This is a genomic window from Streptomyces sp. NPDC017979, from assembly GCF_044328175.1.
Classification (GTDB): Bacteria; Actinomycetota; Actinomycetes; order Streptomycetales; family Streptomycetaceae; genus Streptomyces.
The window spans coordinates 1,087,587-1,198,529 of record NZ_JBIRGU010000001.1; the positions used below are offsets into that span (position 1 = coordinate 1,087,587).

The window sequence follows — 110,943 nt, forward strand, 5'->3', positions numbered from 1 at the left end:
ATGACCTTCTGCGCGCTGCGGGCCAGCAGCTCCCGGTCGTGGGAGACGAAGAGCACGGTCTTGCGGGTCTCCGCGAGCCGCTCTTCGAGCCACCGCTTGCCCGGCACGTCGAGGTAGTTGTCCGGCTCGTCCAGCAACAGCACCTCGTCCGGGCCGCGCAGCAGCGCCTCCAGCGCCAGCCGCTTCTGCTCGCCGCCGCTGAGCGTCTTCAGGTCCCGGAACTGGGCCCGCTCGTACGGCACCCCCAGCGCGGCGACCGTGCACATGTCCCAGAGCGTCTCCGCCTCGTAGCCGCGCGCCTCCGCCCAGTCGCTGAGCGCCTGCGCGTACGCCATCTGCGCGGACTCGTCGTCCACCGTCATGATCCGGTGCTCGGCCGCGTCCACCGCGGCCGCGGCCTCCCGGATCCGCGGCGACGCCAGCGAGACCAGCAGGTCGCGCACCGTGCGGTCGTCCCGCACCGAACCGATGAACTGCCGCATCACGCCCAGCCCGCCACTGGCGGAGACCGAGCCGCCGTGCGGCTGCAACTCCCCGGAGAGCAGTCTCAGCAGCGTCGTCTTGCCCGCTCCGTTCGCACCGACCAGGGCGACCTTCGCGCCGTCGGCCACCCTGAACGAGGCGTCGCCGAGCAGCACCCGGCCGTCGGGTAGGTAGTACTCCAGGTGCGCTGCTTCGAGGTGTCCCATCGTTCGATGATGCGGGCCGGACCCCCGCATGCCCAACCGGTTTAGGATTCCGGGCATGAGCTTTGGTCAGGGGGGGCCTCAGTGGGGGTCCGGTGAGGGACAGAACCAGAACCCGTGGAACGGCCGCGATGCATACGGCCCGGGGCAGGGCGGGGACCCGTACGGGCGCCCCGGCGAGACCCCGTTCGGCGGCTCGTCGGACACCCCGGACTGGGCCGCGCTCGCGGACGCGTCCGCGGACCGCGCCCGCAAGAAGCGCCTGCTGATGATCGGCGGCGGCGGGCTCGCCACCGTCGCCGTCGCCGCGGTGGTGGCCACCGCGATCGTGCTGTCCAACGACGCCGACGACGCCGAGGGCTCCCACGCCACCGCCAGCGGCTCCCCCAGCGCCAGCGCCGCCCAGGACGCCCAACCCGGCCCGTCGTTCGCCTCCGTCGCCCCCGCGCCGCCGCCGAACCCCTCGGACTTCATCTCCGACGAGAAGAAGGACAAGGCGCCGCTGAACCTGGACACCTTCTTCCCCGGCACCACGATGACCATGGCCGACCGGAAGTACGCCAAGGGCGCCACCCACAGCACCGGCGCCTGCGCCTCCGCGGCCCAGGGCGCCCTCGCCGGCGCCCTCACCGCCAACGGCTGCGACCAGGTCTTCCGCGCCACGTACAGCAAGGACGGCGTCGCCGTCACCGTCGGCGTCGCCGTCTTCGGCACCCAGGCGGAGGCGCAGCGGGCCGCCGGGACCAAGCGGAACATCGCCCCGCTGGCGGGCGCCGGCGTCCCCTCCTTCTGCAAGGGCGGCCCGGTCTGCCTCTTCAGGTCCTCCTACGCCGGCCGGTACGCCTTCTACACCAGCACCGGCTTCACCAACGGCACGTCCGTCACCGAGAAGGACGCCAAGGTGTACCAAGCCGCCAAGGACATCACCGACCTGACGTTCCAGCAGGTCCGGGCCCGCGGCCAGGCCCAGGCGTCAGCCGCAGCAGCCACCGGCGGCTGAGCCGCCCGACACCGGCAACGACCGCTTGTTGCGGGCCTCCTTGCTGCGGGCGGCCAGCAACTCGTCGGCAGGGTAGCCGACTTCCTCCAGCGTCAACCCGTGCGGCCGTACGACGTGCACGGCGGAGTCCCGCACGCCGGCGGCCAGCACCTTCGCCGGCCACGTCGCCGGCCGGTGCCCGTCGCCGACGAAGAGCAGCGCGCCCACCAGCGAACGCACCATGTTGTGGCAGAAGGCGTCGGCCCGCACGGTCGCGGTGATCACCCCGGCCGCGTCCCGCTCCCACGACAACTGCTGGAGGGTGCGGATCGTCGTCGCGCCCTCGCGCTTCTTGCAGTACGCGGCGAAGTCGTGCTCGCCGACGAGCCCGCGCGACGCCTCGTTCATCGCGACCACGTCCAACGGCCAGTCGTGCCAGAGCACATGGCCGCGCAGCAGCGGGTCGACCCCGCCGGGATGGTCGCAGACCCGGTACGCGTACCGCCGCCAGATCGCCGAGAAGCGCGCGTCGAAACCGACCGGCGCCTCGGCGACCCGCCAGATCCGCACGTCCCGCGAGAGCCGCCCGGCGAGCCGCTTCAGCAGCTTCTCCCGGTGCTCGGCCCACACCTCGACGGGGAGGTCGACGTGGGCCACCTGACCGCGGGCGTGCACCCCGGCGTCCGTACGGCCGGCCACGGTCAGCTCGTACGTCACGGCCGAGCGGGTCACCGTGCGGAGGGCGTCCTCGATCTCGCCCTGCACGGTGCGCCGCCCGCCGGCCTGCTTCGCCCAGCCGGAGAACTCCCTGCCGTCGTACGACAGGTCCAGCCGCAGCCGGACGAACCCGGGCCCGATGCCCTCAGCACTCACCTGTAGATCCTCTTGTCACGGGAACGGGCCCGCTCCCCCGAGGGGGAACGGGCCCGTCCACCAGCCTTGCGACGCTGTCGGCGAACCGATCAGGCGTCCTTGGACTCCGCGGCCTCGGCAGCCGGCTTGGCGTCCTCGACCGGAGCCTCGGCGGCCTCGTCGGACTCCTTCTTCAGGGCGTCCTCCTTGACCGCGCGCACCGTCGCGGCCTCGGCCTCGGCGACGGTCGCCTTCTTGGCGATCTCGCCCTCGACGAGCTCGATCACGGCCATGCGCGCGTTGTCACCACGGCGGTTGCCGATCTTGGTGATCCGGGTGTAGCCACCCGGGCGCTCGGCGTACCGCGGGGCGATCTCGGTGAAGAGCGTGTGCACGATGCCCTTGTCCGTGATCGTCTGCAGGACGAGGCGACGGTTGTGGATGTCGCCCTTCTTCGCCTTGGTGATCAGCCGCTCGGCGACCGGACGCAGGCGGCGGGCCTTGGCCTCGGTCGTGGTGATGCGGCCGTGCTCGAACAGCGCCTTCGCGAGGTTCGCGAGGAGCAGCCGCTCGTGCGCTGCGCTGCCGCCCAGACGGGCGCCCTTGGCGGGCTTCGGCATGGTGTTTCTCCTTGTGTACTGCACCGGCCGTGTCAGGTACCGGTGTCAGGGCCCCGCAGGCGGCCGCCCACGGGCAATTCAGGGGTCGCGCCCCCGGAGGTGCTTTGGGGCGCTGGGGGTCCCCCCACGCCCTCAGGGCGTAGGTGGGGGTGCCCCCGTGCCCGCAGGGCACAGGGGGAGGAACTGCGCGATCAACCAGCCACGGTCCGCGGCCGGCCGCGAAGCTCAGGCCCCACGGCGATCAGCCGCACAGTCCCCGTCGCAGTCGCTTAGTACTGCTCGGTCTCGACGAAACCCGCATCCGCGTCGTCGTCCGCGCCGAAGGCGTCAGCCGCAGCGGTCGGGTCGAATCCGGGCGGGCTGTCCTTGAGCGCCAGGCCCATGCCGGCCAGCTTCGCCTTGACCTCGTCGATCGACTTCGCACCGAAGTTGCGGATGTCGAGCAGGTCCGCCTCGGAGCGGGCCACCAGCTCGCCCACCGAGTGGATGCCCTCGCGCTTGAGGCAGTTGTAGGAGCGGACCGTGAGCTCCAGCTCCTCGATCGGCAGGGCCAGGTCCGCGGCGAGCGCGGCGTCCGTCGGCGACGGGCCCATGTCGATGCCCTCGGCGTCGATGTTCAGCTCGCGGGCGAGACCGAACAGCTCGACCAGGGTCTTGCCGGCGGAGGCCATGGCGTCGCGCGGACGCATCGCCTGCTTGGTCTCGACGTCGACGATCAGCTTGTCGAAGTCGGTGCGCTGCTCGACTCGGGTGGCCTCGACCTTGTACGTGACCTTGAGCACCGGCGAGTAGATGGAGTCGACCGGAATGCGGCCGATCTCCTGGCCCACCTGCTTGTTCTGCACGGCGGAGACGTAGCCGCGACCGCGCTCGACGGTCAGCTCCATCTCCAGCTTGCCCTTGCCGTTCAGCGTGGCGAGGACGAGGTCGGGGTTGTGCACCTCGACACCGGCCGGGGGCGCGATGTCGGCGGCGGTGACCAGACCCGGGCCCTGCTTGCGCAGGTACATCACGACGGGCTCGTCGTGCTCGCTGGAGACGACGAGCTGCTTGATGTTCAGGATCAGGTCGGTGACGTCCTCCTTGACGCCGGGCACGGTGGTGAACTCGTGCAGGACGCCGTCGACGCGGATGGACGTGACCGCCGCACCCGGGATCGAGGAGAGGAGGGTGCGGCGCAGGGAGTTGCCGAGGGTGTAGCCGAAGCCCGGCTCCAGCGGCTCGATCACGAACCGGGAGCGGTACTCGTCGACGACCTCTTCGGTCAGCGAAGGACGCTGAGCGATCAGCATGCGGATCGTTCCTTCAGTCGGGGGCGCCCGCTATTTGACGCCCGACAGGTGTTGCACAAACAAAGGGTACGGGCGGTACGACCCGAATGAGCCGTACCGCCCGAACAAACGGCCAAGCAGCCGAGCCGTGCGTCAGACGCGGCGGCGCTTCGGCGGACGGCAGCCGTTGTGCGGCGTCGGGGTGACGTCCTGGATCGAGCCGACCTCCAGGCCGGTGGCCTGGAGCGAGCGGATCGCGGTCTCACGGCCGGAGCCGGGACCCTTGACGAAGACGTCGACCTTGCGCATGCCGTGCTCCTGCGCACGACGCGCGGCCGACTCCGCCGCCATCTGCGCGGCGAACGGCGTGGACTTCCGGGAGCCCTTGAAGCCGACGTGGCCGGCGGAGGCCCAGGAGATCACGTTGCCCGCGGGGTCCGTGATCGACACGATGGTGTTGTTGAACGTGCTCTTGATGTGCGCGTGGCCGTGAGCGACGTTCTTCTTTTCCTTGCGGCGCACCTTCTTGACAGCGCCCTGACGTCCCTTGGGGGGCATCTTTTAACTCCTACGGGAGGTGGTCGGTCCTACAGCGAAGACCGCGGATGAGCGTCCGCTGAGGACTACTTCTTGCCCGGCTTCTTCTTACCGGCGATGGCGCGACGCGGGCCCTTGCGGGTACGGGCGTTCGTGCTGGTGCGCTGACCGTGGACCGGCAGGCCACGACGGTGGCGCAGACCCTGGTAACAGCCGATCTCGACCTTGCGGCGGATGTCGGCCTGGATCTCGCGGCGGAGGTCACCCTCGGTGCGGAGGTTGGCGTCCACGTACTCGCGGATCTTGACCAGGTCCTCTTCGGACAGGTCACGAACGCGGGTGTCCGGGTTCACGCCGGTCGCGGAGAGGATCTCCTTCGACCGGGTGCGCCCGACACCGAAGACGTAGGTGAGTGCGATCTCCACGCGCTTTTCGCGCGGGATGTCGACACCGGAAACGCGTGCCATTCAATGGCTCCTGTGTGCTCGGGGGTCTTCCGCAGAACCGCTCCCGACCGCCGACCACCCTGCTGGGCAGTGGTACGTCCGGGTCCCCGGCCCCCGCCGGAGGTGTCGCCGGCCCCTACGGGCTGGGCGGGCTCTGCGTATGTACGAATGCGTTGCTTGCGTCGCGCGAAGTACTGCGAAGTACAGGTCGGCGTGCGTCAGCCCTGGCGCTGCTTGTGGCGCAGGTTGTCGCAGATGACCATGACCCGACCGTGACGGCGGATCACCTTGCACTTGTCGCAGATCTTCTTGACGCTCGGCTTGACCTTCATGGGATGTGAGGTTCTCCGGGTCAGTGCCACCGCCCTCCGCGAGAGGAGGACGGGACAAGATCTACTTGTAGCGGTAGACGATCCGGCCACGCGTCAGGTCGTAGGGAGAGAGCTCCACCACGACCCGGTCGTCCGGAAGGATTCGGATGTAGTGCATCCGCATCTTGCCGGAGATGTGCGCGAGGACCTTGTGACCGTTCTGAAGCTCCACCTTGAACATCGCGTTCGGGAGGGACTCGATCACGGTGCCCTCGATCTCGATGGCACCTTGCTTCTTGGCCACGCTTCGCCCTTCGAATCGGCTACCTTGATCGACTTCCGTGGCACCGCGGGCCGCCCGCGAGCGGGCAGACGGATACACGAGAGCCGACGCATCAGTCTACGTCAGGCCATCCGAAAAGACGAATCCAGCAAGCCTGCCCGTTCGGCATGATCCTTACGCCCCCGGTCCCCCGGGTGCGCACCAGTACGGGCTCAGACCGCCAGCGGGTCCGGCGCGGCCGTGATGCCCAGCTCCGCCAGCTTCGCCTTACCGCCGTCCGGCGCGGTGAGCACCAGCGGCCCCTCCTCGGTCAGCGCGACCGAGTGCTCCCAGTGCGAGGACCAGGTGCCGTCCGTGGTGATCACGGTCCACTCGTCCGCCAGCACCTCCGTCTTCGGAGTGCCGAGCGAGACCATCGGCTCGATCGCCAGGCAGAGGCCGGGCACCAGCCGCGGGCCCTTGCCGCGCTTGCGGGCGACGTAGTTCAGCAGGTGGGGCTCCATGTGCATCTCGGTGCCGATGCCGTGCCCGCCGTACTCCTCGATGATCCCGTACCGACCGCCGCCCGGCTTGGGCTGGCGGCGGATGTACGTCTCGATCGCCCGCGAGACGTCGACGAGCCGGTTGCCGGCCTTCATCGCGGCGATCCCGGCCCACATCGACTCCTCGGTCACCCGGGAGAGCTCGACCAGTTCCGGAGCGTGGCCGGAGCCGACGAAGGCGGTGAAGGCCGCGTCGCCGTGCCAGCCGTCGATGACGGCGCCCGCGTCGATCGAGATGACGTCGCCGTCCTTGAGGACGGTCTTGTCGTCCGGGATGCCGTGGACCACGACCTCGTTGGCCGAAGTGCAGATGGTGGCGGGGAAGCCGCCGTACCCGAGGAAGTTCGACTTGGCGCCGTGCTCGGCGAGCACCTTGCGGGCGACCTCGTCCAGGTCCTTCGTGGTGGCGCCGGGCACCGCGGCCTCCCGCGTCGCCGCGTGGATCGCGGCGACGACCAGCCCCGCCGCCCGCATCTTCGCGATCTGCTCCGGGGTCTTGAGCTGCACCATGCCCGAATCCTTGCCTTTCACCTTCAGTCACCCGTGCGACCGGTCACCCGAGTGACGCCGACGGCTCTTCTCTCGCTCAACAGTACGGCCGCGGCGTCCATCAGACACCGCGGCCGTATCGCGTACTGCGGGGCCAGCGGCCCCGGGCGGGGCTCGTCAGCCCTTCGCCTTGTCCTTGTCCAGCGCGTCCATCGCCCGCCGCGTCACCTCGGTGACGGGGCCGAGCGCCGAGATCGTCACCACGAGGCCCTGGCCCCGGTAGTAGTCGATGATCGGCTCGGTCTGGGTGTGGTAGACCTCCAGCCGCTTGCGGACGGTCGACTCGGAGTCGTCGTCGCGCTGGTACAGCTCGCCGCCGCAGACGTCGCAGACGCCCTCCTGCTTCGGCGGCTGGTACGCCACGTGGAAGACGTGGCTGGAGTCGTTGCGGCAGATGCGGCGACCCGCGATCCGCTTCACGACCTCGTCCTCGGGGACCTCCAGGTCCAGCACCGCGTCCAGGGTCATGCCCTCGGACTTCAGCATCGCGTCCAGCGCTTCGGCCTGGGAGACGTTGCGCGGGAAGCCGTCGAGGAGGAAGCCTCCGACGGCGTCCGGGCGCCCCATGCGCTCCTTCGCCATGCCGATGGTGACCTCGTCGGGGACCAGTTCACCGGCGTCCATGTAGGACTTGGCCTGACGGCCCAGGTCGGTGCCCTGGCTGATGTTGGCGCGGAAGAGGTCGCCCGTGGAGATGTGCGGGATCGACAGGTTCTCGGCAAGGTACGCAGCCTGCGTTCCCTTGCCGGCCCCGGGAGGTCCGACGAGGACGATTCGCATCAGCGGAGGAACCCTTCGTAATTGCGCTGCTGGAGCTGGCTCTCGATCTGCTTCACGGTCTCCAGACCCACACCCACGATGATGAGGATGCTCGTCCCGCCGAACGGGAAGTTCTGGTTAGCGCCTCCGAAGCCCACCAACGCCATCGTCGGGACGAGAGCAATCAGACCCAGGTACAGCGAGCCAGGCCAAGTGATCCTGTTGAGCACGTAGCTCAGGTACTCGGCGGTAGGTCGACCAGCCCGGATGCCCGGGATGAATCCACCATACTTCTTCATGTTGTCCGCGACTTCCTCGGGGTTGAACGAGATGGCCACGTAGAAGAAGGCGAAGAAAACGATCAGGAGGAAGTACGTGATGATGTAGTACGGGTGGTCGCCCTTGACCAGGTGTGCTTCGATCCAACGCTTCCAGCCGGACGAACCGCTGGAGAACTGCGCGATCAGCGCCGGGATGTAGAGCAGCGACGACGCGAAGATGACGGGGATCACACCCGCCTGGTTCACCTTCAGCGGGATGTACGTGGACGTGCCGCCGTACGAACGGCGTCCGATCATCCGCTTCGCGTACTGGACGGGGATCCTGCGCTGGGCCTGTTCGACGAAGACCACCAGCGCCACCATCACGAAGCCGATCAGGATGACGGTGCCGAACTCGATCCAACCCTTGGCGAGCGTGCCGCTCTCCTTGATGGCCCACAACTGGCCGGGGAAGGCCGAGGCGATCGCGATGAACATCAGGATCGACATGCCGTTGCCGATGCCGCGGTCGGTGATGAGCTCGCCCAGCCACATCGTGACGGCGGTGCCCGCGGTCATCGTGATGACCATGACCACGGTCGTGAAGATCGATTGGTCCGGCACGATCTGCGAACCGACCGAACAGCCCTGGAACAACATGCCGCTACGGGCCGTTGCCACCAGACCCGTGCCCTGGAGCACGGCCAGCGCGACCGTCAAGTAGCGGGTGTACTGGGTGATCTTCGCCGTACCGGACTGCCCCTCCTTCTTGAGGGCTTCCAGGCGCGGGATGACCACGGTCAGCAGCTGCAGAATGATGCTCGCCGTGATGTACGGCATGATGCCGAGCGCGAAGATGGTGATCTGCAGCAGTGCACCACCGCTGAGCACGTTCACCAGACCGAACAGACTGTTGTTGCTCTTGGACGCCTGGTCGACACAGATCTGGACGTTCTGGTAGTCGACGCCGGGGATCGGGATGTGCGAACCCAGGCGGAACAGAACGATGATGCCCAGCGTGAAGAGCAGCTTCTTGCGCAGGTCGGGCGTCTTGAACGCTCGGGCGAACGCGGTGAGCACGGTGCCTCCTGCGACCCCCGCGCTACTGCGTCAGAGGTGACGGTCTTGAGGATCGACGGATACTTATCAGCTAACTAACAGCAAAACGCCCGGTGAGGTTCCCGTCGGGAACCAAACCGTACGCAGTTCTCCACAGCAGTGGACGCCGTTACCTTACCGGCGACGGTGCCGCCCTAGGAACGACCAACCGGGGATGCCCCTTTTGGGAGGCATCCCCGGTCGTATCAGCCTGTGGCCACTGAGCCCGTCTCAGACGAGTTCGGTGACGGTACCGCCGGCAGCGGCGATCTTCTCCTTGGCGGAGCCGGAGACGGCGTCGACCGTCACCTGCAGCGCCACGGAGATCTCACCCTGGCCGAGGACCTTGACGAGCTGGTTCTTGCGAACCGCACCCTTCGCGACCAGATCGGCCACCGTGACCTCGCCACCCTCGGGGTACAGCGCGGCCAGCCGGTCCAGGTTCACGACCTGGTACTCGGTGCGGAACGGGTTCTTGAAGCCCTTGAGCTTCGGGAGGCGCATGTGGAGGGGCATCTGCCCGCCCTCGAAGCGCTCCGGAACCTGGTAGCGGGCCTTGGTGCCCTTGGTGCCACGACCGGCCGTCTTACCCTTCGACGCCTCACCACGACCGACACGGGTCTTGGCGGTCTTGGCGCCGGGGGCGGGACGGAGGTTGTGGACCCTCAGCGGGTTCTGCTCCGCCATGTCAGTCGACCTCCTCGACCGTCACGAGGTGGCGGACGGTGTGCACCATGCCGCGGAACTCGGGACGATCCTCCTTGACGACCACGTCGTTGAGCTTCTTCAGCCCGAGCGAACGCAGCGTGTCACGGTGGTTCTGCTTGCTGCCGATGTACGACTTCGTCTGCGTGATCTTGAGGCGGGCCATTACGCACCCGCTCCCGCACGCGCACGCAGCAGGGCCGCCGGGGCGACGTCCTCCAGCGGCAGACCGCGGCGGGCCGCGATCTCCTCCGGACGCTGAAGGCCCTTCAGGGCCTCAACGGTCGCGTGCACGATGTTGATCGCGTTGTCGGAGCCGAGCGACTTCGACAGGATGTCGTGGACGCCGGCGCACTCCAGAACGGCGCGCACCGGACCACCGGCGATAACACCCGTACCGGGGGAAGCCGGCTTGAGCAGGACGACGCCCGCAGCCTTCTCGCCCTGGATGGGGTGGGGGATGGTGCCCTGGATGCGGGGGACCTTGAAGAAGTGCTTCTTGGCCTCCTCAACACCCTTGGCGATGGCGGCCGGCACCTCCTTGGCCTTGCCGTAACCGACACCCACGGTGCCGTCACCGTCGCCCACCACGACCAGCGCGGTGAAGCTGAAGCGACGACCACCCTTCACAACCTTGGCGACGCGGTTGATCGCGACCACGCGCTCGACGTACGCGGTCTTCTCGGCGGCAGACGCGCCGCCGTCACGGCCCTTCCGGTCCCGCCGCTCGCCGCCACCGGCACCGCTTCCGCGGCGCTGGGGTCCAGCCATTGGAATTACCTCTCTCTGTTACGTCCGCTAGCTCCGGAACCGGGGCTCAGAACTTCAGCCCGGCCTCGCGGGCGGCGTCGGCCAGAGCGGCAATCCGCCCGGCGTACTGGTTGCCACCGCGGTCGAACACGACGGCCTCGACACCGGCCGCCTTGGCGCGCTCGGCGACCAGGGCGCCGACCTGCTGGGCCTGGGCGCTCTTGTCGCCCTCGCCACCGCGGATCGAGGTGTCCAGGGTCGACGCCGACGCGAGCGTGTGGCCCGCGATGTCGTCGATGACCTGCGCCACGATGTGGCGGTTGGAACGCGTCACGACCAGGCGCGGACGCTCCGGCGTACCGGAGATGCGCTTGCGGACGCGGATGTGGCGGCGCTTGATGGCGGCGCGCTTGTACGCGTCACCCTTGGCGATCTTCACACCGAATGCCATGGCTTACTTACCCGCCTTTCCGACCTTGCGGCGGATGACCTCGCCCGCGTACTTGACGCCCTTGGCCTTGTACGGGTCGGGCTTCCGCAGCTTGCGGATGTTCGCGGCGACCTCGCCGACCTTCTGCTTGTCGATGCCCTCGACCGAGAACTTGGTCGGCGACTCGACCTTGAAGGAGATCCCCTCGGGGGCCTCCACCAGGATCGAGTGGCTGTAGCCGAGCTGGAACTCCAGGTTGGAGCCCTTCGCGGCGACGCGGTAACCGACACCGCTGATTTCGAGCGCCTTCGTGTACCCCTTGGTCACACCGGTGATCATGTTCGCCACCAGCGTGCGGGACAGGCCGTGGAGGGCCTTGTTCTGACGCTCGTCGTTGGGACGGGAGACGTTCAGCACGCCGTCCTCGCCCTTCACGATGTCGATCGGCGCCGCGACGGTGTGGGTGAGGGAGCCCTTGGGGCCCTTCACCGAGACCGTACGACCCTCGATGGTGACGTCCACACCGGCGGGAACCTGGATGGGGAGCTTGCCGATACGCGACATTGCTATTCCTCCGTTCCCGTACTACCAGACGTAGGCGAGGACTTCCCCACCCACGCCCTTCTTCTGCGCCTGCTGGCCGGTCAGGAGGCCGTGGGACGTGGAGATGATCGCCACGCCGAGGCCACCGAGCACCTTGGGCAGGTTGGTGGACTTCGCGTAAACCCGGAGACCCGGCTTCGAGATCCGCTTGATGCCCGCGATGGAGCGCTCACGGTTCGGGCCGAACTTGAGCTCCAGGACGAGGTTCTTGCCGACCTCGGCGTCCTCGACCTTCCAGCCCGTGATGAAGCCCTCCTGCTGGAGGATCTCCGCGATGTGCGACTTGATCTTGCTGTGCGGCATCGTCACGGTGTCGTGGTACGCCGAGTTCGCGTTCCGCAGACGCGTCAGCATGTCTGCGATGGGATCAGTCATGGTCATGAATTGGCCTTCGGCCTCTCTCGCCGGGGTTTCCTGTATGCGCCATCCCTCTCCCCACACAGGGGCGGGACGGGTGCGGCGCGGGGACCTACGGCGTAGTAAGTCGTATCAGGCGGCGGGCGCCCAACCCTCCAAGCCTAAGCCATGGAGGGTGGGGCGACCGCCACCCCTCTGCTTACCGAGAGACTCCGGGGTTCCCTGAAGGAGGGAACTACCAGGAGCTCTTGGTCACGCCCGGCAGCTCGCCACGGTGAGCCATCTCACGAAGGCACACGCGGCAGAGGCCGAACTTGCGGTACACGGAGTGCGGACGGCCACAGCGCTGGCAGCGGGTGTACGCGCGCACACCGAACTTGGGCTTGCGGGCGGCCTTGGCAATGAGAGCCTTCTTCGCCATCTCGCTTACGCCTCCTTGAAGGGGAAGCCGAGGTGACGAAGGAGGGCGCGGCCCTCGTCGTCGTTGGTCGCCGTGGTCACCACGGTGATGTCCATACCCCGGACGCGGTCGATCTTGTCCTGGTCGATCTCGTGGAACATGACCTGCTCCGTGAGACCGAAGGTGTAGTTGCCACGGCCGTCGAACTGCTTCGGGGACAGACCGCGGAAGTCGCGGATGCGCGGCAGCGCGAGCGACAGGGTGCGGTCCAGGAACTCCCACATGCGGTCGCCACGGAGCGTGACGTGGGCACCGATCGGCTGACCCTCGCGCAGCTTGAACTGCGCGATGGACTTGCGGGCCTTGGTGACGGCCGGCTTCTGACCGGTGATCGTGGCGAGGTCCTTGATGGCGCCCTCGATCAACTTGGAGTCGCGGGCGGCGTCGCCCACACCCATGTTGACCACGATCTTGACGAGGCCCGGGACCTGCATGACGTTCTCGTACGAGAACTCCTCAAGCAGCTTGCCCTTGATCTCCTCGCGGTACTTCGCCTTGAGGCGCGGAGTGGTGGTGGTAGCCATCAGATGTCCTCACCCGTCCGCTTGGCAACGCGGATCTTGTTGCCCTCTTCGTCGAAGCGGTAACCGACGCGGGTCACGACCTTGTTGCCGTCCTTCTCCACGACGAGCTGAACGTTGCTCACGTGGACGGGGGCCTCGGTGGTCACGATCCCGCCGGCCTGCGAGGCGCGGCCGGGCTGGTTCGCCTTGGTGTGCTTCTTGACCCGGTTGACACCCTCGACCAGGACGCGGTCCTCGCGGGGGAAGGCCGCGATGACCTTGCCCTGCTTGCCCTTGTCCTTACCGGTGATGACCTGGACCAGGTCGCCCTTCTTGATCTTCATGCTTACAGCACCTCCGGCGCGAGCGAGATGATCTTCATGAACTTCTTCTCGCGCAGCTCACGGCCGACCGGGCCGAAGATACGGGTGCCGCGAGGGTCGCCGTCGTTCTTCAGAATGACGGCGGCGTTCTCGTCGAAGCGGATGTACGAGCCGTCCTGGCGGCGGCGCTCCTTGACGGTGCGAACGATGACCGCCTTGACGACGTCACCCTTCTTCACGTTGCCACCGGGGATCGCGTCCTTGACGGTGGCGACGATGACGTCACCGATGCCCGCGTAGCGGCGGCCCGAGCCACCGAGAACACGGATGCAAAGGATCTCCTTGGCACCAGTGTTGTCGGCGACGCGCAGCCGCGACTCCTGCTGGATCACGTCTTATCTCCTGTGTGTCTGCCGGTTCCCCGGGGGGCCGCTCGCAAGCGGCCCCCCGGAGCCTGGCGGAACTGACCCGAGGGTAGGTGCCCCTCGGGCGATTACTTGGCCTTCTCGAGGATCTCGACGACGCGCCAGTGCTTGGTCGACGACAGCTTCCGGGTCTCCATCAGGAGGACGCGGTCGCCGACGCCGGCAGCGTTCTGCTCGTCGTGGGCCTTGAGCTTGTTCGTACGGCGGATGACCTTGCCGTACAGAGCGTGCTTGACGCGGTCCTCGACGGCGACGACGACGGTCTTGTCCATCTTGTCGCTGACGACCAGGCCCTCGCGGGTCTTGCGCGCGTTGCGCTCGTTCTTCTGCTCAGTCACGTTGCTCTCGCTCATCAGGCGCTCTCCACCGTCTCGATGCCCAGCTCGCGCTCGCGCATCAGGGTGTAGATCCGCGCGATGTCCTTGCGGACGGCCTTGAGCCGGCCGTGGTTCTCAAGCTGACCGGTCGCCGCCTGGAAGCGGAGGTTGAACAGCTCTTCCTTGGCCTCGCGGAGCTTGTCAACAAGCTCCTCGCTGCCCAGCTCGCGCAGCTCGGACGCCTTGGTTCCGGCCGACATCACGCCTCACCTGCCTCGCGCCGAACGATGCGGCACTTCATCGGAAGCTTGTGAGCAGCGCGGGTGAGCGCCTCACGAGCAATCTTCTCGTTCGGGTAGGACAGCTCGAACATCACCCGACCGGGCTTGACGTTCGCGATCCACCACTCGGGGGAACCCTTACCGGAACCCATGCGGGTCTCGGCGGGCTTCTTGGTGAGCGGGCGGTCCGGGTAGATGTTGATCCAGACCTTGCCGCCACGCTTGATGTGGCGGGTCATCGCGATACGAGCCGCCTCGATCTGGCGGTTGGTCACGTAAGCCGGCGTGAGGGCCTGGATGCCGTACTCGCCGAACGCAACCGTCGTACCACCCTTGGACATACCGCTGCGCTTCGGGTGGTGCTGCTTGCGGTGCTTGACCCTACGGGGGATCAGCATGGCGGTCAGGCCTCCGTTCCGGTGCTCTCAGCAGCCGGAGCAGCGGCAGCGGCCTCGGCCTTGGGGGCCTCGGCACCTGCTCCACTGCCCTGGGTGGGCTGCTGCGGCTTACGACCGCGACCGCCACGCTCGCCACCGCGGCCACCACGGCCGGCCGGGCGGTCGGAACCACCACGGGCCGGGCGGTTGCCGGCGCGGGCAGCGGCGTTCTCGGCGCGGACCTCGGCGATGTTCTTGACGTCGCCCTTGTAGATCCAGACCTTCACGCCGATGCGGCCGAAGGTGGTCTTGGCCTCGAAGAAGCCGTACTCGACGTTCGCGCGGAGCGTGTGCAGCGGCACGCGGCCCTCGCGGTAGAACTCCGAGCGGGACATCTCGGCGCCGCCGAGGCGGCCACCGCACTGGATCTTGATGCCCTTGGCGCCGGCCTTCATCGCCGACTGCATGCTCTTGCGCATGGCACGGCGGAAGGAGACGCGGGAGGACAGCTGCTCGGCCACGGCCTGGGCCACCAGCTGAGCGTCCACCTCGGGGTTCTTGACCTCGAGGATGTTCAGCTGGACCTGCTTGCCGGTGAGCTTCTCGAGGTCGCCGCGGATGCGGTCGGCCTCGGCGCCACGACGGCCGATGACGATGCCCGGGCGGGCGGTGTGGATGTCCACCCGCACGCGGTCACGGGTGCGCTCGATCTCAACCTTCGAGATGCCGGCGCGCTCCATGCCGGACGTCATCATCCGACGGATGGCGACGTCTTCCTTGACGTAGTCCTTGTACAGCTTGTCGGCGTACCAGCGGGACTTGAAGTCCGTGGTGATGCCGAGCCGGAACCCATGCGGGTTAACCTTCTGGCCCATTACCGGGTTCCTTCCTTGCTGCTGACGACCACGGTGATGTGGCTGGTCCGCTTACGGATCCGGTAGGCGCGGCCCTGGGCGCGCGGCCGGAACCGCTTCAGGGTCGGGCCCTCATCCACGTACGCCTCGCTGATGACCAGCGTGGAGGCGTCGGTGTGGTCGTAGTTGTGCGCGGCGTTGGCGATGGCGCTGTCCAGCACCTTGCCGACCGGCACGCTCGCGGCCTGCGGGGCGAAACGCAGGACCGCCTGAGCCTCCGTGGCGTCCATGCCACGGATGAGGTCCACCACGCGGCGGGCCTTCATGGGCGTGACGCGGATGTACCGCGCCTGGGCCCTGGCTTCCATGGTTGTCCCTTCAGTGTCTGACACGTTCGTCATAGTCGTTCACACCCCGCGATTAGCGGCGCTTCGACTTCCGGTCGTCCTTGACGTGGCCGCGGAAGGTGCGAGTCGGCGAGAACTCGCCGAGCTTGTGGCCGACCATCGACTCGGTGACGAACACCGGGACGTGGATCTTGCCGTTGTGCACCGCGATCGTGTGGCCGAGCATGGCCGGGACGATCATCGAGCGACGGGACCAGGTCTTGATGACGTTCTTGGTGCCGGCTTCGTTCTGGACATCCACCTTCTTGATCAGGTGGTCGTCGACGAAGGGCCCCTTCTTGAGACTGCGCGGCATCTAAACCCGCTCCTAGCGCTTCTTGTTCGTCTTGCGGCGGCGGACGATGTACTTGTTGCTCGCCTTCTTGGGAGAACGAGTACGGCCCTCCTTCTGACCCCACGGGCTGACCGGGTGGCGACCACCGGAGGTCTTGCCCTCACCACCACCGTGCGGGTGGTCAACCGGGTTCATCGCGACACCGCGGACGGTCGGGCGAACGCCCTTCCACCGCTTACGGCCGGCCTTGCCCCAGTTGATGTTCGACTGCTCGGCGTTGCCGACCTCGCCGATGGTGGCGCGGCAGCGGACGTCGACCAGGCGGATCTCACCGGACGGCATGCGCAGGTGGGCCATGACGCCCTCCTTCGCCAGCAGCTGCACGGAGGCACCGGCGGAGCGGGCGAACTTCGCTCCGCCGCCGGGCCGCAGCTCGATGGCGTGGATGGTCGTACCGACCGGGATGTTGCGCAGCGCCAGGTTGTTGCCGGGCTTGATGTCGGCGCCGGGGCCGTTCTCGACCCGGTCGCCCTGGCTCAGGCCGCGGGGCGCGATGATGTAGCGCTTCTCGCCGTCCGCGTAGTGCAGGAGCGCGATGCGCGCGGTGCGGTTGGGGTCGTACTCGATGTGAGCGACCTTGGCCGGCACGCCGTCCTTGTCGTGACGACGGAAGTCGATCACGCGGTAGGCGCGCTTGTGGCCACCGCCCTGGTGACGGACGGTCACACGACCGGTGTTGTTACGGCCGCCCTTGCTGTGCAGGGGACGGACCAGCGACTTCTCCGGCGTGGACCGCGTGATCTCGACGAAGTCGGCGACGCTGGAGCCACGACGGCCCGGGGTCGTCGGCTTGTACTTGCGGATACCCATTGTCTCTCAGTCCTCGGAAGAATCCGGACTATCTAGACGCTCCGACCTCCGTCAGGAGGTCGGACCGCCGAAGATGTCGATGCGGTCGCCCTCAGCGAGGGTCACGATGGCGCGCTTGGTGTTGGCGCGCTTGCCGAAACCGGTGCGGGTGCGCTTGCGCTTGCCCTGGCGGTTGATCGTGTTGACCCCGGTGACCTTGACCGAGAAGACCGCCTCGACGGCCTGCCTGATCTGGGTCTTGTTGGCGCGCGGGTCGACGACGAACGTGTACTTGTTCTCGTCCAGCAGCGCGTAGCTCTTCTCGGAGACGACCGGCTTGACGAGGATGTCACGCGGGTCCGAGAAGGTCTTGCTGGTGACGACCGCCGTGGTGTTCTCGGACATCAGGCGTCGCTCCCTTCGGTCTCAACGGCCTTGTCGGGGCCAGACACGAAGGACTCGAAGGCGGCCTTGGTGAAGACCACGTCCTCGGAGCGGATCACGTCGTACGTGTTCAGCTGGCCCGGCTCCAGGATGTGCACCTGGGGCAGGTTGCGGGCGGACAGCCACGCGGCCTCGTCGGAGCGCTCGACGACCAGGAGCAGGTTCTTGCGCTCCGAGATCTTGCCGAACAGCGTCTTGGCGGCCTTGGTGGAGATGTCGCCCTCGACCACGCCGGTGACGACGTGGATGCGGGAGTTGCGGGCCCGGTCGGTGAGGGCGCCACGCAGGGCGGCGGCCTTCATCTTCTTGGGGGTCCGCTGCGAGTAGTCACGCGGCACGGGGCCGTGCACGACGCCACCGCCGGCGAACTGCGGGGCGCGGGTCGAACCCTGACGGGCGCGGCCGGTGCCCTTCTGGCGGTACGGCTTCTTGCCGCCACCACGGACCTCGCCACGCGTCTTGACCTTGTGCGTGCCCTGGCGGGCAGCGGCCAGCTGCGCGACGACGACCTGGTGGATCAGCGGGATGCTGACCTTGGCGTCGAAGATCTCGGCCGGGAGCTCGACGGTCCCGGTCTTGTCGCCCGCGGGCGACAGAATGTCAATGGTGCTCATAGTCCCTTAGGCCCCCTTGGCCGCAGTGCGGACCAGGACCAGGCCGCCGTTCGGACCAGGAACCGCGCCCTTGATGAGCAGCAGGCCCTTCTCCGCGTCAACGGCGTGAACGGTCAGGTTCTGGGTGGTGACCCGCTCGTTGCCCATGCGGCCAGCCATGCGGAGGCCCTTGAACACGCGGCCCGGGGTGGCGCAGCCACCGATGGAGCCGGGGGAGCGGTGCTTGCGCTGGGTGCCGTGACCGGCGCCGAGGCCCTTGAAGTTGTGACGCTTCATGACACCGGCGAAGCCCTTGCCCTTGCTCTTGCCCGTGACGTCGACCTTGACGCCGGACTCGAACACCTCGGCAGTGACCTCCTGGCCGAGCGTGTACTCGCTGGCGTCGGAGGTGCGGATCTCCACCAGGTGGCGGCGGGGAGTCACGTCGGCCTGGGCGAAGTGACCCTTGAGGGGCTTGTTCACCTTGCGCGGGTCGATCTCGCCGAAGGCGATCTGGACCGACTCGTAGCCGTCCCTGTCATTGGTGCGGACCTGGGTAACGACACAGGGCCCGGCCTTGACGACGGTCACCGGGACGACACGGTTGTTCTCGTCCCAGACCTGGGTCATGCCGAGCTTCTCGCCCAGGACGCCCTTGATCTGCTTAGCCATCTTCTCCCGGCCTCTCAGAGCTTGATCTCGATGTCAACGCCGGCCGGAAGGTCCAGGCGCATCAGCGAGTCAACGGTCTTGGGCGTCGGGTCGAGGATGTCGATCAGGCGCTTGTGCGTGCGCATCTCGAAGTGCTCGCGCGAGTCCTTGTACTTGTGCGGCGACTTGATGACGCAGTACACGTTCTTCTCAGTGGGCAGCGGCACCGGGCCTGCGACCGACGCACCAGTACGGGTCACCGTCTCGACGATCTTCTTCGCCGAGGAGTCGATGACCTCGTGGTCGTAGGCCTTGAGCCGGATGCGGATCTTCTGTCCCGCCATGGCTACTAGTAGTCCTGTCTCTCGATGAACGCTCTGGAACCCAGCGGGCTGATGCGGCCTTCTCCGACCCCCGCGGTCGGGCGTGTCGCACTCCCTCTACGTGAATGTCCCAAAGGACATCCCAACCAAGGGGGTGCGGGCTCGGCCCGCGGGTCGGGGTGAAGACCACCCACCGGGTGCCTGGTCGGTACCCCACTAACACTTCCCGGAAGATTCCCGTACGTCCGCCCCAGCGCTGCCGTGCGGCCCTTGCGGGCCGTGGGGCAGTTGGGGCGACGAGTACTGTGGGACTCGCTTCCGGTCCTCCCGGCGGGAGGCGTGCAGCATTGGCACTCAACCGAGCAACCCGGACAGTCTGCCACATGGCCGTGCGGCCTGGCCAATCGGGCGGAAGAGGTTACCCGCCGATCCCCTTCTTTCAAACTCCGCCACGCGCTGCGCGGCGCTGCGCTGGGCTGGGCGGGGTGCGCCGAGCGCCGTGCCCTTGCCGCCCTACCGGCGCCCGCGGGCCGTCTGTGCCCGTTCGCGCCCCCGCGCGACGCGGGGTGCCCCCTAGGGCCTCTCGTTCGGATCTTGCTGGGCTCGCGTGCCCTGGCACCCTGCCTCTCCCCCGTAGCCCTTCGAGCACGGGAGGGACCCCCAGCGTTGTCGTCGGTCGCCCATGGCCCCCTGTGCCCTGCGGGCACGGGTGGGGGTGCCCCCACGCGTAGCCGTGGGGGCACCCCCACCCTCCGCCTTGCGATCCACGACACCAGACCCCTCCCCCTACACCCGGAGGGCGTGGGGCGGGGACCCCCATTCACCCGGCCTGATCCAAACGAAAGACCCTAGCCCGGGCGACCGCTCCCGCAGAGGCGGGCAGCACGAAGCGACGTCGGCGCCGTTGCCCTGCGGAAACGTTGGTCTCTGCGACCCGTCTGCGGTTGTTCGCGCAGTTCCCCGCGCCCCTGTTTCGCTACCCCCGTCGCTTATCTGCGGGCTGGAGGCGGAGGTATTCAGGGGCGCGGGGAACTGCGCGACAAGCCACCCACCGGGTCGCAGAGGCCAACATTCCGGTAGGGGGAACGGCGGTGAGGCCAGGGGCTCTGGGGGTCCCCCCGTGCCCGCAGGGCACAGGGGGCGGAACCGCGAGACCAGCCACACACGGGTCGCAGACGCCAGGCGGCCGGCAGGGCGACGGCGGATCGGCGCATCCCGCAGCCCGCGCAGCGCAGCGCGCTAATTCGATCGAGCCCGAGCCGGCCCGGCTCCTACAGTGGCCGCACCCCACTCACCCCGCAGCCCCGGAGGGTAGCCGCATGCGCACGCACTACCCCCGCACCCCGCACCTCCCCTGGTCACCAGGCGCATCCGCCGACGACGTCCGCGCCCCCGCCGCACCGCCCGCCCTCGCCGGCCGTGACGTCGTCGTCACCGAGAAGCTCGACGGCGAGAACACCACCCTCTACTCCGACGGCCTGCACGCCCGCTCGCTGGACTCCGCGCACCACCCCTCCCGCGCCCCCGTCAAAGCGCTCCAGGCCCGGCTCGCCCACGCCATCCCCGCCGGATGGCGGATCTGCGGCGAGAACCTGTACGCCCGCCACTCACTCCCCTACGAAGACCTCGACGGCCACTTCTACGGCTTCTCCGTCTGGGACGAACGGGGCGACTGCCTCGACTGGGACCGCACCGTCGCCTTCCTCCACGGCCTCGGCATCCCGACCCCCCGCGTGCTCTGGCGCGGCACGTACGACGCCCGCGCCGAAAAGGCGCTGCGCGCGCTGAAGGTCGACACCGCACGCCAGGAGGGCTACGTCGTCCGTACGGTCGAGGGCTTCGGGTACGCCGACTTCCCGGCCCGCGTCGCGAAGTGGGTGCGGCCCGGGCACGTGCAGACCGACACGCACTGGATGCACGCCTCCGTCGTCCCGAACCGCCTCGGCCCTCGGGCCGCGCTCTGGGACGTACGCTCCGGCACCGCCGTGGACGCGGCGGCGCTGGCGCGGGCCGTCGGCTGGGCACCGGACGGCGCCGGCAGGGAGGTCCCCGAGGACGCCGTCGAAGGCTTCGGCGTCCTCGGGGACGACCGCCTCGCGGGCGCACTCGCCCTGCTGCTCCCCACCCAGCCACGGGCCCGCCTCGCCGCCCGCCTCGCCCCCGCCGTCGGCATGCGTACCGCCCGCCGCACCGCAGACCTCGTCGGACTGTGTCCGAACCTGCACCGTCCGTACCCGGACGAGGCGCGCCGCACGGGTCTCGTACGCATGGCACACGCGGCCGACCCCCGGGTGCTGCACGCCGTCGCCCGCGCGCTCGCGCCGGACGCGGCGGCGCAGGAGCAGGTGGAGTGGTCCGCCCTGCATGCACAGGACGGGGGCCTGTTCGACGCGCCGACGCCGTGGTCCGCGTGGCCCTTCCCCGACCTCGCCCCGCACGCCGCGGCCCGCTGCCGCGCGGAGGCCCGGGAGGCGTACGCGCAGGGCCGCGTCCACGGCCCGGACGAGGCCGTCGCGGCGACCTGGCGCTGGCGCGACGGGGCCTTCCCGCACCTCATCCACCTGGTCGGACCGTCCGGCAGCGGCAAGAGCAGCTTCGCCGCCGGACTCCACGCCGACCGGCTGGTCTCCCTTGACACCCTGCGCGAGGCCGCCGGATCCCGCGCCGACCAGCGCGGGAACACGGACGTCCTCCGGGCCGGGCTGGACGAACTGGACGCGGCGCTGGCGCACGGCGGGACGGTCGTCTGGGACGCCACCTCGCTCAACCGGCACCAGCGGTCCCTGGTGCACGCCGTCGCCGCGCGCCGGGACGCGCTGGTCACGCACGCCGTCGTGCTCGTCGACGAGGACGAGTTGCTCCGGCGCAACGGCACGCGACGCCACCCGGTCCCGCCGGCGGTGCTGACGGCCCAGCTGCGCCGGTTCGCCCCGCCGTATCCGGGCGAGGCGCACCGCACCTGGTACGTCGGCGTGACGGGCCGCATCGAAGACACGGACGCCACGGACACGGGGGACGAGCATGCGTACGAGTGAGGAGATCTACCACCGGGTGCGGTGGGACGCGCGGTTCGACCCGGCGCGGTTCGTGATCGGCGTCGCCCAGCGGAGCGCCGACCCGAAGCGGATGCCGTTCACCTCCTTCGTCCCCGGCGGGGACGTCCCCTGGCACCGGGTGCTGTTCATCGAGGCGGACGACGAGGTGGTCTGGGACCGCGCGAGCGGCACCGACCGGATCGACGCGACGGACGCGGGCCGGGTGCGCGAGCCGCGCCGGCTGCGCCCGCCCTTCTTCGAGCCGCGCCCCGTCCCCGACTCCCCCGGTCACACCCGCTCCGACCTGCGCGTACTGACCTGGAACACGCTCTGGGACCGCTACGACCCCCACCTCCTGGACACCGCCCGCCGCCGCCCGCTCCTCCTGGACGCGCTGTGCGCCGCCGACGCGGACGTGATCGCCCTCCAGGAGGTCCAGTCGCCGCTGTACGACCTGCTGCGGGACGCGGACTGGCCCGGCGCCGGCTACACCCTGGTGCCCGGCCGCCGCGAGGCCGACGAGTACGGCCTGCTGCTGCTCAGCCGACTGCCGGTACGGGAAGCGGGCCTGCACGTGCTGGGCCCGCACAAGGCGGTCGCGGCGATCGTGGTGGAGACGGGCGATGGCCCCCTGACGGTGGCCGTGACCCATCTGACCAGCGACCACTCCCCCGAGGGCCCGACCCTGCGCGCCTCTCAACTCGCCTCCCTGGCCGAGGGCTTCGCCACCGTCGAGGGCGACCTGATCCTCATGGGCGACTTCAACGACGCGACGGACGCACCGGAGAAGGCGCTGTCCCTACAGGACGCGTTCCCGGACGGCCCCGCCACCTTCGACCCCCGCGCCAACCCCCTGGCCGCCCTCTCCTCCACCACGGGCCGCCCGGGCCGCCTGGACCGCGTCCTCCTCCGGGGCCGCCCCCGCGCGATGCGTGCGGACCTCCTGGGCGCCACCCCGGTGAACGACCTCTTCGTCTCGGACCACTTCGGCGTCGCGGTCAGTTTGACGACGGAGCCTGCGCATCAGGGCCGCGAAGTGCTGCGCGACCGAGCGCAGACAGCCCGTACCCAACTCGCCGCCGCCTTCCCGGAAGGCACCCTCCACCTCGTCGGTTCCCGCCGCATGCGCTGCGAACTCCCCGGCGCCGACCTGGACCTGGTCCTCGCGCTCCCCGGCACGGTCGCCGTCGAGGACGTACGCGATGGGGTGCGGGCCGCGCTCCCGGCAGCGGAACGCCTCCGCGCGGTCACCCGTGCCCGTACGGACGGCGTGAAGTTCTCGCTCCAGGGCCTGGACGTGGACCTCGCGGTCGTGGCCACGGGCGACGTCCCACCCGCCGAAGCCGTGCCCCGCCGCACCGAACTGCCGCCGCCCGCCGCGATCGCGCTGAGCGCCGTCAGCGACGCGGACGCCGTCCTGACCCTGGCGGGCGCCGCGCGCCACGACGCCTTCGCCCGCCTGACCCGCCGCGTCAAGGCGTGGGTCCGCGTCCGCGGCCTGGACTCGGCTCCGTTCGGCGGCCTGCCCGGCCTGGGCTGGGCCGTACTCGCCGCCCGTACGGTCCACGACGCCGATGCCGCCCTGTCCGACGACTCGCTGCTACGGGACTTCTTCGCCACCTGGGCCGCGTGCGACTGGGACACCTTCGAGGTGCTGACCCCCAGAGCGCCGATCCGCCCGCTCACCGACGGCATCGGCCCGAGCGGGCGGGACCTGATCGCCAGGGAGCTGTACGACGCTTGGGAGACGGTCGATGCGGCACAGTCGTCCGGCACCGCACCAGAACCGCGGCTCCTGACCGCCCCACCCCTGGCCGACCGGCACTCCGCCTGGGCAGTGATCACCGTTCCGACCCCCGACGACGAGCTGATCGGCCGCGTCCGCGGCCGGATGCGCGCCCTGATCACCCGCCTGGAGGAGGCGGGCCTCGCCGGCGTCCAGGGCTGGCCCCACCCGTACGGCACCACCCCGCTCCACTTCACCGTGGGCCTGGGCCCCCACCCCCCGGACGTGCGCCAGTTCACCGAGGCGACGTCGGATTGGGCCCGCGGCCTGCGAGGCGTGACGGTCACGCTGGAGCGGTCCGTCCCCCGTTGGTGTCCGCCGCGTCTGGAGCCGTGAGTCAGCGCGTGACGGCGTACGGGAGGAAGGCGGTCCAGGCGCCCGGAGTGAAGTCCAGGTGCGGCCGCTCGGTGTCCTTGGAGTCGCGGACGTGGATGGTGCCGGGGGTGGTGGCGACCTCGACGCAGTCGTTGATGTCGCTGCTGCTGCTGTAGCTGCTCTTGAACCAGGCGACCTCGACGCAAGAGTCGATCTCGCTGCTGTTGCTGTAGCTGCTCTTGAACCACTCCAGCTCGGCAGCGTTCCCGGAGGGCTTCAGGGTCATGTCTCTCCCAGCACTTGCTCGATGAAGGTCAGTGACTCGCAAGGCGTAAGTGCCTGACTTCGGATGGTGCCATATTGCAGCTCGATGATCCGGAGCTGTTTCGGATCAGAGACGGCCCGACCAGCGAACGTCCCCTCACAACGGCCAACCGCCGTACCGTCCGGGAACTTCAGCACCTGCATCTCTCCGCCCATGCCCGCATGAACCTCGCGGTTGGTCGGCATCACCTGGAACGTGATGAAGCGCAACTGGGCCACCTCCAAGAGGTGTTCGAGTTGTCGACGCAGCACCATTCTGCCCCCGATCGGACGCCGGAGGGTCACCTCTTCCTGGACGAAACACAGCTCCGGAGCCGGGGAGCGCTCATAGATCGAGCGCCGTGCCATTCGTGCAGCCACTCCGCGTGCGACCTGGTCGGGCGAATTAGCGGGACGTCGCATCTCGAACAGCGCCTTGGCGTACTCCTTGGTCTGGAGCAGACCATGAAGGTTGTGGCTGCCGTATGCCTGGATCTCGACGGCCTGTGCCTCCAGCATCGCCAGCTCCCGAACCTTCTTCGGGTACCTCGCGTCCGCCGCCTGCTTCTTCATCGACGCGATCTTGCCGTGTGCCTCCAGCGCCCGGTCCGCCTTGTCCAGGTACTCCGGCCGGGGAATCCGGTGGCCCCGCTCGACCTTCCGGACCATGTCCTCGCCGTACCCGATCTGTCGCCCGAGGTCCGCCGCGCTGAGCCTCGCCTCCTCCCGCCAGAGCTTCAGTTGACTGCCGACCATCGCGACCATCGGCGCGATCTCGTCGCCCGGATCGACGTCCCAGCCGGGCTCGTCAGCCTCGCCCGTAACGTCCGCCGCAACGTTCGTCGCATCGTCCACTTCACACCCGCTTTCGACGTGTTGGCCGTGTCCAACGGCCGCCGTACCCCCTGGTCACGCGGGACAGCCGGGACAGCTCGGGACAACGGCGAGACAGAATCCGTACGTACCGAGCGGATCCCTGTTCCGGCGCTGTGCCCTTCGTCACGCTGGTCTGCGTGAACAAAGAGATCACCCAACCCCCCACCGCCACCCGCCAGTTCTCCGTGCAGCTCTCCGCGACCCGCCGCGGCGCCCGGCTCGCCCGACTGCTCGCGGTCCAGCAGCTCCAGTCCTGGGGCTGCGAGCACGCGAACGTCAGCCACGTCGTCGCCGAGCTGGCGGCGAACGCGGTGATGCACGGGCGCGTGCAGGGACGCGACTTCCGGCTGAGGCTCCTGATGACGCCGGGAGTCATCCGCGTCGAGCTGATCGACGCCCGGAGCGACCGCGCCCCGGTGCGACGCCACCGGAACGAGGACGAGCCGGCCGCGGAGGGCGGGCGCGGGCTCCTCATCATCAGCGGGCTCGCCGACCGCTGGGGCGTCTCGTCCGGCCCGCCCCCCTGCAAGACGGTCTGGGCCGAACTGGACCTCCCCACCCACGCCCCACGGCACAACCCACCGGCGCCCTGACGTCAAGATCGGCACCCCCCATCACCCGTCTGCATGAATATACTGGAATCAGTATCTTTATGCAGCCTCTCGGTCCTAACGTTCATCGCATGGTCACTTCCTCGCACGAGGCCGCGCACCGGATCTTCCAGGAGTACCCAGGACTCTTCTCCGGGGTCTCCCAGGCCCTGGGGCTCGGCCTCTCCCCCATCGCCTCCGTCTCGGTCCTCCCGACCGACCTCACCGAGGCCCGACCCGTCGAACGTCGACTCGACACCCTCTTACGGTGCGAGACGGAAGACGACGGCTCCTTCCTGCTCGCCGTCGAGGCGCAGGGCAAGAAAGACCCAGACAAGACCGGGAGCTGGGCGTACTACTTGTCGTACCTGTACTCCAAGTACCGACTGCCGCCCCTGCTCCTGGTGGTCTGCCAGGACCGCGCCACCGCGGAATGGGCGGAGCGGCCGGTCCACATCGGCCCGTCGAAATGGCCGGCACTCACCCTGCGCCCCCTGGTGGCCGGCCCGCAGAACATGCCCTCGATCAAGGACCCGGCAGAGGCCAGGAAGGACCTGGCACTCGCCGCCCTCTCCGCCATCACCCACGCCGACGATCCGGACGTCGGTGCCATACTGAAGGCACTGTCCAAAGCACTCCAGGACACGCCGGAAGCCGTCGCCGACCCCGTCATCGAACTGATCTCACAGGGCTTGGGCAAGCGCCCGGCCGCAGAGCACTGGAGGAACCTCGTGGCTACGGACCTCTCCTTCTACACCTCGCCGATCTCGGAAGAAATCCGGGACGAAGGCCGCGCCCAAGGTCGCGCCGAAGGCCGCTCCCGAGCAATCCTCCGCGTCCTGGACAAGCGCGACATCCCCCTCACCGACGACCAGCGCGAGCAGGTCACCACCTGCACCGACCTCGACGTGCTCGACGTCTGGCTGGACCGCGCGATCACCATCACCAGCGCCGACGAACTCTTCACCGAAGAGTCCGAGCCCCAGGACTGACGCCGCAACACCCCTGACCGACTGACAGCGCCGCACCGGCGGAGAGACCGGTGCGGCGCTGTCGTGCGTGCGGGCGGCCGACACACCCACCCCCGGCGCAACAAAACTCGCCGCCCCAGGCAACCCCGGATCACGATTATCCGTCTAGAGGATCGCGGAAGCGGTCTGACCAGCCTTTTCGACGCACATGCACACCCATCACCACCAGCGACACCACAGCAACGCAGAACGCACAACGGGGGCAGCCTGCCCGCTGCCGGGGAAGCGGACGGAGCACAAAGTACATGCGTATGACAGCCACTCCTGCCGCGCTCAGGGGGGACCGCGACGGCGGTCGAGCGCGGACGCCGCGGCGGCGGACCGTGGTCGCCGCGCTCGGAGCACTCGTCGGGGTCGGGATGGCCACCGGTGCGTGCAGCGTCCCGCCCGGGCGCAAGTCCGTGCCGACCGCCGACCCCGCCCCCGGGATGCCGATAGCGTCCTCGCGCCGTGCGCAGCTGATGCAGGTCCTCGCGCACCCCGACGACGACCTGTACTTCATGAACCCGGACACCCAGCAGATGCTGGACGCCGGCGTCCCGCTGGTCTGCGTCTACGTGACCGCGGGCGAGCACAACGGACTCAACCGCATACCGGGCCACAAGGGCGAAACGGTCGCCGACCGCCCCGCGTACTCCTCCGCCCGCCACCAGGGCCTGCGGCAGGCGTACGCGACGCTGCTCGGGCTGCACCAGTTCACCGCCTGGTCCAAGGGCGTGGTCTCCCTGCGCGGGGACCGGCTCGCCGAGATCAACACGCTCACCAACGGCGCCCGCCGCGTCGAGCTGGTCTTCCTCAACCTGCCGATGCGCACCGCCCGCCGCCACTCCGCGCTGCCCAGCCTGTGGAAGGACCGCGGCATGATCGTGCAGACGGTCATGGCCAAGGACTCCCCGCTACGCAAGGCCGTCCCCTACGACTACGAGGGGCTCATCGACGTCCTCGTCGGACTGATGGAGCAGTACCGGCCGACGGTGATCCAGACCCTGGACCCGGACCCGGACATGCAGCACAGCGACGAGGCGACCCGCAAGAAGGACTCCGAGCAGCGCGGCTACTCCGACCACGCCGACCACACCGCGACGGCGTGCTTCAGCTGGGCCGCGATGGTGCGGTGGGTGCGGGACGCGACGGCGAACGGCGGTGAGGTGCCGGGCTTCGTCGCCACCGCGTTCCGCGGGTACTACAACCGCCACTGGCCGAAGAACCTCCCCGGCGAGGTGCTGAAGGAGAAGGCGTCCCACCTCGTCCCGTACGGCGGCGACCCCTCCTGGCAGTGCGGCAACGCCTCGGGCTGCGGCGACTACGCCGTCGGCGGGGTGCGTCCGCTGCGGAACAAGAAGGGCTGGGTGCGCTCCACCCACCACCGCTACCCCGGCCCGCGCCCCGTCGCGGTCGCGGAGGCGGACGGCCGGCTCACCGCTTACGGAGTGCTGGGTCTACGCGCGGTGCGCTGGCGCGAGACGAAGGCCGGCAGCGGTACGTGGGAGAGCCCGGCCGACCTCGGCGGCGGGCCGCTCGCACCGGCGCTCGGGCGGGCCGCGCTGCGCGACGGGCGGCAGCTCCTCTTCGGGCTGCGGATCTCCGCGATCGGCGGGCGGGGCGCGGAGAACCACCGCGAGGTCGTCCTGCTGGAACAGGGCAAGGCCGGCGGCGACTTCCTCCCCTGGAAGGGGCTCGGCAACCCGGAGCACACGGAAGACCGGGGCCGACGGATCGGCGTGCCCGTCGCGGTGACCGGCGGCGACGGCCGCGTGCACCTGTTCGTACGGAACGCGGACAAGGGCGTGAGCAGCCGGGTGCGGAACGCGGACGGCACGTGGGAGCGCTGGCACGACCTCGGCGGCGCGGACATCCAGGACGGGCTGTCCGCGGTCGTCGACGGTCAGGGCCGGGTGCACCTCTTCGCCGCGGGCCGGGAGACCGTCCACCACTGGACGCAGGACGCGCCGGAGGACGAGGTCGTCTTCCACGAGCGGGAGGGCGAGCCGCTGCCCGTGCCGGGCGACGGCGTCACGGCACTGGCGCTGCCGGGGGGTGGCGTCGAGGCGTACTACCGGCAGCCGGCCTCTGGCCGGCTGATCGCGGTCCGCGCGGACGGCGCCGAACCCGTGGTCCGCACCGTGGCCAAGGCGGACGGTTACGGGCCGGTCGCCGTCGGCCTGGACGCTGCCGGCAAACCGATTCTCCTCGGCCGCGACTTGAAGGGGCGCATCCAGATCCAGGGCGCGCCGCAGCGGGCGGGAGCGGTGGGCTTCCCCGAGCTGGTCGTCCAGCGCGGTGCGGCTTCCGCGATCGGCATGGGCTACGCCGCCCAACCCTGGCTCCTCCACCCCACGGGCAAGCCCCTCCCCGTGGCAGCGAGCTAGCCCGGAGCCCCCGGGTCGCAGGGCGCTCGCACCGCTGGACCTACCCGCCGTTCCCCTGCGGAAGCGTCGGTCGCCGAGGACCACGGGTGGTTCTCGCGCGGTTCCCCGCACCCCGAGGCCCCCGCCGTGGCATCAGGGGAACACTGGTCCCTGCGGCCCGGCGGTGGGCCGTTTCCATGGCTCCGTCCCTGGCGCCACGAGGGCATGGGGACTCCCAGCGCCTCTGTTTCGCTCCCCTTGTCGGTCACCTGCGGGTCGCGCGCGGGTTCCCTACGCCCGCAGGGCGTGGGCGATGAGGAGCGCGGGGAACTCGCGATCAGCCACCCACCGGGCCGCGGGAACCAACGTTCCCGCAGCGCTACGGCGGGGTGGTCAAAACCGCGCCGGCGCGGGACCGTGGGAGACCCGGCCCGTCAGTCCTGCGGCGTGGTTTCGCGCGGACCGCCCTCGTGGTGGACGTGCAGTTCGCCGTTCTGGACGGTGTAGAGGGAGGCGTTGTCCTTCGCCACGTTCTCCTGGGTAGAGCCGCAGTCGTCGCCGGCGGGCCCCGAGGGCTCCGGGAGCTCCGCGCGGGACCGGCCGTTGACCTCTACGCGGTTCTTGTGGCCCGCGACGAGGGGGCCGCTTGCGTCACGGCCGACGCTGATCGTGAACTTGTCGCCCGACGAATTCGTCATGGTGGGACTTCCTTTCAAGGCGTGGAGAGGCGCACGGCAGATCAATCGACGCGGGTCCAGGTGTCGGTCTCCGTCCCGCAGGTGGTGCACTCCCACGTGCCGTCCGTTTCCGCGCTGTCGGTCGTCACGACGTCGGCCGACTGCCCGTCGGACGCGAGGGTGACCGTCATCTCCTTCGTCCCGAAGAACGTGCAGGACTGGGTGTGCAGCTTCGTCCTGGCGCTGTACCTGCCGTTGCTGCCGGTGAACTTCATGCTGTCGTCCCCGCAGGTCGAGGTCAGCCCCAGAGCGTACGAGCCGTCGCCCGACTCGGTGACGTCGAAGGTTTCGCCCGCTCCGTTGCGCCACTTTCCCGCGAGGCCGTCGGGCTCCGTGGGTTCGTCGGACGGCGTGGGCTCGTCCGGCCACGTGGGTTCCCCGCTCCCGCCCGCCCGCGCGGCGTCTCCGAACCCGGTGCCCGACCGGGACGTGCCGGAGCCGGCCGAGTCCCGGTTCCACTCCTGGATCTGTTGGACTCCGAGGCCGATCACGACGAGCGCGGCGGCGCCCGCCAACAGCAGGCCCATGCCCCCGCTCGCAGCGGCAGCGCCTCCCGCGGCGGCTCCGCCTCCGGCAGCCGCGCCGCTCCCGCCGGATGCCGCCCCGCTGGACTGGCCGACGCTCTGCGAGGTCGAGTGCAGCACGCTCACGGGGGCGTCGGGCGCGGGCGGGACCGCCGAGGTGGCGGGGCTGGCGGAGCCCGTCGGACCTGCCGGCATTCCGTGCGCCGCCACCTGCGACGCCCCGGCGTCCGGTACGGGCGGCGCACCGACGTCCGGCGTGGGACCCGCCGTACCGGAACCGAAACCGGCACCAGAACCCGCATCGGCACCACCGGCACCGGTGCCTGCGCCGGGACCGGCTGGCCCCGGCACCACCTGCGGCGCGTACTGCTGGGCGTCGAGCGCCGCCTGAGCGCCATGGCTGCTGCCGATCTCCCGCCAGAGCACCACCGCCTGGGCCAGCAGCGTCGCCGCCAGCACCTTCTGGCCGAGCAGCAGGAAGCGGACCGCCCGCTCGTGGGTGAAGTACGCCCTGGCCGCGTTGTCCCCCGCCTGGTCGGCGGCGCGCTGGCCCTGATCCAGCAGTCGGCCCCACACCCCCACCCGCAGTGACCGCGCCAGCAGGGGCGACACCGCCCGAGCGAGGCGCACCGCGCGGTCCGCCTGTCCGTGCCGCTCGGCGAGTTGCGCCGCGATCTCCAGTGCCCGCGCGTGATCGGCGACGTCCGCAGGCGTGACGCCCGGGGCGGTCGCCCACTGCGCGAAGTGGTCGCAGAGCCGGTCGGCGGGGAAGGGCTCGGACACCCGGCGCCGCACTTCGGGCACCGCGTCCGCGGCGCCCCGGTAACCCCGCTCCGTGGCGACGACGAGGCCCAGCCCCGCCAGCTCCGTGCAGAGGGCGTCCGGGTCGGACACGTCGCACAGGGTGCCGACGTGCCCTGCGGACAACTCCGCGCCCTGCAACGTCGCGAAGAGGTTCAGCGCACGCAGCTGCGCCGCGCCGAGCCGCTGGAACAGCAGCGGGAGCAGGCCGCTGATCTCCGCGGGGCGGGGCAGCGTCACGCTGCTCGCCCCGTCGACGCGGGCGAGGCCCGCGGCCCGCAACAGCAACAGGGGGAGCCCGAGCGCCAGCGTGCACAGCTCGTCGGCGGCGGCGCGCTCGCCCGGCGGCAACGGCCTGCGCAGTTCCCTGGTCAGCAGGGACAGGCTGGCCTCGGGGCCCAGTCCCCGCAGCTCCACCGACGTGCTCTCGCCGAGCAGGGTCCGCTCCCGGCTGGCCAGGACGAACGTCGCAGCCGGGGCGGCGTCGGTGAGCGCGCGCAGTTGCCGCAGGTCCAGATCCACGTCGTCCACGTAGACCATCAACTCCAGCTGCGCCAGCAGGCGCTGCACCTCCGTCCGCGACGGCGCGTAGTCCGGAGCTTCGTAACAGGCTTCGAAGATCTTCTGGGCGAGGTCGTCGACCTCGTGGTCGATGGCGCTCAGGAAGATCACCCCGTCCCGTCCGGGCTCCAGGCAGTGCGCCGCGTACCGCAGCAGCGCGCTCTTGCCCACCCCCGGCGGCCCCCAGACCTGCACCAGACCGCCGCCCTCCTCGACGGCCGCTTCCAGGGCGTCCAGGTCCCGCTCCCTGCCGACGGGTTCACGCTGCCGGCGCGGAAGCAGCACGGCCTGCTCGCGGCGCACCGGTGCGGGGCGCTGCTGGGGCGCGATCAGGGTGACGTGCGAGCCGTCGCCGTCGATCACGACGTTGTGGTTGCCCACGACCACGGGCCCCGACGCGTCTCCGTCGACGGACGCGCTGTACGAGTCGCCCGTCCGCCCGGCACCCCGCTGCGGCCCCGACCCGTTCTGCCCGTCGCCTCCGGCCGGCTCCCGTCGGTGCATGTCTGGTTCGCCCATGGCTATGTCTCAATCCCGGTCGCGCGGAGCGTGACGGCCTCCTCGGCTGACCACCTTGACCGGCCGTCGATCTTCCGAAGCCCCTTGGTACAGCAGCGAGTTCTGCGGCCCGGGAGCCCCACCACCCCGTCGGTGAGGGACACACGCTAGTGAGCACGTCTGCAGGCGATTCCGTCTTACGACAGTTTCTCGGCACTTTTTCCACAGCTCGTGCCCACCAGCCCACGGCCCGACGCCGGCGTCCGGGACGCGGCGGCCGTCACGGCTGGTCGTTGGCGATGGCGTTCAGCCGGGCGAGGTCCTCGACCTTGATGGCGCGGTAGCCCGTGGAGATGACCCCCGCTTCGCGGAGCCGACGGAGCGCCTTCTGCACGGTGGGCTCGGCCGCCCCGGACAGGGTCCCGAGCTCAGGCTGGGTGATCGGCCAACGGATCACGATGCCGTCGCCCGAGTGCTCGCCGTGGCTCAGCGCGACCTGGTACAGCACGCGGGCCAGCCGGGTGGGGGCGTCGCACCCCGTGAAGTCGACGCGGTAGCTGTTGGCGGCACGGAGCTTGGCGACGATGGACGCGTTGACCGCGTGCGCGATCGCGGGCTCCCGGTCCAGGAAGGAGAGGAAGCCCTTGCGGTCGAGCACTCTGGCGGTCACGATCCCGCACGTGGTGACCGTCGCCGACCGGGGCTTTCCGTCCACCGCGGCGAGTTCGCCCACCAGTTCCCCGCCCATGCGGACGGCCAGCAGCGCGTCCCGGCCGTCGCGGGTGCGCCCGGTCGCCTTGACCACTCCGTCGACGAGGAGCAGGACGAAGGCGGTCTCGTCGCCCTCGCGCATGAGGACGCGGCCCGCCTCGTACCCCACCCGCGTACCGAGCGCGAGGAGCCGGCTGCGGGCCGACGGGGCGAGGGAGCCGAGCAGGCTCGACCGGGGCCAGGTCCACTCCCCGCCCGCGCGCCGGTCGTTCCCGCCGCGGTACGGCGCCGTGCCGCTCATGCGTCTTCGCCTCCCGGCAGCCGGTCGGACCCAGTATTGCTACGGGATTCCGGGCGTTCAATCAGTGCACAGTAGGCGTCCGACAGACGCGTCGACCGTCTTTCCCCGTTTCGACACCAGGAGGTGCGCATGCATGTAGAGCCGGAGTACCGGGCCCTGTTCGCCGTGGACATCGAACGCTCGGCCGGACGCGGCGACTCGGCGTTCCTGGAGATCCGCCACGCCCTGCTGTCCGCGCTCCGCGAGTCGTTCGGGCGGAGCGGGATCGACTGGGACGCGTGCCTGTGCACCGACCTCGGCGACGGCATCCAGGTGACCGCACCGGCAGGGCTGTGGAAGACGAAGCTGATCCACCCGCTGATCCACGAACTCGACGCCCGCCTCCACGCCCACAACAGGCTGGCCGGTCCGCTGACCCGGATCCGCGTTCGGATCGCCCTGCACGCGGGCGACGTCCACCTCCACCCCGACGGCCAGGTCGTCGGCCGGCCGCTCGAAGTGCTGGCCAGGCTGCTGAACGCCGCACCGACCCGGGTCGCCCTCAACCGGGCCCCCGACGCGGTCACGGCGCTGATCGTCTCGCAGCACTTCCACGAGGAGACCGTCTGCCACGGCTATCCGGGGATCGAGCCGGCCGCCTTCCACGGCGTCACGGTCACGGAGAAGGAGTACGCCGCATCCGCGTGGCTCCACGTTCCCGGCCAGCGGACCGGCGCGCCCGCTCCGGAGGGAGCCGCGCGGCCCCCCGCAACCGCCGACACCGCTGAAGGCCCCGGGACCGGCGCCCCCGTCCGACCGGAGACCGGTCCCGGCCCCGGCCCCGGCCCCGGCCCCGGCAAGATGCGCAACAAAGCCAAGGGGAACGGCTCCGTCTACGCGGTCCAGAACGGCACCCAGAACGTCCGAGTCACCGACCGCAGGACCTGACCCCCGCAGCCCACGGAGCTGCCGGAAGACGCAAAGGAGCCCCGCACCTTCGCAGGTGCGGGGCTCCTTCGTTGGCTGGTGCGCCTAGATCACTTGGTGATCTTGGTGACCTGGCCGGCGCCGACCGTACGACCACCCTCACGGATGGCGAACTTCAGGCCCTCCTCCATGGCGACGGGCTGGATCAGCTCGACGGTCATGGTGGTGTTGTCGCCCGGCATGACCATCTCGGTGCCCTCGGGGAGGGTCACGACGCCGGTCACGTCCGTGGTACGGAAGTAGAACTGCGGGCGGTAGTTGTTGAAGAACGGGGTGTGACGGCCACCCTCGTCCTTCGACAGGATGTACGCCTGCGCCTCGAACTCCGTGTGCGGGGTGACCGAGCCCGGCTTGATGATGACCTGGCCGCGCTCGACGTCCTCGCGCTTGATGCCGCGGAGCAGCAGACCGACGTTCTCACCGGCCTGGCCCTCGTCGAGCAGCTTGCGGAACATCTCGATGCCGGTGACCGTGGTGGTGGTCTTCTCGGTCTTGATGCCGATGATGTCGACGGTCTCGTTGACCTTGAGGATGCCGCGCTCGATGCGACCGGTGACGACGGTGCCACGACCGGTGATCGTGAAGACGTCCTCGATCGGCATCAGGAACGGCTTGTCGACGTCGCGCTCGGGCTGCGGGATCGCCTCGTCAACGGCGGCCATCAGCTTGAGGACGGACTCGCCCCACTCCTTGTCGCCCTCAAGAGCCTTGAGCGCGGAGACCTTGACGACCGGGACGTCGTCGCCCGGGAACTCGTACTCGGTCAGGAGCTCACGGACCTCGAGCTCGACGAGCTCAAGGATCTCCTCGTCGTCCACCATGTCGGCCTTGTTCAGGGCGACGACGATGTACGGAACGCCGACCTGGCGGGCCAGGAGCACGTGCTCCTTGGTCTGCGGCATCGGGCCGTCGGTGGCGGCGACCACGAGGATGGCGCCGTCCATCTGCGCGGCACCCGTGATCATGTTCTTGATGTAGTCCGCGTGACCCGGGCAGTCGACGTGCGCGTAGTGACGCGACTCCGTCTGGTACTCGACGTGCGCGATGGAGATGGTGATACCGCGCTGGCGCTCCTCGGGAGCCTTGTCGATCTGGTCGAAGGCCGAGGCCTCGTTCAGGTCCGGGAACGCGTCGTGCAGCACCTTGGTAATGGCGGCCGTGAGGGTCGTCTTACCGTGGTCGATGTGACCGATGGTGCCGATGTTGACGTGCGGCTTAGTCCGCTCGAACTTCGCCTTCGCCACTGGGGTCCTCCTGTGGAGTGGTTCTGTACGCCTTACTCATCGGCGCCAGGTGATCTTTGCTGGGATGCCGGGGCCCGGGGGCATTCCCCACCGGTACGAACCGGTTCGCTGGGAAATGCCCCGAAGGCTCCGGGAACAAGCCTAAAGCGTGTACTCGGGTGAGTTACTCGCCCTTGGCCTTCGCGATGATCTCCTCGGCGACGTTCCGGGGAACCTCGGCGTAGGAGTCGAACTGCATCGAGTAGCTTGCGCGACCCGAGGTCTTGCTGCGGAGGTCGCCGACGTAGCCGAACATCTCCGAGAGCGGCACCAGGCCCTTGACGACCCGGGCGCCCGCCCGCTCCTCCATGGCCTGGATCTGGCCACGGCGGGAGTTGATGTCACCGATGACGTCACCCATGTAGTCCTCGGGCGTGGTGACCTCGACGGCCATCATCGGCTCCAGGAGCACGGGGCTGGCCTTCCGCGCGGCCTCCTTGAACGCCTGCGAACCGGCGATCTTGAAGGCGAGCTCGGAGGAGTCGACCTCGTGGTAGCCACCGTCGATGAGCGTCACGCGGACGCCCGTCATCTCGTAGCCCGCGAGGATGCCGAACTGCATGGCCTCCTGCGCGCCCGCGTCCACCGAGGGGATGTACTCCTTGGGGATGCGGCCACCGGTGACCTTGTTCACGAACTCGTAGGCCGTGTCGCCGCCCTCGATGGGCTCGATCGCGATCTGCACCTTCGCGAACTGACCGGTACCACCGGTCTGCTTCTTGTGGGTGTAGTCCACGCGCTCGACGGCCTTGCGGATCGTCTCGCGGTAGGCGACCTGCGGCTTGCCGACGTTCGCCTCGACGCGGAACTCGCGCCGCATCCGGTCGACCAGCACCTCGAGGTGAAGCTCGCCCATGCCACCGATGATGGTCTGGCCGGTCTCCTCGTTGGTGTGCACCTGGAAGGAGGGGTCCTCCTCCGCGAGACGCTGGATGGCGACACCCAGCTTCTCCTGGTCACCCTTGGACTTGGGCTCGATGGCGACCTGAATGACCGGCGCCGGGAAGTCCATGGACTCCAGGATGACCGGGTTCTTCTCGTCCGCCAGCGTCTCACCGGTGGTGGTCTGCTTCAGGCCCATGACGGCGACGATGTCGCCCGCGCCCACCGACTCGATCTCCTCACGCTTGTTCGCGTGCATGCGGTAGATCTTGCCGATGCGCTCCTTGCGGCCCTTCACGGAGTTCAGGACCGCGGTGCCCGAGTTCAGGCGCCCGGAGTAGATCCGGATGAAGGTCAGCTTGCCCAGGTGCGGGTCGCTCGCGATCTTGAAGGCCAGCGCGGCGAGCGGCTCGTCGTCGGACGGCTTGCGCTTGACGACGACGTCCGCGTCCTTGACGTCGTGGCCCTCGATGGCCTCGACGTCGAGCGGGGACGGCAGGTAGCGCACGACCGCGTCGAGCAGGGGCTGGACGCCCTTGTTCTTGAACGCGGTGCCGCAGAACACCGGGGTGACCGTGGTGTCCGAGGACTTGCCGGACGCGATGGTGATGCGCCGGATCGCGGTGTAGAGCTGCTCCTCGGTGGGCTCCTGGCCCTCCAGGTAGAGCTCCATGATCTCTTCGTCGTTCTCGGCGACGGTCTCGACCAGCTTGCCGCGCCACTCCTCGGCGGCCTCGGCGTGCGTGGCCGGGATGTCGACGACGTCGTACATCTCGCCCTTGGCCGCCTCGGCGGACCAGACCAGGGCCTTCATGCGGACCAGGTCGACGACGCCCTTGAAGTCGGCCTCGGCACCGATCGGGAGCTGCATCACGATCGGCGTCGCGCCCAGGCGGCTGCTGATCATGTCGACACAGCGGTGGAACTCGGCACCGGTGCGGTCGAGCTTGTTGACGAAGCAGATGCGCGGCACGCCGTAGCGGTCCGCCTGACGCCAGACGGTCTCGGACTGCGGCTCGACACCGGCGACACCGTCGAAGACGGTCACGGCGCCGTCGAGGACGCGGAGCGAACGCTCCACCTCGACGGTGAAGTCGACGTGACCCGGGGTGTCGATGATGTTGATCGTGTGATCGACGTCTTCGAGCGGCCAGTGGCAGGTGGTCGCGGCAGACGTGATCGTGATGCCACGCTCCTGCTCCTGCTCCATCCAGTCCATCGTGGCAGCGCCGTCGTGGACCTCACCGATCTTGTAGCTCACACCGGTGTAGAAGAGGATGCGCTCGGTGGTCGTCGTCTTGCCCGCGTCGATGTGGGCCATGATCCCGATGTTGCGGACCCTGGCCAGGTCAAGCGAAGTGGTGGCCATGTGGCTCAGTCTTCTCTCGGTTCTCGATGGGGGTAGCGACTACCAGCGGTAGTGCGCGAAGGCCTTGTTGGACTCGGCCATCTTGTGCGTGTCCTCGCGCTTCTTGACCGAAGCGCCGAGGCCGTTGGAGGCGTCGAGCAGCTCGTTCATCAGGCGCTCGGTCATGGTCTTCTCGCGACGGGCGCGGGAGTAGCCGACGACCCAGCGCAGCGCCAGGGTGGACGCGCGACCGGGCTTGACCTCGATCGGCACCTGGTAGGTGGCGCCACCGACACGGCGGGACTTGACCTCGATGGACGGCTTGACGTTCTCCAGCGCGCGCTTCAGCGTGATCACCGGGTCGGCGCCGGTCTTCTCACGAAGACCCTCCATGGCGCCGTACACGATGCGCTCGGCGGTGGAACGCTTGCCGTGCAGCAGGATCTTGTTGATGAGCGAGGTCACCAGAGGAGAGCCGTAGACCGGGTCGATGATGACCGGGCGCTTCGGGGCGGGGCCCTTACGAGGCATTCTTACTTCTCCTTCTTGGCGCCGTAGCGGCTGCGGGCCTGCTTGCGGTTCTTGACGCCCTGGGTGTCCAGGGAACCGCGGATGATCTTGTAACGAACACCCGGCAGGTCCTTCACACGGCCACCACGCACGAGCACGATGGAGTGCTCCTGCAGGTTGTGTCCCTCACCCGGGATGTAGGCCGTGACCTCGATGCCAGAGGTCAAACGCACACGCGCGACCTTGCGGAGGGCCGAGTTCGGCTTCTTCGGGGTGGTCGTGAACACACGCGTGCAGACGCCGCGGCGCTGGGGAGAGCCCTCAAGCGCGGGCGTCTTGTTCTTCTCGACCTTGTCCTGCCGGCCCTTACGGACCAGCTGCTGGATCGTAGGCACTACTTCTCCGGTTTCTGTGTGCCGTTAGTAAAACTAACCTGGAACGACGCCGACCCACGCGGTCGGGTGTGTCGAAGCTGCGGGGCTCCTCCGCAGAGCGGAGAGGGCGCAGATTGCGGTGGCCGGTCAGAGGGCTCGCGTGCGGTTGAGGACACGCACAGGAGCCCAGGCACACCCCAGGCACAAGGTCTGAGCGTACCTACCGCACGGACTTGGGTCAAAACAAATGCCCACGCACGCGACAGCCCGGGCGACCTCGGAGAACGCCCCGTTCGGGCGGGCGTGCGCAGGGCGCGCCACGTGCCGCGGCCGGTCGGGCGCGATGCGTCCGCGGCGGGTCGGTGGCGGGGTCCACGCTGGGCCCGCGGGCGGCCGGAGGGGGCCTGGCGGGTGATGGGGAGGCGGGTTCAGAGCGCCCCGGATGGGGTCAGTCCGCGGTCCGGCGGCGGCCCTCCCTGCGGGAATCACTCTCCGTGACGCCTTCGGTGTCGGGCTCCAGGAACTGGTTCACCACCTTGACGAAGACGCCCATCCGGTCGTCGGGGACGCCGAGCCAGCGCGCGAAGTCCTCCAGGGTGGGCCTGGGCTCGGCGGGCGGCGCGAGGTCCGCACCCAGCGGAAGTTCCTCGGGGGTGACCCGTCCGGACCTGATGAGCATGTCGCGTACGGACACCCCGAGCAGCGGGGCGATCCGGCGCATGGTCTCCAGGTCGGGCATGCTCTGGCGCTGCAGCAGACGGGTGACCGCGGCCCGGTGCACCCCTGCTTCGTCGGCGATCCTGGACTTTCCTCCGCCGCGCGGACTGTCGATGTCGTAACCGCGCTCTCGCATCAGGCCCTCGACCCAGCCCGCGAATTCGTCCAGCCCATGAGTCGTCATGCACTGCTCCTCACTAGCTTCAGATGCACACTCTAGCGTGCTTGCGCGCACGGAATTACGTGATTGAGGCTCCCCTGAGCGGCGAAACAGCAAAGATCCCTTCACATTTTAGTTGCGTGCGTGCGCGCAACATGTCAAGGTGACTGCCCATCCCGCTCAGCGGTCACCTGAGCCCCTGGGGCCCCATCCGCCCCGCGGACGCGACCGGTGACCCCGACTCTTCGTCGCCCCGCTCGTCGCGCACCGACCGCCCCCTCGTCCTGGATGCACCGCTCGACCCTCGTCCACCACTCGGCCACTCGGCCCTTTCGCCATCCGGCCCTTCGGACCCTGGAGAGACGCCTTGTCCCTGCCCGACACCTCCCCCTGGCAGCGGTCCGCCGCGTGCGCCGGGCTGCCCCCGTCCGTCGTCTTCGCCCGCGGGGCGGGGCAGGCGGCGCCCGCGCTGCGGGCCTGTGCCCGCTGCCCGGTGCAGCGCGAGTGCGAGGCGACCGTCGCACCGGCCGAGAGTTGGTTCGACGGCGTCTGCGCCGGGCGGCTGTGGCGCAACGGGCGCCCGATGTCGGCGGCGCGGGTCGCGCGGGTCGTGAACGTGGATGCGGACGTGGCTGGCGCGGGTGCGGCGGGTGTCGCCGGCGCCGTGGGTGCCGCCAGTACCGCTCGCACTGCCCTTGGGAGTCACCTGTGATCGATCCCGTACTGCGCGACATCGCCCTGTGGACGGCGGCGCTCGTACGCCAGTTCCCCGAGCTGACGGAAGAACTCGCCCCCGGCCGCCCGGGCCCCGCCGGCCACGGACCGACCGCGCCCCGCCCCGACCTGGACGAGTTGGTGCGCGCGGAGCGCCAGGAGGCGCTGCTGCTCCACAAGCTGCACGGCCTCACCGGCGCCGGGCGCGGCGCGGCGCCGATCCGGCTGCACGTCTCGGACGCCATCCGGGACGTGACCGACGGGGTGGTGGAGTTGGAGGAGGCGGTACGGGCCCGGCTCGGCCTGCCGCGCCCCGGACGGGCGGCGGTCGTCGAGCGGCTGCGGCGGGTCGCCGCGCTCCTGGGCGACGTGGCCCAGGACCCGGTCCTCGCCCGCCACATGCGCGACGAACTCCGCCGCATGGCCCGCCGCTGCGCCCGGGCGCTGGGCGACGCGGAGTCGGTCGTACGGGTCTCGGGCCGCTGCCCGTGGTGCGACTCGGTGTCGCTGCGGGCCTTCCCGGACCGACGGGCGGTGCTGTGCGTCAATCCGGCGTGCGTGTGCACGGAGGAGGGGTGCGGGTGCCACGACGACCCGGCTTACCGGCACGTCTGGTTGGAGGAAGGGTGGCCGGAACTGGCGGCGGCGGCAGGGTGCGGTGCGGAGGAGTTCGCGGCGGCGATGGAGGAGGTCCCGTGCTGATGCCGACACTGGTGCCCGGCCCGCTGGCCGCGGCGGAGGCGGGGGTCGCACCGGCGACCATCCGCAAGTGGGTCCAACTGGGCCTGCTGACGGCGGCGGGCAAGGCGGGCCGGGCGCAGTTGTTCCGCCTGGAGGACGTCTTCGCCGCGGAGCGCGCGGCGCGGCGGGGCAGGCGGGGCGGCGGGGCGAGTGCGGGTGCGCCTGCGGCGGGCTGACGGTACGAGGGCGAGGTGCGCGCCTCGTGTCCCCGAGAGGGGATGCGGGGCGCGCTTCGCGTTTGCCGGACCCTCCCCCAGCCCTACGGACGGTCCACCCCGCGCCCCCTGGCGAGTTGCTCGCTCCGCCCCTCCCTCCGCCCCTCCCTCCGCGCCTTGCGGGCCCGGGCCCCTGACCCTGTCGCCGTTGCTCTGCGGGAGCGTTGGTCTCCGCGGCCCGGTGGGGCTTGTTCACGCAGTTCCCCGCGCCCCTGATTCGCTCCTGCCGTTGGTTATCTGCGGGTGGGGTGCGGATATTCCCCGGCGTTGTCTGAACCTGCCGCCATGGCTCCGTGGATACCCGTTGTCGATCACTCGCAGGGCGGGCACGGGTTCCCCTACGCCCGCAGGACGTGGGCAGTTAGGGGCGCTGGGGTCCCCCGCGCCCTCTGGGCGTAGGCGGGGGTCCCCCCGTGCCCCGTGCCCGCAGGGCACAGGGGGAGGAACTGCGCGAACAAGCCAGTACGGCCCGCAGGCGAACGAGGGGTCAGGGGCGCTGGACCCCGCCCGCAGGGCACAGGGGTTCAGCCGCAGAAACCGAGGCTCCCGCAGGGGGGCCGCGGCGCTCGGGACGACCGGCGGGTCGCAAGCGCGAGGGCGCCCCCGGGCGCACCGCCCCCGCCCCCGCGAAGCGCGGCGCTCCCCGCACAGCGGGAGTAGTTGCGTGCGCGCACGCTCTCTGTCACAGTTGGTGCAGCGGCGGAGCTGTGCCCGGGGCAACCCCACACGGCTCCGCCGTCCGCATTGGGGCGCGGCAGCGCACCCGCAACGCCCGCCCTCCACCACTTCACCGAGGTGATCCGACATGACCACACCCCCGGGTGCCTTCCCCGATGTCGAGGCGCTGGTCGTCGACATCCTCAAGGCCGACGCCGCGCTCGTCGCGACGCAGGCGCACATCGCGGTCGACCCGCCGCCCAACTTCAACGGCACCACCCGCGCGGTGCTCGTCAACCGGCGCGGCGGCGCCTGGACCGGCGACCTGCACGTCGACATGCCGTTGATCGAGTTCGAGGTCTACGGGCCGACCAAGGCCGATGCGCACGTCCTGTGCAACGCCGCGCGGCGCGTACTGCTCGCGGCGATCGGCCGGACGTACGGCGTCAACGCGATCACGGACGTCGAGGAGGAGGACGGCCCCCGCTGGCTGCCCGACTACGTGTACCGCGCCGCCAACCGCTACGTGTGCGTGATCCGGCTCTCGCTGAACGTCTTCTGAGGCCAGCAGGCACAGAAACGCCAGCAGGCATCAGCAGGCGTCAGAACGCGCCGGCAGGCGTCAGGAGACGCCGGCGAAAGCGTCCGATCGGACGCCGGACACCACACGCCCCTCCGGCGCGCCCCCGCGCCGGCCCCGTTCGAGGCCCCGCCACCCGGTGGGGCCTTTGCCGTATCCGGGCCGCTCCCGGCCCGTCTCACCAAGGAGATCACCATGGCAGGAGCCAACTCGTCCGAGATCCGCGTCGCCGGCAGCGGCCGACTCTACGTCGCCGCCGCCGGAACCGAAGCGCCGGTCGCCTTCACCGACAACTCCACCGCCGACTGGACCGCGGGCGGCTGGAAGGACCTCGGCTTCACCACCGCCGACGGCGTCACCTTCGCCAAGAAGGACAAGCTGGAGCCGGTCGACTCGTGGCAGGCGGTCAGCCCGATCCACTTCGTCTACTCGGACCGGGACCTGACGCTGAAGTTCTCGCTGCTCCAGTTCAACGAGGACACGCTGCCGTTCTTCATGGGCGGCGGCGAGATCAAGACCGAGGGCACGCCCCCGGCCAGCACCGACATCTACCGCTACGACATCGCCGAGCGCGCGTACGCCGACGTGCGCGCCCTCGGCCTGGAGTTCACCGACGTCAAGGCCGGCACCAACACCGCCGTGAAGTACCGCTTCGCGATCCCGCGCGGCCAGGTCACCGCGTCCGACGACATCAAGCTGGCGCGCAAGTCCGCGGCCACCCTCGGCATCACCTTCACGGCGATGTCGCGCGGCGAGGGCAAGGCGCTGGCGAGCTTCGTGATGAAGGACAACTCCTACTCCGCCACGGTCTGACCTCCGGTCCGACCCGCGCTCTGATCCCTGCTCCCTCCGGGGGCGGTCGGCCGCGTGACCGCGCGTCGTACCGCCCCCGCCCCCTCTTCTTCTCCAGCACACGAACCGAGGAGTACGCGTCATGGCCCGTTTCGACGTCAACGCAGCCCGCGCCCAGCGCCTGGAGGCCCGCGGCCGCACCTGGTCCTTCGATCTGGACGGCGAGACCTTCACCCTCCCCACCGAGCTGAGCCGCGCCACCGCGAAGGCACTGCGCAAGCTCGACGACAACGACGTGGACGGGCTGCTCGCGCTGCTGATGGGCGAGGAACAGTTCGCCCGCTTCGAGGAGTACGACCTCTCGATGCAGGACGTCGCCGCCGTCCTGGAGGCGTACGGCAAGGAGACCGGGCTCGGCCTGGGGGAAGGCTGAGCCTCGCCGCGTTCGTCGACGAACACGCCGAGGCCCTTGAGGCGGACCTGCTCCGCTACTACGGCGTCGACCTGCTGGACTGGCACCGCGGCGAACTCTCCAGCCGCCGCGTCGCGGTGCTGCTGAAGCACCTGCCGGCGGAGAGCGCCGTCAGCCGGTCCGTGCACGGGGAGGCCGCCGACTGGTCCGTCAGCGACCACCTGTTGGCGGCGGTCGTCGACCACCTCGCGGTCTCCAACTGGATGTTCGCGAGCGCCAACTCCGAGGAGGGCGACCAGCAGGACCCGCCCAAGCCGGTGCCGCGGCCGGGCGACGCGTCGAACGACGCGGCCAAGGACGCGGAAGCCGGCGGCGATGCGGCGGCGCCGGCCCCCGAGGAGATCGCCCGGTTCTTCGGTTGACGCCACGGCCCCCGGAGTCCGCCCCGTTTCAGGGCGCGGCCTCCGGGGGCGGATCCGGCGTGACGCGTTCGACGCGTTCGACCTGCTCAACGCGTGCCGTCCGTTTGACGCGTTGAGCTCGTTCGACCTGCTCGACCTGCTCGACCCGTTCCGCCCGTTCCGCCCGTTCAACGCGCTCGCCCGCTGCCGTGCCCTCGGGCCGCCGTCCCCCTCCGCGGCCCTGGCCACCGGCCTGCGGCGGCAACGGGGCCAGCGGCGGCACGATCGGCCGCCCGCGCTTGCCGCGGACGACCTTGCGGATGATGCGCGCGGCTTGCCTCTCCCGTACCTCCTGTGCGGTGAGCAGTACGGGGGCGTCCTCGGCCACGACGTCCGGCGCGGGCTCCGGAGCCGGCTCCGGAGGTACGTGAGACACGGGAGGTACGGCACGCGCGGCCCACCCGTCGCCTCGGTGAGGCTCCTCTTCGACCGGTTCGCGCGCCTGCGCCAGCCCGTTGACGTGCGCCCGCTCCTGGTGGACGCGCTCCTCCGCGCGCACGACCACCTCCGGCGGCTCCATGATCCGCGTGATGGGCAGCGCGATGACCTGGGCGCCGTCGCTGCGCACCACGTCGGTGCGCCGGGGCGCCCGGACGCCGCGGGCGACCAACTGCCCCTGGGCGTAGGCGTCGGCGATCAGCTTCTCGTACGAGTGCCTGATGCCGGGCAGCTCCTCCGACACCGCTTCCGCCCAGCCGGCGGTGAAGGCGGCCGTCTCCCGCCGGTCGACCTCGGCGCGCGGCAGCACGACGAGGTCGGAGGGGTGCAGCCCGTGCCGGAAGACGAGTTCGGAGATCCGGGCGAAGAGATGCGGCAGGTCAGGGGAGAAATCCAGCCAATCGATCGCAGAATCGTCCCAATCCGCCCCCAAGTTCCCGTCCATGTATACGCAGTGCCTCCCCACCCGTACGGCAAAGGGGCCAACGCCCCCCTGACGCGCGCCTTCTGGCGCTCGTTCAATGGTGCCTGTCCGGCCTTCACACGGTGGACACGGGGCGTTGACGCTCGACAAGCCGAACCTTCACGCTCGACAATGATTCGTACATCAGTTCGAACAGCTCGATAGAGTCCAACGCCGGGGGCCGGCGACACCGTGCCCCCGACGCACCGGCACGTGATCGGAAGGCAGGGGACCATGACGCCTCACACCGGAGGAAGCCACGCGGGCAGCACGTTCCACGACCGGCTCGCCACGCTCTTGCGTACCCCTGGACCCCTCGATGTGAATGCCCTGCTCGCCACCCTCGACGCGGAAGTCGCGGCTCGCGAGACCCACGCGTACAAGGCCGGCTGGAACGACGCGCTCGCGGAACTCCGCGCGAGGCGCGCAGGGCGCGCCTGACCCTCCGGCACCGCCCGAACGCCCCCCGAGCCACCCGCCCGCGTGATTCCCGGGCGGGTGGCTCTCGTGTTGCCGGGGCGCACATGGGACTCCGACGCAGCAATGCGAGGTAGACATGGCTCAGACAGGACACGCGGAGATCCTGGAAAGGATCGCCGACCTCAAGACACAGATCTCCGGTCTTAAGAACCCCAAGGACTACGTCGACGACGGCGAGTTCAAAGATCGGACCCAAAAAATCCTCGACGCGGTGGAGAAGGGCCCCAAACCCCAACCGAAGTCATGGTGGGAGGGCGCGCTCGAAGCCGTCGGCTTCAAAGATGTCGTGCCCGGCATCAAGGAAGTCATCGAAGGAAACAAAGTTGCCGCGGTCGGCATCATCATGGGTGGGCTTCTCGCCGGATTCGCCGCGATCGGGCTGAAGCTCATCGACCTCAAGGTCTGGTTCAACGCCAAGGTTGAGGCGCGGACCAACCAGATCTACGCGACCGACCAGAACACCGGCCGACTCAGGCGGATGCCGCGCACAGAAGCCGAAACGCTGCCCGCGATCCAGGCGGTCACGCCGAACCTCACCCCCCAACAGCTCGACGACCTCAAGCGGGCCCTCACGGACATCAGGGAGCCGCTGGCGAAGTTCAACCTCGAAGCCAAGGAAATGCCGAAGGCGAAGAAGATCAAGGATTTCGCCAAGGCGATCAGCGATCCGAAGATGGACCCCACCAAGATCGAGGGTCTCGCGACGGCCATGGACAAGCTCAACAAGGAGATGCGCGAATACGACGCGAGCAAACTCCCCAAGCCCGCGACCCTGACTCCCGTGACTACGGCCGTAGGAAATCTCGGCACAGCGACCGGAAACCTCAGGGAGAGGTTCGTCGAATTGAAGTCCGCCGCTCTCGATGCTGCCCGCGCCGTCGGCGGCGCAGGTTCCTGACCCCTCGAAACGACAGGAGGCGCAGACATGAGTCTCGTCAGCTCCATGAAGAGGGCGTCCACCTCCCTCAATTCACTCAAGACGGCTGCCTCGGGCGCCGCCTCCCCGTTGCGCAGCGTCGGGAACGCCGGCAATGGTGCGGCGGGCAAGCTCCGGTCCATCCGCTCTGCCGCCCAGTCCTCCAGCAGCCAGCTCCGGCGGCTCAAGACCGCCTGCGACCAGGCCGACCGCGCGATGAAGAAGGCCGGCAACACCGGGCAGACGTCCGGGGCCAAGCTCGGCCGGTTCAAGACCGGCGCCGACCGCGCGGCCCAGGGGCAGAACCGGCTCAACCGGGCCATGCGCGGCAACTTCCTCGTACGGCTGCTGGAACTGTTCATGCCGCTCATCGAGACCGTCGTCCAGATGGCGGCCCGCTCGCGGACCATGCAGCGGGTCATCCGGACCGCGTTCAACGCGATCCGCACCGTCATCAGCACCGTCATGAAGGTCGTCGGGCCGATCATGCGCAAGGCCGGCTCCCTGATCAAGTCGGTCTGGAACGGGATCCGGCGGGCGATCTCCACCGTCGTCAAGGCCGTGGCGACGGTGATCCGGACCTACGTCAACACCTGGCGCCGCATCATCACCACGGTCATGAACGCCATCCGGTCGACCGTCCGGGCCGTGTGGAACGGCATCCGGGCCGTGATCACCCCCGTCGTCAACTGGATCCGCAGCGCGATCCCGTCCGCCTTCCGGGCCGTCAAGGACCGGATGTCGAGCATCTGGAACGGCCTCAAGGACATCGCGTCCAAGGCGTTCAACGGCATCAAGGACGGCGTCCGCACCCCCATCAACGCCGTCATCCGACTGATCAACTCCATGATCGGCAAGTTGAACGGCATCAAGGTCAGCATCCCCGGCTGGGTGCCGATGGTCGGTGGCAAGACCTTCGGCGTCAACCTGCCCACCATCCCCCAACTCGCCGCCGGCGGCGTCGTCCAGCCGCGCCGCGGCGGTGTGCACGCCATCCTCGCCGAGGCCGGCGAGGCCGAGGCCGTGCTGCCGCTGTCCAAGCTGGACCGGCTGCTGGCGCTCACCGCCAAGCGGGCCAAGCTCGCCCAGGCCAAGGCGCGCGCCGGCGGCGGGCGGGCCGGGCTCCACATCGAGCACTACCACGCCGCCGCCGGCAGTGACCCGCAGTCCACCGCCAACGCCTTGATGTTCCTGGCGAAGGCGCGCGGATGAGTGCCGTCGTCCTGTCGGCGGCCCCTTGGCGGGCGCCGCTCCCCTCCGTCCGGAGCCTGGGGACCGACCTGCGGCAGATGTCTGCACCGGTCCGTCGGCTCGCTTCCGGACTGCGCGGTGCGGCGTCCGGCGCGGGCCGGGTGGCAGCCGGCGTGCCCGCGGTCGAGAAGGCGATCCGTACGCTACGAACCGGCGCCTCCACCGCCGCCGCCTCCGCCAACAAGATCGCCCGCTCCACCGCGTCCTCCGGCGTCCGCCGCTTCGGCACCGCCGCGTCCCGCGCCCGCGCGTCCGTCGCCAAGCTCGGCGGCGGGCCGCTCGCCGCGGTCCTCGGCCTGGTCGTCTCCATGGTCGACGTCGCGGCCCTGCTCAGCGGGTTGATGGGCGGCTTCGGCACCGTGCTGACCATCGCCTCCGTCGCCATGACGGCGGTCAACACCGCCATGCGCGCCAACCCCCTCGGCTTCGTGCTGGGGATCGTGATCCCGCTGGCGGCGTACCTCATCGAGTACGCGATGAGCACCAAGACCGGTCAGCGGATCGCCCGCCAGGCGTTCGACGCCGTCCTGCGCGGCATCCGGTCCGCGATCGCGGTCATCGGGCCGGTGATGAAGGCCGCCGGCAACGGCGTCCGGTCGGCCTTCCGCACCGTCCGCAGCCTGATCGGCGGCGCCCTGCGCGGCATCGGCGCCGCCGTCGGCGGGATCTCCCGGGCCGGCGCCGCCATCAGGTCCGCGGTCACCGCGCTGCGGTCCATCGCCTCCCGGGCGTTCCGCGGGCTCAAGAGCGCGGTCGAACGTCCCCTGAAGTGGGTCAGGGACAACGTGCCGAAGTTCTTCACCCGGGCCAAGGAAGCGATGTCCAAGTCCATGCGGGGCATCGGCGACTTCCTGGAGGGCGGCGCCCAGACCGTGCTCGGCGTGATCAAGGGGCCGATCAACGGGCTGATCGCCTTCGCCAACTGGGTCATCGACGGGCTGGGGAAGCTCAGCGTCAACATCCTCGGCAAGAAGTTCGGCGTCGACCTCGACAAGATCCCGATGCTCGCCGAGGGCGGCGTCGTCTTCCCCCTCGACAACGGCGGCACCCCCCGCATCTCCCCCGTCGAGGACCTGCACCACCGGCCGGTGTCCACCGGCCCCGAGATCCCGCACGGTCCGCGCCGCATCGCGCACTTCCGCGAGGAGCCCGGCGCCGGCCCCCGCGCGACCGCCGAGGACCTGCTCTTCCTCGCCACCAGCGCCTGCGCCTGAGCGCCCGCCCGCGCCCCGCGAAGCGCCGCGCGAGCGATTCGAAGCCCTACGAGAGTGAGGTGACGGCCCCATGGCCGAGACCACCAACCCCTACACCGCCGACCTCGCGCCCGGCTCGCTCATCACCCAGGACGGGCAGATGCAGTGGGCCGGGCTCCTCATCGGCGCCGGCACCCCCTTCGCCATCGACCGGTCCGGCCTCACCGGCTGGGAGGACCTGCCGGAGTACGACTCCTCCGACGCCGAGCGCCCCACCTCGCACGGCGCCTGGCCCGGCGCCCGCTACGCCAAGCCCCGCAAGGTCGGCGGCACCGTGTGGATGGCGCCGGAGACCGGCGGCGGACCGGCCGCCCTGTACGCGCTGCGCCAGGCGTTCGCCCTCGTCGACGCCGAGCGCTGGCTCGCCGTCCGGCTGCACGGCGAAGTGCTGGCCGTGCGCGCCCGGGTCAGCCAGCGCGTGGTCCCCGCCGACCGGGTCTTCGCCACTCAGGGCGCGGCCAAGGCGTCCGTGCAGTGGACCGCCACCGACCCGCGGCGCTACCAGGTCACCGAACAGCGGGCGATCACCGGGCGCCCGGAGCCCGAGTCGGGGCTGACCTGGCCGTTGGCCTGGCCGCTGAACTGGGGACAGGCCAAGAGCACCGGCGACGTCGTCGCCGAGAACACCGGCTCCGCACCCGCCCACCCCGTGATCGCCTTCCGCGGTCCCTGCGCCATGCCGACCATCACCGAGCGGATCAGCCGGCGCCGGCTGCGCTACGCGATCGACCTGGCCCTGGGCGAGGAACTGGTCGTCGACACCGGTGAGGGCACCGTCACGCTCAACGGCACCGCATCGCGTCGCCACACCGCCATGGGCGACTCCAGCCCCGAAGAGCTGTTCACGCTCGAACCGGGCCGCTCCGAACTCTCCTTCCGCCCCGACTCGGCCGGCCCCCAGGCCCAGATGACCGTCCGCTGGCGCAGCGCCGAGTGGTGACGCGCACCCCGCAAGCCCGCCCCGCCGCCCGCCACCAGCCCCAGAGGTGAATCATGACCGTACGCGCCACCTGGCTCACGCCCACCGGACAGACCCGCGAGGACACCCGCCTCGCCCAGTCCACGCTGCTGACCCCCGTCGGCACAAGCTCCACCGACCCCACGCTGCGCTCCCGCTCCGGCATCGTGCCCGGTGGGTTCGTCCTGTCCCAGGCCGGACCGATGTCGTGCACCATCGGCACCGGCCGGGCCGTCATCCAGGGCCACGACAACGCCCAGGGCGCCTACACGGTGGCCGTCACCTCCCCGGAGACCCTGACCTTCGCCGACGGCGACCCCCTCCACGGCCGGATCGACCTGGTCGAACTCGCCGTGCTGGACAAGGACTTCGACCTCGGCGGGACGGGGACGTACGAGGCGGTCGTCCGCGTCGTCCAGGGCACACCGTCGGCCACCCCCACGCTCCCCGCCAGCGGGCCGGGCAGCGCGATCCCGCTCTACTCCGTCCGCGTCCAGACCAGTGCTTCCGCCGGCACCGGCGGCATCCTCTGGGCCTCCGCCGCCACCCCTCAGCACTACGCGACCGCCGCCCTCGGCGGCATCACCCCGGCGGGCGGCGCCGGCTTCAAGGGCGCGTACGTCGGCCAGTACCGGGACACCAACAGCCAGCTCCAGCGCTGGGACGGCACCGACTGGATCGCCTATCCGCGGGCCGTCGGCGGCATCGCGTCCAGCGAGGTGACGGCCGGTGCGTACGCCGGTCAGTACCGGGACGCCGACGGCCACCTCCAGCGCTGGGACGGCAACAGTTGGACGTACGTCGAAGGTCGTTCGTCGGTGCTGCTCAGCGCGGCCCAGACGACCATGCAGTCCATCCCGACCAACGTCTGGACCATCCTCACGCTCCAGACCTCCGACGTCGACGACGCCCGGATGTGGAACGGCCGGGACACCTACACCGTGCCGCGGACGGGCTGGTGGCGGGTCTTCGCCCACGTCGCCTGGCTCGGTGACGCGGCAACGGGGGTCCGCGGGGCCCGCGTCGTGATCAACGGCGTGGGCCTGGCCCGCGCCACCTGGCTGAGCCAGCCCAACTCCACCGCCGCAATCACTGTCGGCGGCGAGTGCCTGGTCCGGCTGACCGCCGGCAACACCGTCCAACTCGCCGGCTACCAGACGAACAAGGACCCGGTGCGGACCCTCGGCGGCTCCGGCTACGCCACCACCCTCGGCGCGGAGTGGGTCAAGTCCTGACCCCGCCGACGCCCGAACCACCCCTTCCCGTCCGACGTACGACAGGAGAACTCCATGAACATGCGCAGCAGTTGGCTCAAGGAGACCGGCCAGACCCGCGAGGACACCCGACTCACCCAGATCGGCGCCACCACCCCCGCCAACACGGTGGAAGTGCTCTCGGGCGTCCTGCCCGGTTCGTACGAAGGCATACACCGGCTGTCCGGGCTCTGGCTGTCGCGCAAGGACGCCATGACGGGCACGCTGCACGGCGGGCGCGCCGTGATCCAGGGCCCGGGCGCCCAGGGCGTCTACCCGGTGGCCCTGAACTCCCCCATCGACCTGCCCTTCGCCGCCGGTGACGCCCAGTTCGGCCGGATCGACCTGGTCGTCATCCGGATCTACGACGGCCTGTACGACGCCTCCAACCGCTACGACGCCGTCGCCGAGATCATCCAGGGCGTCCCCGGCCAGGCCCCGGCGCCGCCGGCCGCACCCGCCGCCAGCCTTCCGCTGTTCGAGGTGCTCGTGCCCGCCGGCGCCAGCGCGGGCAACGACGGCGTCGCTTGGGCCACCGGGATCAAGGACCGGCGCACCACGGTGGTGGCGGTCGGCGGCATCCGGCCGGCCACGGGCGAGGAGCGTCAGGGCGCGTACCCCGGTCAGTACCAGGACTCGGCGGACGGAACCCTCCAGCGCTGGAACGACAAGAAGGAGTGGGTCTCCTACCCGCGGGCGATCGGCGGCATCGCGCCCGCCGGCGCGATCACGATCGGCAGCTACGTCGGCCAGTACCGGGACACCGCGGGCGGGGTGCTCCAGCGCTGGAACGGCACGGTGTGGCAGCCGGCGGCGCCGTACCCGGCGTACGTCGAGAACCGGGACGGCGGAACCACCACGTCCCTCACGTACACCCCCACCCTCGCGGGCCGGCCCCCGGCCCCGCTCGCGATCACCTTCACCGCGCCCCCCTCCGGCAAGGTGCTGCTCGCCTACGGGAACTCCGCGATGATCGAGCGGAACGGCACCGGTCAGCAGTTCACCAGCGTGCGCGTCACCCAGGGCGCCACCCTCGTCCAGGACGCGACCGACGAGTTCGCAGCCAAGGCGGCCGGCGGCTACCACACGTCGGTCTCCACCCAGCTCCTGCTGGCGAACCTCCAGCCGGGGACCGCGTACACCGTCACCGCGGTGCACCGCGTCAAGGACGCCACCCAGCCCGGCTGGTTCGACCACGTCTTCATCCGCGTCGACGCCATGGCGTGAGGCCCCCATGTCACTGAACACCCCCTATCGGGCGATCTTCACCGATCTGCTCACCGACCAGACCATCGACATCCTGCCGCTGCGGGACGTCCAGATCGACGACTACATCGGCAAGCCCGGCTCCCTGTCCGGCACCGTGCCGATCCCCGACGCCGCCATCGCCGAGCGGGTGCACCGCGTCGAGGAGGGCCGCACCGCGGTCTACCTGGAGCGCGGCGGCGACCTGTGGTGGGGCGGCATCATCTGGACCAGCACGCTCCAGAGCAGCGAGCGGGGCGTGCTGACGCTCGGCATCCAGGCGGCCACCTTCGACTCGTACCCGGGTCGGCGCCGGATCCGCAAGGACATGCCGTTCACCGACGCCGACCAGCTCCAGGTGGCCCGCACCCTGTGGCGGGAGCTCCAGTCCAGCCCCGGCGGCGACATCCTGGTCCGCTACGGCGACGAGGTGGCGAACCCGCCGCAGCTCGTCACCACCGCCTGGCGGGACGGCGACGAGACCCTGTACTCCGAAGCGCTGGACCAACTCGCCGCACTGTCCGGCGGGTTGGAGTACCACGTCGCCGTCTACCGCGACCCGGCCACCGGTGAGCGGGTGCGACAGCTCCGGCTCGGCGCCCCGCGGCTGCGCACCGGCAGCACCGACATCGTGCTGGACCGGCCGGGGACGATCCTGTCGTACTCCTTCCCGCGCGACGCGACCCGCGGCGGCACCACGTCCCGGGCCCGCGGCGCCACGGTGAACAGCAACCAGGCCGAGGAGTCCCGCCCGCTGATCTCCCAGGAGGAGACGGCCCGCGACCTGCTCGACGGCGGCTGGCCCCGGGTGGACCTCTCCTCGGACCACAACGAGGTCAGCGACCCGGCGGCGCTCGCGTCGCTGGCCGTGTCCACCCTGGCGCAGGCCCGCGGCGCCGTGATCGTCCCGGAGATCACGATCCGGCTCGGCGGGGTCGTCCCGCCGGCGCTGCTGGGCCGCTCCGCGCGCATCCGGATCACCGACGAGTGGCATCCGCAGGGGCTCGACGCCCGTTACCGGATCATCGGCGTGAAGGTACGGCCCCCGGAGCGCGGTCGCGCCGACACCGCCGAGCTCTATCTGGAGGAGTCCTGATGCCCCAGCTCCCCGAGGACATCATCGACCAGATCAACGCGATGAAGCGGCGGCTGCACGTGCTGTCCCGGGCGGTCCACAACCGCCCGGCGCTCAACCGGATCAGCGGCGGCGCGGTGGAGATCGTGAACGGCGGCTCCCTCGCCGTGCGGGCCTCCGACGGCCAGCCCGTGTTCCAGGTGAGCGACGCCGGACTGGCCCGCCCCTGGCTCGCCCTGCTCGCCCCGCAGGACGTCCGCACCACGGCCTGGCCCCAGACGACCTCCGCCGTGTGGACCACGATCAGCCAGAGCGTGAACCCGATCTGGCAGCCGAAGATGCGCCTCCAACTCACCACCCGCGCCTCATCCGGCGCCACCGGACAGATACGGGTGCTGATCGACGGCGCGCAGTGGGGACTCCCGGTCGCCGCCGGCCAGCCCTTCGACCACACGGGCACGGTCGCCACCAGCCTGCCCGCCGCCTTCGGCACCACGATGAAGGTGGAGGTCCAGGGCCAGGTCACCAGCGCCACGGGCACCGTGTACGCCCAGACCCTCGCCGTCTACGGAACGCAGAACTGACGCGACGACCGCACCCCCGCACGACCCGTGCCCCGCGCCTCAGGCCGGGGCCGCTCCCCTTCCTGGAGGCCCCGTCATGGCCACCCCGTTGACCGCCGACCGCCTCGTCGCCGCACTGCGCGCCGAGGGCGTCACCGTCGTCGAACGCACCGGCTGGCGCACCCACAACCGCAACCACACCGGCGCCTGGGGACCGGTGAACGGCGTCATGATCCACCACACCGTCACCTCCGGCACCACGGCGTCCGTCGACCTCTGCTTCCGCGGCCACTCCGAGCTCCCGGGCCCCCTGTGCCACGCCGTCATCGCCAAGGACGGCACGGTCCACCTCGTCGGCAACGGCCGCGCCAACCACGCCGGCGGCGGCGACCCGGACGTCCTGCGGGCCGTCGCCGAAGAGCGCTACGGCGCCCGTCCGCCCGCCACCGACCAGCACCAGGGCAGCCCCGGCGCCGTCGACGGCAACGCCCGCTTCTACGGCTTCGAGTGCGTCAACCGCGGCGACGGCGAAGACCCCTGGCCCGCCGCCCAACTCGACGCCATCGAACGCGCCTCCACCGCCCTGTGCCGGGCCCACGGCTGGAGCGCCAAGAGCGTCATCGGCCATCTGGAGTGGTCCAACCGCAAGGTCGACCCGCGCGGCTTCGCCATGCCCGACCTGCGCGAACGCATCGCCCGCCGACTCGCGGGGAAGCCCTCGGCACCCCAGCCGCCCGCCGCCAAGCCGCCCCAGCCGGTCGAGCCGACGCCGGGGGCCCCGAAGCGCGCGCCCTTCCCGGGCGCCGACTTCTTCACCAAGGCCCCCCGCTCCGCCCTGATCACCGCGATGGGCCGGCGCCTCGTCGCCGAGGGCTGCTCCGCGTACGCCGTCGGCCCCGGCCCCCAGTGGTCGGAGGCCGACCGCCGCTCGTACGCCAAGTGGCAGCACAAGCTCGGCTACCGCGGCGCCGACGCCGACGGCTGGCCCGGCAAGAAGAGCTGGGACGCCCTCAAGGTCCCCCGCACCCCCTGAACCCCGCCCCTCCCCGCCCTTCACCGCCCCGGAAAGGAGCTCCCGTGTCCGAAGCCGCCAGGAGGACCGCCCGTACGGTCCTCCAGAGCGCCGTCGGCATCGCCGTCGTCCTCCCCGCGATCGTCGACGCCTCCGGAGTGCCCGCCACCCTCCCCTGGGTGGCCGGCGCACTCGCCGTCGCCGCCGCCCTGACCAGGGTCATGGCGCTCGACGGCGTCCAGCGCCTGCTGCCGCCCTGGCTCCGCACCCGGCCCACCGGCGAGGACCTGCCCGCAGCCGTCTCTCCGGAAGTCCCGGGAGTCGCCGATGACCGACTCTGAACACCAGCACGACCCGATCGCCGTCGCCGTCGAGCTGGAACGCATGCGCGGCACCCTCGAAGCCGGCTTCGCCCGGGTCGACGGCGCCCTCGCCCTCCTGGTCCAGCGCAGCGACCAGACCGACAAGCAACTCGCCGACATGGAGTCCCGGCTCGACTCCCTGGAACGCGCCCGCTGGCCGCTGGCGAGCATCGCCGCCCTGACCGCGAGCGCCGGCGTGTTCCTCGCCGTCTGGGAGATGTCCGGGCGCTGACCCGTACCCGGACACGCCGAAGGGCGGTCACCCCGCGTTCGGGGTGACCGCCCTTCGTCAGACGCTACGCCGCGTCACTCACTGGTTGTACGGACCGTAGTCGTAGTCCTCCAGCGGAACGGCCTGGCCGGAGCCGGTGCCGAACGGCGAGTAGTCGATGTCGTCGTAGCCGACGGCCGAGTACATCGCGGCCTTGGCCTCCTCGGTGGGCTCCACCCGGATGTTGCGGTAGCGGGACAGACCCGTACCGGCCGGGATGAGCTTACCGATGATGACGTTCTCCTTGAGGCCGATCAGGGAGTCCGACTTGGCGTTGATCGCCGCGTCGGTCAGGACCCTGGTCGTCTCCTGGAAGGACGCCGCCGACAGCCACGACTCGGTGGCCAGCGACGCCTTGGTGATGCCCATCAGCTGCGGACGGCCGGAGGCGGGGTGACCGCCCTCGGTGACCACGCGACGGTTCTCGGTCTCGAACTTCGACCGCTCGACCAGCTCGCCCGGCAGCAGCTCCGCGTCGCCGGACTCGATGATCGTCACCCGGCGCAGCATCTGCCGGATGATGATCTCGATGTGCTTGTCGTGGATCGACACGCCCTGCGAGTTGTACACCTTCTGGACCTCGCCGACCAGGTGGACCTGGACGGCGCGCTGGCCGAGGATGCGCAGCACGTCGTGCGGGTTGACCGCACCGAAGGTCAGCGGCTGGCCGACCTCGACGTGGTCGCCCTCGCGGACCAGGACCTTGGCGCGCTTCGAGATCGGGAACGCCGTCTCGTCGCTGCCGTCGTCCGGGGTGACGACGAGCTTCTTCGTCTTCTCGGTCTCCTCGATCCGGACCCGGCCGGACGCCTCGGAGATCGGGGCGACGCCCTTGGGCGTACGGGCCTCGAAGAGCTCGACGACACGCGGCAGACCCTGGGTGATGTCGTCACCGGCCACACCACCGGTGTGGAAGGTACGCATCGTCAGCTGGGTGCCGGGCTCACCGATGGACTGGGCGGCGATGATGCCGACCGCCTCGCCGATGTCGACCAGCTTGCCGGTGGCGAGCGAGCGACCGTAGCAGAAGGCACAGGTGCCGACCGCGGACTCGCAGGTCAGGACCGAGCGGGTCTTGACCTCCTCCACGCCCGCACCGATCAGCGCGTCGATGAGCACGTCACCGAGGTCGACGTTGGCGGGCGCGATGACCTTGCCGTCGACGACGACGTCCTCGGCGAGCATCCGCGCGTACACGGACGTCTCGACGTTCTCCGCCTTGCGCAGGACGCCGTCGGCGCCGCGCTCGCCGATCCCCAGCTTGAGGCCGCGGTCGGTGCCGCAGTCCTCTTCGCGGATGATGACGTCCTGCGAGACGTCCACCAGACGACGGGTCAGGTAACCCGAGTCGGCGGTCCGCAGGGCGGTGTCCGCCAGACCCTTACGGGCACCGTGCGTGGCGATGAAGTACTCCAGCACGGACAGGCCCTCGCGGAAGGACGCCTTGATCGGCCGCGGGATCGTCTCGTTCTTGGCGTTGGACACCAGACCACGCATACCGGCGATCTGACGCATCTGCATCATGTTTCCACGAGCACCCGAGTGCACCATCATGTAGATGGGGTTGGTCTTCGGGAAGTTCGCGTTCATCGCCTCGGCGACCTCGTTGGTCGCGCGGGTCCAGTTGTCGATCAGCTCGTTCGTGCGCTCCTGCTTGGTGATCAGACCGCGCTCGTACTGCTTCTGGATCTTCTCGTCCTTGGCCTCGTAGGACGCGACGATCTCCTTCTTCGCCTCCGGGACGACGACGTCCGAGATGGCGACGGTGACGCCGGACCGGGTGGCCCAGAAGAAGCCGGCAGCCTTCAGGTTGTCGAGCGTCGCCGCCACGATGACCTTCGGGTAGCGCTCGGCGAGGTCGTTGACGATCTCGGAGAGCTGCTTCTTGCCGACGGTGTAGTCGACGAAGGGGTAGTCCTCGGGCAGCAGCTCGTTGAAGAGCGCCCGGCCCAGGGTGGTGTTCAGCCGGAAGCTGTCGCCCTGCTGCCAGGTGCCGCCGATGCCGTCGGCCCCGGCCTCCTCGTCGACCGGCGGGGTCCAGCCGCGCGGCGGGATGGTGCCCACCGGGAAGCGGATGTCCACCTTGGCCTGGAGGGACAGCTCACGGGCGTCGAACGCCATGATCGCCTCGGCGGTGGAGCCGAAGGACCGGCCCTCGCCGCGCACCTCGCGCTCTTCCTCGTCGGTGGTGAGGAAGAAGAGTCCGAGCACCATGTCCTGGGTGGGCATGGTGACGGGACGGCCGTCGGCCGGCTTGAGGATGTTGTTCGAGGACAGCATCAGGATGCGGGCCTCGGCCTGCGCCTCCGCGGAGAGCGGCAGGTGGACGGCCATCTGGTCACCGTCGAAGTCCGCGTTGAACGCGGTGCAGACGAGCGGGTGGATCTGGATGGCCTTGCCCTCGACGAGCTGCGGCTCGAACGCCTGGATGCCGAGGCGGTGCAGCGTGGGGGCACGGTTCAGCAGCACCGGGTGCTCGGCGATGACCTCTTCGAGGACGTCGTACACCACGGTGCGACCGCGCTCGACCATGCGCTTGGCCGACTTGATGTTCTGCGCGTGGTTCAGGTCGACCAGGCGCTTCATCACGAACGGCTTGAAGAGCTCCAGCGCCATGGCCTTCGGCAGACCGCACTGGTGCAGCTTGAGCTGCGGGCCGACGACGATGACGGAACGCGCCGAGTAGTCGACTCGCTTGCCGAGCAGGTTCTGACGGAAACGACCCTGCTTGCCCTTGAGCATGTCGCTCAGGGACTTCAGCGGGCGGTTGCCGGGGCCGGTGACCGGGCGACCGCGACGGCCGTTGTCGAACAGCGCGTCGACGGCCTCCTGGAGCATCCGCTTCTCGTTGTTCACGATGATCTCGGGGGCCCCGAGGTCCAGCAGGCGCTTCAGGCGGTTGTTGCGGTTGATGACCCGGCGGTACAGGTCGTTCAGGTCGGAGGTGGCGAAGCGGCCACCGTCGAGCTGCACCATCGGACGCAGGTCCGGCGGGATGACCGGCACGCAGTCCAGCACCATGCCCTTGGGGCTGTTGCTGGTCTGGAGGAAGGCGGAGACGACCTTGAGGCGCTTGAGCGCACGGGTCTTCTTCTGGCCCTTGCCGGTGCGGATGATCTCGCGGAGGCGCTCGGCCTCCTCGTTGAGGTCGAAGGACTCCAGGCGCTTCTGCAGCGCGGCGGCGCCCATCGAGCCGTCGAAGTACGTGCCGAAGCGGTCGCGCAGCTCGCGGTAGAGCAGCTCGTCGCCCTCCAGGTCCTGGACCTTGAGGTTCTTGAAGCGGTTCCACACCTCGTCGAGGCGGTCGACCTCGCGCTGCGCGCGGTCGCGGAGCTGCTTCATCTCGCGCTCGGCGCCTTCGCGCACCTTGCGGCGCACGTCGGCCTTGGCGCCCTCGGCCTCCAGCTCGGCCAGGTCGCCTTCCAGCTTCTTGGCGCGGGCCTCGACGTCGGCGTCCCGACGGTTCTCGATCTGCTGGCGCTCGACGGAGACGTGGGCCTCCAGCGACGGCAGGTCGCGGGTGCGGCGCTCCTCGTCCACGAACGTGATCATGTACGCGGCGAAGTAGATGACCTTCTCCAGGTCCTTCGGCGCGAGGTCCAGCAGGTAGCCCAGGCGCGAGGGAACGCCCTTGAAGTACCAGATGTGGGTGACGGGGGCGGCCAGCTCGATGTGGCCCATCCGCTCGCGGCGCACCTTGGCGCGGGTGACCTCGACGCCACAGCGCTCACAGATGATGCCCTTGAAGCGGACGCGCTTGTACTTGCCGCAGTAGCACTCCCAGTCCCGGGTCGGACCGAAGATCTTCTCGCAGAAGAGTCCGTCCTTTTCGGGCTTGAGCGTGCGGTAGTTGATCGTCTCGGGCTTCTTGACCTCGCCGTGCGACCACTGGCGAATGTCGTCAGCGGTGGCCAGGCCGATCCGAAGCTCGTCGAAGAAGTTGACGTCGAGCACTATGCGTCAATCCCTCTCAGGGTTGTGTCTCTCAGTGGTCTGTACGGAGTCCTGGGGCTTGCGGCCGGGGCCCTGGCGGGGGCCCCGGCCGGACCCGTCAGACCTCTTCGACGCTGCTCGGCTCGCGCCGGGACAGGTCGATGCCGAGCTCTTCCGCAGCGCGGAAGACGTCCTCGTCGGTGTCGCGCATCTCGATGGACATGCCGTCCGAGGACAGCACCTCCACGTTGAGGCACAGGGACTGCATCTCCTTGATGAGCACCTTGAAGGACTCGGGGATGCCGGGCTCGGGGATGTTCTCGCCCTTGACGATGGCCTCGTACACCTTCACGCGGCCGGTGACGTCGTCGGACTTGATGGTCAGCAGTTCCTGGAGGGCGTACGCGGCGCCGTAAGCCTCCAGCGCCCACACCTCCATCTCACCGAAGCGCTGGCCACCGAACTGGGCCTTACCACCCAGCGGCTGCTGGGTGATCATCGAGTACGGACCGGTCGAGCGCGCGTGCAGCTTGTCGTCGACCAGGTGGTGGAGCTTCAGGATGTACATGTACCCGACCGAGATCGGGTCCGGGAACGGCTCGCCGGAGCGGCCGTCGAACATCCGGGCCTTGCCGGAAGGCAGGACCATGCGGTCGCCGTCGCGGTTGGGCACGGTGGCCTCGAAGAGACCGGCGATCTCGTCCTCGCGGGCGCCGTCGAAGACCGGGGTGGCGACGTTGGTGCCGGGCTGGACCTCGTCCGCGCCGATCGACTTCAGCCGCTCCATCCACTCCTCGTTGCCCTCGACCTTCCAGCCCTGGCTGGCGAGCCAGCCGAGGTGGATCTCCAGGACCTGTCCCGGGTTCATTCGGGACGGGACGCCGAGCGGGTTGAGGATGATGTCGACCGGGGTGCCGTCCTCCATGAACGGCATGTCCTCGATCGGCAGGATCTTGGAGATGACGCCCTTGTTGCCGTGGCGGCCGGCGAGCTTGTCACCGTCGGTGATCTTGCGCTTCTGCGCCACGTACACCCGGACGAGCTGGTTGACGCCGGGCGGGAGCTCGTCGCCCTCCTCGCGGTCGAACACGCGGACGCCGATGACCTTGCCGGTCTCGCCGTGCGGCACCTTCAGGGAGGTGTCGCGGACCTCGCGGGCCTTCTCGCCGAAGATCGCGCGGAGCAGGCGCTCCTCCGGGGTCAGCTCGGTCTCGCCCTTCGGGGTGACCTTGCCGACCAGGATGTCGCCGGCGATGACCTCGGCGCCGATGCGGATGATGCCGCGCTCGTCGAGGTCGGCCAGGACCTCCTCGGAGACGTTCGGGATGTCCCGGGTGATCTCCTCGGGGCCGAGCTTGGTGTCACGGGCGTCGACCTCGTGCTCCTCGATGTGGATCGAGGAGAGGACGTCGTCCTGGACGAGGCGCTGCGACAGGATGATCGCGTCCTCGTAGTTGTGGCCCTCCCACGGCATGAACGCCACGAGGAGGTTCTTGCCGAGCGCCATCTCGCCGTTCTCGGTGGCGGGACCGTCGGCGAGGACCTGGCCCTCGACGACGCGGTCGCCCTCGACGACGATGACCTTCTGGTTGACCGAGGTGCCCTGGTTGGAGCGGGAGAACTTGGCCACCCGGTAGGTGGTGTAGGTGCCGTCGTCGTTGCCGACGGTGATGTAGTCCGCGGAGACCTCCTGGACCACACCGTCCTTCTCGGCCTTGATGATGTCACCGGCGTCGACCGCGCAGCGGTACTCCATGCCGGTGCCGACCAGCGGCGCCTCGGCCGTGATCAGCGGAACGGCCTGACGCATCATGTTCGCGCCCATGAGGGCACGGTTGGCGTCGTCGTGCTCCAGGAAGGGGATCATGGCGGTCGCGACCGACACCATCTGGCGCGGCGAGACGTCCATGTAGTCGACCTCGGTCGGGGCGACGTAGTCGACCTCGCCGCCACGGCGGCGGACCAGCACCCGGACCTCGGTGAAGCGGAGGTCGTCGTTGAGCGTGGCGTTCGCCTGCGCGATGACGAAGCGGTCCTCCTCGTCGGCGGTCAGGTAGTCCACCTCGTCGGTGACCTGGCCGTCGACGACCTTGCGGTACGGCGTCTCGATGAAGCCGAAGGCGTTGATCCGGCCGTAGGAGGCCAGCGAGCCGATCAGACCGATGTTCGGGCCTTCCGGCGTCTCGATCGGGCACATCCGGCCGTAGTGCGAGGGGTGCACGTCACGGACCTCGAAGCCGGCCCGCTCGCGGGAGAGACCACCGGGGCCGAGGGCGTTGAGACGACGCTTGTGCGTCAGGCCCGACAGCGGGTTGTGGTGGTCCATGAACTGCGAGAGCTGGCTGGTGCCGAAGAACTCCTTGATGGAGGCGACGACCGGCCGGATGTTGATCAGGGTCTGCGGCGTGATCGCCTCGACGTCCTGGGTGGTCATGCGCTCGCGCACGACGCGCTCCATGCGGGCGAGACCCGTACGGACCTGGTTCTGGATCAGCTCGCCGACGTTGCGGATGCGGCGGTTGCCGAAGTGGTCGATGTCGTCGGTCTCGACCATGATCGAGCGGCCGGACGCACCGACGGTCTCGGTCTCACCGGCGTGCAGCCTCACCAAGTACTTGATGGTGGCGATGACGTCGTCGGTGGTGAGCACGCCGGCGTTCAGCGGCTCGTCCGCGCCGAGCTTCTTGTTGACCTTGTAGCGGCCGACCTTCGCCAGGTCGTAGCGCTTGGGGTTGAAGTAGAGGTTCTCCAGCAGCGTCTGCGCCGCCTCGCGCGTGGGCGGCTCGCCCGGACGCAGCTTGCGGTAGATGTCGAGCAGCGCGTCGTCCTGGCCCTGGGTGTGGTCCTTCTCCAGGGTGGCGCGCATGGACTCGTACTCGCCGAACTCCTGCAGGATCTGCTCGGTCGTCCAACCGAGCGCCTTGAGCAGGACGGTCACGGACTGCTTGCGCTTGCGGTCGATGCGGACGCCGACCATGTCGCGCTTGTCGATCTCCATCTCCAGCCAGGCACCCCGGGACGGGATGATCTTGGCGGTGAAGATGTCCTTGTCGGACGTCTTGTCGATGGAGGAGTCGAAGTAGACGCCCGGGGAACGGACGAGCTGGGACACCACGACACGCTCGGTGCCGTTGATGACGAAGGTGCCCTTGTTGGTCATCAGCGGGAAGTCACCCATGAAGACCGTCTGCGACTTGATCTCGCCGGTCTCGTTGTTGGTGAACTCCGCCGTGACGAAGAGCGGAGCGGCGAAGGTGAAGTCGCGCTCCTTGCACTCGTCGATCGAGTTCTTGGGAGGCTCGAAGCGGTGGTCGCGGAAGGTCAGCGACATGGACCCGCTGAAGTCCTCGATCGGGGAGATCTCCTCGAAGATCTCCTCCAGACCGGACTTGGTCGGGACGTCCTGTCCGCTGTCCAAAGCCGCCTCGACGCGAGCCTTCCACGCGGCATTGCCGAGCAGCCAGTCGAAGCTCTCGGTCTGGAGCGCGAGGAGGTTCGGAACCTCAAGGGGCTCTTTGATCTTTGCAAAGGAGATGCGCAGCGGGGCGGTGCTGGCGCCGTTGTTCGTATTCGCGGTCGAGGCGTTGCGCGAGGCGGCCAAGAGGGGGTCCTTCCGAGGGCTCGGACTCACTACGCGCGTACCGGTCCCGTACCGGCACGGGGGAGAAATCCCAGGTCAGGGATGGCTCTGGCCCACTGTGCTCAGACGGGGAATGCCCCTGGTGACGGGCAGGAGGCAGTTAACAGGCAGCGCAAAGGGTCAGTGTAGCCACTTGGCCCACTGATGTCCAGTGCGGGCTTTCGAAACCCTCGCTGCCCTCGTTGTTCTCAACTCCGCGACACCCTCGCGCCCGGGAGGCGCACATCGATACTGCCCGCTCGGCCGCCGATCCATGCCTCGGATCCGGATCGGCGTGACCACGCGTCCTGAGAATTGCGCGCTGCGTGCGGTTCGTCAAGGCCCCCTGTCCGGGACCCGCCCACCGTCGCCGTCACTGACCGGGTACCCCCAGGGACTCAGTGCGGTTCCCCGGAAGGCGGGGCGCACGGAGATGATCACCATACTCCCCGCGCCGCCCGGCGCAAGGCAGCACGGCCCGGCGTCGACACGACAGAAGGGCGACCACCCGGATGGGTGATCGCCCTTCGGCACTGTCCCGTTACGTCGCTAAGCAGCTTCGATCACGAGACGAGCCTCACAGGCCCCGGCTCGACCGGGCGCCCGTTGCGGCGCTGTGACTCAACGAGATTACTTGACCTCGACGGAGGCGCCGGCGCCCTTGAGGGCCTCGGCGGCCTTCTCGGCGGCGTCCTTCGCGACCTTCTCCAGGACCGGCTTCGGGGTGCCGTCGACCAGGTCCTTGGCCTCCTTCAGGCCGAGGGAGGTCAGCTCGCGCACGACCTTGATGACCTGGATCTTCTTGTCGCCAGCGCCGGTGAGGATGACGTCGAACTCGTCCTGCTCCTCGACCGCGGCGGCCTCGCCGCCGGCAGCGCCACCCGCGACGACGACCGGCGCGGCAGCGGCGGCGGTGACGTCGAACTTCTCCTCGAAGGCCTTCACGAACGCGGAGAGCTCGATGAGGGTCATGTCCTCGAACTGCGCAAGCAGGTCGTCCTGGCTGAGCTTCGCCATGGTAGGCGTCCTTCCACTAATTCGGCTGGTGCCGGATGTACATGTAGGCGGGCGTACGTGCGGCCCGCTGTGACCGTCGCGTCAGGCTGCGGCGGTCAATGCGCGAGCCGAGTTACTCGGCACCGCCCTGCTCGTCGCGCTGGGCACGGAGCGCGTCCACGGTGCGGACGAGCTTCGAGGGAAGCGCCTGGAAGAGCGAGGCAGCCTGGGACTGCTTGCCCTTCATGGCGCCCGCCAGCTTGGCGAGCAGAACCTCGCGGGACTCGAGGTCCGCGAGCTTCTTGATCTCATCGGCGGACAGCGCCTTGCCGTCAAGGACACCGCCCTTGATGATCAGGTTCGGGTTGTCCTTGGCGAAGTCACGAAGACCCTTAGCCGACTCCACCGGGTCACCGGTGATGAAGGCAACCGCCGTCGGACCGTTGAACAGGTCGTCGAGCGAGGAGATCCCGGCCTCGTTGGCCGCAATCTTGGTCAGCGTGTTCTTCACCACGGCGTACTGGGCGTTCTCACCGAGCGAACGGCGCAGCTGCTTGAGCTGAGCCACGGTGAGACCCCGGTACTCGGTCAGCACGGCGGCGTTCGAGCCGCGGAACTGGTCCGCCAGCTCGGCTACCGCGGCAGCCTTGTCGGGCCTAGCCATGAGCGTCGGCCTCCTTCCGGGTGATGAGGACCGCGCGGACCCGAAGGAGGGAGACTGGGCAAAACGAAACGCCCCGGCGCAGGCGCACGGGGCGTAGCTCGACCGGACGAAGTCCGGGAACATGTCCACTGTCACCTGCGCAGGTCGTCCGCTGCTAGCGGATCCTTCGGCCGCCGCACCCTCTTGCGAGCACGCGGCAACGACCAGCGGTCTTTGGCTTCTGTGGCAGCGTACGTGAGGGGCGGCGAACGAAGCAAATCGCCTCCGGGGCCGCCCCCGGCGCCCGCGGGGCGGAACGCCTCCCCCGGCGCCCGTAGGCCCTCCGAACCGCGCGGAGGGCGCCCTCAGGGCCCGGGAAGGGTGCCTCCCGGAGTCGAAGGGGCGCCGACCGCATCAGGGCCGGCTCAGCCGTTGAGGCCCTCCAGCGTCTTGTCGACGTCGGCGAGGTCCTCGTCGACCGACTTGAGCTGCTTGTCGATGTCCTTCATCGCCTGCTCGAAGTCGATGACGTCCTTCGCCGGCGGGGCCTCGACCTGGGCGGCAGCGCCGTACTCCGAGTACTTCGCGGAGATGGTGACCGGGCCCTCCTTGGAGGCCATGGCGATGTCCATCTTCACCGGGTAGCCGTCCCCGTTCACCCAGACCTGGGTGTCGTACGAGGTGATGCCGGCCTCCTTGACCGCCTTGATCATCTCGGCGCGGTCGGCCTTGCTGAGGACCAGCGAGTCGTTCTTGTTCACCATCTCTTCGACGCTGATCGAGCCCTTGTAGTGCTCGGTGTCGACGCCGTCGACCTTCGCGGAGCCGACGTGCTTGATGTCCTTGGACTCCAGGAGCACGGCCAGGGACTCGGCCGGGCTCTGGTTCATGTTGTCCATGTTGCCGGCGAGCTGCTTCTCCAGCGCCTTGTCGCCGGACCCCTCGGCGATGGCCTTGAGGTCCATCTTCATCCAGCGCTTGCCGCCGAACACCTCGGCGGCCTCGGCACCCGCGGCGCCCACGTCCGTGTACAGGACGCCGTCCACCCAGACCGTGCGGACCTCCGCGGGGCCGCCGAGCGCCGCGGCACCGCTGGACGTCACCTTCACGTCCATCACCGTGGGGTCCCAGCCCATGACGCCGGACATCGTCGTCGACCCGCCGCCCTCCACCGCCTCCGGCGCGGTGATCGTCATGCTGACCTTGGCGGACTTCGCCTCGGCCGTCTTCTTGAAGGCGGCCGTGAGGGCCTTCGTCACCTGACCGCCGGAGTGCGTCGCGCCCTCGGAGCCCGCGGCGCCCTTCTTGCCGTCGCCGTCGCCGCCGCTCTGGCAGGCGGTCGCGCCCAGCACGACGGCCGCAGCCGTCGCCGCCAGCCCGGCCCGCTTCCACGAGGACTTGCTCATGACCCACCCCATTTGCTTGCTTTACGAACTCTTGAACGGTATCTCACGGCTCTGACAGCGCCCCACCGGATACCGGCGCCGTCTCCCTCGGCGTCGGAGGGCGCATGCAAACGAACCGGCCCCCACACCCCGCGAGGGGCGTGAGGGCCGGTTCCAGCCTGCGTGGACCGCGGCTGCCGTCGGATCAGACGGCCGCCGGGTCCTCCTCGACGAGGAGGTTGCGGGTGCGGTTGGAGTCCAGCGGGATGCCGGGGCCCATGGTGGTGGCCAGGGTCGCCTTCTTGATGTAGCGGCCCTTCGCGGCGGACGGCTTCAGACGGAGGATCTCCTCCAGCGCCGCGGCGTAGTTCTCCACCAGCTTGGTCTCGTCGAAGGAGACCTTGCCGATGATGAAGTGCAGGTTCGCGTGCTTGTCGACACGGAACTCGATCTTGCCGCCCTTGATGTCGGTGACGGCCTTGGCGACGTCGGGGGTGACGGTGCCGGTCTTCGGGTTCGGCATCAGACCACGCGGACCGAGCACCCGGCCGAGGCGGCCGACCTTGCCCATGAGGTCCGGGGTGGCGACGACGGCGTCGAAGTCCAGACGGCCCTTCGTCACCTCGTCGATCAGCTCGTCGGCGCCGACGATGTCGGCGCCCGCGGCACGCGCGGCCTCGGCACGGTCACCGGTCGCGAAGACCAGGACCCGGGCGGTCTTGCCGGTGCCGTGCGGAAGGTTCACGGTGCCACGGACCATCTGGTCCGCCTTGCGCGGGTCGACGCCCAGACGCAGGGCGACCTCGACGGTGCCGTCGAACTTGGCGGACGCGGTGTCCTTGGCGAGACGGACGGCCTCGAGCGGGGCGTACTGACGCTCCCGGTCGATCTTGGCGTCCGCAGCGCGGAGATTCTTGCTGCGCTTCACTTCTACTCCTGGTGTGTTTCAGGTGTGGAGTCGTGGTCCGGGCCAGCGCCTGGCCCTACCACTCAAGGTCAAGAGGGGTTGAATCAGCCCACTGCATCTTCTGCTCGGGCTTCCTCACTCACTCGCTCCGCGGACGACCTCGTACCTCGGTCGGCCACTACGCGAGCCAGAACGTCAACCCACTGCATCTTCTGCTCGGGCTTCCTCACTCACTCGCTCCGCGGACGACCTCGTACCTCGGTCGGCCACTACGCGAGCTCGATCGTCAGCCCTCGACGGTGACGCCCATCGAACGCGCCGTACCCGCGATGATCTTCTCCGCGGCGTCCAGGTCGTTCGCGTTGAGGTCGGGCATCTTCGTCGTGGCGATCTCGCGGACCTGCTCGCGCGTCAGCTTCGCGACCTTGGTCTTGTGCGGCTCGCCGGAGCCCTTGTCCACGCCCGCGGCCTTGAGGATCAGCTTGGCGGCCGGCGGAGTCTTGGTGATGAAGGTGAAGGAACGGTCCTCGTAGACCGTGATCTCCACCGGCACGACCATGCCGCGCTGCGACTCGGTCGCAGCGTTGTAGGCCTTGCAGAACTCCATGATGTTGACGCCGTGCTGACCCAGGGCCGGGCCCACCGGCGGAGCCGGGTTGGCCGCGCCGGCCTGGATCTGGAGCTTGATAAGCCCCGTGACCTTCTTCTTCTTGGGAGGCATTGCTCTCTCCGGGTCCTAGTGAGAGTTTCCAGCACCCCACCCGATCATCCGGATGGAGGCATACCGCACAACGATAACGGGTATGGCTGCACGGTTAAAAACCGACAGGTCAGAACAGCCACACGGGCGGTTCTGACCTGGTCGGAAGCGAGTGTCAGTTCTTCTGGATCTGGTCGAAGCTCAGCTCGACCGGGGTCTCGCGGCCGAAGATCTCGACGAGGCCCTTGACCTTCTTCGAGTCGGCGTTGATCTCGTTGATCGTGGCCTGGAGGGTGGCGAAGGGGCCGTCGGTGACGGTGACCGAGTCGCCGACCTCGAAGTCCAGCACCTGGACCTCGACCTTGCGGGCCGGCGCCGGCTCGCCCTTGGCCTCGGCGGCCTCGCGCGCCGCCTTCTCCTCCGCCTCCGGGGCGAGCATCTTGACGATCTCGTCCAGGGTCAGCGGGTACGGGTCGTAGGCGTTGCCCACGAAGCCGGTGACGCCGGGCGTGTTGCGCACGACGCCCCACGACTCGTTGGTCAGGTCCATGCGGACCAGGACGTAGCCGGGAAGCTTGTTCTGGCGGACGTTCTTGCGCTCGCCGTTCTTGATCTGGACGATCTCTTCCTCGGGCACTTCGGCCTGGTAGATGAACTCCTCGACGTTCAGCGAAACGGCGCGCTGCTCCAGGTTCGCCTTCACGCGCTTCTCGTACCCGGCGTACGTGTGGATGACGTACCACTCACCGGGCAGCGTGCGCAGCTCGTCGCGGAGCGCGGCGATCGGGTCGACCGGCTCCTCGGCCTCGACCTCGGCGTCTTCCTCGTCCTCGGAGGCGTCGGCGGCCTCGGCGTCCTCGTCGATGACCTCGGCCTCGCCGGCGGAGTCCACCTCGATGTGCAGCGCGGCCTCCTCGGCCGGCTCGCCGGCGGCGGCGTCCGCAGCTTCCGCCTCGTCCGGGTCGACGGCGTCCGCAGCCTCAACGACGTCGAGCTCGTCCTCTGCGGACTCCACGGACTGCACGTTCTCGCCGTCCGGCTCAACGGCCTCGTTCAGGTTCGGGTCAGACACGGTGGCTGCTTCTTCCTCGATACAGATGGGTGGAACATGCAAAAAGGGCGCCGCGCCGATACTCCCGGCCGACGCCACTCCTCGCGGGAGGGATCAGCCGAAGACGTACCCGACGGCTTCCTTGAGCCCATAGTCAATCACGGTCACCAGACCGATCATGATGACGACGAAGATGATCACGACGGTGGTGTACGTCGTCAGCTGGCTGCGCGTGGGCCAGACGACCTTGCGGAGCTCGGCCACGATCTGCCGGTAGAAGAGCGCGAGGCGCCCGAAGGGGCCCTTCTTCCCGCGCTTGCCGCCCTTGCGGGTCTTGTCCCGGGACGACTTGTCCTCGGCATCAGGCGTGTCGATGGAGCCCACGGCATCCGTCACTTTCGTTCACCTGATTCCCGGGTCGTGGCCGTGCCGCGCCCGGTGGAGCCGCACGGCGATTCATTGAACGTACGTACATGCGCACACATCCTGGCGGTGGTGTGTGTAGCAGGGCCGGAGGGACTTGAACCCCCAACCGCTGGTTTTGGAGACCAGTGCTCTACCAATTGAGCTACGACCCTTTGTGGCGTCCCCAACCTACAGCATCCGGAACGGGTCCGAAGATGCGGTCGGTGAGGGCCAACGACCAGTGAGTGTACGTGGTCGCGGCGCTGACGTCGAACGGAAAGCTCCCGAGCGGGTCTTGGACGTGCGCCGCGGGGCCGTCCGGGGGGGCGGCGGAAGCACCCGTGCCCAAGCGGTGAAACACGTGTGCCGCCCCGGTTTGCCGTCTGGGACGATGGATCGTATGAGCGCTGTCAACCCATCCGCCGAGCGCCGGGTCTCCGCCCGCGTCGGCGCGATCTCCGAGTCCGCGACCCTCGCCGTCGACGCCAAGGCGAAGGCCCTCAAGGCCGCCGGGCGTCCGGTGATCGGCTTCGGCGCGGGCGAGCCCGACTTCCCGACGCCGGACTACATCGTCGAAGCCGCGGTCGAGGCGTGCCGTACGCCGAAGTACCACCGCTACACGCCCGCCGGGGGCCTGCCCGAGCTGAAGAAGGCGATCGCCGAGAAGACGCAGCGCGACTCCGGGTACGCGGTCGACCCGGCGCAGGTCCTGGTGACCAACGGCGGCAAGCAGGCGATCTACGAGGCGTTCGCCGCGATCCTCGACCCGGGTGACGAGGTCATCGTCCCCGCGCCGTACTGGACGACCTACCCGGAGTCGATCCGGCTCGCCGGCGGCGTTCCGGTCGAGGTGGTGGCCGACGAGACGACCGGCTACCGGGTCTCCGTCGAGCAGTTGGAGGCGGCCCGCACCGAGCGCACCAAGGTCGTGCTCTTCGTCTCGCCGTCCAACCCGACCGGCGCGGTCTACAGCCGCGAGGACACCGAGGCGATCGGCCGCTGGGCCGTCGAGCACGGCCTGTGGGTGCTGACGGACGAGATCTACGAGCACCTGGTCTACGGCGACGCGGTCTTCACGTCCCTGCCGGCCGTCGTCCCGGAGCTGCGGGACAAGTGCATCGTCGTCAACGGCGTGGCCAAGACGTACGCCATGACGGGCTGGCGCGTGGGGTGGATCGTCGGGCCGAAGGACGTCGTGAAGGCCGCGACGAACCTCCAGTCGCACGCCACGTCCAACGTCTCCAACGTCTCCCAGGTCGCCGCGCTCACCGCGGTCTCGGGCGACCTGGACGCGGTGGCCGAGATGCGGGCCGCCTTCGACCGCCGCCGGCGCACGATCGTGCGGATGCTGAACGAGATCGACGGCGTCCTGTGCCCGGAGCCGGAGGGCGCGTTCTACGCGTACCCCTCGGTGAAGGCGCTGCTCGGCAAGGAGATCCGCGGGAAGCGTCCGCAGACCTCCGTGGAGCTGGCCGCGCTGATCCTGGACGAGGTCGAGGTCGCGGTCGTCCCGGGTGAGGCGTTCGGCACACCGGGCTATCTGCGGCTGTCGTACGCGCTGGGCGACGACGACCTGGTGGAGGGCGTGTCGCGGATCCAGAAGCTGCTGGCCGAGGCCCGGGACTGAGCTCCCCGGTGGCTGGAAGTGCGGCTTCGGCCGACCGGAACGGCCCTCGGCGCCCCATGGCGCCGGGGGCCGTTTCTTCGTTCGGGCAAGCGCCCGATCAGGGAAAACGGCTTCACGGCACCGGTGCGGTGCGGCAAGATCCGAGGATGGAACGCGTACGTGACGTCAGCCGGCTGCCCAAGGCCCACCTGCACCTGCACTTCACGGGCTCCATGCGGCCCGGCACCCTGCTGGAACTGGCCGACAAGTACGGCGTCCACCTCCCCGACGCGCTGACCAGCGGAGAGCCGCCCAAGCTGCGGGCCACCGACGAGCGCGGTTGGTTCCGCTTCCAACGGCTGTACGACATCGCCCGGTCCTGTCTGCGGGCCCCCGAGGACATCCAGCGGCTGGTGCGCGAGGCCGCCGAGGAGGACGTCCGGGACGGCTCGGGCTGGCTGGAGATACAGGTCGACCCCACCTCGTACGCCCCGATGCTGGGTGGCTTGATCCCGGCGTTGGAGATCATCCTGGACTCGGTGGAGCGGGCGAGCCGGGACACCGGGCTCGGGATGCGCGTCCTGGTGGCGGCGAACCGGATGAAGCACCCGCTTGAGGCGCGCACCCTGGCGCGGCTCGCGGTGCGCTACCGGGACCGCGGGATCGTCGGCTTCGGGCTCTCCAACGACGAGCGGCGCGGCATGGCCCGGGACTTCGACCGGGCGTTCGCCATCGCGCGCGACGGCGGGCTGCTCGCGGCCCCGCACGGCGGCGAGCTGACCGGCCCGTCCTCCGTGCGCGACTGCCTGGACGACCTGCACGCCTCCCGCGTGGGCCACGGCGTGCGGGCGGCCGAGGACCCGCGGCTGCTGCGGCGGCTCGCGGAGCGCGGGGTGACGTGCGAGGTGTGTCCGTCGTCGAACGTGGCGCTGGGCGTGTACGAGACGCCGGGGGACGTGCCGCTGCGGACGCTGTACGAGGCGGGCGTGCCGATGGCGCTGGGCGCGGACGACCCGTTGCTCTTCGGCTCGCGGCTGGCCGCGCAGTACACGCTGGCGCGGCGGTACCACGGCTTCACGGACGGGGAGTTGGCGGAGCTGGCGCGGCAGTCGATCCGCGGGTCGGCGGCGCCGGAGGACGTGCGCAAGAAGCTGCTGGCGGGCGTGGACGAATGGCTCGCCGCCGAGCCCGCGGGCGCCTGAGCCACCGGCCTCAGGCAGCCTTCAGGCGGTCCTCAGGCAGTCCTCAGAGCGAGACGCCGACGGTGACCGGTTCGTTGACCAGGGTCACTCCGAAGGCGCTCCGCACTCCGGCCACGACCTCGCGGGCGAGGGCGAGCAGGTCCTCGGTGGTGGCCTCGCCGCGGTTCGTCAGCGCGAGGGTGTGTTTGGTGGAGATGCGGGCCGGCCCGCTGCCGTACCCCTTGGTGAAGCCGGCCTTGTCGATCAGCCAGGCCGCGGAGGTCTTGGTGCGGCCGTCGCCGGCGGGGTAGGCGGGCGGGGCGACGTCGGCGCCCAGTCGCTCGCGCACCCGGTCGAGGAACGCCCCGTACGCGTCGGCGTCGAGGATCGGGTTGGTGAAGAACGACCCGGCCGACCAGGTGTCGTGGTCGTCGGGGTCCAGGACCATGCCCTTGCCGGCGCGCAGCGCGAGGACGGTGCGGCGGACCGCGTCCAACTCCGCGCGCCCGCCGGGCTCGACGCCGAGGGTCCGGGCCGTCTCCGCGTACTTGATCGGCCCGGACAGCCCTCCGGCGTCCTCCAGGTCGAAGCGGACGCGCAGCACGACGTAGCGGTCCGGGTGCTCCTTGAAGACGCTGTGCCGGTAGGTGAAGGCGCAGTCGGCGTTGGTGAGCGTCACGGTCTCGCGCAGGCGTCGGTCGTACGCGACGACCTCGGTGACGGTGGCGGAGACCTCCTGGCCGTACGCCCCCACGTTCTGGATGGGGGTGGCGCCGGCGGAGCCGGGGATGCCGACGAGGCACTCGATGCCGGCGAGGCCCGCGGCAATGGTCCGGGTGACCGCGTCCGTCCACACTTCGCCGGCGGCGAGTTCGAGGCGGGTGCCGGTCAGCTCGAAGCCGGTGGTGGCGATGCGCAGCGCGGTGCCGTCGAACCCCTTGTCCCCGATGACCAGGTTGCTTCCGCCGCCGACGATCAGCAGCGGGGTGCCGGTGTCGTCCGCCTGGCGCACCGCGGCGACGACCTCGTCGTCGGTGGTCGCCGTGAGCAGCCGGCGGGCGGGGCCGCCGAGCCGGAAGGTGGTCAGGGGCGCGAGGGGGGCATCGTGAAGTTCGTGCACGGGCACAAGGGTACGAAACGAAGGCCGCCCGGCCCGCACGCCTCGGCCCACCGGGCCGGTGGGGGCTCGGTGGGCCGGGGTGCGTCGACGGTTCAGGCCGTGACCGGCTGCCGCTCGTCGTCCTGCCCTTGCGGCTCCCAGTCGGCCGCGGGCTCCGTGCGGTCCGGTCGTCGCGTCCCGGGGATCAGCAGCCCGGCGAGGGCCGCGAGCCCGACCGCCGCCGCGCCGATCCACAGCGCGGGGACGATGCCGTCGACGAACACCTGCGGCGAGGCGTATCCGCCCTGCGCGGCGAAGACGGCGCCGAGGACGGCAACTCCGAGCGCCCCGCCGACTTCGCGCAGCGCGTTGTTCGCGCCGGACGCCATGCCCTCCTCCCCCGGTCGGACGCTGGACATCACCACGTTCATCGCGGGGGCGAAGAAGAGCGCCATGCCCACGCCGCCGACGAGGAGCCCCGGGAGCAGCGCCGGGTACGACACGTCCGGCGAGAGCACGAGGGCGAAGAGCGCGAGGCCGGCGGCTTGGAGGGCGAGCCCGGCGACGACGACGGGCCGGCCGCCGATCCGGTCGGAGAGCACGCCGGCGACGGGCGCGACGAGCAGCGGCATCGCGGTCCACGGCAGCATCCGCAGCCCCGCCTCGGTGGGCGAGTAGCCGACCACGTTCTGGAAGAACTGGCTGAGCAGGAAGATCGATCCGAACATGCCGAGGAACATCAGCACGCCGGCGATGTTGATCCCGGTGAATGCGCGGTTGCGGAAGAGCCGCATGGGGAGCATGGGGTGGGTGCTGACGGTGCCGTGGCGGACGAAGGCGGCCAGCAGGAGCGCGCCGACGATCAGCCCGCCGAGCACCGGCGGGCTCGTCCAGCCTTCGACGTGGCCGTTGATCAGCGCGTAGACGATGCCGAAGAGGCCGCCGCTGGCGAGGAGGGTGCCGGGGAGGTCGAGCCGGGCGTCGGGGGCGTACGACTCGTTCAGGCGCCACGCGGCGAGGGGCAGCAGCAGGAGTCCGACGGGCACGTTCAGCCAGAAGATCCACTGCCAGGACAGGTGTTCGGTGAGCACGCCGCCGACGAGCGGGCCGCTGGCGACGGCGAGCCCGTTGGCGGCGCCGAAGACGCCGAGCACGGCGCCCCTGCGGGCGGCGGGGACGGACGTGGTGAGCAGGGTCATGGTGAGCGGCAGCATGATCGCACCGCCGACGCCCTGGAGCGCGCGGGCGGCGATGAGGGCGTCGATCCCGGGGGCCAGCGCCGCCGCGGCCGACGCGACGGTGAAGACGCCGAGGCCGACGGAGAAGAGCCGGCGCCGTCCGAAGCGGTCGCCGAGCGCGGCGCCGAAGAGCAGCAGGACCGCGAAGGTGAGGGTGTAGGCGCTGACGGTCCATTCGAGGTCGGCGAGGCCGCCGCCGAGGTCGTCGCGGATGGCGGGCAGTGCGGTGGTGACGACGAGGTTGTCGAGCGATGCCATGAATCCGGCGGTGCAGGTGATGAGCAGCGTCCACCCGACGCCGCCCCGACCGCCGCGACCGGTGCTGTCGATCCCGTCGTCCGTGCCGTGCTCGGTTCGCCGTGCCGTGTTCTTCACGGTGTCCTCCCCCAATGTTCTCTGTGGTGTTCCCGGTTCCGGTGCGTTCCCGGAGCCCTGGTGATTAGTAATTAGTCACTAACTTTGCGGGCCATGCGACACCCACCCCGAGCGGGGTGGGGCCGTACCCGCGGACGCCCTACTCGGCGGCGCCGCTGCCGGGCCTGAGCGGGAAGTAGTCGCGCCAGACCCGGTGGTCGTCGGGGAAGCCCAGGGACACCAACACGTTGATCAGCATCCCGTAGCTCATGAACCGGCCCAGGTGCTCGGGGTCACCCCCGAGGGCATCACTCGCCAGGTCCCAGATCTCCAGCCAGGCGCGCCGCACCGCGTCGCCGAACTCGGTGTCCCCTGCCGCCTCGGCCGTCGCAACGGCCACGTAGACCTGCATCTGCATCAGGAGTTTCTCCCGGTCGCCGATCAGCCGGAAGTACGCGGCGGCCATCACGCGCTCGGGGTCACCGTCGGGCGACTTCTCCAAGGCGTCCGCGAACACCCGGACCATGTCCTCCATGCAGCGCCTGGCAGCCGCGAGGAACAACTCCCGCTTGCTCTTGAAGAGCCGGAAGAGATACGGCTGGGAGACGCCGACGCGACGCGCGATCACCTCCGTCGACGTCCCGTTGTACCCCCCGACGGCGAACTCGGCGATCGCCGCCCGGATGACGCTCTCGCGCCGCTCTTCCGCACTCATCCTGACCATGGAGAGAAAGTTAGTGACCAATCACTAGCCTGTCAAGGCCGCCGTCGCACCTTCCGCCGCTGCCACGCGAAGAGGGGACCCTCCTCGGGAGGGCCCCCTCTCACTGTCTTCCTGCGTCTTGCAGCCCGGTCGTCGCTCAGGCCAGCCGGACGACCGCGCGGGCCATCCCCAGCACCTTCTGGCCGTCGCTGACGGCGGTCAGGTCGACCCGCACCGCGTTGTCGTCCAGCAGCGCCGCGACCTTCCCGCTGACCTCGATCAGCGCACCCTCGTCGTCGTTGGGCACCACCACGGGCTTGGTGAAGCGCACCGAGTACTCGACGACCGCTCCCGGGTCCCCGACCCAGTCCGTGACCACCCGGGCCGCCTCGGCCATGGTGAACATGCCGTGCGCGATCACGTTGGGCAGCCCGACCTCGACGGCGAACTTCTCGTTCCAGTGGATCGGGTTGAAGTCGCCGGACGCCCCCGCGTACCGGACCAGCGTCTCCCGCAGCACGGGGAAGCTCTGCGCCAGCAGCTCGGTGCCGACCTCGACGTCCGCGTAGGACACCTTCGCCGCCATCACGCCTCCTCGGCGGCGCGCGCCACCAGCTTGGTCCACGCGGTCACCACGTGTTCACCGGACTCGTCGTGCACCTCGCCCCGGATGTCCAGGAAGTCGTTGCCCGCCATGGACTTGACGCCTTCGATCGTGGAGACGACCGTGAGCCGGTCCCCGGCCCGCACCGGCCTGGTGTACGCGAAGCGCTGCGCGCCGTGCACCACCCGGCTGTAGTCCAGTCCGAGCTGCGGGTCCTGCACCACGACGCCGGCCGCCCGATAGGTGATCGAGAAGACGAAGGTCGGCGGGGCGATCACGTCCTGGTGCCCCAGCGCCTTCGCGGCCTCCGGGTCGGTGTACGCCGGATGGGCGTCCCCGATGGCCTCGGCGAATTCGCGGATCTTTTCCCGGCCGACCTCATAGGGCGAGGTGGGCGGATAACTCCGCCCCACGAAGGACTGATCGAGGGCCATGCGGTGGCTCACTCCTCACAATGATCTGACTGGGTGATCGCGAGGACGCGCAAGATCGCGGCCATTCACTCACGATCGGGTGATCAAACGACCAAAGGCCGTCCCCATGCGGGAACGGCCTCTGTCGTGCCTGTGCGTGCGAGCCTGCGTCAGCGGGTCTCGCGGTGCGCGGTGTGCGCCTTGCAGCGGGGGCAGTGCTTCTTCATCTCAAGACGGTCCGGGTTGTTGCGCCGGTTCTTCTTGGTGATGTAGTTCCGCTCCTTGCACTCCACGCAGGCCAGCGTGATCTTCGGGCGGACGTCGGTGGCAGCCACGTGAGTGCTCCTTGGACGGACGGATGGACGGATTACAAACGCATAAAAGAGTAGCCGATCGGAGGACCGACCCCGCAATCGGCTACTGTCTGTAGCGGTGACCGGACTTGAACCGGTGACACAGCGATTATGAGCCGCTTGCTCTACCGACTGAGCTACACCGCTGCGATATCGGATCCCCCCGCCCGAAAGCGGGGGTCTTCGACATCAGAGCCCCAATACGGAATCGAACCGTAGACCTTCTCCTTACCATGGAGACGCTCTACCGACTGAGCTATTGGGGCGAGCGATGAAGACATTACACGGTCTCCGGCCGTTCGCCCAAATCCGTTTCGCGGTCCTCGTCCCGGTCCACGCCCGCTCCTCCCCCGGGCGCCCGCGCAGGCCCCGACGCGGGCGATCGCGCGGGCCCCGCGCGGCGGCAGGAGCGCGCCCCACCCGGCCCCGACCGTCGCCGCCGGTGCCGTGCTCCGGCTCGTACTCCGGCGCCCTGCACGGCAAACCCCAGGTGGGCGCGCCGGTACGACTATTCCGCTCTTCCACGAAGCCGGCCCCGGCCACCCCTAGGCTCGTCTCACGCTGCGTGACCTTCCCCGCCCCGCCCGCCCCTCTCCGTCCCACGCCCCCACGCGGCCAGCCCGGTCCGGTCCGACCCGGTGCGATCCGACACGATCCCGATCCCGATCCGACCAGGTCTCGACCCAGGTCCCGATCCCGATCCCGATCCGGCGCGATCGCCAGGGCTCGATCCACAGGAGCGCGATGCCCGACAGCCAGCCGCACCCCTCCGACGGCCCCACCTCCGACTCCACCGCGCTGCTGCTCTGCGGTGCCCGGCTGGCGGACGGCCGCACCGTCGACGTACGGCTGAGCTGCGGGCGCATCGAGGCCGTCGGCACCGCAGGCAGCCTCACCCCGCACTCCTCCCGGGTCGATCTGACGGGCTACCTGCTGCTGCCCGCGCCCGCCGAGCCGCACGGCCACGGCGACACCGCCCTCACCGCGGACGGGCCGGGCCCCGTCTCGTACCAGCCGGACGACGTGCAGCGGCGCGCCACGGAGGCGGCGCTGCTGCAACTGGGCCACGGCGCGACGGCGCTGCGCTCGCACGTGCGCATCGGGGACGTCCAGGGCCTCGGACCGCTGGAGGCGGTGCTCCAGGCGCGCCGCTCGCTCCGCGGGCTGACCGATCTGACGGCCGTGGCGGTGCCGCGGCTGCTGACCGGCGTCGCCGGCGCGGACGGGCTCGCCATGCTGCGGGACGCGCTGAAGATGGGCGCCGCGGTGGTCGGCGGCTGCCCGGACGCCGACCCCGACCCGACCGGGTACGTGGAGGCCCTGTTGGAGGTCGCGGCCGAGCACGGCTGCCCCGTCGACCTGCACACGCACGGTGACGACCCGGCCCGGCTGGCCCGGCTCGCCGCCATGGCCGGCGCGGTGCGGCCGGGCGTGGTGATCGGGCCGTGCGCGGGGCTCGCACGGCTGCCGCACGAGATCGCCGCGCGCGCCGCCGACCAGCTCGCGGCGGCCGGCGTCACCGTCGTCAGCCTGCCGCAGGGCGGCTGCGGCGCGCTGGAACAGCGCGGGTCGGCGCCGGTTCGCCTGCTGCGCGCCGCGGGGGTGCGGGTGGCCGCCGGCAGCGGGGCGCTGCGGGACGTGTCGAACCCGGTCGGCCGCGGCGACCCGCTGGAGGCGGCGTACCTGCTGGCGTCGCGCGACGGGCTGGCCGCGGAGGACGCGTACGCGGCGGTGGCGGCGTCGGCCCGGGCGGCGATGGGGCTGCCGGAGGTACGGGTCGAGGCGGGGTTCCCCGCGGAGCTGCTGGCGGTGCGCGGGGAGCGGATCGCGGGCGTGCTGTCACTCGCGTACAGCAGGATCGTCATCCACCGCGGCCGGGTGGTGGCGCGCACCAGCGCGGTGCGGGAGTACTGCGACTCTGCGGTGGCGGTGGCGCTGGAGCTGCCGCGTCAGATCCGCCCCTGAGCGCGGCCGGATCGGGACCGGCGCCGGCGGCCGACGATCGCGCGCGGGGGCGGCGGGGCGTACGGTCGGTGCCATGCGCATTGTGATCGCTGGAGGACACGGTCAGATCGCCCTGCGGCTGGAGCGGTTGCTCTCGGCGGGCGGGCACGAGGTGACGGGGATCATCCGCTCGGACGGGCAGTCGGACGACCTGCGGGACGCCGGCGCTGAGCCGGTCGTGCTGGACCTGGAGTCGGCGGCGGTCGACGAGGTCGCCGACGTGCTGCGGGGCGCCGGCGCCGCGGTGTTCGCCGCGGGCGCCGGGCCGGGCAGCGGCATCCCCCGCAAGGACACCGTCGACCGCGGCGCCGCGGTGCTCTTCGCCGACGCGGCCGAACGCGCGGGCGTGCGGCGCTTCGTCGTCGTCTCGTCCATGGGGGCGGACTCCGGGCACGAGGGCGACGAGCAGTTCGACGTGTACCTGCGGGCGAAGGGCGCCGCGGACGACGACGTGCGGGCCAGGTCCGGCCTCGACTGGACGATCCTGCGCCCCGGCTCGCTGACGAACGACGCCGGTACGGGCCTGGTGGATCTCCAGGCGTCGACGGGCCGCGGGATGGTGGCGCGGGACGACGTGGCGGCGGTCATCGCCGAACTCCTCGACACCCCGGCGACGGCGGGCCTGACCCTCGAACTGGTCGGCGGCTCGGTGCCGGTGGTGGTCGCGGTGCGGGACGTCGCGGGGAACTGAGCGACTGGAGCACTCGGTGCTCCCGGGGGCGATGAGTTCACGAGCGTACGGAGGTCGAAGCGGTATGAACCCAAGCAGCGAGGACCCGACCAACACCGCAGCGAACGGCACGTCAGGAACCGCCGCGGGAAAGGCCCTTCGGCCGACGCTCGGCTTCCAGCCGGAGCAGCCGTACGCCTTCGTCCGGGGCTCGGTCCGGATGGACGAATTCGGCGTGATCGCCGACCGGCTCGGCGAGCTGATCGGCTGGGTCTCCGCACGGGGCGCGGAGTTCGCGGGGGCGCCGTTCTTCCGCTTCAACACCGTCGACATGGGCGGCGCGTCGGACGTGGAGGCGGGCGTGCCCGTCCTCGCCCCGCCCGCTCCGGAGGGCGACTTCCAGACCGGTTCCCTCCCCGCAGGGCGCTATGCCACGGTCCGCCACACCGGCCATCCGGACCAGCTCTTCGACGTCATCACCGCTTTCCGCGCCTGGGCGGACGAGGAAGGGCTGACCTGGGACATGACGCCGTTGGAGGGCGGCGCGGAACGGTGGGGCTGCCGGTTGGAGTCCTATCTGACCGACCCGAGCGTCGAACCCGACATGGACAAGTGGGAGATCGAACTCTCCTTCCGCCTCGCGGACGCCGACTGAATTCGCGCCGAGCGCGGAACGCGCCCGGTTGCGCACGCACGTCATCCCCCGGGGGTGCCCCGCCCGCCCCTCCGTTGCCCTGTCGGGGCCGGCAGGACCTCGCCCGGGGCGGGTACGAATTCGGCATCGCTCCCGCGGACGTCCCCGCCGGCCGCCACCGGCCCAGGAGCCCTTCACCACGGCGCTGCGCGCCGGCGCGCGCCTTGTGCAACACGAAGACCCCTCTTCCGCTGCGTTTCCACAGTGGAAGAGGGGTCTTGTCAAGCGTGGCGGCGCCAGGATTCGAACCTGGGTAGGCTAAGCCGACGGATTTACAGTCCGCTCCCATTGGCCACTCGGGCACACCGCCATGGGACGTCACCCCGAGCCTTGAAGAAGGCCGCTGTCCTGCGGCGCTCCCCGCGGTACTCCGTGGCGACGACGTAAACGATACCCGATGCGCAGGGGTGCTCCGCCACCGGATTGATCAGCCGTGGAGCCACGCCGGGGTGACTAGGCTTGGCGGAGCGGTTCGGAGCATCGGGCCGCGTGTTTCCGCATCCAGATACAAGGAGCACAGGACATGGCCGACTCCAGTTTCGACATCGTCTCGAAGGTCGAGCGGCAGGAGGTCGACAACGCCCTCAACCAGGCCGCGAAGGAGATCTCCCAGCGCTACGACTTCAAGAACGTCGGGGCGTCGATCGCCTGGTCGGGCGAGAAGATCCTGATGCAGGCGAACTCCGAGGAGCGGGTCAGCGCGATCCTCGACGTGTTCCAGTCCAAGCTGATCAAGCGGGGCATCTCGCTGAAGGCGCTGGACGCCGGTGAGCCGCAGCTCTCCGGCAAGGAGTACAAGATCTTCGCGTCGATCCAGGAGGGCATCACCCAGGAGAACGCGAAGAAGGTCGCGAAGATCATTCGCGACGAGGGCCCCAAGGGCGTGAAGGCCCAGGTCCAGGGCGACGAGCTGCGAGTCAGCTCGAAGAGCCGGGACGACCTCCAGGCCGTGCAGACGCTGCTGCGCGAGCAGGACCTGGACTTCGCCGTGCAGTTCGTGAACTACCGCTGACGCACCGGCCCGGCCCGCACGGAACGCGGCCGGGCCGCCCGCGCTCCTCCTGTCCCCTTCCGGCGCTGCTGCCGCCCCGGGCGTGCCGTCCGATTTCCGCCAGCTACGGCGGGGCGCACGGCGCAGACTCGTAGGCGTACGGAAAGCGGGGACGCCGCAGCGGACTCCCCGCGGGCGGCACGGAGAGGAGCGAGAGCCATGACAAAGATCACGACCGTCACACCGACGTCGGTCACCGAGGCAGATTCGGGCGAAGCGGTCCGCGCGGCCACGGTCTACACGACGTTCGACAGCCCGGTGGGCGAACTGCTGCTCGTCGGCGTCCCGTCCGCCGGCGCTCCCGGCGGCACCGCGCTCGTCTCCCTGTCGCTCCCGGAGCAGAAGGGCGCGGCCACCGTGCAGGACGGCTGGCTCCGCGACGACGCCGCCTTCGCGGCGATCCGCGACCAACTGACCGCGTACTTCGAGGGGCGGCTGACCAGCTTCACCATCGCCTACGCGGACGAGGGCACCGACTTCCAACGGCGCGTGTGGCGCGCGCTGGAGACGATCCCCTACGGGACGACCTGCACCTACGGGGACATCGCGCGGCAGGTCGGCGCCCCGCAGGCCGGGGTTCGAGCGGTGGGCACCGCGATCGGACGGAACCCGCTGTTGGTGGTGCGGCCCTGCCATCGGGTGATCGGAGCGGACGGCGCGCTGCGGGGGTACGCGGCGGGCCTGGAGCGCAAGGAACGGCTGCTGGGGCTTGAGGGCGCGCTGGCGTCATGAGCCCCGGTGGTACGGAGGCGGGCGCGGGCGGCGAGGGGACGCTCTTCCCCAGGGAGCCGAGGGTCGTCTCCCCGGGCGCGGTGCACGTGCCGGGGTGGCTGTCCACGGCGCGGCAGCGGGAACTCGTCGAGTTCTGCCGCGCCCGGGCCCGCGGGCCGGTGCCGATGCGGCACACGGTCCTGCCGGGCGGCGGGGTGATGTCCGTGCGGACGGTGTGCGTGGGCTGGCACTGGCAGCCGTACCGCTACAGCCGCACCGCCGACGACGTGAACGGCGCCCGGGTCGCTGACTTCCCCGACTGGCTGGTCGAGTTGGGTCGCGCGGCGCTGACCTCGGCGTACGGCGCCGAAGACGCTGCCGGCGCCGCAGGGGCGACCGGGGGCGGCGAAAGCAGCAGCGGCGGCGACGGCGGGCCCGCGACGTACACGCCCGACACTGCGCTGATCAACTTCTACGACGATGCCGCGCGCATGGGCATGCACCAGGACAAGGAGGAGCGCTCCGGGGCACCGGTGGTGTCGCTGAGCATCGGTGACACCTGCCTCTTCCGCTTCGGCAACGCGGAGACCCGCGGACGGCCCTACACGGACGTGGAGTTGGTCTCCGGGGACCTATTCGTCTTCGGCGGGCCCGCGCGGTTCGCGTACCACGGTGTGCCGAAGGTGTACCCGGGGACGGCCGACCCCGCGACGGGGATGAGCAGCGGGCGGCTGAACATCACCCTGCGGGAGACGGGCCTGCCCGGCTGACCCGCATCCGTGGAGCTGGCCGGGCGCCGGGCTCAGCGGGACCGCGAGTGGCCGAAGAGGAGGCGGTAGCCGATGAGCAGCACCAGGGAGCCGCCGATCGCCGATATCCAGGTCGTGCCGTCGAAGAACTGCTTGGTGATCTCACGGTCGAAGAACTCTGCCGAGATCCATCCGCCGACGAAGGCACCGAGCACTCCGATCAGGATGGTGCCGATCAGGCCGCCCGGGTCGCGGCCGGGCAGCAGGATCTTGGCTATGGCTCCGGCGAACAGCCCGAGGAAGATCCAGGCGAGGATGCTCATGCAGTGAACCTGCCTTTCGTGCGGTGTCATCCGGGATGACGTCGAGTGGTCGGTCGGTGGTTGCCAGGGGTGACTAGGGTGCGGCGCATGACACAGCAGCTCAGGCGGACGCTCGGGGTCTTTGACGCGGTCGTGATCGGGCTCGGGTCGATGGTGGGCGCCGGGATCTTCGTGGCGCTGGGGCCGGCGGCCGGGGCCGCCGGGTCGGGGTTGTTGTTGGGTCTGGGGCTCGCTGCCGTGGTCGCTTACTGCAATGCCATGTCATCTGCCCGGCTCGCCGCCGTCTACCCCACCTCGGGCGGCACGTACGTCTACGCACGGGAACGACTCGGCCCCTTCTGGGGCTACCTCGCCGGGTGGGCGTTCGTCGTCGGGAAGACGGCGTCCTGCGCGGCGATGGCGCTGACGGTCGGGGCGTACGTCTGGCCGGAGCAGGCGCACGCGGTGGCCGTTGCCTCGGTCGTGGCGCTGACCGCCGTGAACTATCGCGGTGTCCAGAAGTCGGCGTGGCTGACGCGGGTCGTCGTGGCGGTCGTACTCGCCGTCCTCGCGGCGGTGGTGGTCTCCTCTCTCGGCTCGCCCCGGGCCGACCTGGGGCGACTGGGCTGGGACGGTGACGTTTCGGCGGGTGGGGTGTTCCAAGCCGCCGGGCTGCTGTTCTTCGCCTTCGCTGGCTACGCGCGGATCGCCACGCTGGGCGAGGAGGTGCGGGACCCGGCCCGGACGATCCCGCGGGCCGTCCCCCTGGCGCTGGGCATCGCTCTGGTCGTCTATGCGGCCGTCGCTGTGGCCGTCCTCTCTGTGCTGGGGCCGGTGGCGCTGGGTCGGTCGGGTGCTCCGCTCGCTGACGCGGTGCGCGCCGCGGGCGCTGACTGGTTGGTGCCGGTGGTGCGGGTCGGCGCCGTCGTCGCGGCGCTCGGCTCGCTCCTCGCGCTGATCCTCGGGGTGTCCCGCACGACACTGGCGATGTCACGGGACGGGCATCTGCCGGGCGCGCTCTCCGCCGTCCATCCGCGCTTCCAGGTGCCGCACCGGGCGGAGGTGGCGGTCGGTCTGGTCGTCGCGGTGGTGGCGGCGACGGCGGACGTGCGGGGAGCGATCGGCTTCTCGTCATTCGGAGTGCTGCTGTACTACACCCTGGCCAACGCGTCGGCGTGGACGCTCTGTTCCGGACCCCCGGCAGGTACACCCGTTCGTGTGACGAAGGCGCGTACGAGGGTTGAGCGAGTGACGGCCGACGGCGGGCCGGCAGGGCGGGCGTGGGTCGTGCGGGCCACCGCGGTCTGCGGGGCCGTCGGCTGTGTGGCGCTGGCCTTCGCCCTGCCCGGGCCGTCCGTGGCCGCCGGGACCGCCGTGGTGGCGCTGGGGGCACTGCTCTACGTCGTACGCAAGAAGACGCAGAAGCAATAGGGAACGCGGAAGCAGACGTAGAACGGGCGCGGGCACATGGCGGCAGCTCCGGTCCACGAGAGGCCGGCGGGCCGGATCGGCGGGCCCGGGTCAAGGGCTCAGGTCAGCGGGCGGGTCAGCAGGCTCAGGTCAGCGGGTGGCGAACGGCTGGTCCGTGGGGACGATCTCCTTGCCCAGCGGCATCAGGGAGACCGGAATCAGCTTGAAGTTCGCGATGCCCAGCGGGATGCCGATGATGGTGATGCAGAGGGCGACCCCGGTGACGATGTGCCCCAGCGCCAGCCACCAGCCCGCCAGGATCAGCCACAACACGTTCCCGACGCAGGACGGTGCGCCCGCGTCGCGCCGGTCCACCACCGTGTAGCCGAAGGGCCAGAGGGCGTAGATCCCGATGCGGAAGGCGGCGAGCCCGAAGGGGATGCCGATGATCGTGATGCACAGCAGCAACCCGGCGAGCACGTACCCCAGGAACATCCAGAAGCCGCAGAGTATGAGCCAGATGATGTTCAGAATCGTCTTCATGGACGTCGACCTGCCATCTCTTCGAGTCGGGCGATGCGCTCGGCCATGGGTGGGTGGGTGGAGAAGAGCTTGGCTCCCTTGCCCGGGCGGAAGGGGTTCGCGATCATCATGTGGCTCGCGGTCTCCAGTCGGGGCTCGGGCGGCAGCGGCAGCTGCTTCGTGCCGGCGTCGAGCTTGCGCAGCGCGCTGGCGAGGGCGAGCGGATCGCCGGTGAGCTGGGCTCCGGACGCGTCCGCCTCGTACTCCCTGGAACGGCTGACCGCGAGCTGGATGATGGCCGCGGCCACCGGCCCCAGGATCATGATCAGCAGCATGCCGAGGAGGCCCGGGCCGTCGTCGTCCGAGCGTCCGACGGGGATCAGCCAGGCGAAGTGCACCAGGAACATCACCACGGAGGCGAGGGCGCCGGCGACGGACGAGATCAGGATGTCGCGGTTGTACACGTGACTCAGCTCGTGGCCGATGACGCCGCGCAGCTCCCGTTCGTCGAGGATCTGGAGGATGCCCTCCGTGCAGCACACGGCGGCGTTCCGGGGATTGCGGCCGGTGGCGAAGGCGTTCGGCGCCTGGGTCGGGGAGATGTAGAGGCGCGGCATCGGCTGGCGGGCGGCGGTGGAGAGCTCGCGGACCATTCGGTAGAGACCGGGGGCTTCGAACTCGCTGACCGGGCGGGCGCGCATGGCCCGCAGGGCGAGCTTGTCGCTGTTCCAGTACGCGTACGCGTTGGTGCCGATCGCCACGAGGAGGGCGACGATCAGGCCCGTACGGCCGAAGAAACTGCCGATGACGAGGATGAGTGCGGACAGTCCCCCGAGGAGTACGGCGGTCTTCAGCCCATTGTGCCGGCGGTGCACGGTACGCCCTCCAGGTGGTGCGGCAGGGGAACCCTCTTGCGTCGTGGTGCTCCACTCTCCAGTGGACCCTTCTGTACTGGTCAACGCCAGGCGAGGGGGGCGAGTTCCCTGGTGCTCCGGCGGGCGTCCCGGCCATCCGGGTGACGGCCGGGACCGTCGTCGCCGGTCGGGGCCGTCACCGCGGCTCGCGTCCTCAGAACAGGTCGACGGCCGCGAAGCGCAGGACGAGCTGCGGGTAGCCGGACAGGACGACGCCCGCCACGGCGGTCAGCGCCAGTGCGGCGGCGAGGGACCGGGGCACGGCCGGCGCGCCGCCCGCCACCGTGGCCGAGCCCTCGGAAGCGGCGCCTGCGCCGGCTCCCTCCGGGGCTCGGAAGAGGATCGCGGTCCAGCGCAGGTAGTAGTAGAGCGCGATGACGACGTTGACGGCCATGACCACGGCCAGCCAGCCCAGGCCCGCGTCGACGGCCGAGGAGAAGACGGTCACCTTGGCGAAGAGGCCGATGATGCCCGGCGGCAGCCCGGCGAGGCACAGCAGGAAGAAGCCCATGGTCAGGGCGGTCACCGGGCGGGTCGCGTACAGGCCGCGGTAGTCGGAGATCCGGTTCAGCCGGTGCGTGCGGGCGACCAGCGCGGCCACGGCGAAGGCGCCGAGGTTCACCACGGCGTACATCAGCGCGTACGCGACCGTGGAGCCGATCTGGTGGTCGCTGGAGTACGCGGCGGCCGCGATCGGCACCAGGATGTAGCCCGCCTGTGCGACGGACGACCAGGCCAGGAGGCGGACGGCGCTCCACGCACGCGTGGCGGACTGGCGCAGGGCGGCGACGTTGCCGGCGGTCATGGTGACGGCGGCGAGGACGGCGAGGGCCGGGCCCCACACGTTCGCGTACCCCGGGAAGCCGATGACGGTGATCACCACGAGGCCGGAGAAGCCCACCGCCTTGCCGACGACGGAGAGGTAGCCGGCGACGGGCAGCGGCGCCCCCACGTAGGTCTCGGGCACCCAGAAGTGGAAGGGGACGGCCGCCGTCTTGAAGGCGAAGCCGATGAGGGTGAGGGCGACTCCGGCCTTGGCGAGGGTGTCCAGTTGCCCGGGTACGTCGGCGACGGCGATCTGGGTGAGGTGGAGGCTGCCGGTGGACGCGTACACGAAGCTCACGCCGAGCAGCGTCACGGCCGTCGCGGTGACCGAGGACAGGAAGAACTTCAGGGCCGCCTCGCTGGAGAGGCGGTCGCCGCGGCGCAGGCCGACGAGGGCGAAGGCGGGCAGGGAGGCGACTTCGAGGGCGACGACCAGGGTGGCGAGGTCGCGGGAGGCGGGGAGCAGGGCGGCGCCCGCGGCGGACGCGAGCAGCAGGAACCAGAACTCGCCCGCGGGAAGTTTCCGCCGGGTCTCCTGGAGCGACAGCAGTGCGGTCAGCAGTGCGCCGCCGAGGACCAGCAGTTGGATCGCGAGGGTGAAGCGGTCCGCGGTGTAGCTGCAGGTGGTGGTGGAGGTGGTGAGGCAGAACGTGCTGCGGTCGCCGGCGCGCAGCGGTACGAGGGAGACGAGGGCGAGGCCCAGGCCGGCGACGGCGCCGATGCCGAGGAGGCCCTTGCCCCGCTCGGGGACGAAGAGGTCGGCGACGAGGAGGAGCAGCGCGACGGCGGCCGTGATCGTCGGTGGTGCGATCGTGACCCAGTCGACGTTCTGGACGAGGCTGGCGACCCCGCCGGTGCCGCCGTCGGACGCCGCCAGGTGGGCCGCCGCGGGGGCCGTGCCGGTAGCGATGGTCACGAGGTGCCTCCCGAGAGGAGCTTCTGCACGGCCGGGTCGGTGAGGCCGAGGAGGACCGCGGGCCACAGCCCGGCGATGACGGTGAGGGCGACGAGCGGGGTCCACGCGGCGAACTCGTACGTCTGCACGTCGGCGATGGGCTTGACCTCGGCGTCCCCTTCGGCCGGCGCGGGCACGCCCATGCACACGCGGCGGACGACGATCAGGAGGTACGCGGCGGTGAGCAGGGTGCCGAATCCGCCGATCGCCATGAAGGTGAGGAAGGCGGGGCGGTTGAGGCCGGGGGCTGGGTCGAAGGCGCCGAAGAGCGCCAGCATCTCGCCCCAGAAGCCGGCGAGGCCGGGCAGTCCGAGGGAGGCGACGGCGGCGAAGGCGAGGAGGGCGCCGAGGCGGGGCGCGCGGCCGTAGAGGGCGGCGCCGGTGGCGCCGGCGAGGGTGTCGAGGTCGGCGGTGCCGTAGCGGTCCTTGACCGCGCCGACGAGGAAGAACAGCAGGCCGGTGATGAGTCCGTGGGCGATGTTGGCGAAGAGCGCGCCGTTGACGCCGGTGGGGGTCATGGTGGCGATGCCGAGGAGCACGAAGCCCATGTGGCCGACGGACGAGTACGCGATCAGGCGCTTCAGGTCGCCGGCGGCGCCGTTCTTGACGAGGGCGAGGCAGGCGAGGGACCCGTAGATGATGCCGACGACGGCGAAGGCTGCGAGGTAGGGCGCGAAGGTCAGCATGCCGTCGGGCGCGACCGGCAGGACGATCCGGACGAATCCGTACGTTCCCATCTTCAGCAGGACGCCGGCGAGCAGGACGGAGCCGACGGTCGGCGCTGCGGTGTGGGCGTCGGGCAGCCAGCTGTGCAGCGGCCACATCGGGGTCTTGACCGCGAGGCCGAGCCCGATCGCCAAAACGGCGATGACCTGCGTGGACGTGGTCAGCCCACGGCCGTTGTCAGTGGCGAGTGCCACCATGTCGAACGTGCCCGACTTCAGGCCGATCAGCAGGAAGCCGAGCAGCATGACGACCGAGCCGAGCAGCGTGTAGAGGATGAACTTCCAGGCGGCGGCCTGCCGGCCCTCGCCGCCCCAGCGGGCGATGAGGAAGTACATCGGGATGAGCACCATCTCGAAGGCCAGGAAGAACAGCAGCAGGTCGAGGACCGCGAAGGTCGCGAGGGTCCCCGATTCGAGGACGAGCAGCAGCGCGACGAACGCCTTCGGGGACGGCCCCGTCGGCATCTTGAAGTAGCTGTACAGCGCGCACAGGAAGGTCAGCAGCGCGGTCAGGACCAGGAGGGGGAGGGAAATGCCGTCGATGCCGAGGTGGATGCGCACGTCGAGTGCGGGGATCCAGCTGATGTCCGTGCTGGCCTGCATCTTCGACGGTTGGTCGTGGTCGAAGCCGATGACGAGCAGGATCGCGGCGGCCAGCACCGCGCCCGTGACGGTCACGCCGTGGCGCAGCACCGCCTGGTCCGGGTTCTTGCCCCGCAGCCCGGGCGGCGCGGGCAGCAGGGCGGCCGCGGCCCCGATGAGCGGCCCCACGACGACGAACGCGAGGAGGAACTGCATCACGGACTCGCTGATATCGATCACGGCTCACGACCCCGCGTTGACGTTGGACAGGACGACCACGGCGATCACCAGCACGACGGTGCCCGCGAGCAGTGCGCTGACGTAGGTCTGCACGTTGCCGGTCTGTGCGCGGCGGACGAGCCAGCCGAGCGCGTTGGTGCCGGTGGCCGCTGCGCGCACGTAGGTGTCGATCACCTCGCGGTCGAGGAAGCGGACCAGGCGTGCGCCGGCGAGGACGGGTCGGACGAAGAGCGCGTGGTAGACGGCGTCGAGGTGGAAGCCGCTGGCCGCGTGGCGGTGGAGCGGGCCGAGCAGCATCCGGCCCGGGTCCGCGGGGTCGGGGGCCGAGGCGGGCGATCCGTAGGCCGGGGTGTGGGCCGCGATGGCCTCCGCTTCGACGGCGTACGGCGCGGCGTCCGGGTGGGCGACGACGGCCCCTTCGGGGGTACGGGTCTGGAGCGCGGCGGCGCGGGGGCGCAGGGAGTGCCAGGCCGCGTAGGTCACCGCGGCGCCGATGACGGCGGTGCCGGTGCCGAGGACGGCGGTGGTCACGGTGGGGGCGAGGCCCTGCCCGTCGAACCAGCCGTCGAAGTAGCCGAAGGTCGCGCCGAATCCGAGGGAGGGGATCGCGAGGAGCCACAGGACGGAGGTGATGGCGAGGGGTTCGCGGCCGTGGTCGGGGGCTTCGGCGCCCTGGCCGCGGAAGGCCAGCAGCCACAGCCGGGTCGCGTACGCGGCGGTGAGCAGGGCGGCGACCAGACCGGCGATCAGTACGGTCCAGCCCGCGGCGCCGGGCGCGGTGTTGGACTCGCCGAGCGCGGTGTGTTCGGCGGCGACGAGGACGGCTTCCTTGGTGAAGAAGCCGGCGAAGGGGGGTACGGCGGCGAGCGCGAGCAGGGCGATCGTCATCGTCCAGAAGGCGTCGGGAGTACGGCGGGCCAGTCCGCTGGTCCTGGACATGACGGCCAGGGAGTTGGTGCCGGCGGCGTGGATGACCGCGCCGGCGGCGAGGAACAACAGCGCCTTGAAGGCGCCGTGGGACAGGAGGTGGAAGACGGCGGCACCGCGGTCGCCGACGGCGAGCGCACCCGCCATGTAGCCGAGTTGGCCGATGGTCGAGTAGGCGAGGACCCGTTTGATGTCGTCCTGGGCGAGGGCGGCGAGGCCCGAGCCGACCATGGTGACGGCGGCCATCACGGCGAGGACGGTGAGTGCGGCGGCGGAGGCGGCGAAGACGGGCAGCAGCCGGGCGACGAAGTAGATGCCGGCGGCGACCATCGTCGCGGCGTGGATCAGCGCGGAGACGGGCGTGGGGCCGGCCATCGCGTCGGGCAGCCAGGTGTGCAGCGGGAACTGCGCCGACTTGCCCGCCACGCCGGCGAGCAGCAGCAGCGCCACGAGGGTGGGGTGGTCGAGCCCGCCGTCGGCGACGGTGTCGAGGATCCCGGTGATCCGGAAGGTGCCGGCGTCGGTCGCGAGGGCGAACAGCCCGATCAGGAAGGGGACGTCGCCGAGCTTGGTGACGAGGAACGCCTTCAGTGAGGCCGCACGCGCCTCGGGCGTCTCCCAGTAGTGCCCCACGAGGAAGTACGAGCAGATGCCCATGATCTCCCAGCCGACCAGGAGCACCATCAGGTCGCCGGAGTAGACGACGAGCAGCATCGCGGAGGTGAAGAGGGAGACGAGGGCCGCGTAGGAGGGGTAGCGGGGGTCGTCGCGCAGGTAGGCGGTCGAGTAGATCTGCACGCACGAGGCGACGACGCCGACGAGGACCGCGACGAGGACGGCGAAGCCGTCGAGGTAGAGGGCGAGGTCGATGGGGACGGACCCGGTCGGGGTGAGCTGGGTCGCGGCCGAGATCGGCCCTTCGCCGCCCTGCCGGACGGCGACGACGGCCGCGAGGACCGCGGAGGCCAGGATCGGCAGGACGGCGAGGGGGCGGACGAAGCCGGGGGCGGTGCGGCCGAGCAGCAGTCCGGCGACGGCGCCGATGAAGGGGAGGAGGGGGACGAGGACGGCGAGGGTGGTGGTGGTCACGCGGTGGCCTCGGCCTTCTGCGTCGCCGGGGCGGCGGAGTCCGGGGTGGTGGTCAGGGCGTCGAGGGCGCCGGGGTCGTCGTCGCCGGGGCCTTCGGCGGTGTCGCGGAGCCGGTCGACGTCCGAGGTGCCGCGGTTGCGGTACACCATCAGCACGATCGCCAGTCCGATGCCGATCTCGGCGGCGGCGATGGCGATGGTGAAGAGGGTGAGGGCCTGGCCGGAGTGCAGGGCGTCCCGGAGCCAGACGTCGAAGGCGACGAGGTTGAGGTTGACGGCGTTGAGCATCAGCTCGACGGACATCAGGACGAGGATCGCGTTGCGGCGGGCGAGCACGCCGTAGACGCCGATGCAGAAGAGGAGGACGGAGAGCACGGCGGGGTAGGCGAGGTGCATCAGTCGTCCCCCTCGGTGTCGGAGGCGGCGGGGACCGGGCCGTGGGCGGGGCCTGCGGCGTCGGTCGCCGCGGCGCGCCTGCGGGACAGCACGATGGCGCCCACGAGGGCCGCGAGCAGCAGTACGGACAGCGCCTCGAACGGCAGCACCCAGTGCCGGAAGAGGATCTCGCCGGCCACCTTCGTGGACCCCTGGGCCGGCCCGTCGAGGTCGATCCAGGTGGTGCGGAAGGCGTCCACGACCACCCAGACCAGGGCGACGGCGGAGGTGGCAGCGACCGCGAGGGCGGCCGGGCGGTTGCCGGAGTCGGCGTCCGGGGAGCGGCCGATGGGCGCCCTGGTGAGCATCAGCCCGAAGAGGAGGAGGACGACCACGGAACCGACGTAGATCAGGACCTGCACCCAAGCGATGAACTCCGCCGTGAGCAGCAGGTACTCGACGGCGAGGCCGCCGAGGGCGACCACCAGCCACAGGGCGGCGTGCACGAGTTGGCGGGTGGTGACGGTCATGACGGCCGCGCCGAGGGTGACGAGGCCGACGAGGAGGAAGGCGATCTCCACGCCCGTGGGCGACAGGAAGCCCTGGGGTGCGGTGGCGGCGAGGAGGTTCACGCGGCGCCTCCCCCGGGGGACGCGGGCCCGTCCGGCGTGCCCTCGCCCCGAGTTCCGTCGCCCGGAGCGTCGGTGTTCGGACCTCCGGTGTTCGGGGCGCCGTCGCCCGGGGCTTCCGTCTCCTTGGCGCGGGCGGCGGCGAGCTTGTCGGCGGCCTTGCGCGCGGCGGCGACTTCCTTCGGCTCCTCCGCCGCGGCGTCGAGCGCGGGCGGCGCGGGCACCGTCCACATCCACTCGCGGAGCTTGTCGCGCTCGTGGGTGAGGTCGCGGATGTCCGTCTCCGCGTACTCGAACTCCGGCGACCAGAACAGCGCGTCGAAGGGGCAGACCTCGATGCAGATGCCGCAGTACATGCAGAGCGAGAAGTCGATGGCGAAGCGGTCGAGCACGTTGCGGCTGCGCTCGCGCCCGCCGGGGGCCGCGGCGGGGACCGTCTCCTTGTGGGAGTCGATGTAGATGCACCAGTCGGGGCACTCGCGGGCGCACAGCATGCAGACCGTGCAGTTCTCCTCGAACAGCCCGATCACCCCGCGGGTGCGGGGCGGCAGTTCGGGCTGCACGTCCGGGTACTGCGCGGTGACGGACTTCCTCGTCATCGTGCGCAGGGTGACGGCGAGCCCCTTGGCCAGGCCGGAGCCGGGGATCGGGGACATGGTCAGATCACCACCTTCACGATGCCCGTGAGGGCGATCTGGGCGAGGGCGAGCGGGACGAGGGTGGTCCAGGCGAGGCGCTGGAGCTGGTCCTCGCGCATCCGCGGGTACGACACCCGGAGCCAGATCACGACGAACGCGAGCACGGCGGTCTTGAGCAGCGTCCAGACCCAGCCGAGCCCGTCGGCGCCGAACGGGCCGTGCCAGCCGCCGAGGAAGAGGACGGTGGTCAGCCCGCACAGGACGACGATGCCGGCGTACTCGGCGAGCAGGAACAGCGCGAACCGCAGCCCGGTGTACTCGGTGTACGCACCGAAGATGATCTCCGAGTCGGCGACCGGCATGTCGAAGGGCGGGCGCTGGAGCTCGGCGAGGCCGGCGACGAAGAAGACGAGGGCGCCCACGATCTGCCAGGGCAGCCACCACCACTCGAAGGCGTCGAGGATCCCCGGCAGCGAGACCGTGCCCGCGGCCATCGCGACCGAGGCCGCGGCGAGCAGCATCGGCAGTTCGTACGCCAGTAGCTGGGCGGCCGTGCGCAACCCGCCGAGCAGGGAGAACTTGTTGGCCGACGCCCAACCCGCCATCAGGGAGCCGAGCACGCTCACGCCCATGACCGCGAGGACGAAGAAGATGCCGGCGTCGACGACCTGGCCGACCGCGCCCTCGCCGGGGCCGATCGGGATCACCAGGAGCACGAGGAGGTACGGCAGCAGGGCGACGGCGGGCGCGAGCTGGAAGACGCGCCGGTCGGCACCGGCCGGGACGACGTCCTCCTTCTGCGCGAACTTCACGCCGTCCGCGACGAGCTGTGCCCAGCCGTGGAAGCCGCCGGCGTACATCGGACCGAGCCGCCCCTGCATGTGGGCCATGACCTTGTGCTCGGTCTGGCCGACGAGCAGGGGGAAGACCAAGAACACGGCGAAGACGACGAGGAGGCGGACGAGGACGTCGAGAGCGTCGTTCACGTGGGGTCGCCTCCGGCGGTGTCGTCCGTGCCGCTGTCCGGAGCCTTGCCCGTGCTGTCGGAGCCTTGGTCTTGGCCCTCGCTCTCGGCCCTGTCGGCGGCGGAGGCGGCTTCGTCGTCGTTGCCGGTGTCGCTGCTGGTGGCGTCGTCCGCGTGGTCCGGGCCCTTCGGGCCCGCCTCGGTGTCGTCGAAGGCGGGGCGCGCGTGGTGCCAGGGCGCGTCCGAGCTGCGGGTGCGCGACTCCGCTGCCCCGGATTCGGGTCCGGACCCGGATTCGGGTGCGGGCTCCGGCGTACGCGGTGCGGCGGCGCGCTGGCTCGCGGACCCCTCGCCGACGCTACGGCTGCGCCGCGGACCTGCGCCACCGGCCGGCTGGCTCGCCGAGCCGTCCGCGGCACTGCGGTTGCGGCGTGGGCCGGCGGCGCCGGAGGTCTGGCTCGCCGAGCCGTCCGCGGCACTGCGGTTGCGGCGTGGGCCGGCGGCGCCGGAGGTCTGGCTGGCGGAGCCGTCCGCAGCGCTGCGCGTACGGCGCGGGGCCTTGGGTGCCTCGCCCGTACCGCCCGGCGTACCGCCCGTACCGGCAGATTCCACCGGAGCCGTCGGTTCCGGTGCTGCCGTCGATTCCGTCGGGGCGGGCGCGGACTGGCTCGCCGAGCCCTCCCCCGCGGTACGGGTACGGCGTACGGGACGCTCGGCGGCGCCCGCGCCCGCCGCGCGGGCCGCCCTCGCCGGGCGCGCCGGCGCGGGCGGGAGCTGGCCCTTGAGCGGGCCCCATTCGTTCGGGTCGGGCACGCCCGGCGGCAGCATCTGACGGCGCTTGGGGCCGTGCGCCCCCGCCGCGGACTCGCCCGGCTCCTTCGCCCCCGGCCACGCCTTCGCGACCCGCGCGGCCAGGACGAAGTCCTTGCGCAGCGGATGCCCCTCGAAACCCTCCGGCAGGAGCAGCGGCGCCGGGTGCGGGTGTCCGGTGAAGGTGACGCCGAACATCTCGTGCGTCTCGCGTTCGTGCCACTCCGCGCCCGCGTACACGTGCACGGCGGTGGGCAGGGCGGGGGCGTCGTGCGGGACGGTCGTCCGCAGCAGCAGCCGGCGTACCCGGACGGCGCCGCCCGCGCCGCCGCCCGCCTCGGCCCCGACGGAGACGACGTGCGCGCAGACGCGGAAGCCGGTGCCCGGCTCGTCGACCGCGCTCAGCCAGTCGAAGTAGGTGCAGCCCAGTTCGTCGCGCGCGGTTTCGAGGGCGGCGATCCAGGACCCGGCGGGCACGTCGACCGTGAGCAGGTCGTACGCGGACTCGGCCGTGGCGTCCGGCCCGAAGACCTCGGTGACGGCGTCGGGCAGCCGGTCGTACGCGGTCATGCGCCGCCTCCCGCACCCGGCGCGGCCGGCGGGGTGACCAGGCCGCTGCGGAGTTCGGCGACGGAGGAACGCGCTCCGCCCGTTCCGTACCGCTCGCCGAGCGATTCGCGGGCGATCTTCTCCTGGAGCTTGAGGATGCCTTGGAGCAGCGCCTCGGGCCGCGGCGGGCAGCCGGGCACGTACACGTCCACGGGGATGATCTGGTCGACGCCCTTGGTCACGGAGTACGAGTCCCAGTACGGCCCGCCGCAGTTGGAGCAGGCGCCGAAGGAGATCACGTACTTGGGCTCGGGCATCTGCTCGTACAGCCGCTTCACCGCGGGGGCCATCTTGTCCGTCACCGTGCCGGAGACGACCATCAGGTCCGCCTGGCGCGGGCCGGGCGCGAACGGGATCACCCCGAGCCGGATGAAGTCGTGGCGGGACATCGAGGCGGCGATGAACTCGATGGCGCAGCAGGCGAGCCCGAAGTTGAAGACCCAGAGGCTGTAGCGACGGCCCCAGTTGAGGACCACCTTCATCGGCTCGGGCGCCAGCCGGGAGAGGACCCCCAGTCGCTTCGGCTCGGGCAGCAGCTCCGGCGCGTCGGGCGGGGGCGGGGTCACGTCCATGTGAGGACGCCCTTCTTCCATGCGTACAGCAGTCCCACGGCCAGGAAGCCGAGGAAGATGAACATCTCGACGAGGGTCGTCGCTCCGTATCCCGCCGCCGCGAAGACCGTGGCCCAGGGGAAGAGGAAGATCGAGTCGACGGCGAAGATCACGTACAGGAAGGCGTACACGTAGTAGCGGACCTGGGTGTGGGCCCAGCCCTCGCCGACCGGGTCGACGCCGCACTCGTAGGTGAGCAGCTTCTCCGGGGTCGGCACGACGGGCCGCAGCAGACGTCCCGCGCCGAAGGCGACCGCGACGAAGATCACTCCGATGAGCGCGAGGAGTCCGACGACGGAGTAGCTGGCGAAGTAGTCGGACTGCTGCTCCGCCGCGAGCACGGTCGTGGTCGCGGTGGTGGTGGCGGTCACGGCCACGGTCGGTTCCGGCACCTCAGCCCCTCGCTCCCTGACTCGTCAGCCTCGTCAAGCTCGTCAACCCCGTCAGCAACGTCGGCACCGGCAGTCTGGCCAACTTCGTGGACCTTGGAAAGAACGCGTGGATCCGTGGCCGCGCGGGTCCGGGAATCTGGGGAGGTTCTCAGAATCCCTGGTCCCGCGGGTACGCGATCCCTGGTTTCGTACGCACGGGAGTCTAGGCCCTGCTAAAGGGCGCGTAAGCAGTCGCATCGGTGCGGGGTGGGGTTAACCCCACCTCAGGGCACCGCCCTTCCCCATGGCGCCGCGCGGTCCGGGCAGGCACGCTGGCCGGTATGACCGCCAGTGACTTCGCTTCCGATCCCGCGCCGGGCCCGGCGCCGGGCGCCGTTCCCTCTGCACCCCGGGGCGGGGCCGACGCCGGAGCGCCGCCGCCGGTGGGCTTCGCCTACGACGGCCGCACCTGGCGCGAGATCGCGCACCTGCTGGCGAACTTCCCGTTGGCGCTGTTCGGTTTTCTTTACGTGGTGTTCATGATCGTCGTGGGGGCGGCACTCACGCTGACCGTCGTCGGGCTGCCGATGCTGGCCTTGGGGCTGGCCGGGGCCCGGGCGCTGGCGGGGGCGGAGCGCACGCGGGCCCGGGCGCTCCTGGGCGTACGGGTGGAGGAGCCGAGTCCGTTGCGGGACGCCCAGCCGGAGGCGGGGTTCTTCGTCTGGCTGTGGACGAGCTTGAAGGACCCCGTGGGCTGGCGTGCGGTGTTGTACTTCGCGATACGGCTGCCGTGGGGCGTGGTGACGTTCGCCGTGATGCTGCTCTCGCTGGTGGCGCTGTGGCCGGTGCTGGGGTTCCTGGCGCGCGGGCTGGCGAACGCGGACCGCGTGATGGTGCGGGGGCTGCTGTCGCCGTCCGACGAGTTGGAGCGCCGGATCGCCGAGTTGGAGTCGGACCGGGGCGTCGTGGTGGACACCGCGGCGGCCGACCTGCGGCGCATCGAACGGGACCTGCACGACGGGGCGCAGGCCCGGCTGGTGGCGCTCGCGATGGGGCTGGGGCTGGCGAAGGAGAAGCTGCTGGAGGACCCGGACGCGGCGGCGGCCATGGTCGACGAGGCCCACGGCGAGGTGAAGCTCGCCCTGCAAGAGCTGCGCGACCTGGCCCGCGGCATCCACCCCGCCATCCTCACCGACCGCGGACTCGACGCCGCCCTCTCCGCCGTCGCCACCCGGTGTACGGCTCCGGTGACGGTCTCGGTCGATCTGACGGAGCGGCCGGCGGAGGCGATCGAGGGGATCGCGTACTTCACCGTCTCCGAGCTGCTCCAGAACGTCAGCAAGCACGCCCGGGCCCGGCAGGCGTCGGTCGAGGTGTGGCGCAGCGAGAACCGTCTGATGATCCAGGTCACGGACGACGGGAAGGGCGGCGCGCGGCTGGACGGCGGGACGGGCATGGCGGGGCTCGCCGAGCGGCTGGGGGCGGTCGACGGGCTGTTCGTGCTGGAGTCGCCGGCGGACGGGGGCACGACGGTGACGGTGGAGGTGCCGTGGCGTGACCGGTCGACGTCGGCGTGACCAGCCCGGGGCGGGTGACCGGTCGGGGACGGGTCATCCGTCGGGGACGGGTCATCGGTCGGGGACGGGTCATCGGTCGGCGGCGCGACCGCGCGGCGACGGGGGACCTGCTGAGGGGGCGCGACCGCGCGGCGACGGATGGACGGCTGCGGGGGCGGGCGGAGGGTTCGGCGCGGGCCCGGAGCCCCCGAGGTAGGGAAAACCCCCCTGTGAAGACGGCACTGGCCCTCATGGTGCGGCCGGGTCCCGACCGCGCATCCTGATTGTCATGACAGCAGCCCACCCTGGAGAACGGACGAGACAGATGGCCACGAACCACCGGGCGGAGCGGTACGACCAGCGCGCCGAGCGCCGTCACGCGGTGCCCGCCGTGCTGCGGGCTCCCTTCGAGGGGCGGACGTGGCGCGAGTTCTGGTACTTGATGCTGAACCTGCCGATCAGCATCAGTCTCTTCGTCTTCGCGGTCGTGGGCCTGGCGACGGGCGCGGGGCTGTTGATCACCTTCATAGGCGTCCCGGTCCTCGCGGCGACGCTCGCGGGGTGCCGGGCCTTCGGTTCGCTGGAGCGCAGCCGAGCGCGGTTCCTGTTGGGGCTGGAGGTGGAGGAGCCGGAGCCGCTGAGGCCGAAGGCGCGGGGGCTGATGGCCTGGCTGGGCGCGATCTTGAAGAGCGGGACGTCCTGGCGGCACGTGTTGTACGCGGTGCTCCACTTCCCCTGGGCGGTGACGGCGTTCGCGTCCGTGCTCGCCGCGTGGACGGCGGGCTGGGGCCTGTTCCTGTACCCGCTGTGGCAGTGGATCTTCCCGAGGTACGCGGACGTGCCGGGCATCCAGCTCTACGGGGACGGCAAGGGGAACAACTTCTACCTGGACACCCCCTTCGAGATCGCCACCACGTCCGCCGGCGGGCTCGTCCTGGTGCTGGTGACGGCCTGGACGATCCGTGGGTTCGCGTACGTGGACCGGGTGCTGGTCGCCGGGCTGCTGGGGCCGTCGCGGCTGGCGGCCCGCGTGGTGGAGCTGGAGTCGGACCGGGGCGTCGTGGTGGACACCGCGGCGGCCGACCTGCGGCGGATAGAACGCGACCTGCACGACGGGGCACAGGCCCGGCTGGTGGCGCTCGCCATGGATCTGGGGCTGGCGAAGGAGAAGCTGCTGGAGGACCCGGACGCGGCGGCGGCCATGGTCGACGAGGCCCACGGCGAGGTGAAGCTCGCCCTGCAAGAGCTGCGCGACCTGGCCCGCGGCATCCACCCCGCCATCCTCACCGACCGCGGACTCGACGCCGCCCTCTCCGCCGTCGCCACCCGGTGCAGCGTGCCGGTGCGGGTGGAGGTGGACCTTCCGTACCGGCCGGCCGCGGCGATCGAGGGCATCGCGTACTTCACCGTCTCCGAACTGCTCCAGAACATCAGCAAGCACGCCCGGGCCCGGCAAGCGTCCGTCGAGGTGTGGCGCAGCGAGAACCGCCTGATGATCCAGGTCACGGACGACGGGAAGGGCGGCGCGGACGTGACCGCGGGCAGTGGCCTCGCGGGGCTGGCGGAGCGGCTGGACGCGGTCGACGGCATCCTCGCCCTGGACTCGCCGGTCGGCGGCCCCACGACGGTGACGGCCGAGTTGCCCTGGCGGGGCTGAGACCCCCGCTGGGGCCCGGCCCCGCTGACCGCCGCGGGCAAGTTATCCACAGGCTCGCCCGGCTCGATCCGAATCCTGGGATGCTGTTGGTCACGAGGCCAGCAGGCCAGTACGGATCGACAGGGGGAACGGGGCTGTGGTGGACGAGCGGGTGCGGGTGGTCATCGCCGAGGATTCAGTGCTCTTGCGGGAGGGCCTGACGCGGCTGTTGACCGACCGTGGACATGAGGTGGTCGCCGGGGTCGGCGACGGGCAGGCGCTGGTCAAGACGGTCGCCGAGTTGGCCGCCGCGCAGGCGCTGCCCGATGTGGTCGTGGCCGACGTGCGGATGCCCCCGACGCACACGGACGAAGGCGTGCGCGCCGCGGTGGAGCTGCGCCGGGAGCACCCGGGGATAGGGGTCCTGGTCCTCTCCCAGTACGTGGAGGAGCAGTACGCGACGGAGCTGTTGGCGGGCAGCAGCCGGGGCGTGGGGTATCTGCTGAAGGACCGCGTGGCCGAGGTGCGGGAGTTCGTGGACGCGGTGGTGCGGGTCGCCAAGGGGGGCACGGCGCTGGACCCCGAGGTGGTGGCGCAGTTGCTGGGGCGCAGCCGCAAGCAGGACGTCCTGGCGAAGCTGACGCCGCGCGAGCGCGAGGTGCTGGTGCTGATGGCGGAGGGGCGGACGAATTCCGCGATCGCGAAGCAGCTGGTGGTGAGTGACGGCGCGGTCGAGAAGCACGTGAGCAACATCTTCCAGAAGCTCGGGCTGTCCCCGAGTGACGGGGATCACCGTCGCGTCCTGGCCGTGCTCACGTATCTCAATTCCTGACCGGTCGACTGCCTGTCAGAAATCTTGCAGGCCCGCCGAGCCGATAAAGCAGGACTGGTCCTACGTCTAAAGGATGAGCGGAAAGAGGTCGAGGCACACTCTGCAAAGAGTGGGGCGAATTACCACAAAAGGGGACGCCGCAGTGTCTCATTTTCCGGTCCAGCATATGAGCGATCCAGGGAAGGCCACCCTAACCAACGTAGGGTGGCACGTGGAACGGTCGGTGGGACGGCCGGTCCGAGCAGCCGCCTCAAGGGAGGTCCAGTTCAGTGACCAGCCAGGTCAGTAGCCCAGCCGAGCACGCCGACGAGGCCGACGGCGTCAGTGCGGCCGGCGACGCCCAAGAGGCGCTCGTCGGTGGACAGCGCCACTCAGGTACCGACGCGCCCGGCACCGCAGCGGCTGCCGCGGCCAAGGAAGTCCGCAAGGTCGACCGGGTCATCATCCGGTTCGCCGGCGACTCCGGCGACGGCATGCAGCTCACCGGCGACCGGTTCACGTCGGAGACGGCGTCGTTCGGAAACGATCTGTCCACGCTGCCGAACTTCCCCGCCGAGATCCGCGCCCCTGCCGGGACCCTGCCCGGCGTGTCCAGCTTCCAGCTGCACTTCGCGGACCACGACATCCTCACCCCGGGCGACGCGCCGAACGTGCTGGTGGCGATGAACCCGGCCGCCCTCAAGGCGAACATCGGCGACGTGCCGCGCGGCGGCGAGATCATCGTCAACACCGACGAGTTCGCCAAGCGGGCCATGGCCAAGGTCGGCTACGACGCCTCTCCGCTGGAAGACGGCTCGCTGGACGGCTACCAGGTCCACCCCGTGCCGCTGACGACGTTGACGATCGAGGCGCTGAAGGAGTTCGGCCTGTCCCGCAAGGAGGCCGAGCGTTCGAAGAACATGTTCGCGCTGGGCCTGCTGAGCTGGATGTACCACCGGCCCACCGAGGGCACCGAGGCGTTCTTGCGCACCAAGTTCGCCAAGAAGCCGCAGATCGCCGAGGCGAACATCGCCGCCTTCCGCGCCGGGTGGAACTTCGGCGAGACGACGGAGGACTTCGCCGTCTCCTACGAGGTCGCGCCGGCGAGCGCCGCCTTCCCCACCGGCACCTACCGCAACATCTCCGGGAACCTCGCCCTGTCCTACGGCCTGATCGCCGCCGGCCAGCAGGCGGACCTGCCGCTGTACCTGGGCTCGTACCCGATCACCCCGGCCTCCGACATCCTGCACGAGCTGTCCAAGCACAAGAACTTCCGAGTGCGGACCTTCCAGGCCGAGGACGAGATCGCCGGCATCGGCGCGGCGCTCGGTGCCGCCTTCGGCGGGGCGCTCGCGGTGACGACGACCTCCGGCCCGGGCGTGGCCCTGAAGTCGGAGACCATCGGGCTCGCCGTCTCGTTGGAGCTGCCGCTGCTGATCGTGGACATCCAGCGCGGCGGCCCGTCCACGGGGCTGCCGACCAAGACGGAGCAGGCCGACCTCCTCCAGGCGATGTACGGGCGCAACGGCGAGGCGCCGGTGCCGGTCGTCGCCCCGCGCACCCCGGCGGACTGCTTCGACGCCGCCCTGGACGCCGCCCGGATCGCCCTGGAGTACCGCACCCCGGTGTTCCTGCTCTCCGACGGCTACCTCGCCAACGGCTCCGAGCCCTGGCGGGTGCCGGAGGTGGACGAACTGCCCGACCTGCGCGTCCAGTTCGCGACCGGGCCGAACCACCAGCTGGCCGACGGCACCGAGGTGTTCTGGCCCTACAAGCGCGACCCGCAGACGCTGGCGCGCCCCTGGGCCGTGCCCGGCACCCCCGGCCTCGAACACCGCATCGGCGGCATCGAGAAGCAGGACGGCACGGGGAACATCTCCTACGACCCGGCGAACCACGACTTCATGGTCCGCACCCGCCAGGCCAAGGTGGACGGCATCGCGGTCCCGGACCTCGCGGTCGACGACCCGGACGGCGCCACGACCCTGGTGCTGGGTTGGGGCTCCACCTACGGGCCGATCACGGCCGCGGTGCGCCGGCTGCGCGCCGAGGGCGTGCCGATCGCCCAGGCGCACCTGCGCCACCTCAACCCCTTCCCGGCGAACCTCGGGGACGTCCTCGGCCGGTACGCCAAGGTCGTGGTCCCGGAGATGAACCTCGGCCAGCTCGCCACCCTGATCCGGGCGAAGTACCTGGTCGACGCCGTCAGTTACAACCAGGTCAACGGCATGCCGTTCAAGGCCGAGCAGCTGGCCACGGCCCTCAAGGAGGCCATCGATGACTGAGACCGTGCACAGTGCGCCCAGCCTGCTCTCCCTGGTGCCCAAGGCCGAGGCCAAGCAGTCCATGAAGGACTTCAAGTCCGACCAGGAAGTGCGCTGGTGCCCCGGCTGCGGTGACTACGCGATCCTCGCCGCCGTCCAGGGCTTCATGCCGGAGCTGGGCCTGGCGAAGGAGAACATCACCTTCGTCTCGGGCATCGGTTGCTCGTCCCGCTTCCCGTACTACATGAACACCTACGGGATGCACTCCATCCACGGCCGCGCCCCGGCCATCGCCACCGGGCTGGCGTCCTCCCGGCGCGATCTGAGCGTCTGGGTCGTCACCGGTGACGGCGACGCGCTCTCCATCGGCGGCAATCACCTCATCCACGCCCTGCGGCGCAATGTGAACTTGAAGATCCTGCTGTTCAACAACCGGATCTACGGTCTGACGAAGGGCCAGTACAGCCCCACCTCCGAGGTCGGCAAGATCACCAAGTCGACGCCGATGGGCTCCCTGGACGCCCCGTTCAACCCGGTGTCGCTGGCGCTCGGCGCCGAGGCGACGTTCGTGGCCCGTACGGTCGACTCGGACCGCAAGCACCTCACCTCCGTGCTGCGCGCCGCCGCCGACCACGAGGGCACCGCGCTGGTGGAGATCTACCAGAACTGCAACATCTTCAACGACGGCGCCTTCGAGGCCCTCAAGGACAAGGAGCAGGCGCAGGAGGCCGTGATCCGGCTGGAGCACGGAGAGCCGATCCGCTTCGGCACCGACGGCGCCAAGGGCGTCGTCCGCGACCCGGCGACCGGAGACCTCGAAGTCGTCACGGTCACCCCGGAGAACGAGTCCCGGATCCTGGTCCACGACGCGCACAGCGCCTCCCCGACCACTGCGTTCGCGCTCTCCCGGCTCGCCGACCCGGACACCCTGCACCACACCCCGATCGGCGTCCTGCGCTCCGTCGAGCGCCCCGTGTACGACACCTTGATGGCCGACCAGCTCGACCAGGCCGTCGAGCGCAACGGGAAGGGCGACCTCGGCGCGCTGCTCGCGGGCAACGACACCTGGACCGTCGTCGGCTGACCAGAGGCCGATCGGCCCGATCGACCCGGTCGCGAAACCGCCCCTCGCTCCGCCCGGAGCGGGGGGCGGTCTCACATGTCCTTCGTCACCTTCTTGTACGGGCCGAGGAAGCGGAGCCGGCCGCGTTCGGTGCGGTAGGTGAAGAAGCCGTCGGCCGGTTCGACCTTGTTTCCGCCCGCGGGGAAGGCGATCGTCTTGGCCACCCCCTCGTAGCGCACGCTGCCGAGCCGTCGCGCCAGCTCGCCCCGGTCCGCCGCGCGGGCGCCCAGTCGGCGCAGGCCCTCGGCGACGAAGTGGACCGCGTCGTACGCCTCGACGGCGTGCGGCCCGGCGTCCTGCACGCGCCAGCGCTCCCGGAAGGCCGTGCGGAACTCCTGCGCGCGGGGACCCGGCATCTGGGCCGTGTCGACGTAGCCGGTGCCGATGATCCATCCGTCGGCTGCGGTGCCCGCCGCGGTGCGGAAGGCGGGGCCGGCGATCGGTTCGGTGGCGCCCCGCAGCCCGGTGTGGCCGGCGTCGCGCAGCGCGACGGCGCAGCGGGCGGCGCGGGCGGGCGAGTTGCCCGCGTACACGAATCCGTCGGGCCGGGAGGCCACGGCGGCGCGCACGGCGGTGGTGAAGTCGTCGCTGCCGGCGGCGACCGGGACGGCGGTGACCCGGGCCTTGTTCGGCGGGGCGTCGGTGAGCTTCTTGACGATGCTCCAGGCGAAGGCGCCCGCCGCGCGGTCTTCGACGACGGCGACCTGCCGCACTCCGTGGACCTCCAGGTACCGCTTGACCGGGAAGATCAGTTGGCCGTTGTCGGGCCGCAGTTCGAAGTAGGTCGGGCCGACGTCCACGTCGTACAGGTTGGAGCCGAGGGTGACGGTCAACACGGGCAGCGCGGCCGCGGCGTACGTCTTGCCGACGGCCCGGGCGATCTCGACGGTCCCGGGGCCGAGTACGGCGACCACGGCCCGGTCCCCGACGAGGCGGGTCGCGGCGGCGCGCGCCGCGGCGGGCTGCCCCCGGTCGTCGAGGACGGTCAACTCCAGGTCGAAGGGGCGGTCACGGCGGGAGTTGAACGTTTCGACGGCGAGCCGGGCGCCGCGTTCCTGAGCGCGGCCGTGGGCCCTTCCCGGCCCGCTGAGGTCGGTGGCGACGCCGATGCGGTGCCGCGGGAGGGGACCGCCGGGGCCGTCGTCGGCGCGGGCGTCCGGGCGGATCGCCAGCCAGGCGACGGTTCCGGTGGCGGCGGTGGCCACCGCGACGGACCCCAGGGCCAGCAGCCGGCGCCGGGCCGGGCCGCGCGGCGGCCGGGGTGCGTCGTCCGGCCCGATCCGGGTGTCGAGCGCGGCGGCGTCGGGCACTCGGGGGTCGACCGCCGTCGGCGTCGGGACGGGCAGGTCGAGCACCCGGGCGGAGCGCTTCGCGATCAGCGCCGGAAGCCCGTCGGGGAGCCAGTCGGGAGAGTGGTCGGAAGGCGGGCCGAGAAGCAGATCGGCTGGCTCGTCCAACCCCCGCGCGTCGGGCTCCCGCGCGTCCAACCCCCGCGCGTCGGGCCCGTGTCCGGCGGGCGGTGCCAGTGCCGTGGCCACCTCGCGGGCGGTCGGCCGGGCGGACGGGGTCTTCGCGAGGCAGCAGCGCACCAGTTCCAGCAGCCCGTCCGGTACGCCGTCGAGGTCCGCCTCCTCGTGCACGGTGCGATAGACGATCGCGGCGACGGCGCCCGTACCGAACGGGCGCCGCCCGGTGGCCGCGTACGCCAGGACGCAGCCGAGCGCGAAGACGTCGCTCGCCGGGCCGACCTCGCCCGCCCCCGCCAACCGCGCCTGCTCGGGGGCGAGGTAGCCGGGCGAGCCGACCATGACGCCGCTCGCGGTCAGTTCGGTGGCGCCGACGGTGCGGGCGATGCCGAAGTCGATGAGGCGGGGGCCGTCGAGGGCCAGCAGCACGTTGCCCGGTTTGACGTCCCGGTGCACCAGGCCGCCTCGGTGGGCGGCGGCGAGCACCGCGGCGAGCCGGGCGCCGAGGACCCGCACCGTGCGCTCGGGCAGCGGGCCGCACTCGGCCACGGCCTCGCCCAGCGAGGGCCCGGGCACGAACTCGGTGGCGAGCCAGGGCTCGTCGGCCGCCGGATCGGCGTCCACGACCCGTACGACCCAGCGGCCGGTGACCCGCCGGGCCACCGCGACCTCGCGCCGGAAGCGGGCCCGGAAGCCGGGATCGGCGGCGTGCTCGGCCCGGATCGCCTTCAGCGCGACGAGTTCCCCGGCGCCGGAGCGGGCGAGGTACACGACGCCCATGCCGCCGGCCCCGAGGCGGCCGAGCAGACGGTAGCCGGCGACGGACGACGGGTCGGCCGGCTTCAACGGGTCCACGGCCACCGCCTCCGCGCCCCGTGCGCAACGGCCCCGGGCCCGCGAACCGCCCCGCGCGGGGCCACAGGAACCGCGGGCCCGGGCGCGCGAACTCGACGCACGACCGCGAGCCCGCCGGCCGCGGCGCCGGGCACCGGTCCACTGGCCCGACTCGCGGCCGCTGCGCGGCGCACGTCGCACACCGCAGCCTCTGCGCAGCGCACGTCGCACGCCGCGGCGCGGGCGTCCGTCACGGCTTCGTCGCCTTCGGGACGCGGTCGGGTGCGGGCCCCAGAAAGTGGCGTCGGCCGTTCCTGACCTGGAAGAGCTGTGTGCCGAGCAAGGCGAAGTCCCCCGTCTTCGCCTCGAACGCGTAGTTGCCCATGACGCCCTCGTGCCGCGCCTCGCGCAGCGCCACGGCCAGGTCGGCCCGGCGCGGAGCACGACCGCCGCCCGCGCGCACCACGCCCTCCAACGTCTTGATCATCAGGTTGACGCAGTCGAAGGACTCCCCCGCGTAGGGGCCGGGCGGCCTGCCGTACCGCTTCGCGTACGCCGTGCTGAAGGGTGCCGCCTTCGGCCGGGCCGTCGGGTCCGACACGGAGGCGCCGATCACCCACCCCTCGGCGTCGGCCCCGGCCAGCCGGAGGAACTCCGAGCTCAGCGCCGTCGACGTGGCGATCTTCGCTCCCTTGAAGCCCGCGGCCCGGAGCGCGCGGGCCGCCCGCGCCGCTCCGACGGCCGAGCCGCAGTGGACGTAGGTGTCGACCCCGGCCGCCGTCAGTTGCCCGACGACCGGGCGGTAGTCCTCGGCGGACATCGGCACCACCCGCGGCACGACGCGCCCGCCCATCCGGGCCATCCACGTGCGCATGGCCGTGACGTACTCCCAGGAGTACTGGTCGTCGAATCGGTCCTGCACCGCGCCCAGGACCTTGGCGCCCGCCTTCTGCCCGGCGTAGAAGGCCAGTTGGGCGCCCATGAATCCGTGATCGGGGGCGGCCCGCAGGAAGACGCGGTTCTTCTCGTCGATCGGGGAGACGATGCCGACGGAGTTGGCCATCAGGGCGAGCGACGCCTCGTCGTACACGGGCAGGGCCGCCACCGTGGTGTAGTCGCCGGTGGAGCCGAGGACGGCGAGCACGGACGGCTCGTCGGCCAGCCGGCGGGCCGCCGCCGCGGCCCCGGTCGGGTCCCCGGCGTCGTCGACGGTCCGGACGGCGAGGGCGAAGGGCTTGTCCGCGCGGGCGTCGAACTGCTCCACCGCCAGCCGGGCCCCGCGCTCCTGCTCGACGCCGATCTCCTGCTGCGGGCCCGAGAGGTCCGCCTGCACTCCGATCGTCCAACTCGGCCCGCCGGACCCGGCGCCCGAACCGGCCCGCCGCCGCGCGCCGTCGTCCCGCAGCGCCGCCCACAGCCCGCCGCCCCCGGCCGCCACGGCGAGCGCCCCGCCCACGCCCGCGTACAGGAAGGTCCGCCGGCGCCCCGCGGAAGCAGCCGGAACAGCCGGGCCGTCCCGGGGACCGTCCGCCTGCGTCGGGTCGATGCCCGGCAGCGCGAGCAGTGCGGCCGAACGCTCCGCGATGGTGCGTACGACGTCCGGCGGCAGCCAGTCCGCGTCGACGGACGGCGTCGTGGCCCCGGCTGCGGGCGCAACCACCGGCACGTCTACGGACCCTGCTGCGGACCCGGCTCCCGGCTGGTCGCCGTGGCCGGGCGTCAGCCGCTGGGCCACCTCCGTCGCGTCCGGCCGCCGCGCCGGTTCCTTCTCCAGGCACGCCGTGAGCAGCCCCGACAGCCCTTCCGGGACGCCGTCGACGTCGGGTTCGTCGTGCACGGTCCGGTACAGCAGGGCGTCGACCTCGCCGTATCCGAACGGCGGCCGGCCGGTGAGCGCGTACGCCAACAGGCAGCCCAGCGCGAAGACGTCGCTCGCCGGACCGATCTCCGGGCCGCGCGCCTCCGCCTGCTCGGGCGCGAGGAACCCCGGCGTGCCGACCACCACGGACGTGCCGGTGATCGCCGCGCCACCCTCCGTCCCGCCCTCCCTCCCGCCCTCCGTCCCGTCCGCGGCCCGCGCGATCCCGAAGTCGATCAGGCGCGGCCCGTCCACCGCCAGCAGCACGTTCGCCGGCTTGACGTCCCGGTGCACCAGGCCGGCCGCGTGGACCGCAGCCAGCGCCCGCGCGACCGCCGCGCCCAGGATCCGTACGCTCCGCTCCGGCAGCGGCCCGTGCCGCGCCACCGCTTCGGCGAGCGAGGGCCCCGGCACGAAGGCGGTGGCCAGCCAGGGCCGCGGCGCGTCCGGATCGGCCCGGGTGACGGCGGCGGCCCAGGGGCTGGCGACCCGGCGCGCCGCGGCCACCTCGCGCCGGAACCGGGCCCGGAAGTCGGGCCGGTCGGCGAGGTCCGCGAGCGTCACCTTGACGGCGGCCAGCCCGCCCGCGTCCGTACGGCCCAGGTAGACGACGCCCATGCCGCCCGTGCCGAGGCGGCCCAGCAGGCGGTAGCCGCCGACGGTCGACGGATCCGACGGCAGCAACCTGGCGACGGCCCAGGCCGGAAGGCCGTCACCGCCCCGAACCTCGTCGACCCCGTCGTCCGTCGGTTCCCCGTCCCCCGGGCTCATCGGTCGACCTCCGCGCCCAACTCCGTCTCGACCCGCCCCAGCATCGCGACGAACGCCTCCAAGCGCGCCTTGTCGATGTCGTCGTCCCGGTGCCCCTCGGCCCCCTTGGACGTGACGGTGACGGTGACCGGGCCGTAGCGGGCCTGGTACCAGTTGTAGGTGTAGGCGCGGTCGAACTCCGCGTTCTCGTAGTCGCCGGTCTCGAAGACGGAGTCGTCCGCGAGGTCGTTACCCCGGCCGTACCACCTGCCCTGCGACCACAGTTTCTTGACCCGCTCGCCCTCGCGCAGGGTCTGGTCCGGGCAGCGCAAGGTCTCCTCCAGGGTCTCGGCCATGTCCCAGTCGGCGCCGTTCGCGTCGCGGTGGACGTTCACCGTGGCGGCGACGCGGACGGGCCCCTTGCCCGGGCCCGCGGGCAGTTCGCTGTGGGCGGTGAGGCTGTAGAGGACGCCGGCGGGGCGCGGCGCGCGCTGCCAGACGCACTGCTCGTCCAGCACCAGCCAGTGCCCGGGCGGGGTGAGGTGCGGGGTGCGCCGCACATAGCCGGGGCCCCAGGCGTCCGGCCCGGCGACGACCCTCTCCGCCAGCGCGCGGGCCTGCGCTTCCGTACGCGGCACCCGGGCCGGGTCCGGGGTGATGGCCCGGTCGCCCGGGCGCTTCGACGGCTGCCCCGACGGGCGGGCCGACGCACTGGCCGACGCACTGGCCGAGGGGCCTGCGGAGGACCGGCCCGTACGCTCCCCGTCCGCTCCCGCACCGGTGCACCCCACCAGCAGCAGTGCCCCGACCGCGGCGCCGCAGCCGGCCCGCGCCACCGCCCTTCCGTACGCCATGCGGCCCCGCCCCCTGCGTCGGCACGGTCCTCGACCCGACGGTCCCGCGCCGTCGGCGTCGTCCCTCGCTTCCCCGCGTCGCCGATGGTACGACCCGACACCGACAACACGCCTTGCCTGCTTCGGAGTTGGACGCCCCAACCCGTCCGTCCGGTTCCGCGGGCAGTACGCCAGCCCCGCCTGCTCGCACCCACCGGAACCGTCATGACCGTATTCCGGAACGGGCATGACAGCGCGGCTTCGAGGCGCGTACCTTCGTCGGGGTGAGGCACACGGCACGGGAGGTCCAGTGACATCGAACGGCAACCAGCGGGCCGGACTCCTGTACGCGATCGGGGCCTACGGGATGTGGGGCCTGGTCCCCCTCTTCTGGCCGCTGCTGAAGCCGGCCGGGGCGACCGAGATCCTGGCGCACCGGATGACCTGGTCCCTGGTGGTCGTGGCCCTCGCACTGCTGGTGCTGAAGCGCTGGGCCTGGCTGCGCGGGCTGCTGCGCGATCCGCGCAAGCTGGGGCTCGTCGCGCTCGCGGCCGTGGTGATCTCCGTCAACTGGGGCGTGTACATCTGGTCCGTGAACACCGGCCGGGTGATCGAGGCGTCCCTCGGCTACTTCATCAACCCGCTGGTCACCATCGCCATCGGCGTCCTGCTGCTGAAGGAGCGGCTGCGCCCCGCGCAGTGGGCGGCGGTCGGCGTCGGCGTCGCCGCGGTGCTGGTGCTGGCGATCGGCTACGGGCAGCCGCCGTGGATCTCGCTGGTGCTGGCGTTCTCGTTCGCCACATACGGGCTGGCGAAGAAGAAGGCGAACATCGACGGCCTGGAGTCCCTGGCCGCGGAGACCGCCATCCTCTTCCTGCCCGCGTTGGGCTACCTGGTGTGGCTGACCGCGCAGGGGGACGCCGCCTTCGGGACCGAGGGCGTCGGGCACATGGCGCTGCTCGCGGCGAGCGGCCTGGTCACCGCGGTCCCGCTGGTCTGCTTCGGCGCGGCGGCGATACGCGTACCGCTGTCGACGCTGGGGCTGTTGCAGTACTTGGGGCCGATCCTCCAGTTCCTCCTGGGCGTCCTGTACTTCCGCGAGGAGATGCCGGCCGAGCGGTGGGCCGGGTTCGGGTTGGTGTGGCTGGCGCTGATGGTGCTGACGTGGGACGCGTTCCGCGCGGCGCGGCGTACGAGCAGGGCGGCGGAGGCGCTGCGGGCGGAAGCCTTGCGGGCGGCGGCGGCAGCTCCGGTGCTGGTGGAGGTGGAGCCCGTGAAGCAAGCACGGGCCGGGGCGCCGACCCCCGCGCCGGCCGAGCCCACGGCCTGAGCAGCCCCCCGGCGCAGACCGCGACAGC

General features: G+C 70.7%; 115 protein-coding genes and 4 tRNA genes (1 of these 119 cut by a window edge). 41 read left to right on the forward strand and 78 right to left on the reverse strand.

The window, feature by feature from the left end:
- Positions 1–689, reverse strand: partial view of an ABC-F family ATP-binding cassette domain-containing protein gene (locus ACH4E8_RS04580; RefSeq protein ID WP_398444266.1) — the 5' end (the start) only. It extends 934 nt beyond the left edge of the window; only the first 689 of its 1,623 coding nucleotides appear in the window; the start codon lies at positions 687–689; its stop codon lies beyond the left edge, outside the window.
- A gap of 55 nt (positions 690–744) precedes the next feature.
- Between ACH4E8_RS04580 and ACH4E8_RS04585 the strand changes: the two genes are divergently transcribed.
- Positions 745–1,686, forward strand: coding sequence for a hypothetical protein (locus ACH4E8_RS04585; protein WP_398444268.1), 942 nt, complete (start codon positions 745–747; stop codon positions 1,684–1,686).
- Here ACH4E8_RS04585 and truA read toward each other — a convergent pair.
- The 31 genes from truA to rpsJ all read right to left on the reverse strand — a co-directional run bounded on the left by truA (position 1,660) and on the right by rpsJ (position 19,140).
- Positions 1,660–2,538, reverse strand: coding sequence for a tRNA pseudouridine(38-40) synthase TruA (gene truA, locus ACH4E8_RS04590; RefSeq protein ID WP_398444270.1), 879 nt, complete (start codon positions 2,536–2,538; stop codon positions 1,660–1,662). The two genes, ACH4E8_RS04585 and truA, sit on opposite strands and share 27 nt — an antisense overlap.
- 89 nt (positions 2,539–2,627) lie before the next feature.
- Complete coding sequence (gene rplQ / locus ACH4E8_RS04595; protein WP_361530247.1) at positions 2,628–3,137, reverse strand: 50S ribosomal protein L17; 510 nt, start codon at positions 3,135–3,137, stop codon at positions 2,628–2,630.
- Between the two features lie 269 nt (positions 3,138–3,406).
- Positions 3,407–4,429 carry a DNA-directed RNA polymerase subunit alpha gene (locus tag ACH4E8_RS04600; RefSeq protein WP_146481858.1) on the reverse strand — a complete coding sequence of 341 codons (1,023 nt, stop codon included), beginning with the start codon at positions 4,427–4,429 and terminating at the stop codon, positions 3,407–3,409.
- A gap of 132 nt (positions 4,430–4,561) precedes the next feature.
- Entirely contained in the window at positions 4,562–4,966 is a 405-nt protein-coding gene (gene rpsK, locus ACH4E8_RS04605) for a 30S ribosomal protein S11 (protein WP_167986473.1), read from the reverse strand.
- A 65-nt stretch (positions 4,967–5,031) separates the two neighbouring features.
- Positions 5,032–5,412, reverse strand: a complete 381-nt coding sequence (gene rpsM / locus ACH4E8_RS04610; RefSeq protein ID WP_361530251.1) for a 30S ribosomal protein S13 — start codon at positions 5,410–5,412, stop codon at positions 5,032–5,034.
- Between the two features lie 197 nt (positions 5,413–5,609).
- Entirely contained in the window at positions 5,610–5,723 is a 114-nt protein-coding gene (rpmJ, locus tag ACH4E8_RS04615; RefSeq protein ID WP_003956441.1) for a 50S ribosomal protein L36, read from the reverse strand.
- 61 nt (positions 5,724–5,784) lie between these two features.
- A complete protein-coding gene (gene infA, locus ACH4E8_RS04620; protein ID WP_003956442.1) occupies positions 5,785–6,006 on the reverse strand; it encodes a translation initiation factor IF-1 in 222 nt (73 codons plus the stop codon).
- Between the two features lie 191 nt (positions 6,007–6,197).
- Positions 6,198–7,037 carry a type I methionyl aminopeptidase gene (gene map / locus ACH4E8_RS04625; protein ID WP_398444273.1) on the reverse strand — a complete coding sequence of 280 codons (840 nt, stop codon included), beginning with the start codon at positions 7,035–7,037 and terminating at the stop codon, positions 6,198–6,200.
- A gap of 156 nt (positions 7,038–7,193) precedes the next feature.
- The gene (locus ACH4E8_RS04630; RefSeq protein ID WP_398444275.1) at positions 7,194–7,856 is read right to left on the reverse strand and encodes an adenylate kinase; all 663 of its coding nucleotides are present in this window, start codon (positions 7,854–7,856) and stop codon (positions 7,194–7,196) included.
- A complete protein-coding gene (gene secY, locus ACH4E8_RS04635) occupies positions 7,856–9,175 on the reverse strand; it encodes a preprotein translocase subunit SecY (protein ID WP_361956727.1) in 1,320 nt (439 codons plus the stop codon). The genes ACH4E8_RS04630 and secY overlap by 1 nt, the downstream gene beginning before the upstream one ends.
- Positions 9,176–9,424: 249 nt before the next feature.
- Positions 9,425–9,880 carry a 50S ribosomal protein L15 gene (gene rplO, locus ACH4E8_RS04640; RefSeq protein WP_398444277.1) on the reverse strand — a complete coding sequence of 152 codons (456 nt, stop codon included), beginning with the start codon at positions 9,878–9,880 and terminating at the stop codon, positions 9,425–9,427.
- 1 nt (position 9,881) lies between these two features.
- Positions 9,882–10,064, reverse strand: a complete 183-nt coding sequence (gene rpmD, locus ACH4E8_RS04645) for a 50S ribosomal protein L30 (RefSeq protein ID WP_006347219.1) — start codon at positions 10,062–10,064, stop codon at positions 9,882–9,884.
- Entirely contained in the window at positions 10,064–10,669 is a 606-nt protein-coding gene (rpsE, locus tag ACH4E8_RS04650) for a 30S ribosomal protein S5 (RefSeq protein WP_358823840.1), read from the reverse strand. The genes rpmD and rpsE overlap by 1 nt, the downstream gene beginning before the upstream one ends.
- Before the next feature lie 46 nt (positions 10,670–10,715).
- Entirely contained in the window at positions 10,716–11,099 is a 384-nt protein-coding gene (gene rplR / locus ACH4E8_RS04655) for a 50S ribosomal protein L18 (RefSeq protein ID WP_361530270.1), read from the reverse strand.
- A 3-nt stretch (positions 11,100–11,102) separates the two neighbouring features.
- Complete coding sequence (gene rplF, locus ACH4E8_RS04660; protein ID WP_398444279.1) at positions 11,103–11,642, reverse strand: 50S ribosomal protein L6; 540 nt, start codon at positions 11,640–11,642, stop codon at positions 11,103–11,105.
- Between the two features lie 21 nt (positions 11,643–11,663).
- Positions 11,664–12,062 (reverse strand): 30S ribosomal protein S8, encoded by a 399-nt coding sequence (rpsH, locus tag ACH4E8_RS04665; protein WP_031076677.1) that lies wholly within the window; start codon positions 12,060–12,062, stop codon positions 11,664–11,666.
- 211 nt (positions 12,063–12,273) lie between these two features.
- On the reverse strand, positions 12,274–12,459 hold the full coding sequence (locus tag ACH4E8_RS04670; RefSeq protein WP_003956452.1) for a type Z 30S ribosomal protein S14: 186 nt from the start codon (positions 12,457–12,459) through the stop codon (positions 12,274–12,276).
- A gap of 5 nt (positions 12,460–12,464) precedes the next feature.
- Positions 12,465–13,022: a 50S ribosomal protein L5 gene (rplE, locus tag ACH4E8_RS04675; RefSeq protein ID WP_398444281.1), complete on the reverse strand. Its 558-nt coding sequence runs from the start codon at positions 13,020–13,022 to the stop codon at positions 12,465–12,467.
- On the reverse strand, positions 13,022–13,345 hold the full coding sequence (gene rplX / locus ACH4E8_RS04680) for a 50S ribosomal protein L24 (RefSeq protein ID WP_361956715.1): 324 nt from the start codon (positions 13,343–13,345) through the stop codon (positions 13,022–13,024). Before rplX ends, rplE begins: the two co-directional genes overlap by 1 nt.
- Before the next feature lie 2 nt (positions 13,346–13,347).
- Positions 13,348–13,716 carry a 50S ribosomal protein L14 gene (gene rplN, locus ACH4E8_RS04685; protein WP_003956455.1) on the reverse strand — a complete coding sequence of 123 codons (369 nt, stop codon included), beginning with the start codon at positions 13,714–13,716 and terminating at the stop codon, positions 13,348–13,350.
- 101 nt (positions 13,717–13,817) lie between these two features.
- Positions 13,818–14,102: a 30S ribosomal protein S17 gene (gene rpsQ / locus ACH4E8_RS04690; RefSeq protein WP_398444284.1), complete on the reverse strand. Its 285-nt coding sequence runs from the start codon at positions 14,100–14,102 to the stop codon at positions 13,818–13,820.
- Positions 14,102–14,326, reverse strand: coding sequence for a 50S ribosomal protein L29 (rpmC, locus tag ACH4E8_RS04695; protein ID WP_323449566.1), 225 nt, complete (start codon positions 14,324–14,326; stop codon positions 14,102–14,104). Before rpmC ends, rpsQ begins: the two co-directional genes overlap by 1 nt.
- Positions 14,326–14,745 carry a 50S ribosomal protein L16 gene (rplP, locus tag ACH4E8_RS04700; RefSeq protein ID WP_006347227.1) on the reverse strand — a complete coding sequence of 140 codons (420 nt, stop codon included), beginning with the start codon at positions 14,743–14,745 and terminating at the stop codon, positions 14,326–14,328. Before rplP ends, rpmC begins: the two co-directional genes overlap by 1 nt.
- A 5-nt stretch (positions 14,746–14,750) precedes the next feature.
- Positions 14,751–15,599 (reverse strand): 30S ribosomal protein S3, encoded by an 849-nt coding sequence (gene rpsC, locus ACH4E8_RS04705; RefSeq protein WP_398444286.1) that lies wholly within the window; start codon positions 15,597–15,599, stop codon positions 14,751–14,753.
- Positions 15,599–15,946 carry a 50S ribosomal protein L22 gene (rplV, locus tag ACH4E8_RS04710; protein ID WP_009997296.1) on the reverse strand — a complete coding sequence of 116 codons (348 nt, stop codon included), beginning with the start codon at positions 15,944–15,946 and terminating at the stop codon, positions 15,599–15,601. The genes rpsC and rplV overlap by 1 nt, the downstream gene beginning before the upstream one ends.
- 52 nt (positions 15,947–15,998) lie before the next feature.
- Positions 15,999–16,280, reverse strand: coding sequence for a 30S ribosomal protein S19 (rpsS, locus tag ACH4E8_RS04715; protein WP_030351437.1), 282 nt, complete (start codon positions 16,278–16,280; stop codon positions 15,999–16,001).
- Positions 16,281–16,292: 12 nt separating this feature from the next.
- Complete coding sequence (gene rplB, locus ACH4E8_RS04720; RefSeq protein WP_361530292.1) at positions 16,293–17,129, reverse strand: 50S ribosomal protein L2; 837 nt, start codon at positions 17,127–17,129, stop codon at positions 16,293–16,295.
- 51 nt (positions 17,130–17,180) lie between these two features.
- Positions 17,181–17,513 (reverse strand): 50S ribosomal protein L23, encoded by a 333-nt coding sequence (gene rplW / locus ACH4E8_RS04725; protein ID WP_361530295.1) that lies wholly within the window; start codon positions 17,511–17,513, stop codon positions 17,181–17,183.
- Complete coding sequence (gene rplD, locus ACH4E8_RS04730) at positions 17,513–18,166, reverse strand: 50S ribosomal protein L4 (RefSeq protein WP_398444289.1); 654 nt, start codon at positions 18,164–18,166, stop codon at positions 17,513–17,515. The genes rplW and rplD overlap by 1 nt, the downstream gene beginning before the upstream one ends.
- 6 nt (positions 18,167–18,172) lie before the next feature.
- The gene (gene rplC / locus ACH4E8_RS04735; RefSeq protein ID WP_398444291.1) at positions 18,173–18,817 is read right to left on the reverse strand and encodes a 50S ribosomal protein L3; all 645 of its coding nucleotides are present in this window, start codon (positions 18,815–18,817) and stop codon (positions 18,173–18,175) included.
- Positions 18,818–18,831: 14 nt separating this feature from the next.
- The gene (gene rpsJ / locus ACH4E8_RS04740) at positions 18,832–19,140 is read right to left on the reverse strand and encodes a 30S ribosomal protein S10 (RefSeq protein ID WP_003948644.1); all 309 of its coding nucleotides are present in this window, start codon (positions 19,138–19,140) and stop codon (positions 18,832–18,834) included.
- A 1,298-nt stretch (positions 19,141–20,438) separates the two neighbouring features.
- On the opposite strand from rpsJ, the gene ACH4E8_RS04745 reads away from it, so the two are divergent.
- Both ACH4E8_RS04745 and ACH4E8_RS04750 read left to right on the forward strand, forming a co-directional pair.
- On the forward strand, positions 20,439–22,154 hold the full coding sequence (locus ACH4E8_RS04745; RefSeq protein WP_398444293.1) for an RNA ligase family protein: 1,716 nt from the start codon (positions 20,439–20,441) through the stop codon (positions 22,152–22,154).
- Positions 22,141–24,276, forward strand: a complete 2,136-nt coding sequence (locus ACH4E8_RS04750; RefSeq protein ID WP_398444295.1) for an RNA repair domain-containing protein — start codon at positions 22,141–22,143, stop codon at positions 24,274–24,276. The genes ACH4E8_RS04745 and ACH4E8_RS04750 overlap by 14 nt, the downstream gene beginning before the upstream one ends.
- Position 24,277: 1 nt before the next feature.
- On the opposite strand, the gene ACH4E8_RS04755 is transcribed toward ACH4E8_RS04750, so the two are convergent.
- Together ACH4E8_RS04755 and ACH4E8_RS04760 are read right to left on the reverse strand one after the other, a co-directional pair.
- Positions 24,278–24,541: a DUF397 domain-containing protein gene (locus ACH4E8_RS04755; RefSeq protein WP_398444297.1), complete on the reverse strand. Its 264-nt coding sequence runs from the start codon at positions 24,539–24,541 to the stop codon at positions 24,278–24,280.
- The gene (locus ACH4E8_RS04760) at positions 24,538–25,413 is read right to left on the reverse strand and encodes a helix-turn-helix domain-containing protein (RefSeq protein ID WP_398444299.1); all 876 of its coding nucleotides are present in this window, start codon (positions 25,411–25,413) and stop codon (positions 24,538–24,540) included. Before ACH4E8_RS04760 ends, ACH4E8_RS04755 begins: the two co-directional genes overlap by 4 nt.
- A 158-nt stretch (positions 25,414–25,571) precedes the next feature.
- Here ACH4E8_RS04760 and ACH4E8_RS04765 point away from each other — a divergent pair, with 158 nt between their 5' ends.
- From ACH4E8_RS04765 to ACH4E8_RS04775, 3 genes are all read left to right on the forward strand, one after another.
- Positions 25,572–26,027, forward strand: coding sequence for an ATP-binding protein (locus ACH4E8_RS04765; protein ID WP_398444301.1), 456 nt, complete (start codon positions 25,572–25,574; stop codon positions 26,025–26,027).
- Positions 26,028–26,116: 89 nt separating this feature from the next.
- A complete protein-coding gene (locus tag ACH4E8_RS04770) occupies positions 26,117–27,016 on the forward strand; it encodes a hypothetical protein (protein WP_398444304.1) in 900 nt (299 codons plus the stop codon).
- A gap of 290 nt (positions 27,017–27,306) precedes the next feature.
- A complete protein-coding gene (locus ACH4E8_RS04775) occupies positions 27,307–29,424 on the forward strand; it encodes a PIG-L family deacetylase (protein ID WP_398444306.1) in 2,118 nt (705 codons plus the stop codon).
- Between the two features lie 413 nt (positions 29,425–29,837).
- On the opposite strand, the gene ACH4E8_RS04780 is transcribed toward ACH4E8_RS04775, so the two are convergent.
- The 3 genes from ACH4E8_RS04780 to ACH4E8_RS04790 all read right to left on the reverse strand — a co-directional run bounded on the left by ACH4E8_RS04780 (position 29,838) and on the right by ACH4E8_RS04790 (position 33,536).
- Positions 29,838–30,101 (reverse strand): hypothetical protein, encoded by a 264-nt coding sequence (locus ACH4E8_RS04780; RefSeq protein ID WP_398444308.1) that lies wholly within the window; start codon positions 30,099–30,101, stop codon positions 29,838–29,840.
- Between the two features lie 41 nt (positions 30,102–30,142).
- Complete coding sequence (locus ACH4E8_RS04785) at positions 30,143–32,545, reverse strand: ATP-binding protein (RefSeq protein ID WP_398444310.1); 2,403 nt, start codon at positions 32,543–32,545, stop codon at positions 30,143–30,145.
- 259 nt (positions 32,546–32,804) lie between these two features.
- Positions 32,805–33,536 carry a Crp/Fnr family transcriptional regulator gene (locus ACH4E8_RS04790; protein WP_398444312.1) on the reverse strand — a complete coding sequence of 244 codons (732 nt, stop codon included), beginning with the start codon at positions 33,534–33,536 and terminating at the stop codon, positions 32,805–32,807.
- 129 nt (positions 33,537–33,665) lie between these two features.
- Between ACH4E8_RS04790 and ACH4E8_RS04795 the strand changes: the two genes are divergently transcribed.
- A complete protein-coding gene (locus ACH4E8_RS04795; protein ID WP_398444314.1) occupies positions 33,666–34,463 on the forward strand; it encodes a hypothetical protein in 798 nt (265 codons plus the stop codon).
- An 89-nt stretch (positions 34,464–34,552) separates the two neighbouring features.
- Here the strand turns inward: ACH4E8_RS04795 and tuf are convergent, their stop codons facing one another.
- The 5 genes from tuf to ACH4E8_RS04820 form a co-directional block, all read right to left on the reverse strand.
- The gene (gene tuf / locus ACH4E8_RS04800; RefSeq protein WP_361530331.1) at positions 34,553–35,746 is read right to left on the reverse strand and encodes an elongation factor Tu; all 1,194 of its coding nucleotides are present in this window, start codon (positions 35,744–35,746) and stop codon (positions 34,553–34,555) included.
- A gap of 163 nt (positions 35,747–35,909) precedes the next feature.
- Complete coding sequence (gene fusA / locus ACH4E8_RS04805) at positions 35,910–38,036, reverse strand: elongation factor G (protein WP_398444316.1); 2,127 nt, start codon at positions 38,034–38,036, stop codon at positions 35,910–35,912.
- Positions 38,037–38,075: 39 nt separating this feature from the next.
- Positions 38,076–38,546 (reverse strand): 30S ribosomal protein S7, encoded by a 471-nt coding sequence (rpsG, locus tag ACH4E8_RS04810; protein ID WP_361530337.1) that lies wholly within the window; start codon positions 38,544–38,546, stop codon positions 38,076–38,078.
- A 2-nt stretch (positions 38,547–38,548) separates the two neighbouring features.
- A complete protein-coding gene (gene rpsL / locus ACH4E8_RS04815; protein ID WP_003948652.1) occupies positions 38,549–38,920 on the reverse strand; it encodes a 30S ribosomal protein S12 in 372 nt (123 codons plus the stop codon).
- 427 nt (positions 38,921–39,347) lie between these two features.
- Positions 39,348–39,800, reverse strand: coding sequence for a helix-turn-helix domain-containing protein (locus tag ACH4E8_RS04820; RefSeq protein ID WP_398444318.1), 453 nt, complete (start codon positions 39,798–39,800; stop codon positions 39,348–39,350).
- 343 nt (positions 39,801–40,143) lie between these two features.
- Between ACH4E8_RS04820 and ACH4E8_RS04825 the strand changes: the two genes are divergently transcribed.
- The 7 genes from ACH4E8_RS04825 (at position 40,144) to ACH4E8_RS04855 (ending at position 44,309) form a co-directional block, all read left to right on the forward strand.
- Positions 40,144–40,488 carry a WhiB family transcriptional regulator gene (locus tag ACH4E8_RS04825; protein ID WP_398444320.1) on the forward strand — a complete coding sequence of 115 codons (345 nt, stop codon included), beginning with the start codon at positions 40,144–40,146 and terminating at the stop codon, positions 40,486–40,488.
- A complete protein-coding gene (locus ACH4E8_RS04830) occupies positions 40,485–41,192 on the forward strand; it encodes a hypothetical protein (protein WP_398444321.1) in 708 nt (235 codons plus the stop codon). The genes ACH4E8_RS04825 and ACH4E8_RS04830 overlap by 4 nt, the downstream gene beginning before the upstream one ends.
- The gene (locus ACH4E8_RS04835; RefSeq protein WP_398444749.1) at positions 41,192–41,407 is read left to right on the forward strand and encodes a hypothetical protein; all 216 of its coding nucleotides are present in this window, start codon (positions 41,192–41,194) and stop codon (positions 41,405–41,407) included. The genes ACH4E8_RS04830 and ACH4E8_RS04835 overlap by 1 nt, the downstream gene beginning before the upstream one ends.
- Before the next feature lie 844 nt (positions 41,408–42,251).
- Complete coding sequence (locus ACH4E8_RS04840) at positions 42,252–42,665, forward strand: hypothetical protein (RefSeq protein WP_361956647.1); 414 nt, start codon at positions 42,252–42,254, stop codon at positions 42,663–42,665.
- A 213-nt stretch (positions 42,666–42,878) separates the two neighbouring features.
- Complete coding sequence (locus ACH4E8_RS04845; RefSeq protein ID WP_398444323.1) at positions 42,879–43,496, forward strand: phage tail protein; 618 nt, start codon at positions 42,879–42,881, stop codon at positions 43,494–43,496.
- 121 nt (positions 43,497–43,617) lie between these two features.
- Positions 43,618–43,908, forward strand: a complete 291-nt coding sequence (locus tag ACH4E8_RS04850) for a hypothetical protein (RefSeq protein ID WP_398444325.1) — start codon at positions 43,618–43,620, stop codon at positions 43,906–43,908.
- Positions 43,909–44,024: 116 nt separating this feature from the next.
- Positions 44,025–44,309 carry a hypothetical protein gene (locus ACH4E8_RS04855; RefSeq protein ID WP_398444327.1) on the forward strand — a complete coding sequence of 95 codons (285 nt, stop codon included), beginning with the start codon at positions 44,025–44,027 and terminating at the stop codon, positions 44,307–44,309.
- Positions 44,310–44,337: 28 nt separating this feature from the next.
- On the opposite strand, the gene ACH4E8_RS04860 is transcribed toward ACH4E8_RS04855, so the two are convergent.
- Entirely contained in the window at positions 44,338–45,231 is an 894-nt protein-coding gene (locus ACH4E8_RS04860) for a hypothetical protein (protein WP_398444329.1), read from the reverse strand.
- Positions 45,232–45,483: 252 nt separating this feature from the next.
- Here ACH4E8_RS04860 and ACH4E8_RS04865 point away from each other — a divergent pair, with 252 nt between their 5' ends.
- From ACH4E8_RS04865 to ACH4E8_RS04920, 12 genes are all read left to right on the forward strand, one after another.
- A complete protein-coding gene (locus ACH4E8_RS04865) occupies positions 45,484–45,690 on the forward strand; it encodes a hypothetical protein (RefSeq protein ID WP_398444330.1) in 207 nt (68 codons plus the stop codon).
- Between the two features lie 115 nt (positions 45,691–45,805).
- Positions 45,806–46,627: a hypothetical protein gene (locus ACH4E8_RS04870; protein WP_398444332.1), complete on the forward strand. Its 822-nt coding sequence runs from the start codon at positions 45,806–45,808 to the stop codon at positions 46,625–46,627.
- Between the two features lie 27 nt (positions 46,628–46,654).
- Entirely contained in the window at positions 46,655–47,857 is a 1,203-nt protein-coding gene (locus ACH4E8_RS04875; RefSeq protein WP_398444334.1) for a phage tail protein, read from the forward strand.
- Positions 47,854–49,110, forward strand: coding sequence for a tape-measure protein (locus tag ACH4E8_RS04880; protein WP_398444335.1), 1,257 nt, complete (start codon positions 47,854–47,856; stop codon positions 49,108–49,110). The genes ACH4E8_RS04875 and ACH4E8_RS04880 overlap by 4 nt, the downstream gene beginning before the upstream one ends.
- A gap of 70 nt (positions 49,111–49,180) precedes the next feature.
- On the forward strand, positions 49,181–50,089 hold the full coding sequence (locus ACH4E8_RS04885; protein ID WP_398444337.1) for a phage distal tail protein: 909 nt from the start codon (positions 49,181–49,183) through the stop codon (positions 50,087–50,089).
- A gap of 53 nt (positions 50,090–50,142) precedes the next feature.
- Complete coding sequence (locus tag ACH4E8_RS04890; RefSeq protein WP_398444339.1) at positions 50,143–51,342, forward strand: hypothetical protein; 1,200 nt, start codon at positions 50,143–50,145, stop codon at positions 51,340–51,342.
- 54 nt (positions 51,343–51,396) lie between these two features.
- On the forward strand, positions 51,397–52,587 hold the full coding sequence (locus ACH4E8_RS04895; protein WP_398444341.1) for a hypothetical protein: 1,191 nt from the start codon (positions 51,397–51,399) through the stop codon (positions 52,585–52,587).
- Positions 52,588–52,594: 7 nt separating this feature from the next.
- Positions 52,595–53,701 (forward strand): hypothetical protein, encoded by a 1,107-nt coding sequence (locus tag ACH4E8_RS04900; RefSeq protein ID WP_398444342.1) that lies wholly within the window; start codon positions 52,595–52,597, stop codon positions 53,699–53,701.
- Positions 53,701–54,264: a hypothetical protein gene (locus ACH4E8_RS04905; protein WP_398444344.1), complete on the forward strand. Its 564-nt coding sequence runs from the start codon at positions 53,701–53,703 to the stop codon at positions 54,262–54,264. The genes ACH4E8_RS04900 and ACH4E8_RS04905 overlap by 1 nt, the downstream gene beginning before the upstream one ends.
- 76 nt (positions 54,265–54,340) lie before the next feature.
- Complete coding sequence (locus tag ACH4E8_RS04910; RefSeq protein ID WP_398444346.1) at positions 54,341–55,276, forward strand: peptidoglycan-binding protein; 936 nt, start codon at positions 54,341–54,343, stop codon at positions 55,274–55,276.
- A gap of 44 nt (positions 55,277–55,320) precedes the next feature.
- On the forward strand, positions 55,321–55,596 hold the full coding sequence (locus ACH4E8_RS04915) for a hypothetical protein (RefSeq protein WP_398444348.1): 276 nt from the start codon (positions 55,321–55,323) through the stop codon (positions 55,594–55,596).
- Positions 55,583–55,849, forward strand: coding sequence for a hypothetical protein (locus ACH4E8_RS04920; protein ID WP_361530400.1), 267 nt, complete (start codon positions 55,583–55,585; stop codon positions 55,847–55,849). The genes ACH4E8_RS04915 and ACH4E8_RS04920 overlap by 14 nt, the downstream gene beginning before the upstream one ends.
- Before the next feature lie 78 nt (positions 55,850–55,927).
- Here the strand turns inward: ACH4E8_RS04920 and ACH4E8_RS04925 are convergent, their stop codons facing one another.
- The 10 genes from ACH4E8_RS04925 to ACH4E8_RS04970 form a co-directional block, all read right to left on the reverse strand.
- The gene (locus ACH4E8_RS04925; RefSeq protein ID WP_398444350.1) at positions 55,928–59,842 is read right to left on the reverse strand and encodes a DNA-directed RNA polymerase subunit beta'; all 3,915 of its coding nucleotides are present in this window, start codon (positions 59,840–59,842) and stop codon (positions 55,928–55,930) included.
- Between the two features lie 97 nt (positions 59,843–59,939).
- Positions 59,940–63,422 carry a DNA-directed RNA polymerase subunit beta gene (rpoB, locus tag ACH4E8_RS04930; RefSeq protein ID WP_398444353.1) on the reverse strand — a complete coding sequence of 1,161 codons (3,483 nt, stop codon included), beginning with the start codon at positions 63,420–63,422 and terminating at the stop codon, positions 59,940–59,942.
- Between the two features lie 648 nt (positions 63,423–64,070).
- Positions 64,071–64,457: a 50S ribosomal protein L7/L12 gene (gene rplL / locus ACH4E8_RS04935; protein WP_361530409.1), complete on the reverse strand. Its 387-nt coding sequence runs from the start codon at positions 64,455–64,457 to the stop codon at positions 64,071–64,073.
- Between the two features lie 112 nt (positions 64,458–64,569).
- A complete protein-coding gene (gene rplJ / locus ACH4E8_RS04940) occupies positions 64,570–65,100 on the reverse strand; it encodes a 50S ribosomal protein L10 (RefSeq protein ID WP_361530412.1) in 531 nt (176 codons plus the stop codon).
- Positions 65,101–65,504: 404 nt separating this feature from the next.
- Positions 65,505–66,485, reverse strand: coding sequence for a hypothetical protein (locus ACH4E8_RS04945; RefSeq protein WP_398444355.1), 981 nt, complete (start codon positions 66,483–66,485; stop codon positions 65,505–65,507).
- Positions 66,486–66,669: 184 nt separating this feature from the next.
- Entirely contained in the window at positions 66,670–67,392 is a 723-nt protein-coding gene (rplA, locus tag ACH4E8_RS04950; protein WP_398444357.1) for a 50S ribosomal protein L1, read from the reverse strand.
- Between the two features lie 265 nt (positions 67,393–67,657).
- Positions 67,658–68,092: a 50S ribosomal protein L11 gene (rplK, locus tag ACH4E8_RS04955; protein ID WP_361530421.1), complete on the reverse strand. Its 435-nt coding sequence runs from the start codon at positions 68,090–68,092 to the stop codon at positions 67,658–67,660.
- A gap of 154 nt (positions 68,093–68,246) precedes the next feature.
- Positions 68,247–69,143, reverse strand: a complete 897-nt coding sequence (gene nusG, locus ACH4E8_RS04960) for a transcription termination/antitermination protein NusG (RefSeq protein WP_398444359.1) — start codon at positions 69,141–69,143, stop codon at positions 68,247–68,249.
- A gap of 93 nt (positions 69,144–69,236) precedes the next feature.
- Positions 69,237–69,518: a preprotein translocase subunit SecE gene (gene secE, locus ACH4E8_RS04965; protein ID WP_361956575.1), complete on the reverse strand. Its 282-nt coding sequence runs from the start codon at positions 69,516–69,518 to the stop codon at positions 69,237–69,239.
- A 109-nt stretch (positions 69,519–69,627) separates the two neighbouring features.
- Positions 69,628–69,700 (reverse strand) — tRNA-Trp (locus ACH4E8_RS04970).
- Between the two features lie 227 nt (positions 69,701–69,927).
- On the opposite strand from ACH4E8_RS04970, the gene ACH4E8_RS04975 reads away from it, so the two are divergent.
- Complete coding sequence (locus ACH4E8_RS04975) at positions 69,928–71,154, forward strand: pyridoxal phosphate-dependent aminotransferase (protein WP_398444361.1); 1,227 nt, start codon at positions 69,928–69,930, stop codon at positions 71,152–71,154.
- Positions 71,155–71,300: 146 nt separating this feature from the next.
- On the forward strand, positions 71,301–72,335 hold the full coding sequence (locus ACH4E8_RS04980; protein WP_398444364.1) for an adenosine deaminase: 1,035 nt from the start codon (positions 71,301–71,303) through the stop codon (positions 72,333–72,335).
- Positions 72,336–72,378: 43 nt separating this feature from the next.
- On the opposite strand, the gene ACH4E8_RS04985 is transcribed toward ACH4E8_RS04980, so the two are convergent.
- The 8 genes from ACH4E8_RS04985 to ACH4E8_RS05020 form a co-directional block, all read right to left on the reverse strand.
- Positions 72,379–73,434: a UDP-N-acetylmuramate dehydrogenase gene (locus tag ACH4E8_RS04985; RefSeq protein WP_398444366.1), complete on the reverse strand. Its 1,056-nt coding sequence runs from the start codon at positions 73,432–73,434 to the stop codon at positions 72,379–72,381.
- A 92-nt stretch (positions 73,435–73,526) separates the two neighbouring features.
- Positions 73,527–74,981 (reverse strand): DHA2 family efflux MFS transporter permease subunit, encoded by a 1,455-nt coding sequence (locus ACH4E8_RS04990; RefSeq protein ID WP_398444751.1) that lies wholly within the window; start codon positions 74,979–74,981, stop codon positions 73,527–73,529.
- A 184-nt stretch (positions 74,982–75,165) separates the two neighbouring features.
- Positions 75,166–75,729 carry a TetR/AcrR family transcriptional regulator gene (locus ACH4E8_RS04995; protein ID WP_398444368.1) on the reverse strand — a complete coding sequence of 188 codons (564 nt, stop codon included), beginning with the start codon at positions 75,727–75,729 and terminating at the stop codon, positions 75,166–75,168.
- A 136-nt stretch (positions 75,730–75,865) separates the two neighbouring features.
- Complete coding sequence (locus ACH4E8_RS05000; RefSeq protein WP_398444370.1) at positions 75,866–76,294, reverse strand: MaoC family dehydratase; 429 nt, start codon at positions 76,292–76,294, stop codon at positions 75,866–75,868.
- A complete protein-coding gene (locus ACH4E8_RS05005) occupies positions 76,294–76,746 on the reverse strand; it encodes a MaoC family dehydratase N-terminal domain-containing protein (RefSeq protein ID WP_398444372.1) in 453 nt (150 codons plus the stop codon). Before ACH4E8_RS05005 ends, ACH4E8_RS05000 begins: the two co-directional genes overlap by 1 nt.
- A 149-nt stretch (positions 76,747–76,895) precedes the next feature.
- Positions 76,896–77,060 (reverse strand): 50S ribosomal protein L33, encoded by a 165-nt coding sequence (gene rpmG, locus ACH4E8_RS05010; protein WP_006347275.1) that lies wholly within the window; start codon positions 77,058–77,060, stop codon positions 76,896–76,898.
- A 92-nt stretch (positions 77,061–77,152) separates the two neighbouring features.
- Positions 77,153–77,225 (reverse strand) — tRNA-Met (locus ACH4E8_RS05015).
- Between the two features lie 46 nt (positions 77,226–77,271).
- Positions 77,272–77,344: transfer RNA gene (locus tag ACH4E8_RS05020), tRNA-Thr, on the reverse strand.
- 478 nt (positions 77,345–77,822) lie between these two features.
- Between ACH4E8_RS05020 and ACH4E8_RS05025 the strand changes: the two genes are divergently transcribed.
- From ACH4E8_RS05025 to ACH4E8_RS05035, 3 genes are all read left to right on the forward strand, one after another.
- Complete coding sequence (locus ACH4E8_RS05025; RefSeq protein ID WP_398444374.1) at positions 77,823–79,043, forward strand: amidohydrolase family protein; 1,221 nt, start codon at positions 77,823–77,825, stop codon at positions 79,041–79,043.
- 73 nt (positions 79,044–79,116) lie between these two features.
- Entirely contained in the window at positions 79,117–79,773 is a 657-nt protein-coding gene (locus tag ACH4E8_RS05030) for an SDR family oxidoreductase (protein ID WP_398444376.1), read from the forward strand.
- Positions 79,774–79,837: 64 nt separating this feature from the next.
- Positions 79,838–80,407 carry a GyrI-like domain-containing protein gene (locus ACH4E8_RS05035; RefSeq protein ID WP_398444378.1) on the forward strand — a complete coding sequence of 190 codons (570 nt, stop codon included), beginning with the start codon at positions 79,838–79,840 and terminating at the stop codon, positions 80,405–80,407.
- A 267-nt stretch (positions 80,408–80,674) separates the two neighbouring features.
- On the opposite strand, the gene ACH4E8_RS05040 is transcribed toward ACH4E8_RS05035, so the two are convergent.
- Positions 80,675–80,756, reverse strand: a tRNA-Tyr gene (locus ACH4E8_RS05040).
- A gap of 213 nt (positions 80,757–80,969) precedes the next feature.
- Here ACH4E8_RS05040 and ACH4E8_RS05045 point away from each other — a divergent pair.
- The 3 genes from ACH4E8_RS05045 to ACH4E8_RS05055 all read left to right on the forward strand — a co-directional run bounded on the left by ACH4E8_RS05045 (position 80,970) and on the right by ACH4E8_RS05055 (position 82,978).
- Positions 80,970–81,458: a YajQ family cyclic di-GMP-binding protein gene (locus ACH4E8_RS05045; protein WP_361530512.1), complete on the forward strand. Its 489-nt coding sequence runs from the start codon at positions 80,970–80,972 to the stop codon at positions 81,456–81,458.
- Positions 81,459–81,665: 207 nt separating this feature from the next.
- On the forward strand, positions 81,666–82,229 hold the full coding sequence (locus tag ACH4E8_RS05050) for a methylated-DNA--[protein]-cysteine S-methyltransferase (protein ID WP_398444753.1): 564 nt from the start codon (positions 81,666–81,668) through the stop codon (positions 82,227–82,229).
- Complete coding sequence (locus ACH4E8_RS05055) at positions 82,226–82,978, forward strand: alpha-ketoglutarate-dependent dioxygenase AlkB family protein (RefSeq protein ID WP_398444380.1); 753 nt, start codon at positions 82,226–82,228, stop codon at positions 82,976–82,978. Before ACH4E8_RS05050 ends, ACH4E8_RS05055 begins: the two co-directional genes overlap by 4 nt.
- A 32-nt stretch (positions 82,979–83,010) precedes the next feature.
- On the opposite strand, the gene ACH4E8_RS05060 is transcribed toward ACH4E8_RS05055, so the two are convergent.
- A complete protein-coding gene (locus ACH4E8_RS05060) occupies positions 83,011–83,280 on the reverse strand; it encodes a GlsB/YeaQ/YmgE family stress response membrane protein (protein WP_398444382.1) in 270 nt (89 codons plus the stop codon).
- A gap of 87 nt (positions 83,281–83,367) precedes the next feature.
- Between ACH4E8_RS05060 and ACH4E8_RS05065 the strand changes: the two genes are divergently transcribed.
- Entirely contained in the window at positions 83,368–84,690 is a 1,323-nt protein-coding gene (locus tag ACH4E8_RS05065; protein ID WP_398444384.1) for an APC family permease, read from the forward strand.
- Between the two features lie 129 nt (positions 84,691–84,819).
- Here ACH4E8_RS05065 and ACH4E8_RS05070 read toward each other — a convergent pair whose 3' ends face one another.
- The 12 genes from ACH4E8_RS05070 to ACH4E8_RS05125 form a co-directional block, all read right to left on the reverse strand.
- Positions 84,820–85,212, reverse strand: a complete 393-nt coding sequence (locus ACH4E8_RS05070; protein ID WP_398444385.1) for a YccF domain-containing protein — start codon at positions 85,210–85,212, stop codon at positions 84,820–84,822.
- Complete coding sequence (htpX, locus tag ACH4E8_RS05075) at positions 85,209–86,066, reverse strand: zinc metalloprotease HtpX (protein WP_398444387.1); 858 nt, start codon at positions 86,064–86,066, stop codon at positions 85,209–85,211. The genes ACH4E8_RS05070 and htpX overlap by 4 nt, the downstream gene beginning before the upstream one ends.
- A 193-nt stretch (positions 86,067–86,259) precedes the next feature.
- Positions 86,260–87,807 carry an NADH-quinone oxidoreductase subunit N gene (locus ACH4E8_RS05080; protein ID WP_398444755.1) on the reverse strand — a complete coding sequence of 516 codons (1,548 nt, stop codon included), beginning with the start codon at positions 87,805–87,807 and terminating at the stop codon, positions 86,260–86,262.
- 35 nt (positions 87,808–87,842) lie between these two features.
- On the reverse strand, positions 87,843–89,432 hold the full coding sequence (locus ACH4E8_RS05085; protein ID WP_398444389.1) for a NuoM family protein: 1,590 nt from the start codon (positions 89,430–89,432) through the stop codon (positions 87,843–87,845).
- 3 nt (positions 89,433–89,435) lie between these two features.
- Positions 89,436–91,448: an NADH-quinone oxidoreductase subunit L gene (locus ACH4E8_RS05090; RefSeq protein WP_398444391.1), complete on the reverse strand. Its 2,013-nt coding sequence runs from the start codon at positions 91,446–91,448 to the stop codon at positions 89,436–89,438.
- Positions 91,445–91,843 carry an NADH-quinone oxidoreductase subunit NuoK gene (gene nuoK, locus ACH4E8_RS05095; RefSeq protein WP_398444393.1) on the reverse strand — a complete coding sequence of 133 codons (399 nt, stop codon included), beginning with the start codon at positions 91,841–91,843 and terminating at the stop codon, positions 91,445–91,447. The genes ACH4E8_RS05090 and nuoK overlap by 4 nt, the downstream gene beginning before the upstream one ends.
- Entirely contained in the window at positions 91,843–92,454 is a 612-nt protein-coding gene (locus tag ACH4E8_RS05100; protein ID WP_398444395.1) for an NADH-quinone oxidoreductase subunit J, read from the reverse strand. Before ACH4E8_RS05100 ends, nuoK begins: the two co-directional genes overlap by 1 nt.
- Entirely contained in the window at positions 92,451–93,107 is a 657-nt protein-coding gene (locus tag ACH4E8_RS05105) for a NuoI/complex I 23 kDa subunit family protein (RefSeq protein ID WP_398444398.1), read from the reverse strand. Before ACH4E8_RS05105 ends, ACH4E8_RS05100 begins: the two co-directional genes overlap by 4 nt.
- 2 nt (positions 93,108–93,109) lie before the next feature.
- A complete protein-coding gene (locus ACH4E8_RS05110; RefSeq protein WP_398444400.1) occupies positions 93,110–94,075 on the reverse strand; it encodes an NADH-quinone oxidoreductase subunit H in 966 nt (321 codons plus the stop codon).
- The gene (locus ACH4E8_RS05115; RefSeq protein ID WP_398444402.1) at positions 94,072–95,433 is read right to left on the reverse strand and encodes an NADH-quinone oxidoreductase subunit C; all 1,362 of its coding nucleotides are present in this window, start codon (positions 95,431–95,433) and stop codon (positions 94,072–94,074) included. Before ACH4E8_RS05115 ends, ACH4E8_RS05110 begins: the two co-directional genes overlap by 4 nt.
- A complete protein-coding gene (locus ACH4E8_RS05120) occupies positions 95,430–96,044 on the reverse strand; it encodes an NADH-quinone oxidoreductase subunit B (RefSeq protein WP_398444404.1) in 615 nt (204 codons plus the stop codon). The genes ACH4E8_RS05115 and ACH4E8_RS05120 overlap by 4 nt, the downstream gene beginning before the upstream one ends.
- Positions 96,035–96,475: an NADH-quinone oxidoreductase subunit A gene (locus tag ACH4E8_RS05125; RefSeq protein WP_398444406.1), complete on the reverse strand. Its 441-nt coding sequence runs from the start codon at positions 96,473–96,475 to the stop codon at positions 96,035–96,037. Before ACH4E8_RS05125 ends, ACH4E8_RS05120 begins: the two co-directional genes overlap by 10 nt.
- 320 nt (positions 96,476–96,795) lie before the next feature.
- Between ACH4E8_RS05125 and ACH4E8_RS05130 the strand changes: the two genes are divergently transcribed.
- The 5 genes from ACH4E8_RS05130 to ACH4E8_RS05150 all read left to right on the forward strand — a co-directional run bounded on the left by ACH4E8_RS05130 (position 96,796) and on the right by ACH4E8_RS05150 (position 103,805).
- Positions 96,796–98,031, forward strand: coding sequence for a sensor histidine kinase (locus ACH4E8_RS05130; RefSeq protein ID WP_398444408.1), 1,236 nt, complete (start codon positions 96,796–96,798; stop codon positions 98,029–98,031).
- 304 nt (positions 98,032–98,335) lie between these two features.
- Positions 98,336–99,667 carry a sensor histidine kinase gene (locus tag ACH4E8_RS05135; protein ID WP_398444410.1) on the forward strand — a complete coding sequence of 444 codons (1,332 nt, stop codon included), beginning with the start codon at positions 98,336–98,338 and terminating at the stop codon, positions 99,665–99,667.
- 151 nt (positions 99,668–99,818) lie between these two features.
- Positions 99,819–100,478: a LuxR C-terminal-related transcriptional regulator gene (locus tag ACH4E8_RS05140; RefSeq protein ID WP_398444757.1), complete on the forward strand. Its 660-nt coding sequence runs from the start codon at positions 99,819–99,821 to the stop codon at positions 100,476–100,478.
- A gap of 269 nt (positions 100,479–100,747) precedes the next feature.
- Complete coding sequence (locus ACH4E8_RS05145) at positions 100,748–102,742, forward strand: 2-oxoacid:acceptor oxidoreductase subunit alpha (protein ID WP_398444412.1); 1,995 nt, start codon at positions 100,748–100,750, stop codon at positions 102,740–102,742.
- A complete protein-coding gene (locus ACH4E8_RS05150; RefSeq protein WP_398444414.1) occupies positions 102,735–103,805 on the forward strand; it encodes a 2-oxoacid:ferredoxin oxidoreductase subunit beta in 1,071 nt (356 codons plus the stop codon). Before ACH4E8_RS05145 ends, ACH4E8_RS05150 begins: the two co-directional genes overlap by 8 nt.
- Positions 103,806–103,876: 71 nt before the next feature.
- On the opposite strand, the gene ACH4E8_RS05155 is transcribed toward ACH4E8_RS05150, so the two are convergent.
- From ACH4E8_RS05155 to ACH4E8_RS05165, 3 genes are all read right to left on the reverse strand, one after another.
- Positions 103,877–106,165: a bifunctional serine/threonine-protein kinase/ABC transporter substrate-binding protein gene (locus ACH4E8_RS05155; RefSeq protein WP_398444416.1), complete on the reverse strand. Its 2,289-nt coding sequence runs from the start codon at positions 106,163–106,165 to the stop codon at positions 103,877–103,879.
- A 229-nt stretch (positions 106,166–106,394) separates the two neighbouring features.
- The gene (locus ACH4E8_RS05160) at positions 106,395–108,773 is read right to left on the reverse strand and encodes a bifunctional serine/threonine-protein kinase/ABC transporter substrate-binding protein (RefSeq protein ID WP_398444417.1); all 2,379 of its coding nucleotides are present in this window, start codon (positions 108,771–108,773) and stop codon (positions 106,395–106,397) included.
- The gene (locus ACH4E8_RS05165) at positions 108,770–109,606 is read right to left on the reverse strand and encodes a hypothetical protein (protein WP_398444419.1); all 837 of its coding nucleotides are present in this window, start codon (positions 109,604–109,606) and stop codon (positions 108,770–108,772) included. Before ACH4E8_RS05165 ends, ACH4E8_RS05160 begins: the two co-directional genes overlap by 4 nt.
- A gap of 289 nt (positions 109,607–109,895) precedes the next feature.
- Between ACH4E8_RS05165 and rarD the strand changes: the two genes are divergently transcribed.
- Complete coding sequence (gene rarD, locus ACH4E8_RS05170) at positions 109,896–110,915, forward strand: EamA family transporter RarD (protein ID WP_398444421.1); 1,020 nt, start codon at positions 109,896–109,898, stop codon at positions 110,913–110,915.
- The last annotated feature ends 28 nt before the right edge of the window (positions 110,916–110,943 follow it).

Excerpts from the sequence above, each read along its gene's own strand:
- ACH4E8_RS04585 (WP_398444268.1), top strand. The coding sequence starts at position 745 with ATGAGCTTTGGTCAGGGGGGGCCTCAGTGGGGGTCCGGTGAGGGACAG.
- rplQ (WP_361530247.1), bottom strand. The coding sequence starts at position 3,137 with ATGCCGAAGCCCGCCAAGGGCGCCCGTCTGGGCGGCAGCGCAGCGCAC.
- ACH4E8_RS04600 (WP_146481858.1), bottom strand. The coding sequence starts at position 4,429 with ATGCTGATCGCTCAGCGTCCTTCGCTGACCGAAGAGGTCGTCGACGAG.
- rpsK (WP_167986473.1), bottom strand. The coding sequence starts at position 4,966 with ATGCCCCCCAAGGGACGTCAGGGCGCTGTCAAGAAGGTGCGCCGCAAG.
- rpsM (WP_361530251.1), bottom strand. The coding sequence starts at position 5,412 with ATGGCACGCGTTTCCGGTGTCGACATCCCGCGCGAAAAGCGCGTGGAG.
- rpmJ (WP_003956441.1), bottom strand. The coding sequence starts at position 5,723 with ATGAAGGTCAAGCCGAGCGTCAAGAAGATCTGCGACAAGTGCAAGGTG.
- map (WP_398444273.1), bottom strand. The coding sequence starts at position 7,037 with ATGGTGCAGCTCAAGACCCCGGAGCAGATCGCGAAGATGCGGGCGGCG.
- ACH4E8_RS04630 (WP_398444275.1), bottom strand. The coding sequence starts at position 7,856 with ATGCGAATCGTCCTCGTCGGACCTCCCGGGGCCGGCAAGGGAACGCAG.
- rplO (WP_398444277.1), bottom strand. The coding sequence starts at position 9,880 with ATGGCGGAGCAGAACCCGCTGAGGGTCCACAACCTCCGTCCCGCCCCC.
- rpmD (WP_006347219.1), bottom strand. The coding sequence starts at position 10,064 with ATGGCCCGCCTCAAGATCACGCAGACGAAGTCGTACATCGGCAGCAAG.
- rpsE (WP_358823840.1), bottom strand. The coding sequence starts at position 10,669 with ATGGCTGGACCCCAGCGCCGCGGAAGCGGTGCCGGTGGCGGCGAGCGG.
- rplR (WP_361530270.1), bottom strand. The coding sequence starts at position 11,099 with ATGGCATTCGGTGTGAAGATCGCCAAGGGTGACGCGTACAAGCGCGCC.
- rplF (WP_398444279.1), bottom strand. The coding sequence starts at position 11,642 with ATGTCGCGTATCGGCAAGCTCCCCATCCAGGTTCCCGCCGGTGTGGAC.
- rpsH (WP_031076677.1), bottom strand. The coding sequence starts at position 12,062 with ATGACCATGACTGATCCCATCGCAGACATGCTGACGCGTCTGCGGAAC.
- ACH4E8_RS04670 (WP_003956452.1), bottom strand. The coding sequence starts at position 12,459 with ATGGCGAAGAAGGCTCTCATTGCCAAGGCCGCCCGCAAGCCCAAGTTC.
- rplE (WP_398444281.1), bottom strand. The coding sequence starts at position 13,022 with ATGGCTACCACCACCACTCCGCGCCTCAAGGCGAAGTACCGCGAGGAG.
- rplX (WP_361956715.1), bottom strand. The coding sequence starts at position 13,345 with ATGAAGATCAAGAAGGGCGACCTGGTCCAGGTCATCACCGGTAAGGAC.
- rpsQ (WP_398444284.1), bottom strand. The coding sequence starts at position 14,102 with ATGAGCGAGAGCAACGTGACTGAGCAGAAGAACGAGCGCAACGCGCGC.
- rpmC (WP_323449566.1), bottom strand. The coding sequence starts at position 14,326 with ATGTCGGCCGGAACCAAGGCGTCCGAGCTGCGCGAGCTGGGCAGCGAG.
- rplP (WP_006347227.1), bottom strand. The coding sequence starts at position 14,745 with ATGCTGATCCCCCGTAGGGTCAAGCACCGCAAGCAGCACCACCCGAAG.
- rpsC (WP_398444286.1), bottom strand. The coding sequence starts at position 15,599 with ATGGGCCAGAAGGTTAACCCGCATGGGTTCCGGCTCGGCATCACCACG.
- rplV (WP_009997296.1), bottom strand. The coding sequence starts at position 15,946 with ATGGAAGCCAGGGCCCAGGCGCGGTACATCCGCGTCACGCCCATGAAG.
- rpsS (WP_030351437.1), bottom strand. The coding sequence starts at position 16,280 with ATGCCGCGCAGTCTCAAGAAGGGGCCCTTCGTCGACGACCACCTGATC.
- rplB (WP_361530292.1), bottom strand. The coding sequence starts at position 17,129 with ATGGGTATCCGCAAGTACAAGCCGACGACCCCGGGCCGTCGTGGCTCC.
- rplW (WP_361530295.1), bottom strand. The coding sequence starts at position 17,513 with ATGTCCGAGAACACCACGGCGGTCGTCACCAGCAAGACCTTCTCGGAC.
- rplD (WP_398444289.1), bottom strand. The coding sequence starts at position 18,166 with ATGAGCACCATTGACATTCTGTCGCCCGCGGGCGACAAGACCGGGACC.
- rplC (WP_398444291.1), bottom strand. The coding sequence starts at position 18,817 with ATGGCTAAGCAGATCAAGGGCGTCCTGGGCGAGAAGCTCGGCATGACC.
- rpsJ (WP_003948644.1), bottom strand. The coding sequence starts at position 19,140 with ATGGCGGGACAGAAGATCCGCATCCGGCTCAAGGCCTACGACCACGAG.
- ACH4E8_RS04745 (WP_398444293.1), top strand. The coding sequence starts at position 20,439 with ATGCGCACGCACTACCCCCGCACCCCGCACCTCCCCTGGTCACCAGGC.
- ACH4E8_RS04750 (WP_398444295.1), top strand. The coding sequence starts at position 22,141 with ATGCGTACGAGTGAGGAGATCTACCACCGGGTGCGGTGGGACGCGCGG.
- ACH4E8_RS04755 (WP_398444297.1), bottom strand. The coding sequence starts at position 24,541 with ATGACCCTGAAGCCCTCCGGGAACGCTGCCGAGCTGGAGTGGTTCAAG.
- ACH4E8_RS04770 (WP_398444304.1), top strand. The coding sequence starts at position 26,117 with ATGGTCACTTCCTCGCACGAGGCCGCGCACCGGATCTTCCAGGAGTAC.
- ACH4E8_RS04775 (WP_398444306.1), top strand. The coding sequence starts at position 27,307 with ATGACAGCCACTCCTGCCGCGCTCAGGGGGGACCGCGACGGCGGTCGA.
- ACH4E8_RS04780 (WP_398444308.1), bottom strand. The coding sequence starts at position 30,101 with ATGACGAATTCGTCGGGCGACAAGTTCACGATCAGCGTCGGCCGTGAC.
- ACH4E8_RS04785 (WP_398444310.1), bottom strand. The coding sequence starts at position 32,545 with ATGGGCGAACCAGACATGCACCGACGGGAGCCGGCCGGAGGCGACGGG.
- ACH4E8_RS04790 (WP_398444312.1), bottom strand. The coding sequence starts at position 33,536 with ATGAGCGGCACGGCGCCGTACCGCGGCGGGAACGACCGGCGCGCGGGC.
- ACH4E8_RS04795 (WP_398444314.1), top strand. The coding sequence starts at position 33,666 with ATGCATGTAGAGCCGGAGTACCGGGCCCTGTTCGCCGTGGACATCGAA.
- fusA (WP_398444316.1), bottom strand. The coding sequence starts at position 38,036 with ATGGCCACCACTTCGCTTGACCTGGCCAGGGTCCGCAACATCGGGATC.
- rpsG (WP_361530337.1), bottom strand. The coding sequence starts at position 38,546 with ATGCCTCGTAAGGGCCCCGCCCCGAAGCGCCCGGTCATCATCGACCCG.
- ACH4E8_RS04820 (WP_398444318.1), bottom strand. The coding sequence starts at position 39,800 with ATGACGACTCATGGGCTGGACGAATTCGCGGGCTGGGTCGAGGGCCTG.
- ACH4E8_RS04835 (WP_398444749.1), top strand. The coding sequence starts at position 41,192 with ATGCCGACACTGGTGCCCGGCCCGCTGGCCGCGGCGGAGGCGGGGGTC.
- ACH4E8_RS04840 (WP_361956647.1), top strand. The coding sequence starts at position 42,252 with ATGACCACACCCCCGGGTGCCTTCCCCGATGTCGAGGCGCTGGTCGTC.
- ACH4E8_RS04845 (WP_398444323.1), top strand. The coding sequence starts at position 42,879 with ATGGCAGGAGCCAACTCGTCCGAGATCCGCGTCGCCGGCAGCGGCCGA.
- ACH4E8_RS04850 (WP_398444325.1), top strand. The coding sequence starts at position 43,618 with ATGGCCCGTTTCGACGTCAACGCAGCCCGCGCCCAGCGCCTGGAGGCC.
- ACH4E8_RS04860 (WP_398444329.1), bottom strand. The coding sequence starts at position 45,231 with ATGGACGGGAACTTGGGGGCGGATTGGGACGATTCTGCGATCGATTGG.
- ACH4E8_RS04865 (WP_398444330.1), top strand. The coding sequence starts at position 45,484 with ATGACGCCTCACACCGGAGGAAGCCACGCGGGCAGCACGTTCCACGAC.
- ACH4E8_RS04870 (WP_398444332.1), top strand. The coding sequence starts at position 45,806 with ATGGCTCAGACAGGACACGCGGAGATCCTGGAAAGGATCGCCGACCTC.
- ACH4E8_RS04875 (WP_398444334.1), top strand. The coding sequence starts at position 46,655 with ATGAGTCTCGTCAGCTCCATGAAGAGGGCGTCCACCTCCCTCAATTCA.
- ACH4E8_RS04880 (WP_398444335.1), top strand. The coding sequence starts at position 47,854 with ATGAGTGCCGTCGTCCTGTCGGCGGCCCCTTGGCGGGCGCCGCTCCCC.
- ACH4E8_RS04885 (WP_398444337.1), top strand. The coding sequence starts at position 49,181 with ATGGCCGAGACCACCAACCCCTACACCGCCGACCTCGCGCCCGGCTCG.
- ACH4E8_RS04890 (WP_398444339.1), top strand. The coding sequence starts at position 50,143 with ATGACCGTACGCGCCACCTGGCTCACGCCCACCGGACAGACCCGCGAG.
- ACH4E8_RS04895 (WP_398444341.1), top strand. The coding sequence starts at position 51,397 with ATGAACATGCGCAGCAGTTGGCTCAAGGAGACCGGCCAGACCCGCGAG.
- ACH4E8_RS04900 (WP_398444342.1), top strand. The coding sequence starts at position 52,595 with ATGTCACTGAACACCCCCTATCGGGCGATCTTCACCGATCTGCTCACC.
- ACH4E8_RS04905 (WP_398444344.1), top strand. The coding sequence starts at position 53,701 with ATGCCCCAGCTCCCCGAGGACATCATCGACCAGATCAACGCGATGAAG.
- ACH4E8_RS04910 (WP_398444346.1), top strand. The coding sequence starts at position 54,341 with ATGGCCACCCCGTTGACCGCCGACCGCCTCGTCGCCGCACTGCGCGCC.
- ACH4E8_RS04920 (WP_361530400.1), top strand. The coding sequence starts at position 55,583 with ATGACCGACTCTGAACACCAGCACGACCCGATCGCCGTCGCCGTCGAG.
- rplL (WP_361530409.1), bottom strand. The coding sequence starts at position 64,457 with ATGGCGAAGCTCAGCCAGGACGACCTGCTTGCGCAGTTCGAGGACATG.
- rplJ (WP_361530412.1), bottom strand. The coding sequence starts at position 65,100 with ATGGCTAGGCCCGACAAGGCTGCCGCGGTAGCCGAGCTGGCGGACCAG.
- ACH4E8_RS04945 (WP_398444355.1), bottom strand. The coding sequence starts at position 66,485 with ATGAGCAAGTCCTCGTGGAAGCGGGCCGGGCTGGCGGCGACGGCTGCG.
- rplK (WP_361530421.1), bottom strand. The coding sequence starts at position 68,092 with ATGCCTCCCAAGAAGAAGAAGGTCACGGGGCTTATCAAGCTCCAGATC.
- ACH4E8_RS04975 (WP_398444361.1), top strand. The coding sequence starts at position 69,928 with ATGAGCGCTGTCAACCCATCCGCCGAGCGCCGGGTCTCCGCCCGCGTC.
- ACH4E8_RS04980 (WP_398444364.1), top strand. The coding sequence starts at position 71,301 with ATGGAACGCGTACGTGACGTCAGCCGGCTGCCCAAGGCCCACCTGCAC.
- ACH4E8_RS04995 (WP_398444368.1), bottom strand. The coding sequence starts at position 75,729 with ATGGTCAGGATGAGTGCGGAAGAGCGGCGCGAGAGCGTCATCCGGGCG.
- ACH4E8_RS05000 (WP_398444370.1), bottom strand. The coding sequence starts at position 76,294 with ATGGCGGCGAAGGTGTCCTACGCGGACGTCGAGGTCGGCACCGAGCTG.
- ACH4E8_RS05005 (WP_398444372.1), bottom strand. The coding sequence starts at position 76,746 with ATGGCCCTCGATCAGTCCTTCGTGGGGCGGAGTTATCCGCCCACCTCG.
- ACH4E8_RS05025 (WP_398444374.1), top strand. The coding sequence starts at position 77,823 with ATGCCCGACAGCCAGCCGCACCCCTCCGACGGCCCCACCTCCGACTCC.
- ACH4E8_RS05030 (WP_398444376.1), top strand. The coding sequence starts at position 79,117 with ATGCGCATTGTGATCGCTGGAGGACACGGTCAGATCGCCCTGCGGCTG.
- ACH4E8_RS05035 (WP_398444378.1), top strand. The coding sequence starts at position 79,838 with ATGAACCCAAGCAGCGAGGACCCGACCAACACCGCAGCGAACGGCACG.
- ACH4E8_RS05045 (WP_361530512.1), top strand. The coding sequence starts at position 80,970 with ATGGCCGACTCCAGTTTCGACATCGTCTCGAAGGTCGAGCGGCAGGAG.
- ACH4E8_RS05055 (WP_398444380.1), top strand. The coding sequence starts at position 82,226 with ATGAGCCCCGGTGGTACGGAGGCGGGCGCGGGCGGCGAGGGGACGCTC.
- ACH4E8_RS05060 (WP_398444382.1), bottom strand. The coding sequence starts at position 83,280 with ATGAGCATCCTCGCCTGGATCTTCCTCGGGCTGTTCGCCGGAGCCATA.
- ACH4E8_RS05065 (WP_398444384.1), top strand. The coding sequence starts at position 83,368 with ATGACACAGCAGCTCAGGCGGACGCTCGGGGTCTTTGACGCGGTCGTG.
- ACH4E8_RS05070 (WP_398444385.1), bottom strand. The coding sequence starts at position 85,212 with ATGAAGACGATTCTGAACATCATCTGGCTCATACTCTGCGGCTTCTGG.
- nuoK (WP_398444393.1), bottom strand. The coding sequence starts at position 91,843 with ATGCACCTCGCCTACCCCGCCGTGCTCTCCGTCCTCCTCTTCTGCATC.
- ACH4E8_RS05105 (WP_398444398.1), bottom strand. The coding sequence starts at position 93,107 with ATGTCCCCGATCCCCGGCTCCGGCCTGGCCAAGGGGCTCGCCGTCACC.
- ACH4E8_RS05115 (WP_398444402.1), bottom strand. The coding sequence starts at position 95,433 with ATGACCGCGTACGACCGGCTGCCCGACGCCGTCACCGAGGTCTTCGGG.
- ACH4E8_RS05120 (WP_398444404.1), bottom strand. The coding sequence starts at position 96,044 with ATGGACGTGACCCCGCCCCCGCCCGACGCGCCGGAGCTGCTGCCCGAG.
- ACH4E8_RS05130 (WP_398444408.1), top strand. The coding sequence starts at position 96,796 with ATGACCGCCAGTGACTTCGCTTCCGATCCCGCGCCGGGCCCGGCGCCG.
- ACH4E8_RS05135 (WP_398444410.1), top strand. The coding sequence starts at position 98,336 with ATGGCCACGAACCACCGGGCGGAGCGGTACGACCAGCGCGCCGAGCGC.
- ACH4E8_RS05150 (WP_398444414.1), top strand. The coding sequence starts at position 102,735 with ATGACTGAGACCGTGCACAGTGCGCCCAGCCTGCTCTCCCTGGTGCCC.
- ACH4E8_RS05160 (WP_398444417.1), bottom strand. The coding sequence starts at position 108,773 with ATGAGCCCGGGGGACGGGGAACCGACGGACGACGGGGTCGACGAGGTT.
- ACH4E8_RS05165 (WP_398444419.1), bottom strand. The coding sequence starts at position 109,606 with ATGGCGTACGGAAGGGCGGTGGCGCGGGCCGGCTGCGGCGCCGCGGTC.